The organism is Paucibacter sp. PLA-PC-4, from assembly GCF_026241155.1.
In the GTDB taxonomy this organism is placed as follows: domain Bacteria; phylum Pseudomonadota; class Gammaproteobacteria; order Burkholderiales; family Burkholderiaceae_C; genus Roseateles_E.
This window is the reverse complement of record NZ_JAPFGP010000001.1, coordinates 444,704-555,555: the sequence shown is the minus strand read 5'-3', so window position 1 is coordinate 555,555 and position 110,852 is coordinate 444,704. Positions and strand designations below refer to the sequence as shown.

The window sequence follows — 110,852 nt, the reverse complement described above, 5'->3', positions numbered from 1 at the left end:
TTCGAATTCTTCCCGCCCAACACGCCGGTGGGCGCCGAGAAGCTCAAGACCGTGGTACAGGACTTGAGCGTCCTGCAGCCGCAGTACTTCAGCGTCACCTACGGCGCCGGCGGCTCGACGCGCGACAAGACCCTGGCCACCGTGATGGACATCGCGGCAATGGGCCATGAGGCCGCGCCGCATCTGAGCTGCGTCGGCTCGACGCGCGAGAACATTGCCGAGATCCTGGCTACCTACCGGACGCAGAACATCCGCCGCGTGGTCGCGCTGCGCGGCGACCTGCCCAGCGGCACGGCCACGGCTGGCGAGTTCCGCTATGCGGCCGAGCTGGTGCGTTTCATTCGCGAGACTCAGGGACCTGACTGGAAGATCGAGGTCGCGGCCTATCCCGAGTACCACCCGCAGCAGCGCTATGCAGCGCGCGACCTGCAGCACTTCGCCGACAAGATGCGCGCCGGCGCCAGCGCCGCGATCACGCAGTTCTTCTTCAACCCCGACGCCTACTTCAATTTCGTGGACGAGGTGCGGGCCCTGGGGGTGGACGCACCCATCATCCCAGGCATCATGCCCTTCCACAACTACGCGCGCATCGCCCAGTTCGCCCAGCGCGACGGCATCGAGATCCCGCGCTGGGTGGCACTGAAGATGGAAGGCTATATGGACGACGCAGCCTCGATCCGCGCCTTCGGGCTGGATGTGATGTCGCGCGTCTGCGAGCGCCTGATCGCAGGCGGCGTGCCGGCGATCCACTTTTATACGCTGAACCAGTCGGCGCTGACCCTGGAGTTGTGCAAACGCCTCAGACTCGGCTGACAAGATTGAGCCAGCGCAAACTCCACCAGCCCTCATCGCGAGGGCTTTTTTTCGCTTGCGTCAGATCAAGTGGCTAGCTGTGCCGCACCGCTCCAATAGCTTCATCGGGACCACGCAGGTCCCATCAACAAGGAGCTACTGCAATGTCGTCCAAGAAGTTCGTCCTCGCCACCCTCGCCGCTCTCAGCCTGGCCGGTACCGCACAGGCCCAGGCCGTGCAAGAGCCCTGGCTGGTGCGCGTGCGTGCCGTGCACCTCGATTCGGCCAACAAAGACAGCACCGGCCTGGGCCTGGCGATCAACAACAAGACCATCCCTGAAGTCGACATCAGTTATTTTTTCACACCGAACATCGCGGCCGAGCTGGTCCTGACCTATCCGCAAAAGCACGACCTGAAAGCAGGCGGCGCAAAGATTGGCTCGTTGAAGCATCTGCCGCCGACCTTGAGCCTGCAGTACCACTTCGCACCCACTGCTACCTTCCGCCCCTATGTCGGCGCCGGCCTGAACTACACCCGCTTCTCCAGCGTCAATTTCGCGCCGGCCGTGGTCGCCGCGCTGGCCCCCAGCATCAAGAAGAACAGCTACGGTCTGTCGCTGCAAGTCGGGGCCGACATCGAGGTGGCTAAGAATCTCTTTCTGAATGTCGACATCAAGAAGGTGCAGATCGACACCACCGTCTACTCGAAGGGCCAGTCGGCCGGCAAGTTCAAGGTCGACCCTTTGCTGGTCGGCGTGGGCCTGGGCTGGCGCTTCTAAGCCCGCCCGCCCTGACGGGGAACGGTCGAGCTCGCCCGCACGGGTGAGCACAGGACAATCGGCGACCTACGACTTCACCCCTCGGGGCTTGCCGATGTCCGTTCACCGCATCCTCTTCTTCTGCATGGGTAACATCTGCCGCAGCCCCACCGCCGAGGGCGTCATGCGCGCCAAGCTAGCGGCCGCAGGACTGGACATCAAGGTGGACTCCGCAGGCACCCATGGCTATCACATCGGCGCGCCGCCCGACCCGCGCAGCCAGCTGCATGCGGCACGGCGCGGCTATGAGCTGAGCGCGCTGCGTGCCCGCCAACTCGTCGCGGCAGACTTCGAGCACTTCGGTCTCGTGCTGGCGATGGACAGCGACAACCTTGCCCTCGCTGAGCGCCTGTGCCCGCTGGCGCAGCGGCATCGGCTGAGGCTGCTGATGGACTACGCCCCGCACGCCGACAGCCCTCATGTGCCCGATCCCTACTACGGCGGCGACGCGGGGTTCGAGGCCGTGCTGGATCTGGTGGAAGCGGCCTGCGACGGGCTGATCGAGGAGCTGCGCAACCAATGAAGTGAACCGCTTCTAGTGATCGGTCGCCGAAGACCTGCCGAATCAGGTGTGTACACGCAACGACGGGGCAGCAGTCGGACGGGAAACGGCGAGCCAGCAAAGCGAGAAACGAGGTCTGCAACCTTCAACCAGAGGTGAGGACGTCCTCATTCAACAGCCGCAGACTCGTTCTCAGTGAACCGGTCAGGCTCCGTGGTGAGCAGGATTTCTCTCAGTACGGAAGTGGCGTAATTCCCCGCGCGCAAAGAGAAGGTAAGCACCAGTTGATCGGCTTGCGGCCATTCCCACGACATATCCACCGGGCTCGCCACCAGTGCGCGGCGCTCCTGATCCAGACCGGCGTGTTCCATGCCGTCGCACAGGGTCGCGTGACGCTCAGCCACCCCGTTTTCCAGGCTCTGCGCTTGATCGGTGGTGATCACGCGGCCCCGTCCCCAGAGCGGCCCGGTGGGCCGGCCCGCCTCGTCCATCACATCACCGGACAGCGTCTTGCCCCAGAGTCCCTGCCGAATCCGCAGCGCCAGCACTTCATTGAACACGAAGGAGCGCACCGCCGACAGGTAGATGCCCTTTTTCTTCGGGTTGCGCACGCGAATTTCGCGCGCGAGCATGGCCCGACCCTGCTCAACGTTGCCGCCCTCAAAGCCGAAACGCTGAGCGCCGAAGTAGTTGGGCGCCCCCTGTGTCGCAACGGCCTTCAGATTGGCCTCAATGGCGTCAAGGTCGCCGCTCACGTCACGCAGCACGATGCGAAATCGGTTGCCCTGCAGATCACCGGGACGCAACTTTTTGACGTGGCGGCGCTGACACAGAACCCTGTACTCCGGGTGCTGAAGCAAAGTCAGGTCGGGCGTCTCGCCTTTCTTCTTGCCGTTCGGCAGATAGATGCTGAACCACTGACGGGTGATGGCGTAGCGGTCCTTGAGGCCGGCATAGCCCACGTCCCATTCCTGCACGCCGGCGGCCTCGGCCAGCTGCTGGGCGACGAAGGCGGTGTTGGCACCGTTCTTTTCGATGTCCAGCCAGATGTGTTCACCCTCACCGCAGGGCAGCTGCAGCGGCAGTTCGGTCACGATGAAATCCTCGTTGAGGAGTTTCAGCGTGGCGCTGGCGCCGCTGGCAGGATATGCGTTGGGCCACTGCGGCAAGGTCGTGTATTGAGCTTCGGTCATGAGCGGGCTGACGGTACCAGCCGTAGATAGGGAGAGGCTGTCTCGCCCATCGGAGGCAGTCCAGGCCGTGATTCTCCCCTACCCCGAGCATTGAAGATGCATCAACTCACGGACCTTGGCGCGCACGGTCCGCTGGTTCGGCTGTTTCTTCTTCCCCTGCTGGTAGTGCCACTTGATGGCGAAAAAAGATTCCCGTGCCGAACACAAGAACCTTGAACGTCACGAGGACTACAGGGGGTCACTGCGTTTTCTTGCGTATTTCCAGGCGATGACTCGTCACTGACTATCGAGATAGCATCATCCGATCTACATCAGTACAAGACCGGCAGGAAGAAGGCGCCTCATGGCCGCTCAGTGTGCCAATGCGCAGACTGCAAAGTGGGCCAGCTCCCAGATCGTCAGCGCGAAATGCGCAGCCAAGCAGCACGGCCATGCCGATCAGCGTCAGCGGCTTCACCTCGGCCAGCTCCCGGTGCGATGCACCGCCGCCAAGGCCGATGAAGCTCCACAACACCGGTCGCCCATACCGGATCGGACTCATGACCGGACTTCGCTTTCAGGCCAAACCGTGCCAAAACTCGCGCCGGTAACCCTGGCTCAGAAACCAACCAAAAAGGAGCGGATCAGATGCAATCTGCTGGACTGCCCTTAGTCGGGTGATGAACGCCGCGATCGCTCAGACCAGCCCCCTACAGCCGCCCCCGCCGCGCTCCCACCCGCCATCACCCCAGAGCCGCGAAGGCATCCCGGGTCAGGTTCTCGGGCGCGCCGTCGCTGCGGCAGACCACATCATCCTCGATGCGCACGCCGCCAAAGCGGGCCAGATGCTCGACCAGACCCCAGTTGACCGCGCTGCCGGCCGGCGTGGCGCGCAGCTTGTTGAGCAAGGTGGGGATGAAATAGAGCCCCGGCTCTATCGTCACCACCATCCCCGGCTCGAGCCGGCGCGTCAGGCGCAGATAGGGATGGCCCTCGGGCTTGGACGCGAGCGTGCCGCTGTCGTCGGCCATGAAGCCGCCGATGTCGTGCACCTGCAGGCCCAGCAGATGGCCAATGCCGTGCGGGAAGAAGGTGCTGGTGACGCGCTGCTCGACCAGGGCCTCGGCACTCATTCTGACGATGCCCTGCTCGACCAAAATGGCGGCGATGCGGCGGTGTGTGCTCAGATGGATGTCGCGGTAGTCGACGCCGGCGCGCACCTCGTCGACCAGGGCCAGCTCGGCCGCCTCCATCGCCGCCAGCAAGGCATCGAAACGTTCGTCGCGGCCGCTCCAGGTGCGCGTAATGTCCGAGGCGTAGCCATTGACCTGGGCGCCGGCATCGATCAGCAGCGATCGTGACAGGGTCGGCGGGGTCGGGTCTTGATACTGGTAATGCAGCACCGCGCCATGCTCGTTGAGCGCGACGATATTGCTGTAGGGCAGATCCCGATCGGTATGGCCGCTGGCGGCCAAATAGGCGCGGTGGATGTCCAGCTCCGAGGCGCCAGCCTCGAAGGCGGCCTTGGCGGCCCGATGGGCTGGCACTGCGCGGCGGGAGGCGGCACGCATCTGTACCAGCTCGTACTCACTCTTCACCGCGCGCCGCCAGTGCAGCATGTTCAGCAGCGCCGCCGGGTTATTGGGCACCAGACCCTCCAGCGCTGCATCGGCCTCGCCAACGATGGCCAGCCGGCCCGGCACATGCAGGTGCGCCAGCGCGTCTTCGGCCCGGCCAATCACGCACAGCTCGACATGGGCCAGCCATTCGCCGCAGGGATCGGCTGGCGGCACATGCCAGAAATCATCAGGCTGGTAGTACACCAGGCGCGGCTTGTGACCCGGACGCACCAACAGCCAGCTGTTCGGATGCGCGGTGAGCGGCAGCCAGTGCTTGAAATGCGGATTGGGCTGGAACAGATAGGGCCGGTCGTCGAGGAAGGCATACTTCTCGATGCCGGCGGCTATCAGCAGCGCGTCGAAGCCGCTGCGAGCCAGGGCGCTCTCGGCCTGCGCTTGCAGCCGGCTCAGGTGTTGGGCATAGGCGTTCATCTGCGGATTGTCTGTCGATCAGCCGTTCACATCCCAGACCACGCCCTCCTCGGTCAGCATCGCGTCGACCGGCATATCGGTCGGCTCGGCCTTCAAGAGCGGCAGGAAGCCATGGGCGTAGCCCACGCCCGCCGTGGCCGGGCGTGGTGTCAAGCCGGCCAGGGTGCGGTCCATAAAACCGCCGCCGTAGCCCAGGCGCAGGCCGCAGGGCCCGTAGCCCAGGCAGGGAACGATCATCAGCTGCGGCTCGAAGACCTCGGTGTCCTTGGGCTTGGGAATGCCGTACGCATCCTCCTCCATCGGGCAGCCGGGATACCAGACATGAAAGCGCAGGGTGCCGTGTTCCTTGTCGACAACCGGCAAACCGATCCGGCGCTGTGGGTCGGCCTCGCTCCAGCGGTAGAGCGCCGGCAGCGGATCGAACTCCCCCTTGATCGGCCAGTAAGCGCCGATGGTGCGTTCGCGGCGGCGCACCAGCCAGACACGCAGCACGCGTTGAAGCTCCTCGGCCAGCGCCAGTCGGTCCGGCAAGTCCAGCCGGTCCTGAATCAGCTTGCGGCGCAGGGCGGCTCGATCATTGACATCCACGCGGGGCTCCATCCAAGTGCTGCGGTGCCGCGATTGTGCGGGAGCCCCGCCCCGCCGCGTGAGCGGGTTTATCGATAGCGCAAGGCTCAGGCGGTCGCCAGGCCCGCCGGCTTCAGCCAGGCCGCGCTGCTGGTGGCTGTGGCCGGCTTGGCACGACGCGCCAGGCTCGGGCAGGCGCTGGGCGGCACCAGCAGCTGAAACTGTGCGCTCGGCCAGGCTTCCAGCACGATCTGGCTGCCCGAAGCCAGCGCCACGCTCTGGCCTGGCTCCAGCCAGATGTCCTGCAGGCTGCCGGCCTGGGTCAGCCAGACCCGACCTTCGACCACGCTCAGCTCGCGCGCACCGGGGCCGATCTCCAGGCTCAGGGCCTCGCCGGACGGCAGCGACCAGACCGATTGCGTGAACTTGGCTTGTGCGACTGCGGATTGCAATTTGCTCATGATTGATTCCCCTGGCTCTGCGGCAGCAACAGCTGCTTGGCATGGGTGAATACTAGGGACTACCCGGATCATCGTCCAATGAGATGAGCGCGCGGGATTGATACCATTTACTCATGAGTAAGCCGCTGCGCCAACGTCCTTTGTCCATTGGTCCGCTGCGCGCCTTCGAGGCGGTAGCCCGATTGCTGAGCTTTCGCGCTGCCGCCGAGGAGCTCTACCTGACCCAGTCAGCCATCAGCCGCCAGATCCGCACGCTGGAAGAGGAGATCGGCTGCACCCTGTTCCTGCGCGGCACCCGCCATGTCGAGCTGACCGCCGATGGTGCCACCCTGCAGAGCACGGCCGTCGCGGTGCTGGAGAAGCTGGACGCCACCGTGCGCCAGATCCGCCAGACGCGCGGCCGCCAGGTCGTCAACGTGACCACCTTTGCCTCCTTTGCCTCGCTCTGGCTGATCCCGCGGCTGGAGGCCTTCCAGCGCGAGCATCCGGACATCGACATCCGCGTCTCGGCCCACGACACCGTGGTCGAGCTCGACGACAGCGAGGTCGACATCGCGCTGCGGTATGCCTCGCCGGGCCAGCTCGCCGACCGCAGCGAGGCGCAGCGTCTCTTTGGCGAGACCCTGACTCCGGTGATCAGCCCCTGGCTGGCACGTCAGGCCGCGCAGGGCGAGGTGCCGCCGCTGGCCAGCGCGGCCGACCTGGCCCGCTACACGCTGGCCGAGGAGGACGACCAGCGCCCCAGCGCCGAATACCTGAGCTGGCGGCGCTGGCTGCGCGAGCACGGCCAGGGCGGCCTGCAGCCGCGGCGCTGGATGTATCTGAACTTCACCTATCAACAGGTGCAGGCGGCGCTGGCTGGACAAGCTGTGGCGCTGGCCCGACTGGCCCTGGTCAGTGAGCAATTACATCGCGGCGACCTGATCGAGCCCTTCGGCCCCGAGGGCCGGCTCGACAGCCCCTATGCCTACTGGCTGCTGCTGTCCCGCCACGGCCGCCACAGGCCCGAGGTCCAGCAATTCAGCGACTGGATCTTGGCGCAGGCCGCACAGTCGCGGCGCGATATCGGAGAGGCTGAATAGTTCAGGGGCTGATGATCTCGTGCTCGGTCAGCACCAGGGTCAGCGCCTGGTCATGCGGCTCGACGGCGAAGCTCGCCTCGGCGCAGCTCCAGGCCAGGCCAACGCTGGTCACGCCCGGGTGGGCGGCCAGCCAGCGGTCGAAATAGCCACCGCCGTAACCCAAGCGGTAGCCCTCGCGGGTGAAACCTACACAGGGCACCAGCACCACATCGGGCTGCACCAACGCGCCGGCGCAGCTGGCGATGTCACATTCATCCTTCAAGGCCGGCGGGCTGCCGTCCCAGCGCCGGTAGTCCATCCGGCGCGAGGCCTTGTAGGCATAGGGCAGGGCCAGCGTCGGGGGCTGCGGCAAGGCATGCGCCAGCAGATCAATCACTGCGTTAAATTCGCCGTCGAGCGGCCAATACAGGCCGAGGCATTGCGGCTCCAACTGCTCCAGCAGCTCGCGCAGACGCTGCGCCAAGGCGGCCGCAGCGGCTTGGCCGGGCGTGCAAGCGAGCCATTGCACACGCACGGCCTGCAAATGAGTGCGCAGCGCGGCGCGTTCATGGGGTACTGTAGAAGTCTGGGACACCGAAGCACCAATGAAGGAAAGAATGTTGTTGGCAGTATATGAAGCTAGGCGGCGCATCCGCGCCCTGGCCGCACTGATAGCGCTGGGCTTGGCGGCAGGGGCAGGTCTTGCACAGACGACGCTGGCCGTGAAACCCGAGCTGATCACCGAGGCCCGCGAGGCCTTGCGTGCCAGGGATGGCCAGCGCCTGGCGGCGCTGAAGGCCAGCGCGCTAGAACGCCAGTACGCGCTGGCGCCCTGGATCGACTACTGGGAGCTGGGCCTGCGGATCAAGGACTTGCAGCAGAGTGATTTGGAAGCGTTCTACGCCCGCTGGCCGGGTAGCTATGTCGAGGACCGGTTGCGCAACGACTGGCTGCTGGAGTTGGGCCGGCGCCGCGACTGGGCGAATTTTGCGCTGGACTATCCGCGCTTCAAGATGAATGACGACCGCCAGGTCAGTTGCTATGCGCTCCTCACCGAGCACTTGGCCGGCCGCGACGTGCGCATGTCGGCCCGATCGGCTTGGCTCGCGCAGCGCGATGCCGACGACGGCTGCCAGCTGATGGCCAGTGCGTTGTATGACGCCAAGCGCTTGGACGCCGAGGATGTCTGGCTCAAGCTGCGCCTGTCTGCCGAGGCCGGCCGGCCGCAGGCGATGCAGGGCGCCGCCCGGCTGCTGGGCAAGCCGGTCGAGGCAGAGGTCAAGGCCTTGCTCGACAATGCCGGCCGCTATCTGACCCGCAAGGCCGCCGCGAACAACCGCCAGCAGGACGAGCTGACTACACTGGCGCTCATACGCAGCGCCGCCAATGATGCCGAGGTGACGGCAGAGTTCATGAACAAGCGCTGGGAACGTCAGCTGCCGCATGATCTGGCGGCCTGGGTCTGGGCCCAGATTGGTCGCTCGGCCGCCTTTAAGCTGCAGCCCGAGGCGGCCGACTACTACGACAAGGCACTGAAGCTGCAGGGTAAGAAGGCGCCCGAGTGGAGCGACGAGACCTTGGCGCGAGCCGCGCGTGCGGCATTGCGCGCCGATGACGGCGCGGGCCGCCCGGCCCTGCTGCTGCGCGCCATCGAGCTGATGAGCGCTGCAGAGCAGCAGGACCCGACATGGCAATTCTGGAAGGCGCGCGCGCTCAAGCAGAGCAGCGCAGCCACCAAGCAGGCCGAGGCCCAGCGCCTGCTGCAAGGCCTGGCCTCGCCGCTGAGCTTTTACGGCAAGCTGGCGGCCGAAGAGCTAGGTCAGCGAACCGCGTTGCCACCCGCCCCGCTGGCGCTGAGCGCGGCCGAGAAGACCCAGGCCATGAACCACCCAGGGTTGAGCCGGGCGCTGGCGCTGATCGCGGCCGGGCTGCGCGGCGAAGGCGTGCGTGAGTGGAACTTCAGCCTGCGCGGCATGGGCGACCGAGAGCTGCTCGCCGCCGCACAGATTGCCTGCGACCGCGAGGTCTGGGACCGTTGCATCAACACCAGCGAGCGCAGCCGCAGCGAGATCGATCTGGCCCAGCGCTTTCCGACGCCCTACCGCAGCGAGCTGCTGGCGCAGGCCCGCGAGATCGGGCTGGACCCGGCTTACGTCTATGGCCTGATCCGCCAGGAGTCGCGCTTCGTCAGCGATGCGCGTTCCCATGTCGGAGCCTCGGGCCTGATGCAGGTGATGCCCGGCACAGCACGCTGGACGGCCAAGAAGGTCGGCATCGACTACCGGCCCGAACTGCTGACCGACCGCGATTTCAACCTGCGCATCGGCACCCGCTATCTGAAGCTGGTGCTGGATGACTTCGGCGGCTCGATGGCGATGGCAGCCGCCGCTTACAACGCCGGCCCCTCGCGCCCGCGCCGCTGGCGCCAGGGGCCGCCGCTGGATGCTGCGATCTGGGCCGAGAACATTCCGTTCCACGAGACCCGAGACTATGTCAAGCGCGTGCTCTCCAACGCCACGATCTACGCCGCGCTGCTGGGCACCGAGCCGCCCGACCTGCGCTCGCGCCTGGGCCGGCTGATCGGCCCGGCCAGCGGTGCGCCCAGCAATCAGGACCTGCCATGAGCGCCGACAACCCTCGCGTGCTGGTCCTTGGCGGCAGCGGCTTTGTCGGCCGCTCGGTCTGCGAGCAACTGGTGCGCGAGTTCGGTGGCGCCGCCCGCATCACCGTGCCGACCCGGCGCCTGCGCGCGGCCCAGGCGGTGCAGTCCCTGCCGGGACTGACGGTGCTGCAGGCTGATCTGTTCGACGAAGCCCAGCTGCACTCGCTGGTGGCGCAGCAGGATACGGTGATCAATCTGATCGCCATCCTGCAAGGCAGCGAGGCAGCATTCCAGCATGTGCATGTGGAGCTGCCGCAGCGCCTGGCTGCGGCCTGTAGGGCTAACGGCGTGCGCCGGCTGATCCATGTCAGCGCGCTGGGCGTGTCCAACCAGGCGCCCTCGCGCTATCTGCGCTCCAAGGCACATGGCGAGGCCGCGCTGCAGACCGCCGCGCAGATGCAGGGACTGGATCTGACCTTGCTGCGGCCCTCGGTGATCTTCGGGCGCGAGGACCACTTCTTGAACCTGTTCGCGCGGCTGCAGACCCTGTTCCCGCTGATGCCGCTGGCCGGTGCCCAGGCGCGCTTCCAGCCAGTCTGGGTCGAGGACGTGGCGGCGGCCATCGTGCGCTGCGTTGTTGACGGCGATACGGTGGGGCAGACCTATGAGCTGGCCGGCCCACAGGTGGCCAGCTTGGCCGAGCTGGTGCGGCTGGCCGGGCGCTGTGTTGGCCGGGCTCGCCCCATCCTGCCGCTACCCGCGCCGCTGGCCTGGCTGCAGGCCGTCGCGATGGAGCTGCTACCCGGCGTGCCACTGATGTCGCGCGACAACCTGGCATCGATGCTGGTGCCCAATGTGGCCGGCGGCCAGTTGCCGGGACTGGCCGCGCTGGGCATCCAAGCCCATGCTGCCTCCGCCATCGTGCCGGCCTATCTGGGCAGCGGGCTGGGCCTGGCGCGACTGGACCGCTGGCGTGCCGGCGCCGGGCGCTGACGTCCTGACTCGCTGCTGCGTGGAGCGCATCAATCCCTTGCGTAAGCCTCACCCACGAGACGCATGACGGCGCTTAGGATGACGGGGTTTTGACGAGGAATCCCATGCATCTGATCATCGGCAACAAGAACTACTCCTCCTGGTCCATGCGCCCCTGGGTGCTGCTGAGGGCTTTCGGCATCCCCTTCGAGGAACGCAAGCTGCGCTTTGACTTCGCGCCCGGCTCGGACTTTTACCGCGAGCTCGGCCGCCACACACCGACCGGCAAGGTGCCGGTGCTGGTCGAGGACGATGGCTTCGCGGTCTGGGACACCTTGGCGATCGCCGAGCACATCGCCGAGCGCCATCCCGACCTGCCGATCTGGCCGCGCGATGCAAGACAGCGCAGCCGTGCCCGCAGCCTGTGCGCCGAAATGCACGCTGGCTTTGGCGCCTTACGCCAGAACTGCCCGATGAATATCGAGGCGAACCTGTCCGAGATCGGCGCCCGCGTGCTGGCCGAGCAGCCCCAGGTGCGCGCCGATCTGGCCCGCATCGATGCGATCTGGAGCGAGCAGCTGGCGGCCAGCAGCGGCCCCTTCCTGTTCGGCGAGTTCGGTGCCATCGACGCCTATTTCGCGCCGGTGGTGATGCGCATCCACAGCTACGGACTGCCGCTGTCGCCCGCCAGCGCCGCCTACGCCCAGCGCGTGCGCCAAGCGCCCGGCGTCGCCGACTGGATCACCGACTCGCTGGCGGAGCAGGACTTCCTGGACTTCGAAGAGCCCTACCGCAAGGCCCGGACGTAAAAAAGGGCGCCACTGGCGCCCTCTTTTTCATTTGGCCGAGAAAACTCAGGCGCTCTTGCGGCGGCGAGCCACAAAACCCACCGCTGCCAGACCGGCCAGCATCAGAGCATAGGTCTCGGGTTCGGGCACCGGTGCCAGTTGCGAGTTCAGCTGATAGGTGCCAGCCAGGGCACCGGGGGCCACCTTGGCCGACACCGTGTAGAAATAATCGCCAGCGGCCAGCGAACCGAACGAGTAGTTGACGGCCGCCGAATCGAAGCTGAACGAGCCCAGCGCTGCAGCCTCGCCGACCTTGAACAGCGTAACCAGACCTTCGGTCAGGTTAAGGATACCGCCGTCGTTGGACACCGCCACCGCCAGCACGCCGGCCGTGCTGGCCAGGCTGAAGCTGTACTTGTCGCTGATCAGGCTGCCCGAACCAGTGCCAGCATTGAAGCCGATTTCGAAGGCGTCATGGTTGCCCCAATTGGTATCGGCTGCGGAAGCAACACCACCCACTGCCAGCACTGCGGCGGCAACAATAGCTTTGATTTTCATGAATCCCTCTGAATGTTCTTGGGCCTGACGGCCTCGCAACCCAGGGAATCCCCCTAGGTCTCGTGCACGAATGTAGCCGGCCACCCCCCTAAATTGAACCCCCTTTTCGCGGGGGGCAGGCGTCGACCTAAGATGGACGAATGAAAACTTATCGTGTCGGCGGCGCGGTGCGCGACGCCCTGCTGGGTCGCCCAGTCTCGGACATCGACTGGGTCGTGGTTGGCGCCAGCCCTGCCCAGATGTTGGACCAGGGATATCTGCAGGTAGGTCGCGACTTCCCGGTGTTTTTGCATCCCCAGACCCATCAGGAATACGCGCTGGCTCGCACCGAACGTAAGACCGCGCCCGGCTATCACGGCTTCGCCTTCCATGCCGCACCCGACGTCACGTTGGAGCAAGACTTGGCACGGCGTGATCTGACGATCAATGCGATGGCCGAGGACCAGGCCGGCACCCTCGTAGACCCGTATGGCGGCCGGCAAGACTTGGCCGACAAGGTGCTGCGCCATGTGTCCGAGGCTTTTGCCGAGGACCCCGTGCGTATCCTGCGGCTGGCGCGCTTTGCGGCGCGCTTTCCCGACTTCAGCGTGGCGCCGCAAACCATGGCGCTGATGCGCCGCATGGTGACGGCCGGCGAGGTCGATGCGCTGGTGGCCGAGCGGGTCTGGCAGGAACTCTCGCGCGGACTGATGGAAGACAAGCCCTCGCGCATGCTGGTGGTGCTGCGCGAGGCCGGCGCGTTGGTGCGGCTGGCACCCGAGATCGAGCGACTGTTCGGCGTGCCGCAGCCCGAGGCCCATCACCCGGAGATCGATACTGGCGTGCATCTGCTGATGGTGCTCGACACCTGCGCCCGGCTTGCGACGCCGCTGCCGGTGCGCTATGCCAGCCTCTGCCATGATCTGGGCAAGGGGCTGACCCCCGCCGAGGCCCTGCCCCGCCATATCGGCCACGAAGGCCGCGGCGTGCCACTGGCACGCGCCTTGAGCGAGCGCTGGCGGGTGCCGACCGACTGCCGCGAACTGGCGGAACTGATGGCCCGCGAACACACTCATGTGCACCAAGCCTTGGGCTTTGGCCCCGAGGCAAGGCTTCGCCTGCTGGAGCGCTGCGATGCCTGGCGCCGGCCCGAGCGCTTCGAGCAGATGCTGCTGGCCTGCGAGTGCGATGCGCGGGGTCGGCTTGGGCTGGAGGACCGACCCTACCCGCAACGGCCGCTGCTGCAGCGCGATCTGCTCACGCTTCTGGCCCTCGATCTGGGCGCGGTCAGTGCCGCCGCACTGGCCGCCGGCAAGACAGGGCCGGCGATCGGCCGCGCGGTGCAGGCCGCTCGTCTGCAGGCGCTGCAATCACTGACCCAGCCCTGAGGCGGGCCTTGGCTCAGAGCATGTGCGAGCGGTCGCCCGCCGCGAAGCCGAGGGCCTCGAAGCTCTCGCCGGCGACCAAGCCGATCACCTTGAACAGCTCGCCCATCTCATGCTCGGCAATCAGCCGGTGCGCCATCGCGCGACCGGCCAGGTCGGCCTCGCAGAGCAGCTCGGTCAGACCGCAGTTGATCAGGAAGTTGGCCTGGCTGGTGTAGCCCAGCACGGTCAGGCCGGCGTCCTGCCCGGCCAGTGCGATTCCGGTAAAGTTCACATGGGCGGTGATGTCCTTCTCGCCGACCAGGGCCAGCGGATCGGCATCGACGCGGTGCTGGTGATGGCACATCACTGTGCCGCCGGCACGCTGCGGGTGGTAGTACTCGCGCTCAGGAAAGCCGTAATCGATCAGAAAGATAGCGCCGCGCTGCAGACCGGCGGCCAGCGTGCGCACAAAGCCCTCGGCCTGTAGATGCAACTCGGTCAGATAGGCTTCGGGATAAGGGTCGTTGGCCAACTCGGCCGGAAGGCTTAGCCCGGTTTCGCGTTCGCCCCAGGCAAAACCTGGCCCCGCCGGACCGTCCAACGCCACCACGCCGCGCTCCAGCCACTGCTGACCATCGAAGCGCATCAGCTGCACCGGCATCGCGTCCAGCACCTCGTTGCCGACCACCACACCGGTAAAGCGCTCGGGCAGCGCGTCCAACCACTGCACCTTATCACCCCAGGCAACCAGGCGTTGGGCCTGGCGCGCACGCAGCGAGCCGGACAGGTCGACGATGCAGTAGCGCGCCACGCGGTCGCCCAAAGCCTGCAGCAGTTGCGCCGCCAGCACGCCGCTGCCGGCGCCGAACTCGTACACGGTGTCGGTGGCAGTGGCGGTCAGCGCTTGATCGAGCTGCACGGCCAGCGCCCGGCCGAACAAGGGCGACAGCTCTGGCGCGGTGACGAAGTCGGAACCGTCGGCGGGCATCGCGCCGAACTTCTGCCGCGCGCCGCTGTAATAACCCAGGCCCGGCGCATACAGGGCTAGGGCCATGAAGTCGTCGAAGCCCAGCCAGCCGCCGGCCTCTGCGATGGCCTCGCGAATCAGAGTCTGCAAAGGGGTGGGCGTGCCTTCATGCGCTGTCATTGCGCCATTGTAGGAAAGGCGCCATGGCGGCTGTGCAGCCAGGCCTCGAACTGATCGGCCGACATCGAAGCGGCGATCAACTCGCCCTGCAGGTCGTCGCAGCCCCAGTCCGCCAGCAGCTGCCATTGCGCGCGGCTGCGCACGCCCTCGGCGCCAACGCGCAGGCCCAAGCCCTGGGCCATCTGCACGATAGCGCGGGTGATGGCCAGCGCACCAGCATCATCGGGCAGCTTGGCGACAAAGCCCTGGTCGATCTTGAGCTTGTCCAGCGGCAGCTGGGTCAGATGGGCCAGTGAGGTATAGCCGGTGCCGAAATCGTCGACCGAGATCGACAAGCCCAGCGCCCGCAGTGCGGTCAACGTGGCCGGGGCCGTGCCGACATCGTCCATCAGCATGCGCTCGGTCAGCTCCAGCTCCAGCCATGCGCCCGGCACACCGACCTCGGCCAGCACCTGGCGCACGGTATCGGCAAAACGCTCGAGCCGGAACTGCATGGCCGAGAGATTGACCGCAATCGGCACCGCGGCCACCCCGCTTTCGTGCCATAGCCGCGACTGCCTGGCTGCCTCGCGCATCACCCACTCGCCCAACGGGACCATCAGCCGGTGCCGCTCGGCCACGCCGATGAAGGCGTCCGGGCTCAGCAGGCCGCGCTGTGGATGCTGCCAGCGCAGCAAGGCCTCGGCGCCAACCAGGCGGCCGTCGCGCGCATCGACCTGGGGCTGGTAGTGCAGCCGGAACTCGCCGCGCGCCAGGCCCTCGCTGAGCTCGCTCTCCAGTACCAGATCGGCATAGGCACGTGCAGCCATCGCCGGCTCGAAATAGCGATAGCTGGCCCGGCCATCGGACTTGGCCAGGTACATCGCGGTATCGGCATGCTGGATCAGCTCCTCGGCACTGTCGCCATGCTCGGGGTAGACGGCGATGCCGATCGAAGGCGTCACGAAGAGGTCGCGCCCATTGACGCTGACCGGCACCTCGACCACCGACAGCAGGGCCATCAACACCACCAGCACGTCGTCGCGCTGATGGATATCGTCCAGCAGCACGACGAACTCGTCGCCGCCGAAGCGCGCTACCAAATCGCTGGCGCGCAGGCAGTCGCAGATGCGCTGGGCCACCGTCACCAGCACCTTGTCGCCTTGCAGATGGCCCAGCGAATCGTTGACGCGCTTGAAATTATCCAGGTCGATGAACAGCAGAGCCAGGCGCTGACCGCCGCGTTCGGCGCGCTGCATCGCCGGCACCAGTCTCTCCATGAAGGCGACGCGGTTGAGCAGGCCGGTGAGATTGTCGTGATGGGCCAGATGGTGAATGCGCGACTGCGCCGCCAGCTGCGCGCGGATATCGCGCACGATGGCCATGCGCAGGTGCTCGCCCTGGCACAGCAGGGTCCGCACGATGAACTCGACCGGGATCGGCGTGCCGTCCCGGTGCAGCACCGTGCTTTCGTAACGCAGCTCCTGGCCCTGGCTCATGACCTGACGAACTTTGTGCAGCTCCTGTGGTGCAACGAAGTCCAGCGCCGGCCGGCCGACCATGTCCTCCAGTCTGTAGCCGACCAGATCACACAGCGGTGGATTGGCATCGGTGATGATGCCGTCGCGGTGGAACAGGATGCCCTCGACCGAGGCCTGCATGAACTTGTCCAGCCGTGCCTCGGATTCGCGCACCGCCGCCTCGGCCAGCCGGAACTTGGTGATGTCAAGAATCTGCACAAAGCTGGCCAACGAATTGCCCTGCGCGTCCAGATGCGGAATCAGTTGCACTTCGATCCAGCGCGGTCGGCCATCCGGACCCAGCAGCTGGCGCTCGTACTGGGCCGGCTGCCTGTCGCGCAGCACCCGCTCCACATAGGGTTTGATGCGCTCGGCCGCCTCCGGGCCTATCACCTCGGCAAATGTCAAGCCCAGCACCGAGCGCTCGGTAAAGCCAAAGGCATGGGCGTATTCACGGTTGGCAAACAGGCAGCGATGGGTAATCGCGTCATACAGAGCAATCAGCGCCGGCACATGGTCGGCCAGCAGCCGCAGTTGCGCCGCCTGCTCGGCCGCCTTGCTGCTGAGCAGGTCCTGCCAGACGCTGATATGGGCTTGCAGCACGGCATCCCAGCGCGAGCGGCAGACCAGCCAGCCAGGGCCCGGCGCGCGCGCCAGCTCCAGCTCGAAATCGGATGCGCGCTGCCAGGCTAGCTGAAGCTCATCGCGCGACTCGACATCCAGCCAGTCCCAGCCCGCCGACGTCCCCAGACCGGCGAACAGCCCGTTGGCCCCGACCAACCGGCCATGCACATCGACCACGGCCAAGGGGCATGGCAGCCGCTCCCAGCTTGCCCAGGCGGACTCGTCGATGGCAGCGTCGGCGGGCTTCATGCGTCTCCTCGTGGCCCTTGTTTTATAACCCAGGGGTCAGGTCTTGCGCTGAAGAACGTCCATGGCCAGACACAAATCTTCCCAGGCCCTGGCCTTGTCAACCAGATTACGCAGCAGATAGGCCGGGTGGTACGTGACGATCAGCGGCACGCCCTGGTACTCGTGCACCCGCCCACGCAGCCGGCCGATCGGCTCCGCGCTGCGCAGCAACGACTGCACGGCAAAGCGTCCCATCGCCAGGATGATGCGCGGCTGCACCAGCGCAATCTGACGGTTCAGATAGGGCTCACACTGCGCCAGTTCCTCGGGCTCGGGATTGCGGTTGCGCGGCGGTCGGCACTTCAAGGTGTTGGCGATAAAGACCTGCTTTTCGGGCGGCCCGTCGGCGCGCGTAAGGCCGATGGCGCGCAACATGCTGTCCAGCAGCTTGCCGGCCTGGCCGACAAAGGGCTCGCCCTGCAGGTCCTCCTGCTCGCCTGGCGCTTCGCCGACCACCATCCAGTGCGCGCGTTCGTGGCCGACGCCGAAGACCGTGTGCTTGCGTCCTTCGCAAAGTCCGCAGGCGCGGCAGCCGGCCACGGCCTCGCGCAGCTGCGTCCAATCCATGGCGGCCACCGCGCCCGCCGCCGCTGCCGGCACCCGAGGCGGCTCGGCCGCTCGAGGCTGCGCAGGCACCAAGATTTGCGGCAAAACACTGGCGACACGGACCGGAGCCGGCGCCGGCTCCGGCGCCGAAGCTGGCGCTTCGACCTTGGCCAGCAGCGGCGGCTCGGTCGCCAACGGCTCGTGGTCGGGGGCTGGCAGCGCCGTCCAGACGCGCAGCCCCATGGCCTCCAGCATCGCCTGCTGACGTTCGCTCCAGCTCATGCCGCGCTCTCCGCCAGCCGCAAGCTCATCAGCACAGCGTCCTCACGCCGGCCTTCGGCGGCCGGGTAGTAAGCGCGGCGCAGACCGACCTCCGCGAAACCGTAACGGGCATAGACACGCCGCGCCCGCTCGTTGCCCTGCCGCACCTCCAGCCAGATCTGCTCGCAGCCGTGCGCGCGAGCCAGCGTTTGCAAGGCGTCCAGCATCAGGCGGGCCAGGCCCTGGCCCTGGCACTCGGGCAACACGGTGATATTGAGCAAATGCAGCTCAGCAACCCCCTGCATCGCAAGGAAATAGCCCAGCAGGGTGCCGTCGGCAGAACGCAGCACCTGGGCCAGATAGCAGGCCGACAGCGAGTCAATGAAATTACCGCGCGACCAGGGGAACTCATAGGCACGTTGCTCTATGGCCAACACCGCCTCGACATCGCCGGCCTGCATCGCATGCAAGCAGCAGCTCACCGGGCGCATGACTTCACCCCGCATCATGATGCGGCACGAGCAGCTAGGCGCTCCTCGGTGGTTTGCGCCACCTTGTCACGCACATAGACCGGCATCGCCTCGGCAGGGTCCAGCAGCGGCCCCTGGGCCCATGCCTGCTCGGCCAGCGCCGGCAGCGCCTGCGCACGCGAGCGGCTCTGCGGCCACTCTTGCGCGGCCAGGCCCTGCAACTCGGGAAAGACCGCGATCGCACTGCCGCACAGGGTCGCCGGCGGCTCGCGCCACTGGGCCAGCAGCGCAGCCGGGCTGTAGAGCGCCGGCGCGCTCTCGACGCGCCAATGTCGGCCATCGTGCGCGTAGGCACCCGCATAGATCTCGCCCATGCGGGCGTCCATCGCGACCCAGACCCGGTCCAGCGTGCCGCCGGCTTGCTGGCGGGCGTCCTCGGCCACCAGCATCAGGCTGTCCAGCGAAAGCACCGGCTTGGACGCGCCGAACGCCAGGCCTTGTGCCACCGCGCAAGCGGTGCGCAGGCCGGTAAAGGCGCCCGGGCCGCTGCCAAAAGCGATCGCATCGACGTCGGCCAGGCGAAGGCCGGCTCCGGTCAGCAGAGCCATCAGCTCGGGCACCAGGCGCGCCGAGGCCTGGGCACCACCGGCACACTCGAAGTACCAGGATCCTTGCGGGCCGGACAGGGCCAGCGCCATACTTTCGGTCGAACTATCCAGGGCCAGCAACACAGTCATGCGGCAAGTGTAGCCGTGCGATCATCGGCGCCATGCGAGCCCTGCCCCTTGTTCTGAGCCTTGTTGCGGGGCTGGCCAGCCATGGGTTTGCCACGGCACAGCCGGTGCCGTTGCCGGCCGGTGTCAGCCAGATACTGCGCCAGGCTCAGTTGCCGCCCGAGGCCCTGGCCATTTGGATCCAGGAGCTCGGTACCGCCACGCCACGCCTGGCCTGGCAGGCCGATCAGGCGATGAACCCAGCCTCGCTGATGAAGCTGAGCACCACGCTGGCGGCACTCGAAATCCTCGGGCCGGCCTGGACCTGGCAGACCCCGGTCTGGCTGCATGGCCGGCTGCGGCCAGAGACCGGGGTGCTGGAAGGCGATCTGGTGATTAAGGGCGTCGGCGACCCCAAGCTGGTGCGCGAGCGGCTGTGGCTGCTGTTGCAGCGGGTGCGGGCCCAGGGTGTGCGCGAGATCCACGGTCATATTCTGCTGGACAACAGCGGCTTCGCACCTAGCCCGGTTACACCGGCCGATTTTGACGGCGAGCCCTGGCGGCCTGGCAATGTGCAGCCCGAGGCCCTGCTGCTGAACTACAAGAGCCAGACTCTGAGCTTTCGTCCCGATCCGGCGCGCGGCCTGGCCTGGATCGCCAGTGATGTGCCGCTGCCCGCGCCCGCCAGCGTGCCGCTGCAAAAGGACGGGGCCTGCGGCGACTGGCGCGGCGCGTTGCGTCTGCAATGGCAGGCCGGGCAGCCGCTGAGCTTTGCCGGCAGCTACCCTGCCAGTTGCGGCGAGCAGTCGTGGCCGTTGGCCGATGCCGATCCGGCCGGCTACAACGCCCGACTGATCGCTGCTATGTGGCGCGAGATGGGTGGCGGCTTGCTCGGCGAGGTTAGAGCCGGTGTGGCCCCCGCCACGCCACCGAACTTCAGCTTTGCATCCCCGCCGCTGGCCGAGGTGGTGCGCGACATCAACAAGTACAGCGCCAATCTGATGAGCGAGATGCTATGGCTGAGCCTGGCCGGTGCCGGCGCCACGCCGGCGGCAGCGCAGGAGCGGTTGCGCCTGTGGCTGGCGGCCAAGATCGGGGAGTCGGCCTTTGTGCTGGAGAACGGATCAGGCCTGTCGCGTGAGCAGCGCCTGAGCGCCCGACAACTGGGGCGGCTGCTGCAACTGGCCCATGCGAGCCCGGTGATGCCGGAGTTCATGGCCTCGCTGCCCGTGGCCGGTGCCGACGGCACGCTGACGCGCGGCGGGGCCACCCGCTTCGGTACCGCCGCCGGCCGCGCGCACCTGAAGACCGGCTCGCTGCGCGATGTGGTGGCGCTGGGCGGCTATGTGCTGGCCGACTCGGGCCGGCGCTATGTGCTTGTGGCCCTGATCAACCACCCGCGCGCGTCTGCAGCGCGCGGCGCACTCGACGCCTTGCTCCAGTGGACGGTGCAGGACCTTGCTCGCAGCGCCGCTAAACCCTGATCAGAAGGGGTTATTGACCGCGCGGCTCACCGCCAGCGAGCCCAGGCGGGACTGGCCAGCCGGGCTCATCAAGGTGCTGGTGGCCCACAGCCAGGTGTCGCCATTGGCATTGGTGACCAGGGTCTTGCTGGTGCACTCGGGCGCCAGCGCGGTGGCCAGGCAGGCCGCCTCGGTCACATTGGCAAAGCCATAGCTGGTGTTGAAACGGACGATGCGCTCCACCTCTTCGTTGATCAGCACCAGGCCGATCAGGCGACCGTCATCGATCAGCGTAATGCGCATCTGGGTGTTGAACTCGGTCGTCAGCTCGCTGAGCAGCTTGGCGCGGTCGGTATCAGGCTTGTTGGCCCGCTCGGTCAGAGCAAACGGCGTGGTGCCCATGTCCGGCAGGGTCGCGACGATGACTCGGCCGTCGGCATTGGCGATGCGGTTGACCTGCCTGGCCAGTTCACGCCCGCGCTCGCGTGCCTGGGCCTTCAGCGTGTCAGCGCCCTGCTGCGGGTATTGGCGATACAGCTCAAGCACATCGTTGGCGCCGGCCATCACTGCCACCAGATCCTTGCTGTTGAAGCCACCGCTGCTAAAGAAGGTATCGAGCTGCGCCTTCAGGCCGGCCACGGTCGCGCCGGGCTGAGCATAGATCTTACCGGCCGGCGTTGTCTGATTGGTCGGGTTGCACTCAGCGAACACCAGGCCGAAAGCCGAAGCCAAGGACTGGATCCAGATCGGGTTGTTGGCGCACTGCAGCGCGCTAGTGGTGGCATCCACTGCGTTGATCGTGTACTTCTTACCTTCAGCCGTGATCACGCTGGCCTCATCGCCAAATGCCATGATGCGCTTGGGTGCAAAGGGCTCAATTTGCCCACCGCCACCGCCGCAACCGGCCACCAGAGCTGCGGCCACCAGGGCTGCGGCGGCCAACAGCGTGCGGCCTGCGGGGCCTGCACCTTGCTTCAACATCTTCATGAACACTCCAGGTCTAGCTAACTTACTTGTTTTCTTCACTCAGGACGCAAATGCCGCCGCCGCACGCGATAACCGGTCGCGCACACCGTCCCATTCGACATCGCGGGGCGGCAGCTCGATCCAGATCTCGCCGGCGCCAGCATCGTCCAGCTCCCGCAGCACGGCGAAAAGCTGCTGAGCCGCCGCCGCCGCATCGCCTGGCATGGACCGCCATAGCGGGCCGAGCACCGGGCTCAGCGTGCGCGAATATACCGCCAGCCCCGCCGGCCATTGTTGCTGGCCTAGCCGCTGGGCCAGGGTCGGGGCGTCAAGCAGACGCACCACAGCGCTCGGCGCATAGTGAGCCGCCAGCGTGCCCGAGGCGCGCGGCGCCTGGGCATCGGGCGTGCGCAAGGGTTCACCGGCCACCGCCTCGATCTGGCCCGGCGTCAGCACGCCGGGGCGCAGCAGCACTGGGTGGGCACGGCTGCAGTCGACGATGCTGGACTCGATGCCCACCGCGCAATCACCGCCGTCCAGCACCCACACCCGTCCCTCGAACTCGCTCTCGACATGGGCGGCGCGGGTCGGGCTGACACGGCCGAAGCGGTTCGCGCTGGGGGCAGCCACGCCGTGCACGCCGAGGGCCTTGGCCTCTGCCAGCAGCGCCCGGGCCACCGGGTGCGCCGGGCAGCGCAGGCCGATGCTGTCCTGGCCGCCGGCAGCCGCCGCACCGACACCGGGTGCCCGCGGCAGGATCAAGGTCAGCGGGCCGGGCCAGAAGGCCGCCATCAGGCGCTGCGCCACCGGCGGCAGCGCGGCCGCGAAATCCACCGCATCGGCTGCGTCCAACACATGGACGATCAGAGGGTGGTCGCTGGGCCGGCCCTTGGCGGCAAAGATCTTGGCCACCGCCGCATCGTCATCGGCTCGCGCCCCCAGGCCATAGACCGTTTCTGTCGGCAAGGCTAGCAGCTCGCCCTCGGCCAAATGGTGGGCGGCGCGGGCGATGTCGGTGGGGTCGGTGCCGTTCAGCAGCATTGCGCTCACCAGTCGGCCGGTAGGCCCAGCATCACAGCGGCCTGACGGGCATGGTTGCGGGCGAGTTCGGGCGTGGCCGCGGTGATATTCAAATGGCCCATCTTGCGGCCGGGTCTGGCGCTGGCCTTGCCATACAGATGCAGATGAGTGCCGGGGATGGCCAGCAAGGCGGCCCAGTCGGGCGCGCGCTCCTTGCCGTCAGGCAGGAACCACAGATCGCCCAGCAGATTCAGCATAACGGTCGGCGAATGCAGGCGCGGCGTGTTCAGCGGCAAGCCGGCCAAGGCGCGAGCCTGCAGCTCGAACTGCGAGACATCGCAGGCATTCATCGTGTAGTGGCCCGAGTTGTGCGGGCGCGGCGCCATCTCGTTGACAACGAGTGCCCCGTCCTGCAGCACAAAGAACTCGATGCACAGCACGCCCACATAGGCCATGGCCTCGGCGATACGCGCCGCTGCGCTGGCGGCCTGGAGCTGCAGCGCCGCGCTGGCGGTCGGGGCCGGCACCTCAGTAACGGCCAGAATGCCCTCGCGGTGCAGGTTCTGCTGCACCGGGAAGTGCACGGTCTGGCCTCGGGCATTGCGGGCCACCACAACCGACAGCTCCTGCGCCAGCGGCAGCATCTGCTCGAGCACGCAGGGCACACGCTTGAGCTCATCCCATGCGGCGAGCAGCTCGGCGCGGTTCTTGACGCGGATCTGGCCCTTGCCGTCATAGCCCATGCGGGCGGTCTTGACGATGCCGGGCAGCAGACTGTCCGCCACTGCCGCCAGATCGGCCTCGCTTCGCAGTAGCGCATAGGGCGCGCAGGCTACCCCGCTGGCCTTGAAATGGGCTTTCTCGTCGGCACGGTCCTGGCAGATCGCCACGCAAGCTGCGGCCGGCGCGACAAAGCGCGTACGCGCCAGCCGCTGCAAGGCGGCCGCAGGCACGTTCTCGAATTCGGTGGTGATCGCGTCGCAGACCTCGGCCAGCCGCGCCAAGCCGGCCTCGTCCAGGTAGTCGGCGTGGATGTGCTCATGGGCAACCGCCCCGGCCGGGCTGTCGACATCGGGGTCTAGCACCACGGTGCGGTAGCCCAGGCTTTGCGCCGCATGGACGAACATACGGCCGAGCTGGCCGCCGCCCATCACTCCGAGCGTCGCGCCGGGTTGCAAGATCTCGGCCATCAGACAAGGTCCTTCGTCATGCCGCGCGCATGCTCGGTCTGGCGCAGGCGATAGGCCTGCAACTGCTCGCGCAGGTCCGCCCGCTCGGCCGCCAGCATTGCGATCGCGAAAAGGGCAGCATTACCGGCGCCAGCGGTGCCGATCGCAAAGGTCGCAACCGGAATGCCCTTGGGCATTTGGACGATAGAGTGCAGCGAATCGACGCCCTGCAGATGACGGCTGGCCACCGGCACGCCCAGCACCGGAACGATGGTCTTGGCCGCCAGCATGCCCGGCAGATGGGCGGCACCGCCGGCGCCGGCAATGATCGCGCGCAGGCCGCGGGCTTGAGCGGCCTCGGCATAGACAAACATATCGTCGGGCATCCGGTGGGCGGACACCACCTGCGCCTCGAAAGGAACACCGAACTCGGCGAGAATGTCGGCAGCGTGTTTCATGGTCTCCCAGTCGCTGCTGGAGCCCATCACCACGCCGACCAGGGGGGAGGCGCTGACTGGCATGTTCGGCACGGCTCGCTCCATAGGCTGGAAAACCTTGAATTGTAGGCGGCTGCCGCCACCTGCTCCCGAACAAGCCCGCGCCGCTAGAGACCATGACCGACATCACCATACAGAATTTCGAAACCGAACTGCTGCAGGCCTCGATGCAGCAGCCCGTGCTGCTGGACATCTGGGCCCCCTGGTGCGGACCCTGCAAGAGCCTGGGTCCGGTGCTGGAAAAGCTCGAGATCGCCTACGCCGGGCGATTCAAGCTGGCCAAGCTCAACAGCGACGAGCAGCCTGAGATCTCCAGCCAGCTGAGCCAGGCCTTCGGCGTGCGCTCGATCCCGTTTTGCGTGATGTTCGTCGGCGGTCAGCCGGTCGACGGCTTTGTCGGCGCCATACCCGAGGCGCAGATCCGCGAGTTCCTCGACAAACATGTGCCCAGCGGCCAGATGCTGGAAGCCGAGGCTGACTTGGCAGAGGCAGAGGAGTTGCTGGCCGAAGGTGATCTCGAGTCGGCGCTCACGAAGCTGCAGCAGGCGGTCGAAACCGATCCGGCCAACGAGACCGCACGCTACGACTACATCAAGGCCCTGCTGGAGCTGGGCCTGCTGCAAGACGCCAAGGCCGCGTTCGCTCCGGTGGCCGCCCAGGCCGCCGACACCATCACCCCGCATGCCCGCTTTGCTGCACTGGGCCATTGGCTGGCAGCGATAGAGCAGACGACCGGTTCTGATGTCGCGACCCTGCAGTCGGCGATTGCCGCCAACAAGCGCGATTTCGAGGCCCGCTACGCGCTGGCCCGAACCCATCTGGCCGGCCAGCGCTTCACCGAGGCGATGGACGAGCTGCTGGAGATCATCATGCGCGACAAGGCCTGGAACGGTGAGGCCGCGCGCAAGAGCTATGTCGCCATCCTGGAGCTGCTGACCAAGCCGGCGCCCAAGGCCCAGCCCGGCGCCGAGGCCAAGGGCACGCTTGAGCTGTCCGGCAAGGCAGTTGTGCCGCCCAGCGACCCGCTACTGGATCAGTACCGCCGCAAGCTCAGCATGGCCTTGTTCTAACCAGGTCGGGACAGCCCGGCGACTTCGAGCGCCCGGGCCCAGGCCTGCTGCTGGGCGGCGAACTCGACCCACTCGGCCGCAGCACTGGCGGCATGGCGCTTGGCGGCCGCAGCGTCACCAAGCAGGCCGTAGATCTGGGCTAGCCGGCTGTGGGTGGCGGCCCGGTCGTCGACGTCGCAGGCCGGATCCAGCTCGATCTCGGCCTCGCGCGCCTGCTGCAGGGCATGCTCGCGCTGACCCAGATTGCAACGGCACCAGGCCAGATCGGCCAGCAGGCTGCTGCCCAGCCGCGTCAGCCCCTTGGACATTGCCTGCGGCAGATGCTGCTCGTACAGCGCCTGCGCCTGGGCGAAATCGCCCTGTACCGTCAGCACCTGGGCACGCAGCACCGGCGTCAGTTCGGCCATCGCCGAGCCGCCGACAGCCGCGTCGTAGTGCTTGATCGAATCGGCCCCCAGCAGCAACTCGGGCACCGGCCGGCTCGGATGGGCCAGGCTCGCGCGCCGAACATGGGCGGTGCGCATCTCGGCCATGTTGTACATCAGGGCCGACTGGCTGGCGTCGTCACCCTCAGCCAAGGCATGTTGGCGCGCCTGGCCGTACCAGGCCTGGGCGGCCTCGGGCTGATTGGCGAAGTGATGGGCCAGACCCAGAGCGATGGCCGCGCGCACGCGCGCCGCATGGTGATCGGGCTCTGCAAGTTGCAGGCAGGCCTGGGCATGGCCGACCACGGCATCGATGTCGTGCCGCACATAGGCCAGATGGCACAGCCAGGCTGCGGCCAGCGCCTCGACCTCCTTGAGCTCGGCCAGCTTGGCGATCGCCTGGGCGCGCTGAATCTTCTCCCGCGCCGCGCTACCAAAGTCGGTGAAGTAGCTCATCAGCCCTTCGGCGAAATGCAGCCAGGCACCCAGCTGCGAATTCGGATGCTGAAACGAGAGCTGATGCAGGGCCGTCAACTCCTCCCGGGCCTCGGCCAGCTGGCCATGGCGGGCCAGCAGCACGGCGCGTTGGGCGCGAAGGCCGGCAGACTGCAACTGGCCGGAGGCGGTGGCGATCTGGGCATCTAGCCGTCTGAGCAGGCGGGATTTGGCGGGAATCATGGCAGGGGGCTCAGCGCGTCAGGCGTTCCAGCGCCTCGCGGTACTTGGCGGCGGTCTTGGCGATCACCTCCGCCGGCAAGGCCGGCGCTGGCGCGGTCTTGCCCCAGGGCTTGCCGTCCACCTGGGCCTGCTCCAGCCAGTCGCGCACGAACTGCTTGTCATAACTGGGCGGGTTGATGCCCACGGCATAGCTCTCGATCGGCCAGTAGCGCGAAGAGTCGGGCGTCAGCACCTCGTCCATCAGCGTCAGCGTGCCATCGGTATCCAGGCCGAACTCGAACTTCGTGTCGGCAATGATGATGCCCTTGGTGAGGGCATAGTCTGCAGCGCGTTGGTAGAGCGCAATCGAGACGTCGCGCACCCGCGTGGCCAGGTCGAGGCCGATGATCTCGACCATCTTGTCGAAGGAAATGTTCTCGTCGTGATCACCCATCTCTGCCTTGGTGGCCGGCGTGAAGATCGGTGCGGGCAGCTTGGAGGCGTTCTGTAGTCCGGCCGGCAGCACGACGCCGCAAACCTGGCCATTCTTCTGATACTCGGCCCAGCCGCTGCCGGCCAGGTAGCCACGCACCACCGCCTCGACCGGCAGCGGCTTCAGGCGCTTGACCAGCATGGCGCGATCCTGGACCTGGGCTTTTTCAGCCGCGCTGCTGACCGCAGACAGCGGGTCCTCGCCGGTCAGGTGGTTGGGCACGATGCCGTCCAGCTTGTCGAACCAGAACAGCGCCATTTGCGTCAGCAGCGCGCCTTTGCCCGGGATCGGCTCGCCCATGATGACGTCGAAGGCCGACAGCCGGTCGCTGGCGATCATCAGGATGCGGTCTGCGCCGACCGCATAGTTCTCGCGCACCTTGCCACGGGCGATCAGGGGAAGCGAAGTCAGCGAGGATTCGAGCAGGGCAGCGGTCATGATGGGGAGTTTCCTGAGCAAGGGCCGGATTTTAGGACGTTAAAAAGCCCGCCGAGGCGGGCTTCGCACGGGCGTGGCGCTGACCCCGGTTTACTGGACGACCTGGTTCAGCTCGCCACGCGAGTAGGCGCCAGCGATGTCGACCAGGCTGCGCGGCTTGATCTTGCCGGCCTGACCCTCGCCGCCGAACTCCAGATAACGCGCCTTGCAGACCAGCTTAGCGGCCTCACGGGCGGGCTTGAGCCACTCTCGGGCATCGAACTTCTCGGGGTTTTCGGCCAGGAACTTGCGAACCGCGCCGGTCATCGCCAGACGGATGTCGGTGTCGATATTGATCTTGCGCACGCCGTGCTTGATGGCTTCCTGAATTTCCTCGACCGGCACGCCGAAGGTCTCCTTCATCTTGCCGCCGTACTGGTTGATGATGGCCAGCAGCTCCTGCGGCACGCTGGACGAGCCGTGCATCACCAGATGGGTGTTTGGAATGCGCTTGTGGATTTCTTTGACCCGGCCGATGGCCAAGATGTCGCCGGTGGGCTTGCGCGAGAATTTATAGGCGCCGTGGCTGGTGCCGATGGCGATGGCCAGCGCGTCCAGCTGGGTGGCCTTGACGAAGACAGCGGCCTCCTCGGGGTCGGTCAGCATCTGGCTGTGGTCCAGCTTGCCCTCGGCGCCGATGCCATCTTCCTCGCCGGCTTCGCCGGTTTCCAGATTGCCCAGGCAACCCAGCTCGCCCTCGACGGTAACACCGACCTTGTGCGACATCTCGACGACCTTACGGGTCACCTCCATGTTGTACTCGAACGAGGCGGGAGTCTTTCCGTCCTCCATCAGCGAGCCGTCCATCATCACCGAGCCAAAGCCCAGATTGATCGCGCCCTCGCAGACCTTTGGACTGGTGCCGTGGTCCTGGTGCATCACCAGCGGGATGTGAGGGTAAGCCTCGACGGCAGCCTGGATCAGGTGCTTGATGAAGGCCTCGCCGGCGTACTTGCGGGCGCCTGCCGAAGCCTGAAGGATGACGGGCGCGCCGACCTCGTCGGCAGCCGCCATCACGGCCTGAACCTGCTCAAGGTTGTTGACGTTGAAGGCCGGGATGCCGTAGCCGTGTTCGGCGGCATGGTCCAGCAACTGACGCATGGAGACGAGAGCCATGAGGAATATCCTCGCTAAAGTTGAAGAATTCTTGCAGGCGCGGCCCAAGGTAACCCCGCCGTAACTGCGACTGATTCTAACGGCGCCCTATCGCCAAGACATCCATGCCCCCTGGATACGGGTCGGTACAAGCGCGCTTGCGGCTAAACAGGCCTGCCGCTAGGCTCAGCGCGATGTTTTCGGGCCCTTTTCGCCGCGTACTGCGCGGGGTGTCCGGGGCACACTCGGGTGGGAGCCCTGCCATGACACGCCTAGCCATTGACCACCTGACCCTCTGGATCAGCGCCGCAGCGCGCGAGCACTCGCATGACCTGGCCGCGCACGTGGAGGAGCGCACCGGCGCCAGCCGCCGCGCCGTGCAGGCGGCGCTGCGCCGCCTGGTCGAAGCCCATTGGCTCACGCGCAGCGGCACGAGCCGCCGCCCGGTCTTTGCCCCCGGCCTGCTACGCCAGGTGGCGCGCAGCTACACGCTGCACGGCCTGCAGGAGGACTTGCCGTGGCAGCGCGACTTTGCACCCAATTTTGATCTGCCGCCCCATGTGGCCCGGATGATCCAGCATGGCTTCACCGAGCTGGTCAACAACGCGGCTGACCACAGCGGCGGCTCCAGTGTCACCGTCTCGCTGCGCCAGACCCCCAGCCATGTGCAGCTGCTGGTCTCGGACGACGGCTGCGGCGTGTTCGACAAGATCTGTTCCGCTTTTGATATTGCCGATGCCCAGCACGCGATGCTGGAACTCAGCAAGGGGCGGCTGACCAGCCAGCCGGAGATGCACACCGGTCGCGGCCTATTCTTCAGCTCCCAGCTGGCCGATGTGTTCGACATCCATGCCAACAACACCGCCTTCCAGCGCCGCGCCTGGGAGTCAACCGGCTGGCAGCGTGGCCGCCCGCTGCCGCGCCAGGGCAGCTCGATCTATATGGCGATCGCGCTGGACACCAAGCGCACGCTCGATCAAGTATTGGAAGCCTGGAGCACGGCGGGCGATGGCATCGAGTTCGACCAGACGACGATTGCCTTGAGGCTCTTGGCCGGCCCGGGCCAGCCGCTTGATTCACGCGCGCAAGCGCGGCGCGTTGCCGCCCGGCTACCGATGTTCAAGCGCGCCGAGATCAGCTTCGATGGCGTAGCCGATGTCGGCCATGGCTTCGCCGACGAGCTGTTCCGCGTGTTCGCGCGGGCGCACAAGGAAGTGGAACTGCTGCCTACCCATATGACACCGCGCATCGCGGCCCTGGTCAAGAGCGCGCAGAACAGCTGATCAGCCCACCCTGCAGACCTTCAGCATATTGGTGCCGCCCGGATAGCCCATCGGCTCGCCGCAGGTGATCGCATAGGTGTCGCCGGGCATCAGCGCACCCTGTTCCACCAGCAGGCGCTCGGCCGCCGCCAGTGCAGCGTCGCGGTCATCGAAGCGCGGCATCAGGAGCGGCCGCACATTGCGATACAGGCACATCTTGCTCTGGCTGAGCTCTTGTGTGGTCAGCGCGAAAATCGGCACCTGGATGCGGTGACGGCTCATCCACAGCGCGGTCGAACCGGATTCGGTCAGCGCGACAATCGCCTTGCAGCCCAGGTGGTAGGCGGTGAACAGAGCGCCCATCGCGATGCTCTGGTCGATGCGACCGAACTGGCGGCCGGCGAAATCGGTGTCCAAGCTGACAAACTCGGCGCGCTCGGCTTCCAGCGCGATTGCGGCCATCTGCTCTATGGTCTCGACCGGGTATTTGCCAGCGGCCGTTTCGGCACTCAGCATCACCGCATCGGTGCCGTCCAGCACCGCGTTGGCGACGTCGGACACCTCAGCGCGGGTCGGCACCGGGTTGACGATCATCGACTCCATCATCTGCGTCGCGGTGATCGCCACCTTGTCGAGCTCGCGAGCCATTTTGATCATGCGCTTTTGCAGCGCAGGCACGGCCGCATTGCCAACCTCGACCGCCAGATCGCCGCGCGCCACCATGATGCCGTCGCTGGCCTTCAGGATGGCTTCCAGATGCGGGATCGCCTCGGAGCGCTCAATTTTGGCGATCAGGCCCGGCTTGTGTCGATAGGGCTCGCCGGCCACATTGCAGAGCTGGCGTGCCATCTCCATATCGGTGGCGTTCTTCGGGAAGCTGACTGCCACATACTCGGCCTGGAAGCTCATTGCCGTCTTGATGTCTTCCATGTCCTTGCCGGTCAGCGCCGGCGCCGTTAGGCCGCCGCCCTGCTTGTTGATGCCCTTGTTATTGGACAACTCGCCGCCGACCTTGACGATGGTGTGCACCGCCGCGCCCTTGACGGCCTCGACGGTCAGTACCAGCAGGCCGTCGTTGAGCAAGAGGGTGTCGCCCGGTTTCACGTCGCGCGGCAGCTCCTTGTAGTCCAGGCCCACGGCCTGCTCGTTGCCGAGCTCGACGCGGTCGGCATCGAGAATGAAGGGCGTGCCGTTGATCAGCTCGATCTTGCCGTGCTCGAATTTGCCCACGCGGATCTTCGGGCCCTGCAGATCGGCCATGATGGCGACCTGCTTGCCGGCCGCTCGGGCCGCTTGGCGCACCAGGTGGGCGCGGTCGATATGGTCCTGCGCCTTTCCGTGCGAGAAGTTCAACCGCACGACATCGACGCCTGCCCGAATCATGCGCTCCAGCACTTCGGGCGACGAGGAGGCAGGCCCCAGGGTGGCGACGATCTTGGTGGCACGGGTCATGATGAAGCGGTCTCGCTGGAATTTAGTTACGGGCGAGCGATTATGGGCCGCATCAGGACGCCGGCAATGGTTTCACGCGGTTTCATCCCTTTGACGCGAGCACATCCGCAACAGCCAGCGCCGTCATGTTGACGATGCGTCGCACCGTGGCCGAGGGCGTCAGGATGTGCACCGGCGCTGCCGTCCCCAAGAGGATGGGCCCGACCGTGACGCCCTGGCCGGCACTGATCTTCAGCACATTGAAGAGGATGTTGGCTGCGTCCAGCGTCGGCAACACCAGCAAATTGGCTGAGCCCTTGAGCTTGCTATCGGGCAGGAAGGTCTGACGCACAGCCTCGCTGAGCGCCGCATCGCCGTGCATCTCGCCGTCGCTCTCGATCTCCGGATGGGCGGCCGCGAACAGCTCGTGCGCACGCCGCATCTTGACGGCCGAGGGCCTCTTGCTGGAGCCGAACATCGAGTGTGAGACAAAGGCCAGCTTGGGCGGCAGGCCAAAGCGCTGCACCTCCTCGGCCGCCATGGCGGCGATCTCGGCCAGCTGTTCTGCATCGGGGCTGTCGTTGACGAAGGTGTCGGTGATGAACAGGGTCTGCTTCTCCAGCATCACCGCGTTCATCGTCGCAAAGCTGCGTGCCCCGGGCTTCAGGCCGATCAGCTCGTAGACATGCTCCAGATGGCTGTCGAAACGGCCCACCATGCCGCAGATCATCGCGTCGGCATCGCCCAGCTTGATGGCCAGCGCGCCGATGGTGGTGTTGGAGCGCCGCACCGCCGCCTTGGCCGCCTCGGGCGTGAAGCCGCGCCGGCCCATGATCTGGTGATAGGCCTCCCAGTACTGGCGAAAGCGCGCGTCGTTCTCCGGGTCGATCACCGCGACATCGCCACCCAGCTGCAAGCGCAGGCCGGCGCGCTGGATGCGCATTGCGATCACTTCGGGGCGGCCGATCAGGGTCGGCTTGACCAGGCCCTCGTCCAGCGCCACCTGCACCGCGCGCAGCACCCGCTCGTCCTCGCCCTCGGCGTAGATCACCCGCGCGGGATTGGCTTTGGCCGCCGCAAACACCGGCCGCATGAACATGCCGGTCTGGTAGACAAAACGCGACAGCTCCTGGCGGTAGGCGTCCAGATCCTTGATCGGCCGGGTCGCAACCCCAGAGGCTTCTGCCGCCCGCGCCACCGCAGGCGCGATGCGCAGGATCAGCCGGGCATCGAAGGGCTTGGGAATCAGGTAGTCGGGGCCGAAGGCCAGTTCCTCGCCGGCGTAGGCGGCCGCCACCTCGTCGCTGGTCTCCGCCTTGGCCAGCTCCGCGATCTCGCGCACGCAGGCCAGTTTCATTTCCTCGGTGATCTTGGTTGCGCCGCAGTCCAGCGCGCCGCGGAAAATATACGGGAAGCACAGGACGTTATTGACCTGGTTCGGATAGTCCGAACGGCCGGTGGCGATGATGCAGTCTGGTCGCACGGCCTTGGCCAGCTCGGGCCGGATCTCGGGCTCGGGATTGGCCAGGGCCAGGATGATCGGTCGCTCGGCCATGGTCTTGACCATCTCGGCCGTCAGCACGCCCGGGGCCGAGCAGCCAAGAAAGACATCGGCGCCGGCCACCACATCGGCCAGGGTCTTGGCCTCGGTCTGCTGGCAGTAGCGCTGCTTGCTCTCGTCAAGCTTGTCACCACGTCCTTCGCGGATCACGCCCTTGGAGTCGACGACGAAGATGTTCTGGCGAGCCACGCCCAGGCCGACCATCACATCCAGGCAGGCGATCGCCGCCGCGCCCGCACCGGAGGTCACCAGCTTGACCTTGGCGATGTCCTTGCCCACCAGCTCAAGGCCGTTGAGCAGGGCCGCCGCGCTGATGATGGCCGTGCCGTGCTGGTCGTCGTGGAAGACCGGGATGTTCATGCGCTCGCGCAGCTTCCTCTCGATGTAGAAGCACTCCGGCGCCTTGATGTCTTCCAGATTGATACCGCCCAGGGTCGGCTCCATCGCCGCGATGATCTCGACCAGCTTATCCGGGTCGCGCTCGGCCAGTTCGATGTCGAACACATCGATGCCGGCGAACTTCTTGAAGAGGCAGCCCTTGCCCTCCATCACCGGCTTGGCCGCCAGCGGGCCGATATCACCCAGGCCCAGCACCGCCGTGCCATTGGTGATCACGCCGACCAGATTGCCGCGCGAGGTGTACTCGGCCGCCAGGGTCGGGTCTTGCTCGATGTCTAGGCAGGGATAGGCGACGCCGGGCGAGTAGGCCAGCGACAAATCGCGCTGATTCGACAGGGCCTTGGTGGGCGTGACCGAGATCTTGCCGCGAGTCGGGCTGCGGTGGTACTCGAGCGCAGCTTCGCGCAAGGCGGCTTCAGCCGGCGACAGGGTTTTGCTCATCCAGGTCTCCTCTTGTGGGGCCGGTGAGATTACTCCTGTTCGCCGCGCATGCCGATGCCGAGTGTTTTAACTGGCATGCAAAGATGGCAATGAGGCCACAATGAAGAAAGGGGCCGAAGCCCCTGTTCATATCAAGCTGCTGCGCGCTTGGCCAAGATCTCGAGGGCCGGCAGGGTCTTACCCTCCAGCACCTCCAGGAAGGCCCCGCCGCCTGTGGAGATATAACCCACGTCCTTGTCGATGCCGTATTTGGCGATCGCGGCCAGCGTGTCGCCACCTCCGGCGATGCTGAAGGCGCTGGACTCGGCGATCGCGCGGGCGATGGCCTCGGTGCCGCCGGCAAAGGCGTCGAACTCAAACACGCCGACCGGACCGTTCCAGACGATGGTGCCGGCCGCCTTCAGCTGAGTGGCCAGGATGGCTGCAGTCTTCGGGCCGATGTCCAGGATCAGGTCGTCGTCGGCCACCTCGCTGGCGGCCTTGACGGTGGCCTGGGCATCGGCGGCAAACCGCTTGGCCGTCACCACGTCGACCGGGATTGGCACGGCAGCACCGCGCGCGCTCATCGCATCGATCACGGCCTTGGCCTCGCCGATCAGGTCGGGCTCGGCCAGCGACTTGCCGATCTTCAGTCCGGCCGCCAGCATGAAGGTGTTGGCGATGCCGCCGCCGACAATCAGGCCGTCGACCTTGTCGGACAGCGCCTTCAGGATGGTCAGCTTGGTCGAGACCTTGGAGCCGGCGACGATGGCGACCAGCGGGCGCTTGGGTTCGGCCAGGGCCTTGCTGATCGCATCGATCTCGGCCGCCAGCAGCGGGCCGGCGCAGGCGATGGGTGCGAACTGAGCGATGCCGTAGGTTGTGCCCTCGGCGCGGTGAGCGGTACCGAAGGCGTCGTTGACATAGATATCGCAGAGCTTGGCCATCTTCCTGGCCAGCTCTTCGTTGTTCTTCTTCTCGCCCTTGTTGACGCGGCAGTTTTCCAACAGCACCAACTGGCCAGGCGCGACCGTGACGCCGTCGACCCAGTCGGCGACGACAGCGATCTCGCGGCCCATCAGCTCGCCCATGCGTTTGGCGATCGGCGCCAGCGAGTCTTCGGGCTTGAACTCGCCCTCAGTGGGGCGACCCAGATGCGAGGTCACCATCACCGCAGCGCCGGCCTTCAGTGCCAACTCGATGCAAGGGATGGACGCGCGGATGCGTGTGTCCTCGGTGATGTTGCCGGCATCGTCCTGCGGCACATTGAGGTCGGCACGGATGAAGACGCGCTGGCCGGACAGCTTGCCAGCGGCGACCAGATCGGAGAAGCGCAAAACGTTCATGGGAATCAAAGGCTCAAGTTGGAAGACCGTGGCGTCGTGCGCCCTGCCCTCTAGCTTACCAAGGGCACGACAACAGGCCGGTTACCAACCGAGGCCGATGCGCAGCGCAAGCATCACGGACGTGCCGCTGATGATGGTGCCGAGGATGCCGCCCTTCCAGAAGAAATAGGCGGTGCCGACTGCGGTGGCATAGAGCCTTGCATCTTTCCAGGTCGAGATCAGCTCGCCTTGGCTCATCACAATCTCCGGCACGATGACGGCCGCTAGCGCGGCCAGCGGCGCATAGCGCAGGCCCTGCTTGAGCCAGTCCGGCAGCGGCAACTCATTCTTCGGAATCAGGAAGAAGGCGCGCGTCAGCAAGGTGATGGCCCCCATGCCCAAGATGGCCAGCGTGGTCTCCCACCAGTTCATGCTTGCTTCCCCCCTCGTGCCCCTTCGGGCAGCCATTTCTCCATCATCAGGCCCACAGCCACCGCCACGGCGATCGCCACGATGATGTTCAGGCGCAATGGCAGGGCATAGGCTGCCACGGCCGCGCAGCCGGCCACTGCGGCGGTGACCCAGGTGTTGCGGTCCTTCAGCAGCGAGTAGGACAGGCCCAGCAGAGCCAGCACGCCGGCAAAACCCAGGCCCCACTCGGTCGGCACATGGTTGGCCAAGAGAATGCCGGCGATCGACGGAATCTGCCAAGCGCACCAGTTCAGCGCCACCCCGCCCCAGAAATACGGCTCCTGCTCGGGCGCAGGCTTGCCGTCGGGAAAGCGCTTGAGGAAGGCGACATAGTTCAAGTCGGCGGCGAAGTAGGCGATCTTCATTCGCCGGGCGCGCGGCAGATGGCCAAAATACATGCGCCACTGGGTGCTGAAGATCACAAAGCGCAGATTGACGCAGAAGGCCGTCGCCCACAGCACCCACAGCGGTGCACCGGCCGCGATCAGCGGCAGTGCGGCCAGCTGCGAGCTGCCGGCGAACACCACCAGACTCATCAGCAAGGCCATCCAGACCGACAGCCCGCTCTTGACCATGGCCACACCGGTCACCAGGCCCCAGGCCGAGATGCCCAGCGTAATACCCATCATCTCACGCGCTCCGCGGCGAAACTCGGGGTCGCGCGTCAGCGCCAGATAGTTCAATACAACAGCCCGCATGGGCCGATTGTCGGCGCAAGGCGGGCGGCATGGCGCCGCCCTGTGCGTTTAGCGTCAGTTGCCCAGGCGCTTGATCGAGCCGCTACCGGCCACCGAGCTGCTAATTTCGGGCGAGCCCACATAGCGCACATCGCCGGAGCCGGCGATGCTGACCTTGAGCTGCTTGTTGGCCTGAACACGGGCATCGCCCGAGCCGGCGATGCTGACCTTGACCTCATCGGCCATCAGCTCGATGGTCTTGACGTCGCCGCTGCCGGCCACCGAGATCTTCAGACCATTGACGCGCCCCTTGGCTTCGATATTGCCCGAACCCGAGACCGAGAAGACAGCCTGTTCGCTGATCAGCTGGGCGAAGCTAACGTCGCCCGATCCACCGATGCTGACGTCCAGCTGCGGCGTCTTCATGGACTCCACCAGCACATCCCCTGAACCGCCAATCGTGACCCTCTTGAGCACCACCATGTCCACCACCAACAGGATGGGTCGGTCGCTGGACAGCTGGTAACCCTTCTTGGCGCGCACCTCCAGAGTGCTGCCATTGAGCTCGGTCTCGATGAGGGGCAGCAGGTTGCGATCGGCCTTGAGTTCCACGGCATCCTCGCCGGCCTGGCGCACTCGCAGCTTGAAGTTGCCGCTCAGCGCGATGGCGTCGAAGCTGCCCGGCTTGCGCGTCTCGCTGGCCAGATCCCCAGAGCCCTTGACGCGCTCCCCGCCAAAAGGCCAGCTCCAGGCCTGGGTCGCCCCAGTGGCGCTCAGCCCGGCCAGGGCCAGCGCGGCAATGGCAGTACGGCGGCCGTAGGTATTCATAGCAGGATCTCCTCGGTTTTGATTGCAGTGCCGCAATCATGGCTCAGCGCAGCACGCTGCCCCAGCGCGACGCGACCAACTGCAATTCAAAACCCGCGAGCTGCGGCTCAGCGCGATGCTGCGGGGCGGCTCGCCTCGCGAGACGCACCCTTGGGCTCGGTCTCGACATCGCCGTCATCGGCTGGCTTGGTCGCGCCGGGGCGGGGCACGACCGGCGCTACGCCCTCGAGCTTGTTCTCCCGCATGTACTCGTCCATCTCGCGCCAGCCGGCAAACACCGCCGCCTTCTGCGCCCTGGGATTGAGTAAGTAGCAATCCTCGATCGCCCGCATCGCATGGCGGCAGGCGCTGCCGATGGCCTTGCCCTCGGCCTCCTTGTTGGCGGCGGCCTTGGCCGGGTCTTCGATGCCCAATTGCTCGCAGCCAGCCAGCAACAGGGAGGCTAGCAATACGGGATAGAGGGAAAATAAGGCCTTCATCGCCCCATTATCGGCCCCTGGGGCCAGGTCTTGAGCCGCTGCCCGCGCTCAGCGCCGGGCCATCTCCAGCAAGCGGGCGACCCGCTCCTCGGTGGCCGGATGGGTGCTGAACAAACCCTTGATACCGCCAGCGGACAGCGGGTTCATGATCATCATCTGGGCAGTCTCGGGGTGGCGCTCGGCCGCTTCCATCGGGATGCCCTTGGCATAGCGCTGAATCTTCTCCAGCGCCGAGGCAAGGGCCTGCGGATCGCCGGAGATCTCAGCGCCGCCACGGTCGGCCTCGAACTCGCGAGCCCGGCTGATGGCCATCTGGATCAGGCTGGCGGCGATGGGCGCCAGAATCATCACCAGGATGCTGACGATGGGGTTGGCCGGCCGGCCTTCGCTGTCGCGCCCGCCGAAGAACATCGCAAAATTGGCCAGCATCGAGATCGCGCCGGCCATCGTCGCGCTGACCGTGCTGATCAGGATGTCGCGGTGCTTCACATGGGCCAGCTCGTGCGCCATCACGCCGCGCAGCTCACGCTCGCTGAGCACGCGCATGATGCCGGTCGTCGCGGCAACGGCAGCATTCTCCGGGTTGCGCCCGGTTGCAAATGCGTTCGGCGCATCCTCGCGGATGATGTAAACCTTGGGCATGGGCAGCTGGGCCTTGGCGGCAAGCTCGCGCACCATGGCGTAAAACTGCGGCGCCGAGGTCTCGTCGACCTGCTGCGCGTTGTACATCTTCAGCACCATCTTGTCCGAGAACCAGTAGCTGAAGAAATTCATTGCCACGGCCACGGCCAGGGCCAGCAACATGCCGCTCTGTCCACCCAGCATGGCGCCGATAGCCATGAACAGGGCGGTGATGGCGGCCATCAAAATGGCGGTCTTCATCAGATTGAACATGTCGTCTAGCTCCTTTGTGGTCCGCAGATGGGGTGACCACCCTCCAAATTCAAGCCGTCGGCGTGATGAAACGGCTGCCGACCGCCACCGGCCGGGCCTGCAAAAAAGCCTGAGCCGGCAGGCGCTTGCCACCGGCGCGCTGCAACTCGATCAGCCGCAAGGCCTGTTCGCCGCAGGCCACCAGCAGACCGCGCTCGTCGGCCGCCAGCACTTCACCGGGCTGGCCCTGACCCTGGGGCCGTTCAGCCAGCTCGGCTCGCCAGCATTTCAGGATTTCGCCTTCCAACTGGGTCTGGCCACCCGGGAAGGGATCGAAAGCGCGCAGCCGGCGCTCGATCTGCGCGGCTGGCTCGGCCCAATCGATCTGGCCCTCGGCTTTCTCGATCTTGTGGGCATAACAGACGCCCTCGGCCGGCTGCACCATCGGCCGCAACGCCCCCTGCCCCGCCAGCTCCAGCGCTTGGACGATCAGGCGCCCGCCCTGCGCCGCCAGACGGTCATGCAGGGTCGCGGTGCTCTCCTGCGGCGCGATGTCCAAGGACTCGACCAGCAGCATGTCACCGGTGTCCAGGCCGGCGTCCATTTGCATGATGGTGATGCCAGTCCGGGCATCACCGGCCTCGATCGCGCGGTGGATGGGCGCGGCGCCACGCCAGCGCGGCAGCAAGGAAGCGTGGATGTTCAGGCAGCCCAGCCTGGGCAGGTCCAGCACCCACTGAGGCAGGATCAGGCCGTAGGCGGCCACCACCATCACATCGGGCCGCGCGTCCAGCAAGGCCTGGCGTGCGGCGGCCGCTTCCTCGGGGTACTTGCCATCCAGGCGCAGGCTGCGCGGCTGGGCCACCGCGATGCCGTGATCGACGGCGAACTGCTTGACCGGCGAGGCCTGCAACTTCATGCCCCGACCGGCAGGTCGGTCAGGCTGGCTCAGCACCAGCGCAATCTCGTGGCCGGCCGCCCGCAGACAGGCCAGCGCTTGTTTGGCGAACTCGGGGGTTCCGGCGAAGACGACGCGCATGGACCGCCTCAACGCCGACGCGACTGCTCTTCGCGCGTCTTCTTGACCATCTTGCTTTTGATGCGCTCTCGCTTGAGCGGACTCAGGTACTCGACAAAGACCTTGCCCATCAGATGATCCATCTCGTGCTGGACGCAGACGGCCAGCAGGCCCTCGGCCTCGAACTCATGGGGCTGGCCGTCGCGACCCAGCGACCGCACGGTGACCTTGGCATGGCGCGGGACCTTGTCATAGATGGCCGGCACCGACAAGCAGCCCTCCTCGCCGTCGACCCAACCATCGCTGTGGGCGACCAGCTCCGGGTTGATCAGCACACGCGGCTCGTTGCGGCCTTCCGAGGTGTCCATCACGATGACGCGCTCATGCACATCGACCTGGGTCGCGGCCAGGCCCACGCCTTCGGCCGCATACATGGTCTCCAACATATCGTCGACCAGGGTGCGAATGCGATCGTCGACCTCAGTGACCGGCTTGGCCACCGTGTGCAGACGGGCATCGGGGTATCTCAGAATATTCAGTATCGCCATGGACATCTTCAAGGTTTATGGCCGCCTCTTTGGTGCTAAGGGGGCGGCCCGGGCTGTGGACAACGCACAACGCCTGTTTGTAAGAGCGTGCAAGAGCATCAGGGCACCGGACGCTTTCATTGCGACCACCCCTGATTGGGGGCAAAATCGTCTCAAGCCAAGCGGATTTTCGCCGATCTTGAGCAATACCCGCTTGAAGCGGTCCATTCGGTGTGCATGCCGAACATTTTTTAGCTGAGACAGCGCCGCGCTGCGAGGCAGAAGGCGCGGGAGATTTCTTGATGACCCAGAGGCGGCCCCAACTCCCCCACCCTGCCAGCTGCCTGGCAGCGCTGGCCCTGACCCTGGTCGGCATTTCCGCCTCGGCCACCAGCTACCCCATCACCGCAGATCAGCGCCAGACCGCTGCGCGGGTGGCCCAGGCCGGCGTGCCGCTGTCCGAGCTCTCGCCCAACGCGCCAGACAGCCACACCGTCAAGCCTGGCGACACCTTGTGGGACATCTCCAAGCTCTTTCTGACCAGCCCCTGGCGCTGGCCCGAGCTCTGGGGCATGAACCGCGACCAGATCAGCAATCCGCACATGATCTACCCAGGTCAGGTCTTGCTGCTTGTCAAGAGCAATGGCCGCGCCAGCCTGCAGCTTGCGCGCGGCGCCGGCGCGGGCGATGGCGGCACTGTCAAGCTGTCGCCGCAGATCCGCTCTAGCCGGCATGACGAGAACCCGATCACCGCGATCCCGCAGCACCTGATCGAACCCTTTCTGACCGATGCCGTAGTGTTCGACAGCGATGAACTGGCGCGGGCGCCGCGCATCGTCGCGACCCAAGAAGGCCATGTGCTGCTGGCCAAAGGCGATCTGGCCTATGCACGCGGCGACCTCAGCCAAGCCACCGACTACCGGGTGTTTCGCAACACCGTGCCGCTGCGCGACCCCACCACGCGCGAGATCCTCGGCTACGAAGCGCCCTATTTGGGCACGGCCGAGCTGAGCCGCCCGGCCGAAGACCGCCAGCTGGCCGACGGCAAGGTGGACGTGATCCCGGCCACTCTGGTGATCAAGACCACGCGCCAGGAGATTGGCGTCGGCGACCGGCTCTCGCCAGTGCCGCAGCGCAGCTTTGCGCGCTATGTGCCGCATGCGCCGGCCAATCCAATCTCCGGCCAGATCGTCTCAATCTACGGCGACGCGCTGAACGCCGGTCAGAACCAGATCGTCGCGTTGAATCGCGGCGCCCGCGACGGCATGGAGCGCGGTCATGTGCTGGCGCTTTGGCGCGACGGCCGCCGCATGGTGGACCGCACCGGCGAGAAGCGCGAAGACATCAAGCTGCCCAACGAGCGCCATGGCGTGCTCTTCGTGTTCCAGGTCTATCAGCGCGTCTCCTATGCGCTGATCATCTCGGTACAGGACCCTGTCTCGGCCGGCGACCGCTTCACCCAGCCCTAGCGCGGGCTAACCGGTCCAGACGCGCAGATGGAGCGCAGCGAGCTGGCCGCCTGGCTGCAACTGCTGGAAACACCGGGAGTGGGCCTGGCGGGCGCACGCCGGCTGCTGGCCGGCCTGGGCTCGCCGCAGGCCGTGATTGGCGCTGCGGTCCTCACTCGACAGCAGTGGGTCGCCGCCGGACCGGCCCAGGCGCTGGGCAAGCCCAGCGACGAGCTGCTAAGCCTGATCGATCGAACTTGGGCCTGGCTGCAAGGCGATCGGCGCCGTGATGTGCTGGTGCTCGGTGATGCCGACTATCCAGCAGCCCTGCTACAAACTGCCGACCCGCCGCTGCTGCTCTATCTGATCGGCCGGCGCGAGCTGCTGGCGGCCGAGTCCCTGGCTATCATCGGCAGCCGCAGGCCGACCCCGCAAGGACGGGAAAAAGCCCATGAGCTCGCACACTCACTGGGACAAGCGGGGCTGACCGTCGTCTCAGGCCTGGCTTTGGGCATCGAGGCCGCGGCCCACGCCGGCGCGCTGAAAGGCGCTTGCGGCACCATCGCCGTGCTGGGCAGCGGGCTGGACCAGATCTACCCGAGCAGCCCCCAGCGCCTGGCCGACGAGATCGCAGAGCGCGGCCTGCTGCTGAGCGAGTACTCGCTGGGCTCCCCGCCGACGCAGGCCAACTTCCTGCGCCGGAATCGCATCATTGCTGGGCTCGCGCGCGGCTGCCTGGTCGTCGAGGCGGCGCCGCGCTCGGGTTCAATGATCACCGCCCGGCTGGCCGCCGAAGCCGGCCGCCCGGTGTTTGCCGTGCCCGGCTCGAGCCACGCACCGTGCAGCAAGGGCGGCCAGCAGCTGCTTCGACAGGGCGCCAAGCCGATCGCGCGCGTCGAGGACGTGCTCAAAGAGCTGCGACCCTCGCGCACCACGGCGTCGATCAGAGAAAGCCTGCGGGACGAACAGCCGGCCGATCCGCCCGAGCCAGACGGCGAGAAGGGCCTGGTGCTGGCCGCGATGGGCTATGAACCGGTCAGCCTGGACGCGCTGCAGGCGCGCGGCGGCTGGTCGACCGCCCAGCTCAATGCGCTGCTGCTGGACTTGGAGCTCAGCGGTGCGGTGACCCGGCTGCCTGGCCAGCTGTTTCAGCGCCAAGGCCAGGCCTGAATCGGCCCATATTCGGTCCATATCTGCCGCAAAAGCGGGTTTTCGGCCCGGGTTTCGCGCGCCTGGGCCTGGGGGGCCTGGGTTATAGTCGATTCATGTTTGACGTGCTCGTCTATCTCTACGAAACCTACTGGCGGCCCGACGCCTGCCCAGATCACGCCCAGCTGACGCGCAAATTGTCGGCCGTAGGCTTCGAGAGCGACGAAATCCAGGAAGCCCTGTCCTGGCTGGACGGCCTGGCCGAGGCGGCCCAGTCCTATCACGGCGAGCAAGGAGCGCTGAGCCAGCGGGTCTATTCGGTCGATGAGCTGGACCACCTGGGCGAGCCCTCGGTCGGTTTCGTGAGCTTCCTGGAGTCCGCCGGCGTGCTGCCGCCGCCAATGCGCGAGATGGTGATCGACCGCGCGATGGCCATTCCCGGCGCCCCGATGGATCTCGAAGACCTCAAGATCATCGTGCTAATGGTGTTCTGGAGCCTGGGCGAGGAGCCTGACGCGCTCATTCTCGATGAGCTCTTCGTCGCACCGGAAGACAGGCTCATCCACTAGCCTGTCCCAACCTCGCTCTCAATTGAGCAGGCGGGAAGGGTCCACATCCAACTTGGCCAAGGCATTTCTTGTCGCCTTGACCGTCAACGCCTCATCCTGTGCCGGCAGCAGCAGGCCGGCTTGCAGGAAGGCCGCCAGACGGCTCAGCTGGAACAGCACGCCGCGCCCCTTCGGTGACACGAACAGGGTCAGCTGGTGGCGCATGCCGCGCCAAGCCAGCTGCACCGCCTCGTTGCGGCCACGATAGTCCAACATATACCAGCCACCGACCTGCAGCTCCTTGGCCCATGCCAGCATCGCCGGCGTCGGGCTGGAGCCGCCTTCGGCCACTACTTCCAGGTCCTCGCTCTCGTGGCCAGACAGATCGCGCACCAGCGATTCATTGATCTCCAGCCCGCCGGCTTCCGGAAGCAGCGCATCGAGCGCCTGCAACTGGTCCATCAGCTCGTCCAGGCGCTCGCGCGGGATCGCGGCTGTCTTGGCGGTGAAGGCAGCCGCCAATGAATTGTTCAGCGCACGGATCTGCTCGTCCTGTTTGGCGCTCGGCAGTCCGGCATGACCCATGCCGTCGCGCAAGGTCTTAAGCAGCGGCGGCAGCCTACGTATCACTTCCGCGCGCTCTTCCCGAGAGACCTTAGCACTGGCCGACCAGATCAGGTCAGCGGCGGCCCGCTTCATCGCCTTGGTGTTGTCGGACTGGGCACCGCTGCGCACCGCGGTGACGGCCAGCACATCGGCCCAGACATGGAACAGGAATTCGCGCACGCCGTCCTGCACCGGCACCTCGTTGAGCATCTTGCGCAACTCGATCGTGAACTGGATAGCCAGCGTCTCGCGCTGCTCGACTTGCTGAGCCAGCGACACGCCTTTACGCGAGGCCTGGTTCTCGTTCTCGAAATAGTGATCGAGGAACTTCTCGAACTCGGTCAGCACGGTCTGGAACACGCGCCGCCCGGTGTCGGGGTAGGCCTCCACGACTTGGACGATGCGCTTGATCTCGCGCTCCAGCGCCTCGCCGACACCGCTGCCGGCCGAGGTGTTGAAGCCCATCACACAGGACCCCATACGGTCGATCAGCGCTCGCGCCGGATGTTCGGCCTCGGCGAAAAAATCTGGCTCGCTGACCGCCACCCGCAGCACAGGCATCTGCAGCCGCGCAAACCAGACCCGTACCGCAGCCGGGATGCGCTCCTCCTGCAGAATGCTCTGGAACAGCAGCGCCACAATCTCGATGGTCGCGCGCTCCGCAGGTGTGTCGGCGGCCTGCTTGAGCACCTGCTTGAAAGCCTGGTTGCGGGCCTTGATCTCTTCGAGCTGCTGAGGCGCCGGGGCCTCGGCCTCAGGGCCTGAGCCGAAGGGCGGTCGGCGCTGCAATGCCTCTTGCGCATGATTGATCGCGGCCGCCAGGCGCGGCGATGCGCTGCCCATCTGACTGGGCCGCCCCGCCGAGCCCGGCGCCGGCTGGCGCGACGGCACGGCGTCGACTGGCGATGCGTTCCGATAGCCGGCCGACGGCGACACCGTGGCAGCAAAACCTGGCACCTGACGGCCCACCACGCGCTGCAAGAGCTGCATCACCTCGTCGGCCGCGCGGCTGGCCTGGCTGCGTGCGGCCACCTCGACCGGCGCTACCTGGCGCGCCATGTAGCGCGTCTCGTCATGGCCACCGCTCAGCTCCTGGCGCATCGAGGGCCGATGCGCGGCCGCGCTATTGCCGGCACGTCGGATGAAGGGCCGCAGATCGACCTCGGGCAGCACGCCCTGCTGGATCAGCCAGCGATTGGTCTCGTGATAGGCCTCGCCCAGCAGCAGGGAGAACTCGGCATGCAGCGTGCTCTTGAGCATCTGCCATTCAGAGGGGCTGAGCCCGCTGCGATACCAGGCATCGAGCGCCAGGCCGGCCACCACCGGGGCACGCAGCAGGTCGTGGGCGGGTAGCTCGTCGAGCTGCTCCAACTGGTGCATGCGAGTGCGCAGATCGGTGAACTCCCACGAGGCCTTGTCCATCATCGCCAGCGACAGGCGCGAGCCGATGATCTCGCGCTCTATCGTGTCGTCGTCTACCAGCGAGAGCGGGCCTGACTGGCTGGCACGCCCCATCGCCTGCCGGGCCTCGGCCACGCCATGCGAGACCGCGTGGCGCAGACCGGCAACGAAGGCGCTTTGCCAGGCCGGGCCTTGGCGAATCCAGGCGGCCACGCCGTCGCGACGCGCCACCATCACTGCGTACTCGGCCGGAAGCAACAACAACTGCTGGGCAGCTTCGTTGAGCACCCCGACAACCGGTGCCAGGCCGCGTACCAGGGCATCCAGATAGACGTGCCGCGCTTGCGAAGCCAAGGCTTTGTTGCGGGCGGCGTCGGTCATGAATGCGTCAAAAATTCAGGCAGGTGATGCGAATGACTCTACACCACCGCTCCGGCGTTCGGATCGTCAGGATCTTCCTTGTTGATCGGTGTCTTGACCAGGTCTTCGCGCTTGATGCCCAGCCACATCGCGATCGCCGCAGCGACGAAGACCGAGGAGTAGATGCCGAAGCAGATGCCGATGGTCAGCGCCACCGCGAAATAGTGCAGCGAGGGCCCGCCGAATATCAGCATCGACAAGACCATCAGCTGCGTAGAGCCGTGCGTGATGATGGTGCGGCTGGTGGTGCTGGTGATGGCGTGGTCGATGACCTCGTGGGTGTTCAGCTTGCGGAACTTACGGAACACCTCGCGCACCCGGTCGAAGATCACCACCGATTCGTTAACCGAGTAGCCCAGCACCGCCAGAAGGGCCGCCAGCACCGTCAGTGAGAACTCCCACTGAAAGAAGGCAAAGAAGCCCAGGATGATGATGACGTCGTGTAGATTGGCGATGATGCCGGCCACCGCGAACTTCCACTCAAAGCGCAGCGCCAGATAGATCATGATGCCGACCACGGTAAAGGTCAGCGCCAGTGCGGCGTCTTGCGCCAGCTCGGCGCCCACCGCGGGGCCTACCACCTCGGAGCGCGAGAGCTTGATCGGCTCAGCCTGCGCGGCGGTCAAGCAGACCTGCTTGCTGACCGACTCGCCCTTGTCAGTGACGATGTCGCGCTGCGAGACGGTGCCGCTCTCGGCCTTGCACAGCGCGTCGAACACCAGGCCGACCTGCTCGGTCTGCTTGACGTCACCGCGCAGCGGCAAGCGGATCATCACATCGCGTGAGGTGCCGAAGTTCTGAACCTGCACTTCGCCAAAGCCCATGGCCTCGACGGTGTGGCGGGTCTTCTCAAGATTGGCGGTCTGCGCGTATTCGACCTCGACCACCGAACCACCGGTGAACTCGATCGAGAAGTGCAGGCCGCGAGTGACCAGGAAGAACACCGCGAGGGCAAAGGTGATGAAGGAGATCGCGTTGAGCAGCAACGCGTGCTTCATGAACGGGATATCCCGTTTGATTCGGAACAGTTCCATGAATGTTTCCTCAGGCCTTGGGCGCGTCGGCCTCGGGCTTCCAGATCTGACCGATAGAGACTGACTTGAGCTTCTTCTGGCGGCCGTACCAGAGATTGACCAGGCCACGCGAGAACACCACCGACGAGAACATTGAGGTCAGGATGCCCAGGCAGTGCACCACCGCAAAGCCCTTGACCGGGCCGGAGCCGAAGGCCAGCAAGGCGACGCCAGCGATCAGGGTCGTCACATTGGAGTCAAAGATGGTGGCCCAAGCCCGCTCGTAGCCCGCATGGATGGCGGCCTGCGGCGCGGCGCCGGCGCGCAACTCCTCGCGTACCCGCTCGTTGATCAGCACGTTGGAGTCGATCGCCATGCCTAGCACCAGCGCGATGGCAGCCATGCCCGGCAGGCTCAAAGTGGCCTGCAGCATCGACAGCACCGCGATCAGCAGCAGCAGATTGAAAGCCAGGGCCAGCGAGGAGAACACGCCGAACAGCGCATAGTAGATGCACATGAACACGGCCACCGCGACAAAGCCCCACAGCACAGAGGCCAGGCCCTTCGCGATGTTCTCGGCACCCAGGGTCGGGCCAATGGTCTTCTCTTCGATGATCTCCATCGGCGCGGCCAGCGAGCCGGCGCGCAGCAGCAGGGCCGTGTCGCTGGCTTCGGTCGTCGTCATCGCACCCGAGATCTGCATGCGCGAGCCGAGTTCGCCACGGATCACCGGTGCGGTCACGACCTCGCCCTTGCCCTTCTCGAACAGCAGGATGGCCATGCGCTTGCCGATGTTCTCGCGCGTCACGTCCTTCATCACCCGCGCGCCCTTAGCGTCGAGGTTCAGGTGCACAGCGGGCTGCTGGTTTTCGTCGAAACCGGCCTGGGCGTCAACCAGGTTGTCGCCAGTGATGACCACCTGGCGCTTGACGATGATGGGGCCGAAACCGCGGTCGATATAGCGCTCGGTGCCGAAGGGCACCGGGCCGCTGCCGGCCACGGCCGCCTGGGCCTCGGCGCTGTCATCCACCATGCGCAGTTCCAGCGTCGCGGTGCGGCCGATGATGTCTTTGGCGCGCGCCGTGTCCTGCACGCCGGGCAGCTGCACGACGATGCGGTCCAGTCCCTGCTGCTGGATCACCGGCTCGGAGGTGCCGAGTTCGTTGACGCGGTTGTGCAAGGTGGTGATGTTCTGCTTCAGTGCGGTTTCCTGCACCTGCACCAGGGCTTGAGGCTTCAGCGCGCCGGTCAGCGTCGGTTGGTCGCCGGTCTGGCCGGGCGTCCATTGGACATCGGTAATCTGGTCACTCAGCAGGGTGCGCGCCGCCGTCATGGCCGCCGCGTCTCGGAAGGCCAGCACCACGGTATTGCCATCGCGGCTGATGCCAGCGTGGCGGATGTTCTTGTCGCGCAGCAGGGTGCGCACGTCGCCGGTCAGCGACTCGGCCTTCTTGGTCAGCGCCGCCTTCATGTCGACCTGCATCAGGAAGTGCACGCCGCCGCGCAGATCCAGGCCCAGATACATCGGGAAGGCATGCAAATTGGACAGCCAGCGCGGCGAGCGCGACAGCAGGTTCAGCGCGACGATGTAAGTCGGGTCATTCGCATCCGGGTTGAGCGCCTTGCTGATAACGTCCTTGGCCTTGAGTTGCGTATCGGTGCTGTCAAAGCGGGCCTTGACCGAATTACCCTCGAACTCGACGAAGTCGGCCTTGATCCCGGCGGCACTCAGCGCCTGCTCGACCCGCGACTCCATCGAGGCATCGAGCTTGACGGTGACCTTGGCGCTGGAGACCTGGACGGCCGGCACCTCGCCGAAGAAATTCGGCAGCGTGTAGATGAAGCCGATCAGCATCGCGATCACAAGGATCGCGTACTTCCACAGCGGATAACGATTCATGGTGCGTCCTCTCAGGCCGAGTCAGCGTCAGCGCCTGAAGCGAACCCGGCACCATGACAGACATGGCGCCGGGCTATGGGTTGGGGGCCCGCGCCGACGGCGCCGCGCCCCTAGCAGCTGGATTACTTGACGGTGCCTTTGGGCAGCACCTGTACGACCGCGCCGCGCTGGATCTGCAGTTCGACACCGGTTGCCACTTCCAGGGTCACAAAGCTGTCGCCGAGCTTGGACACTTTGCCCAGCAGGCCACCGGAGGTGACGATTTCATCGCCCTTGGCCAGGGCCTCGATCATGGCCTTGTGCTCCTTCTGACGCTTCATCTGCGGGCGAATCATCACGAAGTACAGCACCACAAACATCAGCACCAGCGGCAGCATGCTCAGCAAGCTGGACTCGGTGCTACCGGCGGCAGCGGCCGGGGCGGCTTGGGCAAAAGCGTTGGAAATAAACACGTCGGAATCCCTTTGGTGAAAGCCGCCCTTGGCGGACGGAAGAACTGCGGATTGTATGCGGCCACCCGGGGCAGCCACCCACCGCAGCCGAGATGGGGTTGACAAGCCGAAATTCAAAAAATATTCTACAAATATATTAAATTGCAAACCCTGCTGGCCAAAGCCTATCGGCCTGCGATGATGCCGCCATGACCGACAGCCCCGAAGCCCCCGAACACGACAACAAGCGCCGCGTGGCCGACCAGGCCTATGACGCGCTCGAATCGATGATCGCCACCTTGATGCTCAAGCCCGGCGCACCTATCGTCGAGGCCGAGCTGATCGAGCGCACCGGCCTGGGGCGCACGCCCACTCGCGAGGCGCTGATGCGCCTGGTCTCCAACGGCCTGATCGTGCAGCTGCCGCGACGCGGCCTGCGGGTCAGCGATATCTGGCTGGCAGAGCATTTGGACCTGGTCGAGGCGCGCCGCGTGCTAGAGCGCTTGATCGCCGCAACCTCGGCCCGGCGCGCCACGCCGGCCCAGCGCGAAGACCTGCTGAGCTGCGCCCGCAGCATGGTCAAGGCCGGCGAGGACGACAATTTGGCCGCCTATATGGATGCCGACCAGGCGCTGGACCGGGTCAACCACGCGGCTTGCCGCAACCCCTTCGCTGTGGCCGCCGTCGTGCCCATGGTGATCCAGTGCCGGCGCTTCTGGTATGCCTACCAGCACCAGGGCGATATCAAGGAGGGTGCGCGTCGCCATCTGCTGCTGGCCCAGGCCATTGCCGGCGGCGACGGCGAGCAGGCCGCGCAGGCCAGTGACGCCTTGATGGACTATCTGCGCCATTTTGCCCAGGCGGTGATCGAATGAGCACGGCTCGCGTTGTTGATTCGCATACCGGCGGCGAACCGACCCGGTTGATCGTCAGCGGCGGCCCCGACCTCGGCGCAGGCAGCATGGCCGAACGCCTGCAGCGCTTTCGCACCGAGCACGATGCGTGGCGCCGCGCCGTCGTGATGGAGCCGCGCGGCTCAGACGTGATGGTCGGCGCGCTGCTATGCGAGCCCGAACTGCCGGACAGCACGGCCGGCGTGATCTTCTTCAACAATGTCGGCTATCTGGGCATGTGCGGCCACGGCAGCATCGGCCTGGTCGCGACTCTGTCCTATCTGGGTCGCATCCAGCCCGGCGAGCACCTGATCGAGACCCCGGTGGGCCGGATCACGGCGCGGCTTCATCAAGACGGCAGCGTCAGCATCGCCAATGTGCCGGCCTGGCGCCACGCCAAGCGGGTCGCCGTCCGGATCGCCGGCAGGACCGTGCATGGCGATGTCGCCTGGGGCGGCAACTGGTTCTTTCTGTGCGAAGACCATGGCCTGAGCCTGGCGTTGGCATCGGTCGAGGCGCTGACCGACTTCGCCTGGGCGCTGCGCCAGGAGTTGCCGCGCCAGGGTGTCAGCGGCGCCGCAGGCGCCGAGATTGACCATATCGAGCTGCTGGGCCCGCCGGCCGACCCGGCCCACAACGGCCGCAACTTCGTGCTGTGCCCAGGCAAGGCCTATGACCGCAGCCCCTGCGGCACCGGCACCAGCGCCAAGATCGCCTGCCTGGCGGCCGATGGCAAGCTCGCACCCGGTGCGATTTGGCAGCAAGAGAGCGTGATCGGCAGCGTGTTTGCCGCAAGCTACCGGCCCGGCGAGCCGGGCCAGGTCTTGCCTACCATCCATGGCCGCGCCCATGTAAACCTGGACGCCAGCCTGGTGTTCCAGGACGGCGATCCCTTCGCCTGGGGCATCGCCTGAAGACCACCGTCGCCAGCACCCGCCGGGCCGACGTGCTGATCGTCGGCGCCGGCATCGTCGGCGCGGCCTGCGCGCGCGAGTTCGCCCGCCAGGGGCTCAGTGTGGCCGTGATCGAATCGGGCGCAGTCGGCGGCGGCGCGACGGCGGCCTCGATGGGCCATCTGTTGGTGGTCGACGACGAGGCAGGCGAAACCACCGGAGCAGGGCACGCCGAGTTCGCACTGAGCCAGCGTTCGATGCGGTTGTGGCAGGACTGGCTGGACGAGAGCGCCGGCCATGGCGCGCAAGTCGAGCATGGACGCTGCGGCACGCTGTGGCTCGCCGCCGACGATCAGGAGCTGGCGCTGGCCTGTCGAAAGCAGGCCTGGTATGCGGCACGCGGTATCGCAGCAGAGGTGATCGACGCCACCGCGCTGGCAGGGCTGGAACCTATGCTGCGCTCCGGCCTGGCCGGAGCGCTGCGCGTGCCGGGCGACGGCCGCGTCTACCCGCCCAAGGTCGCTGCACACTGGCTGCAGGGCTGCGAGCTGATCAGCGGCGAGGTCATCGGCATGGATGGCCATAGCCTGAGCCTGGCCGATGGCCGGCGGCTCTGGGGCGGCCTGATCGTGCTGACGGCCGGCCTGGCCAGCCAGCGCTGGCTGCCGCCGGGCTGGCTGCTGCCGAAGAAGGGCCAACTGGCGATCACTCAGCGGTGCGTCCGGCGAAATGAACAGCGCGTCACTCATCAGTTGGTTGAGCTGGGCTACATCAAAAAGGCCCATCTGGCCGACCAGGACTCGGTGTCCTTCAACGTGCAGCCGCGCCCCGATGGCCAGCTCTTGATCGGCTCTTCGCGCCAGATCGGCCGCAGCGATGCTGCGCTGGATCGCACAATGCTCGAAGCGATGCTGGCGCTGGCCTGCGACTATCTGCCCGAGCTGGCCGAGCTAGGCCTGCTGCGCTGCTGGACCGGACTGCGCCCGGCCAGTCGCGATGGCCAGCCGCTGATCGGCGCCCACCCCGGGCACCCGCGGGTCTGGCTGGCCTGCGGCCATGAGGGCCTGGGCATCACGACCTCGCTGGCCACGGCCGAGCTGCTGGCACAGCTGAGCCTGGGCCAGCCGACCTTGTTGAACCCCGCGCCCTATGCGCCGGCGCGCCTGCTGTGATGAACGACAAGATCGTCTTGCACATCGATGGCCAGCCGCACGCGGTGCCGGCCGGCTGTAGCGTGGCGGCTGCCCTGGCCCATGCCGGCCTGAGCGCGACGCGCCGCTCGGTCAGCGGCCAGCCGCGCGCCGCCTTCTGCGGCATGGGGCAATGCCAGGAATGCCGGGTCTCGATCGACGGCGTGGCCAACCGGCTGGCCTGCATGAGCCCGGCCACCGCCGGCATGGTGATAGCGACGACATGATGAACAGGACTATGGACGCCGATATCACCGTCGTGGGCGCCGGCCCGGCCGGCATCGCCGCCGTCTGCCGCCTGATAGCTGCCGGCCGACGCGTGGTCTGGGTTGACCAGGGTGCGCGGCCCGGCGGCCAGATCTGGCGTGCTAGCCTGCCGCCGCACTGGACTCGAGCGCTGGATGTGGCGCAGGCCAGCCCGCTGCTGCAGCGGCTGGCCGGCCATGCGGTGGTCGATGCCGATGGCCCGCAGCGCCTGCTGCTACACGACACGCAGGCACAGCGCGGGCTTTGGGTACGCGCGCCACAGCTGCTGCTAGCGCTAGGCGCGCGCGAGCGCTTTCTACCCTTCCCCGGCTGGACCCTGCCCGGCGTACATGGTGCCGGTGGCCTGCAGGCGCTGATCAAGAATGGCTGGCCGGTCGCCGGCCGGCGTGTCGTGCTGGCCGGATCGGGCCCGCTGCTGCTGGCCGCGGCCGACACTGCCCGCGCGGCCGGCGCCGATCTGCTGCTGATCGCCGAGCAAGCCTCGCGCGCCGCACTGCTGGGTTTTGCCGCCGGCCTGGACGCAGCCCGGCTGGGACAGGCCGCCGGCCTGGGCTGGCGGCTGCGCGACCGCTACCGCAACGGCCTCTGGGTGCGGCGCGCAATCGGCAGCGAAAAGCTCGAAGCCGTCGTGATCAGCGACGGCCACAGCGAGCAACAGCTGGCCTGCGACGAATTGGGCGTCGGCTTCGGCTTGTTGCCCAATACAGAACTGGCCGAGCTACTGGGCTGCCGCCTTCAAGCCGATGCCATCGCGGTCGATGCCCAAATGCGGACCTCGCTGCCCCAGGTCTGGGCTGCCGGTGAATGCACCGGCATCGGCGGGGCCGACAAGGCGCAAGTCGAGGGCGAGTTGGCGGCGCTGCAGATGCTGGACCAGGACGGACAACCGCTGCAGTCTGCCCACCGCAAAGCCCAGCGCTTCGCGCGTCGCCTGGCCCGCAGCTTCGCCTTGCGCCCCGAGCTGCTGCAACTGGCAGAAACCAAGACCCTCATCTGCCGCTGCGAGGACGTCAGTCTGGGTGCGCTGAAGGCGCAGCGCGGCTGGCGCGATGCCAAGCTGCAGACCCGCTGCGGCATGGGGGCTTGCCAGGGCCGCGTCTGCGGGCCGATCACCCAGCAGCTGCTGGGCTGGGACGCGCGCGGCCAGCGCGCGCCGCTGCAGCCCGCGCCGATCGCGCTGTTCTTGCCGGACAAGACTTGACCCTGCACCGGGCATCGCCGATGCTGCCCGCATGACCCGCCCCCGCGCTCTGCTTATCGCCCTCGCCCTGCAGTTGCTCGTTACCGTCACGGCCTGGGCCCAGGAGCCGCTGCGCATCGGCTCCAAGCGTTTCACCGAGGCCTACATCCTGGCCGAGCTTTTGGCCCAGACGGCCCGGCCCCATGCAAGTGTCGAGCTCAAGCCGGGCCTGGGCAACACGGCCATCGTCTATGCGGCGCTGCGTGCCGGCAGCATTGACCTCTATCCCGAGTATGTCGGCACGATAGACCTGGAGATCCTGAAGAATGCCCAACCATCGGCCTCGCTGGTGGCGATGAACGAACAGCTCAAGCCGCTGGGCCTGGGCGTGGCCGTTCCGCTGGGCTTCAACAATGGCTATGCCCTGGCGATGAAGACGCAGACCGCACGCCGCATGGGCATCGCCACGCTGTCCGATCTGGCCGCCCATCCCTCGCTACGCCTGGGCCTGAGCAATGAGTTCATCGGCCGTGCCGACGGCTGGCGCGGCCTGGCGCAGCGCTATGGCCTGGCACAACAACCCACCGGCCTGGATCATGGCCTGGCCTATGAGGCGGTGACTGCCGGCCAGATCGATGTGATCGACATCTACACGACAGACGCCAAGATCGCTCACCTCGGCCTGACCGTGCTGGTCGATGATGCTGCCTACTTTCCGCGCTACGACGCGCTGCTGCTGTACCGGCTCGATGTGCCGCAGCGCTTCCCTGCCGCCTGGGCCGCGCTGCAGCGCCTGAGCGGCAGCATCGACGAGAAGACCATGATCGCGTTGAATGCCCGGGCCGAGCTGCAGGGCCAGGGCTTTGAGGCGATTGCCAGAGAGCATCGGAACGGCAGCGCTGGCGCGAGCGACAAGGTCCAGGCCCCCGGCTTCTGGGCCAAGCTCTTCGGCCCCGACCTGCTCCGGGTGACCGGACAACACCTGACCTTGGTGCTGGTATCGGTCGCGCTGGCGGTGCTGATCGGCGTGCCGCTAGCGATCGCGGTGGCACCCCACGCCGGGCCGCGCGCCCTGGTGCTGGGCGCCAGCGGGCTGCTGCAGACGATCCCGTCGCTGGCCCTGCTTGCGGTGCTGATCTCCTGGATCGATCGCATCGGCGCGCTACCAGCCCTGCTAGCGCTGACGCTTTATGCGCTGCTACCCATCATGCGCAACACCTGCGTGGGACTGGCCGAGGTGCCGCAAGGCCTGCGCTTGGCCGGCACCGCACTCGGCTTCACCACGCTGCAGCGCCTTCGACTGATCGAGCTTCCGCTGGCCCTGCCAACCCTGGTTGCCGGTATACGCACCGCCACCAGCATCACGGTCGGCACTGCGACGATTGCAGCCTTTATTGGTGCCGGCGGCTATGGCGAGCGAATCGTCACCGGCCTAGCGCTGAACGACAAAGACCTGCTGCTGGCCGGCGCCCTGCCCTCAGCCACGCTGGCTCTGCTGTTCGAGGCCTTGTTTGGGCTGGCAGCCCGCTGGATGCGACGCCACTAGCCAGCGCAGAGGCCCCAGTGGCACACCCCCGTTACAAAAACTCTTCGATTGCTTTGTCGATCTGGCCAGCGTTGTGCCGTCGTGGACTTGTAGCCAACCACCACATCAAGGAGAGACACGATGCGATTCATGGTTTTGATCAAAGCCGACAAGAACAGCGAAGCCGGCCAGATGCCCGACGAACAGTTGCTCACCGAGATGGGCAATTTCAACGAAGAACTCATCAAGGCCGGCGTGATGCTGTCCGGCGAGGGCTTGCACCCCAGCAGCAAAGGTGCGCGGGTGCGCTTCTCGGGCAAAGAGCGCTCGGTCGTCGACGGACCTTTTGCACAAACCAAGGAGCTGATCGCCGGCTTCTGGATCTGGCAGGTCAAGTCGCGCGAGGAGGCTATCGAGTGGGTCAAGCGATGCCCGAATCCGATGGGCGAGAACAGCGAGGTCGAGCTGCGCCAGATCTTCGAGAGCGAGGATTTCGGCGCCGAGTTGACACCTGAGCTGCGCGCGCAGGAGGACCGGCTGCGCGCCGAGCTGGCCACGCCCAAGGTCGAGCCGGTGCCCGAATCGCGCGGAGCGATTCCTTACCTCGTGATTCGCGGCGCGGCGGACGCGATCGGCTTCTACCAGCAGGTGCTCAACGCCGCCCTGGTATTCCGGCTCGACGCGCCGGATGGCAAGGTCATGCATGCCGAAATGATGATAGGCCCAGCCCGCTTCATGCTGAGCGAGGAGCGGCCCGAGTACCAGGCCTTGAGCCCCCTCTCAGTGGGTGGCACCGGAAGCAGCGTGATGGCCTATGTGCCCGATGTCGATGCGGCCATGGCACGGGCGCTGGCGGCGGGCGCGACCCAGGGCATGCCGGTGGCCGACCAGTTCTGGGGTGACCGCTGCGGCAGCATCACCGACCCCTTCGGCCACCAATGGATGATCGCCACCCATATCGAAGACCCGAGCGACGAGCAGGTCCGGCAGCGGGCTCAGGCCATGTTCGACGGCGGTGGCGCGAAGCCCTGCTGAGCGTCGGCGCTGCGCTCACGCAGCCGTCCCAAAAACTGACGGGCACTCAGCTCAGAGTCAATCGCCAGCTCCAGCGGCGACTGCGACAGGCCCGAGCGATCGTAATGGAGGTTCTCGTACAGCTGGGCCGCAGCCGGGCTAGCGCGCAGCACTGCAAGCAGTGCGTCGCCCGGCAGGTCATCGGCGTCTATCAGCGCCTGCACGGTCTGCACCAGCTTGCGGTACTGCCCGGCGCCGACCAGGGCGGGGTTGGCGTCGACGCGCTCCAGCAGCTGCGTCATCGCGATCAGGTTCTCGATACGGCTTTTGAGTGTGGCGGTAGCCATGGATGGGACCTCGTAGGGCTGGGCGGCGAATCGTCGCCCTGACAAGGCTCACATGGCAGCGCGGCGTCGTTTTTCAAGATGGGAAGGGGCACCAGCTTGAAGCCCAGCCCAGAACTCACTGCCTGCCTCGACTTTATTGGCCTCGTTTCAGCGCACCCACGCCGCCAGCTCAAGGTCCAGCGGGCCGAGGGTTGGCAAGGAGCAAAGCTCATGCTTTGGGCCGGAATAGGCCTTGAAGCAGCCCTCGTGAGCGGCAAGCGACAGCGGTCCGCTGCGAGCGTAATAGTCAGCAACCCACGACAGCAGAAACTCGAGCTTGGCGTCCTGCTCTTGCCGCGATGCGTATTTGTGCGGCTCCCACGGCCGCGCACGGCAGTTGGCCAGGCAGGCCTCCAGCCCCGGATTCAGGAAGACAAGCCTTGGCATGAATTCCAGCGCCGCCTCGATCAGCGTCGTATAGCAGCCCTCGACCAGCCAGTTCGGATGGTCGCGGCAAAAGGCACGAACCTCGGCGCGCACCAGCGCTTGCGGGCGCGGCACAGCGATCTGCCCAGGCTCCCAGGCCACGGTGTCCAGATCAAGGCAGGGCAGACCGCCTGCGGCGGCCAGCGCCGCAGCCAGCGTGGACTTGCCGGAGCCGGAGTTACCGATGATGGCGATGGGCATGGGTTGTGGTTCGGATGTTGGGATGCTGCGACCGGTCAGCGCAGCCGGGGCGGGCAACCTCAGCCCTGATAAATGGCCTCACTATGCGGCGCGGCGATGAACGCGGGCAGCCGCTCGGCCGCCGCCGAGTAGGCCGTCAGCAAGGGGTAGTCCGCAGCCGGCGCCAGCTCGGGCACCAGTTCGCGGGTGAAGTGCCAGACCACGGCCATGGTCAGCCCGGCCTGATCCATGGCCAAAGCGGGTGCGGGCAGCGGCTGGCGGGCCAGTTCGGCCTCCAGCGCGCCATAGGCGGCCCGCGCCTGAGCGTGGATGCGCTCGACCCAAGGCGCATGCTGCTTCTCACTCGGACGCAGCGCACGTTCATAGACGATCTGCACGGACTTCTCGCAGCCAGCCAGCGCCAGGCCGAGCAGGCGCAACGCACGGCGGCGTGCGGACAGCTCGGCAGGCATCAGGCTGCGCGCAGGGTCAGCCATGGCCTCGGCGTAGTCGAGGATCAGGCCGGAATCCATCAACACCGTGCCCTCATCGCAGACCAGGCTGGGCGCCTTGACAACCGGATTGATGGCGCTGAATTCCGCGAAGCCGCGAAACACCGAGATCGAGCGATGCGTGAACGGCAGGCCCAACAACTGCAGCGAAATGGCGACCCGCCGCACATAGGGCGAGTCCAGCATGCCGATCAATTCCATCACGCGCCTCCAGCAAGAGCAGGACGCTCAGTTTAGGCGGCCTTCGTTCTTGCCAATCGCAACAATGGGAACACGCCCGCTACCATCGCGGCGTGCCGATCCTTGCAGTCACCATGTCCGGAGCAGCCGATGCAAGTCCAAAGCCGCAACCCCGACCTCAGCCCGTCGAAATCGCTGGGGCTGCTGCGCCTGAGCCTGGCCCTGCTCACGCTGGGCGCCATTGCCTGGCAGTTACGTATCGGCCTGAGCCTGGGCATGGACCCGGTCAACTTCTTCAGCTACTTCACCAACCTGTCTAATCTGCTGGCAGCCAGCGTGCTGCTGGTCCTGGCGCTTGACGAGCTGCTCAACGGCGGCCGCCTTGCGGCCAGACCCGGCTGGCAAAGGCTGCGTTTTCGGTCCATCGCCAATATGCTGGTGGTGGGCCTGGTGTTCGCCGTGCTCCTGCGCGATGTGGATCTGGGCGCCTTGCTGCCCTGGATCAACTTCGTGCTGCACACGCTGATGCCTTGCGCGCTGCTGCTGGACTGGTGGCTGCGGCCATCGAGCGCAGACCATGGCCTGGAGATCAGCGCGAAATCGCTGGGTCTGACCCTGCTTTTCCCGGCCGTTTATCTAAGCATTGTGATGCTGCGCGGCTCAGCTACCGGTTGGTACCCCTACCCCTTCCTGCGACCCGATCAGGCCGGTGGAGGAATGGCCGTGAGCGCCTATGCGCTGGGCATCGCGCTGAGCCTTGTGGTGGCTCATGTGTTCTTGCGGGCCATGGCGCGTTGGCGGCTCAGGCTGTCTTCTTCGCCGCACCCAGATAGGTCTCAATGACCCGCGGATCACGCGCCAGCTCGGACGCCGGGCCCTCCAACCCGATCTCGCCGGTTTCCAGCACATAGCCGTAGTCGGCCACTTCCAGCGCGGCGCGGGCGTTCTGCTCGATCAAGAGAATGGAGACGCCGGTGTCGCGCAGGCGCGCGACGATGCGGAATATCTCCTTGACGATCAGCGGGGCCAGGCCGAGGCTGGGCTCGTCCAGCATCAGGACCTTGGGCCGGGCCATCAGCGCGCGGCCCACGGCCAGCATCTGGCGCTCGCCGCCCGACAGGGTGCCTGCCAGTTGCTCGCGGCGCTCCTTCAGGCGCGGGAACAGCTCGAACACCTTCTCCAGGCCCTCGCGCCAATCGCGCTGGCCCAGGCGCATCGGGCGGAAGCCACCCAGCACCAAGTTGTCCTCAACGCTCATCGTCGTGAACAGCTCACGCTTTTCGGGCACCAGGGCCAGCCCCTTCATGACCCGCTCCTCCAGGCCCAGGGTCGAAATATCCTCGCCGTCGAACAAGACCTGACCCTTGGCGGGCAGCACACCCATCAGCGCGTTCAACGTGGTGCTCTTGCCGGCGCCGTTGGGGCCGATCACGGTGACGACCGACCCCTGCGGCAGGCGCAGGTTCAGCCCGCTCAGCACCTCGGCTCGGCCGTAGCCGGCGTGCAGGTTGGTGACGTTCAGCAGATCCTCGGCCATCTCAATGCTCCGTGCCCAGATAGGCCGCCCGGACTTCCGGGCTGGCCTGGACGATCTCGGGCGTGCCCTCGATCAGCTTGGTGCCAAACTCCATCACGACGATGCGATCGGTCAACCCCATCACGAACTCCATATCGTGCTCCACCAGCAGGATGCTCATGCCCTCGCGCTTGAGCTGGCGCAGCACCTCGCCCAGCGCCAGCTTCTCCTTGTGGCGTAGGCCGGCGGCGGGCTCGTCGAGCAGCAGCAGGGCCGGATCGGTGCACAGCGCACGGGCGATCTCCATCAGGCGCTGCGGGCCTAGCGCCAGATTGCCGGCCAGCTCGTGCATCTGGCCGGCCATGCCGATGCGCACCAACTGGGCTTCGGCCTCCTTGAACAGGCGCCGCTCCTCGTCGCGATCCAGACGCAGCATCGCGCGCGCCGCGCCACTGCTGCTGCGCAGATAGCCGCCAAGCGCAACATTCTCCAGCACCGTCATGTCGGCGATCATTTTGACGTGCTGGAAGGTGCGTGACATGCCGCGCCGCGCGATCTCGCGCGAGGCCTGGCCACCGATGGCCTGGCCTCGGAAGTTCACGCCGCCACTGGTCAGCGACAGTACGCCGGTGATCAGGTTGAAGGTGGTGGACTTGCCGGCACCGTTCGGGCCGATCAGACCGACGATCTCACCGGCGCGTATCTGGAAGCTCACATCGTTGACCGCGACCAGGCCGCCGAACTGCTTGCGCACTTTGTCCACGTCCAGCAGCAGCTCGCCCGCCTGCGGCTTGGGCCGCGAGGCCAACGGGGCCGCGTCGGCCCAGTCGCGGGCGCGCTCGGCAGCAGGCAACCAGCGCGTGGCAAAACCGGTCACATAGGGCCACAGACCCTTGGGCGCGTACTTCAGCATCAGCACCAGTACCACGCCCAGCACGATGATCTCGAAGTTGCCGCTGCTGCCCAGCAGGGCCGGCAGCACTTCCTTCAACTGATCCTCGATGATCTTGACGATGCCGGCGCCGATGAAGGCACCCCAGACCGTACCGACCCCGCCGACCACTGCCATGAACAGGTACTCGATGCCCATCTTCAGCGCGAAGGGGCTGGGGTTCACGGTGCGCTGGAAATGCGCGAACAACCAGCCCGAGACAGCTGCTAGCAGCGCCGCGATCACGAAGATCTGAACCTTGTAGCGAAAGGTCGATACGCCCATGGCCTCGGCCATCGTCGTGGCGCCATTGAGCGCGCGGATCGCGCGGCCGGGCCTCGAGTCCAGCAGATTGCGTACCGCCAGCGCGGCCAGGATCGCGAAGGCCCAGATCAGGAAATAGATTGCCCGGCCCTCGCGCAAGCTCCAGCCGAACAGCTCAAGCGCCGGCAGGCCCTGGATGCCGTCGTACTTGCCGAGAAACTCCATATTACCCATCAGGTAGTTCAGGCTCAGCGCCCAAGCAATGGTCGCCAGCGGCAAGTAGTGCCCCGACATGCGCAGGGTCAGCAGGGCTAGAACCAGGGCGACGACGACCGTAACACCCAGGGCCATGAGCAGAGCCAGCCAGGGCGAAGTTGCGTAGCCTGTGCTCAGCACGGCCGTCGTGTAGGCACCCAGGCCGACAAAGGCCGCCTGGCCGAAGGACGTCAGACCGCCGACCCCGGTCAGCAGCACCAGGCCCAGCGCCACCAGCGCGAACAGGCCGATGTAGTTCATCTGCGTGATCCAGTACTCGGGCACTGGCAGCAGGGGCAGGACGATCAGCAGGGCCAGGCCCGCCAGCGGGAGGAGTTTGCGCGCTTGCATCGTGGTGCTCACTTCCTGTTCATTCTTCGTCTTTGTGCGGGTCGCGCAGCGAACGCCACAGCAGCACCGGCAGGATGGAGGTAAACACGATGACCTCCTTGAAGGCGCTGGCCCAGAAGGAGCTGAACGACTCCAGCAGGCCCACGAGCAGCGCGCCGATGGCGGCGGCCGGATAGCTGGCAAGCCCGGCAAACACCGCCGCGACAAAGCCCTTCAGCCCGATTAGGAAGCCGCTGTCGTAGTTGATCGTCGTCGTAGTGCTGATCAAGAGGCCCGACAGCGCGCCGATGAAGGCCGCCATAAGAAAGGACAGCTGGCCGGCGCTGGTGCTGGAGATGCCCATCAGCCGCGCGCCCAGACGGTTCACCGCGGTGGCCCGCAGGGCCTTGCCATAGAGGCTGTGCTCGAAGAACAGCCACAGCAGCACAATCAGAGACGCCGCGCTCATGATGATGATCAGGGTCTGGCCCGATAACGTCAGCGGCCCGAGATCGAAGCTGGCGTCCCAGAAGCTCGGGTTGGTCGAGCCCTCGGGGCCGAAGAACACCAGGCCCAGGCCGGTCAGCGCAAAGTGCACGCCCACCGAGACGATCAGCAGCACCAGCACCGAGGCATCAGCCAGCGATTGGTAGGCCAGGCGGTAGACCAGCGGGCCCATCGGCGTCACGATAGCCAGGGTTAAAAGCGCCTGCCAGCCCAGCGCCAACTTCTGCGGCGCGGCCCAGAGCGCGAACAACGCTATCGCCACCGGCAGCGCCGCCGCGCGCAGCACCGCCAGCGCCAGCTTGCCCGCCGGCTTGCCGGCGCGCAGGCCGGCCACCAGATCCAGCACCGCCACCGCCACTGCCATCGCGAGCAGGAACCAAATCGTCCCAGGCGTGTGGCCCAGTTGTAGGCCGGCCATTGTCAGCGCACCATATGCGACGAACTCGCCCTGCGGGATGAAGATGATGCGGGTGACCGCAAATACCAGTACCGTGGCCAAGGCAAGGAGCGCATAGATCGCCCCGTTGGTCACTCCGTCCAGCATCAGGATGCTTGCAATCGTGAAGTCCATCAACACACCACCTGCGCCCGGGCTGGGCTGTCTCGGCGCACTCTAAACAAAAACCCCTAGTGAAGTCCTAGTGCGAGGCCGCATTGACAAATGGCAAACTTTCGTCCGACCAGTCGGTCGAAATTGCTTTTAACCTGATTACCACTGTGTCAAAAGCGGGCAACGCCCTGCCCGCCACAGGTGCAAACAAGGCCCCAAGACAGGGCGATTGGTGCTTACCCCAGCACCACGCTGGGACATAGGGCGATCAGCGCCCCGCGGCGATGGCCTCGTTGAGGCGCTGTACGATTGCCGCGCTGTCGATGCGGTATCGCGGCAACAGGATGTGGAAGTCGGCATGGCCGATGGCATTGCTGGCCGCACGGATCTGGCCGCCCAGGCCGGCCTGCTCGATCAGCAGCAGTCCCACCGGTTCGGCCTGGAAGAAGTAGTCGACCCGCCCGGCCGCCATCATCTTCAGACAGCCAAGACCATCGGCCGGACGCTCCAAGCGCAGCGGCCGCTGTTGCAGTAAGGCCTCGATCTCGGGCGGCAACGTGTAGCCGCGCGGCATGCATAGGCTACGCCCGGCCACATCATCGAGCTCGATGACTGGTTTGTGGCCGGCCGGCGCGAAGAACTTGCGAGGTACACGGAAGAAAGGGCGGCTGCTGATGAAATCGACCTGGCGCTGCTCGGAAAAGCCCCAGCCGAAGCTGGCATCGGCCTGGCCGGCAGTGACCATCAACAAAGCGCGCGGCCAGGGCACCAGGGGCAGCAGGCGCGGCGCATAGCCGATCGCGCGAAAAAGGCGCATCACCTCTGCGCTCATCGTCCCCTGCTCGGGGAGGGTGGCCGAGATATAGGGCGGATAGTCGCCGGCCACCAAGCGCAACTCGGGCCCGGCCGGGCTGCCGGACGCATAAAGCGCGAGCAGCAGGGTAAGGCAAGTTGAAAAAGAGCGCCGCCGCATGACGTGATCTTAGGGCCACTAGACTAGCCGGTCCGAGTTGCTCGCACTTCATCATGCCCACCCACGCCCCCTTGTTGCAGACCGACGGCCCCCTCGCCCGCATCACGCTGCGCCGTCCCCAGGTCGCAAATCGGCTGGAGTTGATCGATCTACAGACCCTGCGCGAGCAACTGCGCCAGGTCAATGCCGACCCGGCAATCCGCGTGCTGCTGCTCGATGCCCAGGGCCGACATTTCTGCAGCGGCTTCAATATCGCTGCGGTACCCGGCGTCGATGCCGGAGCGCTGTTCGAAGCGCTCAGCAATGACTGGGAGGCGGCCCGCCCCATCACCATTGCAGCGATCCAGGGCGGCCTCTACGGCGGCGCCACCGACCTGGCCCTGGCCTGCGACTTCCGCCTGGGCGTGCGCGCCAGCGAGATGTTCGTGCCGGCGGCGCGGCTGGGCCTGCACTTCTATCGCGGCGGCTTGGAGCGATATGTCTCGCGCCTGGGCCTGCAGGTCGCCAAGCGCGTGCTGCTGGCCGGCCAGACTCTGGATGCCCAGGCCATGCATGACTGCGGATTTCTTGATGAGCTGCTCGACGACGGCGCGGCTCTGAGCGCAGCCATCGCTTCGCTGTGTGAACGCCTGATCAGCATGGCTCCGCTGGCTTTGCTGGGCATGAAGCAACACCTGAACGCGATCGCAGAGGGCAGACTCGACGCCGACGCGCTGCGCGCCGATATCGAGCGCGCCAATGCCTCGGCCGACCTGGCCGAGGGCGTCGCAGCCTGGCAGGCCAAACGGGCGCCCCGCTTCAGCGGGAGCTGAGGACCAGAGATTCCTGCAAGACTTGCTTGCGGTGCGCTAGGCTCTCGGCTCGGATCGCCTGCTCGCGACGGCGCAGGGCCATCAGCTCATCGACCGCCTGATGGTGCAGGCCCTGGGCCGTGTAGATCTGGGCAGCGAGCTCGTGGCCCCGCACCGCCAGGCTCTCGCTCTCGACCAGGGTGGCGATCGCAATCATCTCGTTGGCGGCTTGGCTCGCCTCATCCCACTGGCCGGCCGCCCAGGCGATCTCGCTGCGCAACCACATCACGGTGGCGTGCAACCAGGGCGAGTAGCGCAGCTGGCGCACCCGCTCGAAGCTGCGCTGCAGATGGCGCCGAGCCGGCTCCATCTGGCCCGACCAGCAGGCCGCGAAACCCTCCAGCCACTCGGCAATCAGCATCGCGATCACCGGCGACGCGCCGTTGAGCATCGCGCCCTGGCGCAAAGGCCCGAGCGCGCGCGCCGACTCCAGCAGTTGCTCCAGACGCTCCAGCGAGATCGCTTCGCCCTGCAGATGGCGACGGCCGAACTGTCGGAACAGCTCGCCGGTGCAGCGGTTACCCAGCGGCTGCCAGCGGGCGGTGATGTCATCGCCCAGGCCCAGCGCAAGCACGCCAGTGCGTTCGTAGGCGGCATCGGCCGCGTCGAAATCGGCGTTCCACATCAGCGCTACGGCCAGGTAGTTGTGACAAAGCACGCGAAGTCGCAGATCGCCGCTGCGATCGGCCAGCGCGGTGCTGCGCAGCGCCACCTCCAGGGCCTCCTCCCCATGGCCCAAGGTGCTGCAGGCATTGGCATTCAGCGCCAGCGCACGGGCTTCGCCGGCTTCGTCGCAGGCGCGCCGAAACAGTTGGGCGGCCAAGCGGCTGCTGCGCCAAGCCTGGCGCACATTCGAGCCCATCAGCTCAGCCTGGGCCATCAGCAGCACCGCAGCGGCCTCGCCGCGCAGATCGGCGCTGCGCCGGGTGAGCTGCTGCGCGCGCTCGCCCAGGCCCTGGGCCTCACGCAAACGCCCCTCAGACAAGTGGCGCTGGGCCTGGGCCAGGTAGTCGCTGGCGGTCGGGCCTGTGGTCGTGGCGGGAGCATCGTCGGGGGCGGCCATCGGCGCGATTCTAGGCAGCCGCCACCGCGCCGATACCGTGCTTTCCCGACTCTTCACCGGAGGGCCCGCACATGATGGAAAATAGCGACCTCAGGGCGTGACGGCCAGATCGACGAAAATAGCGGCTTGCCGCCCGCCGTCGCGAGCTTTCCTTTCTCTTACTACCCAGGACCAGCGTGGCCAAGGACAGTACTAAAACGACCATCGAAGCAGATGGTCTGCGTTACCGCTCTAAAGCACCGGGCTCGCCGTTTGCGGCGACCTCCTCCTTCGGCGCGGCCACCATGTCGTGCTTTCTGTGCGGCAAGCACCGCCCTCGGGCGATGCTGAAATCCAAGAAGCTCCTTGGCAAGTCGCAGCCGGTCTGCGCGCCCAGTTGCAAGGAACTGGACGAGCAACTTAGCAAGGGCTGAGCCCGGCGCTCACGCCGCCAGCCGGAAGCAGCGCCCGCAGACCGCACGGTAGCGGGCGTTGCCGCCGATCTCGACTTGCGCGCCCTCGGTGATGCGGCGATTGTCGGCGTCGAGCCGCGCATTCATCGTCGCCTTGCGACCGCAGTCGCAAATCGTCTTCATCTCGTCCATTTCATCGGCCAACGCCAGCAGCGCCGCCGAGCCGCTGAACAGCTCACCCCGAAAATCGGTCCGCAATCCATAGCAGATCACCGGCAGATTGTGGACATGGGCCAGCTCATGCAGGGCCCAGACCTGAGCCTTGGAGAGGAACTGCGCCTCATCGACCAGCAGGCAGGCCACACCAGGCCGCGCCGCGTTCTCGGCCAAAAAGTCGGTCTCGGCCGTGAACAGCTCGGCCGCACGCTGAGGCCCCAGCCGCGAAGTCACGAAACCCCGCCCGTAGCGGTCATCCACCTGCGAAGTGAAGATGCGCACGTGATGGCCCCGCTCCTCATAGTTATGGGCCACCTGCAGCAAGGCGGTGGACTTGCCGGCGTTCATCGCCGCGTATCGGAAAAACAGTTTTGCCATGGCTCTCGCATTCTGGGAGCGCCGATTGTCCCGAAATCCGCTCAAGCACCGCCGCCAATCGCACAGAAACTGGTGGTTTATGACATCACCCCTGGGCAAGCGAGGTAGCCGCCGGGCCCGCTGGGCCCTACTATGTTCTGGAGGGTTGTGAGAAGTCAGAGGTAATCAAGCCAGGATCCACCATGGGCCTGGCTGGCTTGGAGCGGGCCACCACAGATGAGCAAAGACACCTACACCAGCGTCAGCGACAACGGGCTGCGCTACGAATCCAAACTGGGCGGTTCGCCCTTTCTCGGCAGCGGTCACACCCGATCCTGCTTCAAATGCGGCAAACACCGCCCACCCAGCAGCCTGCAATCCAAGCGTGTACTGGGCCGCACCGAGCTGGTCTGCAAACCAGCCTGCGTCAAACCCAAAGATGACACGGCCTGAGACTTTTTGACACCAGCCCCGCGCCGGCGCTGTGCCGGTCGCGCCTATCATCAGAGTCCACTTCGCCGACTCTTTTGCCCATGGCCGCGCCGGACCCTGCCCTGCATGCCTTGCTGCGCTCGACGCAGACCGCCTATACGGCCGAGAACTGGGAGCAATGCAGACAGCTGGCCGCCGAGCTGCTGCGCAACGCGACGGCAGCCGCCGATCTGCCGGCCGAGGCGCAGGCCCATGTCTGGCTGGCCCATTCGGCCCAGCGACAGGGGGAGCACAACCTCGCTGCCGCCCATGCCGTCAGTGCGCTGACCTTGAGCCACGGCCTGGACGACGCGCACCTGCAGGCGCGCGCCCGGGTGGCGGCGGCACGGGTCAGCTGGAGCGTCGGCGACAACAACCAGGCCCTGGTCGACCTCGAAGAGGCGATGCGCTTGCTGACCCAGGGCGGTGATAGCGAGCTGATGTTCGACGCCCACAACCAATTGGGCATCGTCTACGGCGAACTGGGCAATGACGAGGCCTCGATCGCCTGGCATCAGCGCGCGATGGCCCTTGCCGAGCACAGCGCCGTGCCGCGCATGCGCGCGATCTCGCGCACCAATCTGGCCGGGCGCGAGCTCGAACATGGCGAGACCCTGCTGAACAAGCAGCAGACTGAAGCCGCACGGGCCGCGCTGGAACGCTCGCTGGAGCTCAATGAGCAGGCTTTGCAGATCGCCATAGCGGCTGGCATGCAACATGTGCAGGCGGTGATACGCAGCAACCAGGGTTCCGCGCTGGCCTTGCTGGGTCGCAGGCAGGAGGCCATCGAGGCCTTCGAGCTGCAGTTGCAGCTCTCGGCTGCGCGCAAGAACCAGGCCGGCAAGGTGCAGCGGGCCCAGTATCTAGCGCGCATGTACCGTGAGGCCGGCGAGCTGACGCTGGCCCGGAGGCTCGCCGCCGAGGGCCTGGAGATCGGCGAGGCAGACGGCGCCAAGAATCAGCTGGTGACCTTGTACGAGCTGGCCTCCGCGATGGCCGAGCAGCAGCAGGAGTTCGCTGAAGCGCTACGGCTTTACAAGCGCTTTCACGCGCTGCGTGGCGAGATGGCACTGGACAACGCCCAGCAGCGTGCCCGCGTGCTCTCGGTGCGACTGGAGACCGAGCGCGCGCTGGCCGAGGCTGCGACGGCACGCCAGAACGCACAGGCCCTGTTGCAGGCCAATCAGGAGCTGACCCAAAGGGCCGAGGCCCTGGGCCGCGACGCGATGGAAGACGCGCTGACCGGCCTGGCGAACCGGCGCCGCCTCGATGCCTACCTGAACCTGCGTCACGAAGCCGCGCGCCTTACGGACAGTGCGCTGTGCGTGGCCCTGATCGACCTCGATCATTTCAAGCGAGTCAACGACGCCTTCTCCCACAGCATCGGCGACCAGGTGCTTCGCCAGCTGAGCCTGCTACTGCAGGCGCACTGCCGTAGCCAGGACCTGGCCGCGCGCTACGGCGGTGAGGAGTTCCTGATCGCGCTGGACGGGGTCGGCCTGGACGATGCCGTGCTGATTTGCGAGCGCCTTCGCCAGGCAATCGCCAACCACGACTGGGCCTTGATCGCGCCCGGGCTGGCGGTCACGGCCAGCCTTGGCGTCTGCGATATCGCCAGACATCCGCAATGGAGCGCCGGCATGAGGCAGGCTGACACCCTGCTCTACCAAGCCAAGCAAAGTGGTCGCAACCGCGTTTGCGCCTGAGCGGCCTCGTAGCAGGCACAATCCAGCCCTTTCCTGTTGATTGCTGACCGCTCTATGTCGTCCACCCCGTCACCTCAGCCCGCCGAAGCCGGCGCCATGTCCCCGGCCGCCTGCGCCCAGGCGCTGAAGGCCCAGTTCCCGGCGTTGTTCGACGGTCCGGTCAAGCCGCTGAAGCTGCGGATCCAGGCCGACATCCAGGAGCGCGCGCCAGGCCAGTTCACCAAGCAGCTGCTGTCGGCCTTTCTGCGCCGCTATACCGGCGGCACCGCCTATCTGATTGCGCTAAGTAAGGCCAAGCACCGCTTCGACCTCGACGGCCAGCCAGCCGGCGAACTTACCGACGAGCACCGTGAGGCCGCCATCACCGAGTTGGCACGCCGGCGCAGCCTCAATGATGAGCGCCGAGAGCTTGAGCTGCAGCAGCGCCGCAACCGCGCCGGCCTGCTGCACGACTTCCAGATCACCACACTAACCCGCGCGAACTTCTGCGCGCTCAAGGGCGTGGCCGACGAGGAGCTGGACGGACTGCTGGAGATCGCCAGGCAAGAGGCCATCGAAGACCAGGCCCGCCGCGCCCAGCGCCCCGAGGGTCGCCCTGGCCAACGCCCGGATCAGCGGCCCAACCAGCGCCCCGGCGACCGCCGACCGCCGCGTGGTGACCGTCCGCGCGGCCAGCGCGCGGACAAGAGCTCCTGAGCGCTTCTAGCTGGCGTATTTGATCGTGCAGCCGTAGGCCGTCGAGCTCGGTCGGCTTACCGGCTTTCCGGCCAGGGTCTCGCTGAGGGCCTGGCTGACGTAATTGGTCGCGGTCTTGATGTCGGCCGGGTTGGCCGTGGGCTTGCTGTCAATCGCGCCGGCGTAGACCAGCGTGCCGGCCGGATCAATCACATACATATGCGGTGTCGTGCGGGCGCCATAGGCGCGCCCGAGCTTGCCGTCGTCGTCCATCAAAGTGGCCTTCGGCGCTGCTTGCTTGCTGCTCAGCCAGGCATCGAGCTGCGGCGGTGCCAGATAGTCGCTAGCTGATTTGGCGGTGGAGCTGACCGCCAGCCAAACCACGCCCTTGTCAGCCGCGCTCTTCTGCGTGGCCGGCATATTGCCGCTGTCGTAATGCTTCTTGACAAAGGGACAGCCCGGGTTGACCCATTCCAGCACCACATGCTTGCCCTTGTAGTCGGCCAGGCTGACCGTCTTGCCCTGGCTGTCGCTAATGCTGAAGACCGGCGCCGGCTGGCCGACCACGGCCGTGGCCTGGGCCAGCGAGGCGCCTGCAAGCAGCAGGGCGGAGATCCAGGTCTTCTTCGACATCTTCATCATCATGCAAACCTCCATGGTGGTTGAGGGACAGAACAAAGATCACAGAGACAGCGCCTCGCGCACCGAGGCGAGGCTGAGGATCTCGGGGAGCAGCTGCGGCGCGGCCGCACCCGGCAGATAGACGGCGTACACCGGCACGCCACTGCGGCCCAGGCTGCGCAACGTCTGCGTGATCGCGGCATCGCGGCGGGTCCAGTCAGCACGCAGCAGCAGCACGTTCTTGGCCTGCATATCGGCCAGTAGCTGGCTGTCGGCCAGCGTAGTGCGCTTGTTGAACTGGCAGGTCACGCACCAGGCGGCGGTGAAGTCCACCAGCACCGGCTGGCCAGCCGCCTGGGCGGCCTCCACCCGATCCGCCGACCAGGGCTGCCAACCCTCAGTGGTCGCTCCGACCGAGGCTGCAGGCGGCGGCTCTCGCAGCGCCGGCCAAGCCCACAGCGCGGTCGCAGCCACGAGGACCAGAGACAGCGTGCCGAGAATCTGGCGCCCGCGCGGTGCCAGGTCTGGCGCGCTGAACACCCAGGCCGCCAGCGCCAGCGTCAGCAACACGCCCAGCAAGGCCACCGCGCCGTCGATGCCGACCTGCTGGCCCAGCACCCACAGCAGCCAAAGTACGGTGGCAAACATCGGGAAGGCCATCAATATCTTGAAATGTCGCATCCACGCGCCCGGCCGCGGCAGCGCGCGCGCCAGGCCCGGCCACAAGCTGGCGGCCAGATAGGGGGCGGCCATGCCCAGACCCAGCATGGCAAACACGGCCAGCGCCTGCCAGGTCGGCAGGGTCAGCGCCGCGCCCAGCGCCACGCCCATAAAGGGCGCAGTGCAGGGAGAGGCGACGGCAACCGCCAGCACGCCAGTCAGTCCATGGTCCAGCACCGGGTTTGCGGCGCGCAAGCCGGCCAAATTACCCGGCAACACGGCACGCAACTCGAACACACCCAGCAGGTTCAGTCCAATCACGCCGAACAACAGGGCCAGCGCGGCGACAAAGCCCGGCGACTGAAGCTGAAAGCCCCAGCCGAGCTGGGCACCGCCGGCACGCAGCGCCAGCAAAAGGCCAGCCAGCGCCAGAAAACTCAAGACCACGCCGGCCGTGTAGGCAAGGCCACCGGCGACCAGCACACGACGGTCGGCCGCGTGCTGGGCAAATCCCAGCACCTTCAGCGACAGCACCGGGAATACGCAAGGCATCAGGTTCAGCAGCAGGCCGCCGGCAAAGGCCAGCAGCAGCGCCAAGCTGACAGACTGAGGCGTCTCTTCGACCACCGCCGTGACCGGCTGAAGCGCTGGAGCCGGCGCGGCGGCAACGCCGGCCGGCCAGGCCGCGACCGCATAGGCCAGACGCACGCCTGGCTCACCAGCCGGGCGCAGCACCAGTTGGAGGGCCGCCGGGCTTTCGCTGCGCTGGGCCGACAGCGGCAGGCGCAGCTTCAGAGCTTCGCCCTCCCATTGCAGGGTCGGCGCGGCGGCATGGTCGAACACGCCGGCCTCCTCAGGGAAGGCCTGCAGCTCGCGACCGCGCCAGGCGGCGGGCAAACCTTCGATGCGCAGGGCCACTTGCTGCCCCTCGACCGCAGCCGCGATCCGCGCCTGCAGCGCCTGCGGCAGCCCGGCGCGGGCGCGCTCGAATTGCGCCGCATGGCCGGCCGTGGCGGCGGCGACCGGCAGGTCCAGTGCAAACTCGCCCGACTCCGGAATGCACACCTCCTTGCAGACCAGCCAATCAGCCATCATCTGCAACTTCAGGCTGCCACCCTTGAACTCGGGACCTATCGTCAGCGGCACGGCGAGCAGCAACTCGCCCTCGTAGCCGTAATTGACCAGCGGGCCAACCGGCAGGCGCTGCGGCGTCGGCCACTGGATCTCGCCGACCGTGACACCGGCCGGCAGCTGCCAGTCCATGCGCGTCGGCAGGCCGGAATCGCCGGGATTGCGCCAGTAGGTGTGCCAGTGCGGCTGATGCTTGATCAAGAGGCCTAGCCAAGCCGGCTTGCCCGACTCCAGGCCCTCGGGCGCATGGGCCACCAGTTCGGCGCGCACCTGCTCGGTAGTGACAACGGCCCCCTGGGCAGTGGCCAGCAGGGGCAACAAACTCAGGGCGAGCCAGGATAAGAGACGGACGACAAGAATCATGCGGGTCTACCGGAGCGCCGGGGAATGGCCTTGCACTCTAGGGGATGACGGAAGACCCTGAGTATCGGTGAGCTTCTCGGGGGGCCTGTAACGCCCCCCGACCCCACTTTGCGCGCTATGCGCATAAGCAAATAGGCATTGCGCGCATGCGGACCGGCCGCTCTGCGTAGACTGGCCGACCAAACCCGAGAGGAGCAGTTTTGTTGTCGACCAAAAAGACCTTGCTGGCACTGAGCCTGCTGAGCGCCGCCCTGTTGTCCCCCGCCCATGCCCAGAGCCTGCGCTGGGCCGGCGCTGGAGATCCGCTGACCCTGGACCCCTACGCCCAGAACGAGTCGCTGACCAATGTGTTCAACGGTCAGGTCTATGAGTTCCTGATCGCCCGCGACAAGCAGCTGAACTTGGTGCCCCAGCTGGCCACGGAATGGAAGCAAAATGGCCCGCTGAAATGGACCTTCAAGCTGCGCCCCGGCGTCAAGTTTCATGATGGCCGGGCACTGACTGCCGACGATGTGGTGTTCTCGCTGGAGCGGGCCAAGCAGCCCAGCTCGCAGATCGCCGTCTATGCCAACGCGCTGGGTACGGCCCGCAAGCTAGACGAGCTGACCGTCGAGTTCAATCTGCCCAAGGTCAACCCGATCTTTCTGGAGCACATCAACACGCTCTACATCATGAGCAAGGGCTGGGCCGAGGCCAACAAGGCCACCAAGACCCAGGACTTCGCCAACAAAGAAGAGAGCTACGCTGCCTTCAACACCAATGGCACCGGTCCCTTCCAACTGGTCAGCCGCGCGCCGGACAACAAGACTGTCTACAAACGCAACTCCGGCTACTGGGGCAAGATCGAGGGAAATGTGCAGGAGATCGTCTACACGCCGATCAAGAGCGACGCGACCCGCACCGCCGCGCTGGTCTCGGGCGAGGTCGATTTCGTGCTCGACCCCTCGCCGCGCGATCTGGAGAAGCTGGCCGTCACACCGGGCGTCAAGGTCATCAACGGCCCCGAAAACCGCATCATCTTCCTCGGCCTGGACCAGGGCCGCGACGAGCTGCTCTACAGCAGCGTCAAAGGCAAGAACCCGCTGAAGGATCAGCGCGTGCGCCGCGCGCTCTACCAGGCCATTGACATCGAGACCATCAAGACCAAGCTGATGAACGGCCAGGCCGCGCCCACCGGCGCCGTCGTGCCCTCGCCGCTGGGCAGCTTCAACGACCCCGAGATCGAGCGTCGCCTACCCTTTGACGCCAATGCCGCGAAGAAGCTGCTGGCCGAGGCCGGCTACCCGCAGGGCTTCGAGGTGCAGCTCGATTGCCCCAACAACCGCTATGTCAACGACGAGCGCATCTGCGTGACCCTGGCCTCGCAATGGGCCAAGATAGGCATCAAGACCAAGGTGCTGGCTCAGCCCAAGGCGCAGTTCTTCAACAAGGTCGAAAAGCTCGACACCTCGATCTATCTGTTCGGCTGGGGCGGTTCGATCACCGACCCCGAGAGCATCTTCACCTCGCATTACCGCAACCGCGGCGAGAAAGGTGTGGGCGAGTACAACCGCGGTAACTTCAAGGACGACGAACTCGACGCGCTGGCCGCCGCCTCCAGCGTCGAGCCCGATGCCGAGAAGCGCAAGGCCCTGATCAAGCAGGTCTTCAAGCGCCAGGCCGAGCAGGTCCACTACATCCCGCTGCACCGGCAGTTCATCCCTTGGGCAGCGCGCAGCAATGTCACGGTGGTGCACCGCCCCGACAACTGGCTGGAAGTGCGCTGGGTGACGATAGGCGCCAAGTGAGACGACCGGGCGGGCGGCACAATGACGGCTCCGAACGCCGACAGGATCACTCTCCGATGACGCCCACCCCCGAGCATTTCAACCAACGCGGCGAAGGCAAGCTGCCCGGCCATCTGGGCATCGTGATCACTTCGGTCGCGCCGGGCGCGGTCAGCGCCGAGCTGGCCGTAAGCCCGCACCTGATGGCCCCCAACGGCTATTTGCATGCGGGCAGCCTCGTCACCTTGGCCGATACCGCCTGCGGCTATGGCTGCATCGCCAGCCTACCCGAGGGCGCACAAAACTTCACGACCGTCGAGCTGAAGTCCAACCATCTGGGCACGGCCCGCGAGGGCATGCTGGACTGTCAAGCCAGCGGTGTGCACCTGGGCCGCACAACCCAGGTCTGGGATGCAGTCGTCAAGCACCGCGACAGCGGCAAGACCCTGGCGATCTTCCGCTGCACGCAGATGATTCTCTACCCCAAGACCTGAGCCACTCAGGCGCACCGCAGCAGGTCGCCGAACACCGTCAGCTCGCCGTCGCGGCGGTCGTCGCCCGGCGCGTCGTAGAGCACCAGCCAGTCAGCACTCTTGCCGTCCAGCAGCTCGGGCGGCAGCGCGCACAGCGCTTCGGCGCGGTTACAGCCCTGGCCATGGGGCAAGGTGAAGACTTCGCTCACCGCGGCCGCCTCGAAGCGCACCGGTGAACTGTTGGCCGCCAGCGCGGCGCGCGCGCCCGGCCACCGGAACAGGCGGATCTCCCCGTCGAGCACCATCGTAGGCCCGGCAAGGATGTAGAGATCATCGCCGCGCAAATGCAGATCGCGCACGCCTAGCCCCTGCAACTGCAGAAAGTGCTTGCGGTACAGACTGCCCGCGCCGTCCAGCGCCACGAGCCGCAGTTGCTCGCCACGCGCCTCGACCTCGATTTCCAGTAGCGCCGACCAACCACGCAGTACCGGGCCGCGCAGGCCTAGCAGCAGGCGCTTGCCGGCAATCGCCAGCCCTTCGATATCGAAGCCGTTGTCCTTGCCCGGGATGGCCATGAAGGGGCCGATATGCGGGTCTTCGGCCAGCAGCCGGCTCAGCTGGTTGCCCTCGGCATCGCCCTTCAGGCGCTGTGCGCGGCGGCCGTCGCGGGCCTGGCGCACCAGGCAAGGCGAGCCATCGGCACCGACTTCGATAGGCACGCAGGCCAGCAGACACCGGTTGCCGTCGAGCGACAGCTTGGCCAGGCGCTTGGCATTCTCGGCATCATCGCGCCCGGTCTTGATGTTCTTACGCTTGAGCCCGTGCGAGCCAACCAGCCAGAGCCAGTCGTCAACCACGGCCAGGCCCTCCAGATCGGCCTCCTCGTCGGCGGCGCCGGGCAGGTCCAGCAAGTCGGCCAACGCAAAGTCACATGCCTCGCCGAAGCGCAACCGCTCGGCCCCGGCCGGATCGAGCCGACGCAGCCGGTCGACACCACAGGCCTCATCGCCGGCCACCCACAGAAAATCACCACTAAAGGCCGCACCCGAAAGATTGGTATGGACCAGGGAGGCCGAGGCGAATTCCAGACGAACGGCGTTGGCACTGCGGGATTGGGGCATGACGAAGCTCCAGAAAACGAGGCCACCATCATGCAACAGGCCCGGACGCGGGCCGCGAGCTTTCAGCGCAGGATCAGCGCGAGGCTGGCCAGCAGCAGTAGCGCGTGTGGAAAGGCCACGGTCGGCTTGCAGGCGCTGCGCGCATAGCCGGCCAGCAGGGCCAGCCCGCCGGGACGGGAGGCGGCCCATTCGCTGTGCAGCTGAAAAGCGGCCAGGTCTTGCCGATCCGACGCGGCGGCCGACAGCAGGCCTTGTTCGATGCGCAGCAAGCGCGCGCCGATTCGCGCCTGGTAAGTCTTCAGCACGGCCTCCTGCACCCACAGCAGCAGCGCCACCAGGCCCAGCCAATGCGGGCCGAGTCGCCAGGCCAGGCCAAGCGCGAACAGCGTGACGCCGGCCAGCTTGATCAGCAGCGCGCCGCGCTCATATTGCTCGTGCTGCTGTTGCAGCAGGGTCCATTCTTGTTGCAGCGGCGACATGCTTATCGCTCCGGCTTGCTCGCTGCCGCCGTTGCGCCAAGCTGGCGATACAGCGCATTGGCCCGCGTCAGGTGCTCGCGCATCGCTTGCTCGGCGGCGGCCGGTTGGCGGGCCGCAATCGCCTCGACGATGCGCCGGTGCTCGCTCAAGGTCAGCTCCTCGGCGCCAGGCGCGCGCACCAGGGGCTGGTAGTACTCGCTGGCCCAGCCGAACAAGGCCTCGACGATCGCTGGGAAGATCGGGTTGCCGCTGATGCGGGCGATCTCGCGATGAAAAGCCATATCGAACTCAAGAAACTTGCCAAGATTGGCCATCGAGGCGCGGTGCTCGTCCAGGCGCTGACGCAGCCGCACAATGTCGTCCTCGGTCGCCCGCTCGGCTGCCAGGCGGGCCATGCCGGTCTCCAGAAAGATGCGCGCCTCCTTCAAATGCTCCAGACTGTCCGGCTGCATATGCAGCAGGTGACGGGCGCCACCTGCGATCTGCTCAATGAGGCTGCCGGCCGTCGGCACGACCACCCGGGCGCGCTCGCCATGGCTGATCTCGACAATGCCCGAGCGCTCCAGCGCCTGGAGGGCCTCACGCACCGCCGGCCGGCCCACACCATAGAACTCCATCAATTCGCGCTCGGCCGGCAGCTGCGAACCCGGCGCGATCTCGCCACTGCGGATGCGGTCCATCAGGCGGTCCAGAACCTCCTGGTAGAGCTTGCGGCGATGGATGGGGGATTCGGCGGCTGTCATGGCGCGGCGGAAGTTAACACATGCGTGCTCTTGCCCTGGCGCACATCGGCGAAGAATTCGGCGCCGCCCATCTGGCCGCCTTTAAGCACGATCTCCAGCCCGTCGCGGGCCGCGTGATCGGACCAAGCGCGACACAACGGCGCGCCAGGGGCAAGACCTGCCGCAACACTCAGCGCCGCAATGTCCAATGCGCTGGTCACTGCACCCGAGCTATCGCCGCCGGCTACCGCGATGCGCGTCAGGCCAGGCGCGCGCTCAAGCAGGAGGCGCATCAGCTCGGCCAAACCGCGGCCGACCTGCTCCGCGGCGGCGGCGTCGAATGCGAGCACGGCCGGATCGTCCGGCCCGGCTGCCGTGTAGACCAGCGGGCTCTGCCCCTCGGCCAGCGCCTTGAGCGCGGCCTGCACCGCACGCTCGATCTCGGCCTCCGGCGACGCCAGCAGGCGCGGCAGATCCAACCGCTCGCAGCCAAAGCCCTGCTGAGCGGCCCGCGCGATCTGGGCAGCGGTAACCGGCGAGCAGCTGCCGCTAACCACGGCGATGCGATCCACCGGTGCAGCCACCTGAAGCCCTGGCTGGGCCGGCAGCAGACCCTCGCGGCGCCAGTGCGCGGCCAGCGCGTACTGAAGGCCCGAGGACGAGGCACTGAAAAGACCCCCGCCGCGTTGCTGCCAGATCAGCCGACCGGCCTCGGCCAGGGTCTCCTCGTCCAGCACATCGATCAGCACGACCGGCACATCCTCGCCCAGCAGGCGCTGCAAATCTGCACCCTGGCGCAGCCGCACCATATCGACCAGCTCAATGCGTCGGGGCGTCTGCGCGCGCAGATGCCGGCGCAGATCGGACTCGGCCATCGGCGTGACCGGATGGCGCGACATGGTCGGGTGGCGATCCAGACGATGGCCAACTCCATTGACGCTGGCAAACAGATGGCCGAAGACCTGATAGCGCGCCAGGCGCGGTGCGCCGACCACCATCGGCGACCAGCGGCCTCGGGACATCAGCGGGACGCCGAGATCGATCGCGCGGCCTATCGAGCCGACGGCGGGCGAGGAGTCGAACGTCGAGCAGATCTTGTACTGCAGCAGCGGCGCACCAAGCGCGGCCAGGCTTGCGAAAGCAGCCGGCAGATGGGCATCCATCCAGGCTGGGCTGCGTCCGCGCGACTGGCCGGCCAGGCCCACGCAGCGCAGGCCCGGGAAGCGCTGCAGCCACTCGGGCGTTGGTGGACGCAGAAACAGCAACGTAGGCACACCGGAGGCCGTGAAGGCCTCCATCACATCCGTGGAGCCGGTGAAGTCGTCGCCGTAGTAGCTCAGCAGCAGCCCCGGGGGCCAGGTCTTGCCTGCATCCATCACGCTCACCAGAAGCCCAGCGCCTCGCGCAGTTCGGCGTGCTTGCGGGCATGGTGCTGCAAGGGCGCGCCTGCCATCGCCGCAGCCCAGGCTTGGCGCAGCGCGGTGACGCCAGCCGCGATGCCGCCTGGGTGGCCGAAGATGCCGCCACCGGCGGCGTGGATCAGATCGGCGCAGCCGAGCGCTGCATAAGTGCCCGGCGCCTGCAGGCCAGTCTGGCCTGAGCTGAAGACCGGCATCGCCGCCATCGGCGCCTGCTCGAACAGCGGTTTGAGCACCGCACGCGCCGCCGCGATCACACTGTCGTCGGGCTCGCTGAACTTGTTGGCAAGGCCGTTAACATGCAGATGGTCGGCGCCGGCCAGGCGCTGGATCTGCTGCCAAGGCGCATAGTCCCAGCCCAGCGTCGGGCAGCGGCTCAGCCAGCCCCAGCCGGCGCGGTGGCCGTGGATCGGCAACTGGGCATGGCGGCGCAACTCGGTCAGGCCGACCAGGCCCACCGCATTGAGACTGACCATCACGCAAGTGCCGCCGAGCGCCTGTACGAGATCGTGGCGGCGCCGCATCTGGTCCAGATCGCCGGTCAGATTGAAAGCCACCATGGGCTTGCGGCCGAGCCGGTCGGCGGCCGCATTGACGACTGCCATCACCGCGCGCACCCGCTCGTCGAAGGGGCAATGCGGGCCATCGGCCTGCAACTCGTCGTCCTTGATGAAGTCGATGCCGCCGGCCAGCAGCTGGCGCACCTGCTCGGCCGTCTCGTCGGGGTTCAGGCCCACGCTGGGCTTGATGATGGTACCGATCAGAGGTCCGGCGGGCACACCGGCCAGCGCCCGCGTGCCTGAGATGCCGAATGCCGGGCCGGCATAGGCGGCCGCGAAGGCCGCTGGCAATCGCAGATCGGTGATGCGCAGACCCGAGACCTGGCGCAACTCGAACAGATTGCCCGCAATCGTCGCGATCAGATTCGGCAGCGAGGGGCCAAGGTTCTCCAGCGGCCAGGACAGTTCCAGCTTGCAGCGGGTGTAGCACTTGCTCGGCATGCCGCCGGGCAGGCTGGGCTGATCGCTGCTGTCTATAACCTCCAGCGTCTCGACCCGCGCTCCAGCACGAGCCTTCAGCTCTGGTGTCTCGGCCGCCAGCGTGAGGAAAGTGCCGCTGGACTGCTCGCCGGCGATGACCTCAGCCGCGCGGCGCGGATCATCGCCCGTCTCGAGCCAGTAGCTGGCGTGGATGCGTTCGCCGCTCATGGCTTCAGATGCAGCGACCGCCGTCGACTTCGAGGGCGACGCCTGTGATGAACTCGGCATCATCGCTGGCCAGGAAGGCCGTCGCCTTGGCGATATCCAGCGGGGTCGACAGTCGGCCCATCGGGATCGTCGCGACGATCTTGGCGCGGGTGGCCTCGCTGTCGTCGCCGGGCAGAAAGTCCTGGATCAGCCCGGTGGCCCCCATCACCGGGTTGATCGCGCAAACCCGGATGCCCTCGGGCGCCAGCTCGATGGCCATACCCTTGGTCAGGGTGATGGCCGCGCCCTTGGTGCCGCTGTACCAGGACAGGCCCGGCCGCGGGCGCAGGCCCGCGGTCGACGCGATATTGATGATGACGCCGCTGCGCTGCTTTTTGAACAGCGGCACCGTGTGGATAGCGCCGAGGTAGATGCTCTTGACATTTGTCGCGTACACACGATCAAAGGTCGCCTCGTCGACTTCGAGCATCGGCTGGTTCTTGTGCGTCGTGCCGGCGTTGTTGATCAGGATGTCGACGCGGCCGTACTGCTCAACCGTGGCGGCCACCATCGCGGCGACCGATTCATTCTTCGTCACATCGGCGTGCACCGGAAAAGCCTGGCCGCCGGCTGCCTCGATATCGCCGGCCACCTTTTCTGCCGCGTCAAAGCGCCAGTCAGCCACGACCACCTTGGCGCCCAGCTCGGCGAATAGCTTGGCAATGCCCTCACCGAAGCCGCTGCCGGCCCCGGTCACGATGGCCACGCGATCCTGTAGTTTCTTGGTCTCGCTCATCTCGTCGTCTCCTCAGCCGTGTTGGATGGCAATGGTCTTGATGGTGGTGAAGCTGCGCAGGCCCTCGAAGGCCTTCTCTCGGCCATAGCCCGAGTGCTTCATGCCGCCAAAGGGCAGCTCGATGCCACCGCCGGCGCCGTAGTTGTTGATGAAGACCTGGCCAGCCTCGATGCGATGCGCGGCGCGCAGTTGGCGGGCGCCGTCGCGGGTCCAGACAGCGGCGGTCAGGCCGAAGGGCGTGCCGTTGGCCAAGTCAATCGCCTCGTCCTCGCTGTCGAAGGCAAACGCCGCCAGCACCGGACCGAAAACCTCCATCTGCGCGACCTGGTGGTCGCTGGGCACGGCATCCAGCAGCATAGGCGGGAAGTAGAAACCGCTGGCCGGCGCATCGGCGGCCAGCTTGGCGCGGGCCACGAGCTTGATGCCATCGGCCAGCGCCGCATCGATCATCGTGGACACGCGGTCCAGCTGTCGGCGGTTGATCAGCGGGCCGCAGTCGGGGCCGGTCTTACCGGCGCCGGTCGTCAGGACGTCGAAGCGAGCCTTCAGCCGCGCGATCACCGTGTTGTAGATGCTGCGCTCGATCAGTACGCGACTGCCGGCCGCGCAGGTCTGACCGGCGTTCTGCACGATGGCATTGACAAGCACCGGCAAGGCCTGGTCCAGGTCGGCATCGGCGAACAGGATCTGTGGCGACTTGCCACCCAGCTCCAGCGTGACTGGCACATGATTGACAGCGGCAGCCTGGGCCACGGCGGTGCCGGTCTGTGGCGAGCCGGTGAAGGAGATGTGGTTGATACCGGGGTGGGCGGCCAGCGCGGCGCCGGCTTCGCTGCCCAGACCGCAGACGATATTCAAGGCGCCGGCCGGCAGGCCGGCCTCCAGCGCCAGCGCGGAAATGCGCAGCGGGCTTAGGCAGGCGTCTTCGGCCGGCTTGACGACGCAGGCATTGCCGGCCGCCAGCGCGCCGCCGACCGATCGGCCGAAGATTTGCGCCGGGTAATTCCAGGGGATGATGTGGCCGGTCACGCCATGCGGCACGCGCAGTGCGATCACGGTGCTGCCGGCCGCATAGGGAATGCTCTCGCCATGCAATTTATCTGCCGCGCCGCCGTAGTATTCGAAGTAGCGCGCGCAGGCCGTGATGTCGGCCCTGGCCTGCTGGATGGGCTTGCCGGTGTCGGCGCACTCCAGCAGCGACAACTCCTCATGGTGCTGCAAGATCAGCGCGGACAGCTTGCTCAGGATGCGGCCGCGCTCGGTGGCTGTGCAGCGGCCCCAGGCGCCGTGGAAGGCGGCGCGGGCGGCCTGCACCGCAGCATCGATATCGCGCGAATCGCTGCGCGGCAGGCTGGTGAAGACCTGGCCGTCGGACGGGTCCAGCACGTCGAGCGTGCGGCCCGAAACGGCGGCGCCATGCTCGCCGGCGATCAAATTGAGCTGGGGCTTCAGCGCCATCATCAGCGCACCGCTTGAATGGCTGCGATCTTGTCGGCACCGAACTCTTTCGCGAAGGCCGCATAGGCCGGTGCAACCGCCTTGCGGAAGCTCTCGCCATCGACCTTCTCGATCACCTGCATGCCGTCCTTGCGGAGCTGGGCAATGCCCGTAGCCTCGTCCTCGTTGACCTTCTTGCGCTGCGCGACTGCGCCCTTTTGCGCAGCCTCGACAAAGACCTTTTTGTCGGCCTCGGAGAGTTTGTTCCAGACATTGGGCGACACGATGATCACGGCTGGCGAATAGACATGGCCGGTCAGCGACAGGTATTTCTGCACCTGAGCAAACTTAGCTGAAAGGATGACCGGAATCGGGTTCTCCTGCCCGTCGACCGTGCCCTGCTGCAGCGCGGTGAACAGTTCCGGAAAGGCCATCGGCGTGGGTAGCAGACCGAAGGTCTTGTAGCCGTCCATATGGACCTTGTTCTCCATCGTGCGAACCTTCAGGCCAGCCGCGTCGCCTGCAGTCATGATGGGGCGTTTGTTATTGGTCATGTGGCGGAAGCCGTTCTCGGTCCAGGCAAGGCCGATCAGGCCCTTGGCCTGCATCTTCTTCAGGAGGTCCTGCCCAATGGGGCCGTCCATCGTGTGGCGCGCATGCTCGTAGTCGCGAAACAAAAAGGGAATGTCAACGATCTTGGTCTCGGGCACGAAGTTGCCGAGTGCGCCGGTGGAGGCATTGACCAGATCCTGCGTGCCCAGCTGCACCGCCTCGATCTGCTCGCGCTCGCCCCCCAGTGCCGAGTTCGGGAACTGCTGGCATTTGTAGCGGCCCTGCGTGCCCTTCTCGACCTCGTCGCAGAAGGCCACCGAACCGACCCAGTAATGTGAGTCCTTGGCCGGCGTGTAGCCGATCTTGAGCACGGTTTGTGCACCGGCCGTGCCCGTGATCAGGGCAATGGCCGCCAGCAAGGTGGCACGGCTGAGTCGGTGTTGCTTTGTTTGCATGGCTGTCTCCGTTATGTGGGGGCGTGGCGTCGTTAAGTGATGCGCTGGATGCTGTCGGCGATTTCGGGGCGATCGAACACGCCCTTCCAGTCATCGCGCATCAGGCGCGGCTTGCCGAAGGCAATGGCCTTGTTGCAGGCATCGGAGAACTGGCCCGGGATCTCCTTGAAGATCACCGCCGCAAGAATCGTCATATGCCCCAAGAGGAAGTCGCGCGCCGCCTCGGCCGGCACGCCGCGCCTGACCACCTCGTCCATGCCCTCGCGCATCACGTCGAGCAGGGTCGCGCAGACGGTTTCGGACAGGCCCGGCTCCAGCAGCGCCATCTGCTCAACGGTCAACCGGTAGGAACGCAGGATCGGCGCGTAGATGGTCTTGGCAATGTCTTCGCCCAACGCGAAGTCGCCGTCGGTGCCCTGCATCAGCGCGCTGACCACCGACTGCTTGGCATGCAGGCCGCCGAAGAAATCGCGCCGGCCCTCGGGCGTGCTCTCGTCGTTGAAGATCGGCGGGTGGCAAGGGTGGGCGACGAAATAGACCAGGTCAGGCCGCTCGGGCAGATGGCCGGCGAAGGGCGCGGCCGCGTCCAGCGTCATCACCATCGTGCCGGGTCTCAGCAGCGGCGCGATCTCGTGCGAGAGCTTGCCGATCAAGGTATCGGGCACGGCCAAGATCACGACCTCGGCACCGTCCAGCGCAGCCTCGGCCGAGACGCAGTCGATACCCAGCTCATCCTTGAGCCGCTGCCGGCCGCCGGCGCCGGGCTCGACATGGCGCACCTCGTAAGGCGAGCCGATCAGATTGCGGCTCAGACGGTAGCCCATCTTGCCGCCGGCGCCGAACAGCGCGATCGAGGTGCCAGTACTCATCTCATCTCTCCAGGCTTGTACTGGCCTAATGGTATGATGAGTACATCATCACAATACTATGACAAACCCTTGCTAGCTACTGCGGTCCGATGGCCGGTGCGGGCTGCGGAGCGACGACCGCCGTCGGCGCATAGACCAGATCGCGAAGTGCCAGGCTGATCGGCGGCAAGTAGGTGATCAGCATCAGGCAGCCAATCACGACCAGCACAAAAGGCAGCAGGTACTTGACGATGCGATCCAGCGAAATCCTGGCCACCGTGCACGCCGCGAACAGATTGACGCCGAAAGGCGGCGTGATCATGCCAAGCGCCAGATTGACGACCATGATCATCCCGAAGTGCACCGGGTCCACGCCAAAGTGCACGGCCACCGGCACCAGGATGGGCGCCAGCACGATGATCGCGGCCGAGGTTTCGATGAACATGCCGATAACGAACAGCGCTGCGTTGACGCCCAAGAGGAACCACATCGGCGACTGCAGCACCTCGGTCAGCCAGGTGCCCAGCGCCTCGGGGATGCCGGCGCGCGTGACCAGATAGGCGAACAGGCCGGCGTTGGCGATGATGAACATGATCACCGCGCTGGAAATCACCGACTTGCGGAACACCGGAATCAGGTCCTTCAAACTGAGCTCGCGATGAATCAGCAGGCCGACGATCAGCGCATAGAACACCGCCACCACCGAGGCCTCGGTGGGCGTGAAGATGCCACCATAGATTCCGCCCAGGATGATGACCGGCATCAAAAGCGCCCAGCCGGCCTGCAAGGTCGCCGCTGCGACCCCCAATCGGCCATCGCCGTCCTGCAGGCCCCAGCCCTTCCAGCGGCAATACAAATGAACGAACAGCATCAGCACGCCGCCGATCAGGAGGCCCGGGCCGATGCCGGCGATGAAGAGCTCGCCGATCGAGACCTCGGCCGATACACCGAACAGGATCATCGGAATCGATGGCGGGATGATGACGCCCAGCTCGGCCGAAGTGGCCTGCAGCGCTGCCGCGTACTCGCGCGGATAGCCATGCTTGATCAGCGCCGGGATCAGGATGGCGCCGATAGCGAAGGTGGTGGCCACCGAGGAGCCCGACACCGCCGCGAAGATCATGCAGGTCAGCACGCAAGTCATTGGCAGGCCGCCCTGCACGCCGCCCACCAGCGATTTGGCGAACTCGACCAGGCGGCGCGAGATGCCGCCGTTCTCCATCAGATTGCCGGCCAGGATGAAGAAGGGAACGGCTGCCAGCGGGAACTTGTCAATCGCGGTGAACATCTCCTTCGGCGCCAGCACGAGCTTGTCGGGATCGAACAGCGCGATGCCCAGCATCGCCGAGCCGCCGATGGCGACCGCAATGGAGATGCTGAAGGCAAAGGCCAGCAGCATCGTGATCATCAGAGTCAGGGACATGATGCGGGACCTGTTGTCTTATTGAGCCAATTCCAGCTCTTCATTGATCGGATCCAGGTGCTGGGCCAGCACCGCGATGATGGCCAGCGCGGCGCCCACCGGCAACGCCGCATAGGCCCAGGCCATCGATATCTCCATGCTGGCAAAGGTCTGGAAGCGCACGCGCCAGGCCAGGTCGATCCCGAACCACAGCAGCACCCCCAGAAAGGTCAGCGAACTGACGGTGATTACCGTGCGCACGACTTGCCGCCAGGCCCCTTTGCTCAGGCGCAGCATCAGGTCCACCGACACCAGCGCACCGCGCCGGAAAGCCACAACCACGCCCAGCATCACGCACCAGATCAAGAGCCGACGCATGGCCTCCTCGGTCCAGGTCGAGGGCTGGGACAGCACAAAACGCGACACCACCTGCCACATCCCCAGGCAGCTGATCACGGCGAGCAGCACACAGGCCACATGCAGGGACAGATTGCTCAGCCGGCGGTCCACCGCCAACAAGATTTCACGCATCACGACTCCTGGTGCGCGCCCGCCAGGGCGCGCCGGGCTGAGGATTTACTTGACGGCCTGAATGGCGGCGATCTTGTCGGCGCCAAACTCCTTGGCGAAGCCGGCATAGGCCGGGGCCACCGCCTTGCGGAAGCTGTCGCCATCCACCTTTTCGACCACCTGCATGCCATCCTTCTTCAGCTGGGCGATGCCGCTGTTCTCGTCGTCATTGACCTTTTTGCGCTGCGCCGCAGCGCCCTTGGCGGCCGCTTCCACGAAGACCTTCTTGTCAGCGTCGTTGAGCTTGTTCCAGACCATCGGCGACAGCAGCAGCACGGCCGGCGAGTAGACGTGGCCGGTAAGCGATAGATGCTTTTGCACCTGCGAGAACTTGGACGACAGGATCACCGGGATAGGGTTCTCCTGGCCGTCGACCGTGCCCTGCTGCAGCGCGGTGAACAGCTCCGGGAAGGGCATGGGCGTGGGCAGTAGGCCGAAGGTCTTGTAGCCCTCCATATGCACCTTGTTCTCCATCGTGCGCAGCTTCAGGCCGGCGGCGTCGCTGGCCTGCACGATGGCGCGCTTGCTATTGGTCATATGGCGGAAGCCGTTCTCGGTCCATGCCAGGCCGATCAAGCCCTTGCCCTGCAGCTTCTTCAGCACGTCCTGGCCGATGGGACCATCCATCGTGTGGCGCGCATGGTTGTAATCGCGGAACAGGAAGGGGATGTCGAAGATCTTGGCCTCGGGCAGAAAGTTTCCCAGCGGGCCGGTCGAGGTGTTGGTCAGATCCTGGGTGCCAAGCTGCACCGCCTCGATCTGCTCGCGCTCGCCGCCCAGCGCCGAGCTGGGGAACTGCTGGCATTTGTAGCGGCCTTGCGTGCCCCTCTCGATCTCGTCGCAGAAGGCGGTCGAGCCGACGCCGTAATGCGATTCCTTGCTGGTTGCGTAACCGATCTTCAGAACGGTCTGGGCCGAGGCGGCGCCAGTCAAAGCGATGAGGGCCAGGGCGGCCAGTTGGGTTGCGTTCTTTGTCATGGTTTGTCTCCTGTTTTTCTGTAGCAAAGGGTTGAAGAAATGGAAGTCAGCGCCGCAGCGGCACGCCGACACTGGCGGGGTTGTCCTGCAGGTACTGCCTGACGACGCTGAGGAAATCTCTGTCGGGCTTGAGTCCCAGGCGCGTCTGGCGCTGCGACTCAAAGCGGGCCGGCCAGCCGCCCACCATGCGGGCCACTCCGGCATCGGCTTGGAAGCTGACCCGGGCCACGGCCTCTGGCCCGGCCACTTCGGCCAGCGCATTCAGCATCTGCTGCACGGTGACGGTCAGCGCCGGCAGGTTCAGCGCTGTGCGGCCGCCGAAGTCCTCGCGGCTGGCTTCATAGACCCGGATCAGCCCGTCAATGGTGGTGGCTGGCGAAGCCAGCGCAATCGCCGTGTCCGCAGCCACCGGGCAGACCGCGTCCAGGCCCGCCAGCGGCTCGCGGATGATGGCCGATAGAAAGCCCGAAGCCGCGCCATTGGGCCTGCCCGGCCGCACCGACACCGTCATCAACCGCGCCGTGCGGCCATCGATATAGCCCTTACGGCTGTAGTCGGCCACCAGCTGCTCACAGATGAACTTGTGGATGCCGTAAGAGGACTGCGGCGTCGGCAGCGTGTCGTCGCGCACCACGGCCGGCAGCGGCAGTGCCGGGTCAGAACCGAACACTGCAACCGAGCTGGCGAACACCAGGCGCGCCGGCCGTGGGGCGGCTCGCAGTGCGTCGAGCAGGGCCCGGGTCGTGTCGAGATTGGAGCGTAGGCCCAACTCGAAATCGGCCTCGCATTCGGCCGACACGGCTGAGGCCAGATGGAAGACGCCGTCGAAGCCTTCGGCACCCAGCGCCGCGCATTGATCGAGCAATGCACCGGTCCGCGCCTGAACGCGCGCATCGGCCAGCAGATGGACCGGCGGGGGGAACAAATCGGCCAGCACCAGCGTGCTGATGGGCTGGCCGGCCAAGCTGCCGCGCGCCAGCAGCGTGCGCGCCAGCCGCGCACCAAGGAAGCCTGCACCACCGGTGATCAAAAGCTTCATGATTGGGAGTCCTTGTAGGGCGAAAACCAGCCCAAGCCCGCCGTCGTGCCAGCCCGCGGACGGTACTCGGCACCGACATGGCCGGCGTAGCCCAGCTCGTCGAGCAGCGCGAAAAGATAGGAATAGTTCAGCTCGCCGAGATCAGGCTCGTGCCTAGACGGCACTCCGGCGATCTGGAGATGCCCCACCGCGCCGCCAGGCACCAAGTAGCGCCGCAGCTTCGTCGCGAGATCTCCCTCGACGATCTGGCAGTGGTAGAGGTCCATCTGCACCTTCAGATTCGGCGCGCCGATCTCGGCGATCAGCGCATGGGCCTCATCCTGAAGGTTCAGCAAGTAACCGGGGATGTCACGGGTATTGATCGGCTCGATCAGCACATCGAGACCTTGCGCGCTCGCCTGCCCGGCCGCCCAGGCCAGATTGGCCACATAGGTCTCACGAACGGCACCGGCCGAGCGCAGCCCGGCCATCACATGGATGCGCGGGCAGGCCAAGGCCTCGGCATAGGGCAGTGCCTGTTCGACAAAGCCGCGCCGAAATTCCTCCTCGCGGCCGGGTAGCGCCGCGATGCCGCGCTCACCGGCCTCGAAGTCGCCCGGCGGTGCGTTAAACAGCACCTGGCGCAAGCCCGCATCGCGCAGCCGCGCGGCCAGCTCGGCCCGCTCGAAGGCGTAGGGAAACAGATACTCGACCGCCGTAAAGCCATCGCGCGCGGCCGCCGCAAAGCGATCGAGAAAATCATGCTCCGTGTACATCATCGACAGATTGGCGGCGAAACGGGGCATGTACTTTTCCTTCTTGTTTACCAGCGCGCGCCGAAATGCTGGCGCAGCTCGTCGATCTGCTGATCGCTCAGCGGTGCGGGCTTAGGATGGCTCATCAACCACAGCCGGGCGGTCTCTTCCAGCTCTTCGAGCACCGCCATCGCGTTGGCGGGCGAGTCGTGCCAGACATTGGGGCCAAGCCGTTCCATCAGCAGCGCGCGAATTGCTGTGCCGCTGCGCTGGGCCTGCAGGATCGCGGCGGCCGCGGCCGCGGCCGCGGCCGGATCGCCGGGACGGTGGTAGCGGATCAGCGGCACATGGCCGACCTTCATCACGTAATAAGGCGTGATCGGCGGCAGAACATCCTGCACGCTCCAGACGCCGGCCAGGCTCAGGGCCACCAGATGGGTGCTGTGCGTGTGGATCACGCAACGTGCCTGCGGCTCGGCGTCATAGATGCGCCGGTGCAGGGCCAGGGTCTTGCTGGCGCGCGCGCCGGACAGCTGCTGCCCATCCAGCCCCACCAGGGCCAGGTCTTGCGGGTTCAGGAAGCCGAGGCAGGCATCGGTGGGCGTGATCAGAAAGCCCTGCTCATCGGGTAGGCGCACGCTGATATTGCCGGCCGTCGCATGCACATAGCCGCGCTCGAACAGCGAAGCGCCCACCCGACAGATCTCGGTGCGCAAAGTGTCCATCGTCAATCCACCATGCCCAGTGCTTTGGCGAAAAAATCGACGCCGCCGAAGTTGCCGGACTTCAGCGCCAGCAACAGCGCCCGGCCCTCGGCCTGAGTCCAGGGCACGCCCGGATCAATCGTTGCGCCGATGCGCAGCGAGCGTACGCCCAGAGCCTGCACCACCGCGCCGGAGGTCTCGCCGCCGGCCACCACCAGGCGGCGCACGCCGCCACGCTCGACCAGCCCCTGCGCGATCCGGGCCAGGCAGTGTTCGACCAGCTGACCTGCCCGCTCCACACCCAAGGCCTCTTGCACCCCCTTCACATCGGCGGGCGACGCCGTCGCATAGATCAGCACCGGATCGGGCTGCAGCCCCGCCCAGGCCAGCGCCTGCTCGGCCAGTGGCTCGCCGGCGGCCAGCGCCAAGGCGTCGATCTGAAAGCCCGGGCGGCCGTCACCGAGCCAGTGTTGCACCTGGGCATTGGTCGCTGCGGAGCAGGAGCCCGACAACACCGCCGCCGCGCCGCCCACCGCGGGCAACACGGCCGCACCCGCATCGGGCTTGAGCCAGCCGCGAGCGGCATAGACCTCGGGCAGGCCCAGCGCAACGCCGGAGCCGGCGGTGATCAGCGGCAAATCGGCGCAGGCCTGGGCCAGCACGCGCAGACCCTCGTTGCCGATCGCATCGGCGACAGCCAGGCGCACGCCCTCACCGCGCAGCGCTGCGATACGCTCGCGCGTCACGGCAACGCCCTGGGCGATGCTGTCGTAGCGCAGCAGGCCCACGCGGGATCCGGGTGCCTGCGACTGCAACACTCGCACGAGATTCGCATCCCGCATCGGCGTCAGCGGGTGATCGCGCATCGAGGATTCGCTGAGCAGTTGGTCGCCCACGAAGAGATGGCCACGGAACACCGTACGTCCATTCTCCGGGAATGCCGGGCAGGCAATCGCGAAGTCCGTGCCTAGCGCCGCCATCAGCGCCTCGGCCACCGGGCCGATATTGCCGGCGGCGGTGGAGTCGAAGGTGGAGCAATATTTGAAATAGAACTGGCGCGCCCCGGCCGCCTTCAGCCAGCGCAACGCCGCCAGCGACTCGGCCACCGCCTCGGCGGCTGGTGTCGTGCGCGACTTCAGAGCCACGACCACGGCATCGGCTGACGGCACGGCATCGCCCTCCCCCGGCACACCGATCAGCTGCAGCGTGCGCATGCCGGCGCTCACCAGCATGCTGGCCACATCGGTCGCGCCGGTGAAGTCGTCGGCGATCACGCCGAGCACGATGGGCGTACGGCTCATGGGCTCGCCTTCGGCAGCTCGATGTCGGCAAGCTCGGCATAGAACTTGATCACCGCCGCATCGTCCTCGGCGCCATGGCCGGCAGCCGCCGTGGCCAGATAGAGCTGGTGGGCCTGGGCAGCCAGCGGCAACGGGAAGTGCAGCTTGCGGGCCGCATCCAGCACAATGCCCAGATCCTTGATGAAGATATTGACGGCCGACAGCGGTCGGTAGTCACCGTCGAGGATGTGAGGCACGCGGTTCTGGAACATCCAGCTACTGCCGGCCGAGTTGCAGATCACCTCATAGAGCTGGCGCGGATCGGCGCCGGCCCGCATGCCCAACGCCATCGCCTCGCAGGCCGCCGCGATATGCACGCCGGCCAGATGCTGGTTGACCATCTTGACGGTGGAGCCGACGCCGGCCTTGTCGCCGAGCCGGTAGACCTTGCCGGCAATCGCGTCCAGCGTCGCCCCAGCCGCTGCGAAGGCCTCGGGCTTGCCCGAAGCCATCACCGTCATCTGGCCGTCGGCTGCCTTCTTGGCGCCACCAGAGACCGGGCCGTCGATCAGCCACAAGCCGCGTTCGGCCAGCCGCGCCTCCCACAGCGGCGGCAGGGTCGGATCGACCGTGGCAGAGCTCACGACTACCGAGCCCGGTTTCAGCAGCTCCCAAAGCCCCTTGTCCGCCCCCTGGCCGAAGAGCAGCTGCTCGGTCTGCGCCGCGCTGACCACCAGCACCACGACCACATCACAGTGCTCGGCCAGTTCGGCCAACGACTCGGTGGCCGCGCCGCCTTCGGCCGCGAAACGCTCGCGGGCTGCGGCGGTCAGGTCCAGGCCCCAGGTCGGCACGCCACGCCTGAGTGCAGACACGGCCGCGCCGAAGCCCATCGAGCCCAGACCGATCACGCCCAGGGTCTTTGCACCTGCTGTCTGTGCTGCTGTCATGTGCGTGCCTTTGTTGTCTTGCCCGTCTTCAGCACACCGGCAATCTCGAGCCGCCGCGCCGCCTGTTCCATATGGCCGATGGCCACGCGCCGCGCCGTCAGCGCGTCGCGCGCCGCGATCGCCTCGACCAGGGCGCGGTGCTCCTGGCGCACCGCGTCGGCAAAGCCGCGATGGCGCGCCTCGTTGCCACGGGTGACCCGCATCGCCTCGCGCAGATACTGCTCCAGAAAACCCAGCAGGCGGCCAAACTGCGGATTGCCCGAGGCCTCGGCGATCGCTCGATGAAGGGCCAGGTCTTGATCGACGCCGTCGCCACCAGCAGCCACCGCCACTTCGATGGCCTGCAAAGCCTTGCGTATCGCCGCGATCTGAGCCCGTGAGGCCCGCTCGGCCGCCAGCGCCGCGATCTCGCCCTCCAGCGCACGCCGTACCTCGACGATCTGCGCCACCGCCTGCAGCGACTCCAGCACCGTCGGATCAAAGGCCAGCGGTTTGTTGGCGGCCGGCGGCGCGACATAGACGCCCGAGCCCTGGCGCGAGATCAAGAGACCCTGCGATTTCAGCTGATGCACCGCCTCGCGCACCACGGTGCGCGACACGCCATGCAGCTCGCTGAGCTGCTGCTCGGTCGGCAGCCGGGCGCCCGGCGCCAAGGTGCCGGACTCGATCTGGCCGGCCAGCAGAGCGGCCAGCCGGTCCGACAAGCGGCTGGCCTGCAGCAGTGGCGCACTGTGCGCTGCGGCGCTCAGTGACACGATGAGGAGAAACTGAAATTCATCAGGTCATCCTACAACTTTGCCTCAAAGAGTTTAGCCAGGGCATACCCTGGTCGCACAGCGGGCCCGCTGCAGCGCCGCCCCCTTCAGCCCATCTGCATCCTCAGCCGCCGCGCCGCCTCTTCGTCGCGCGCGTCGTCGATCTCGCGCAGCACCGCGCCGAGGTCCACCTCCGCGTGCTGGCGCTCGAAGCGACCGCTCAGCGGGCTCTCGGGCGTCAGCGCGCCACGCTGGAACAGGGCCCAGATCTCGGGGCCGTAGTCGGTACGCAAGAGCGCCGGCGCGAAGCGGCCGAAGAAATCGCGCAGATTGCCGACATCGCGCAACAGCATGCGCATCGCATGATTGTTGCCGGCAGCGTCGACCGCCTGTGGAAGGTCGATGATGACCGGGCCGTCGGCCGCCAAGAGGATGTTGAACTCGGACAGATCGCCGTGCACGACGCCGGCGCAGAGCATGCGCACGACCTCGCTAATGAGGCTGGCGTGATGGGCCAGGGCCTCCTCGGCCGTGAACAGCACATCGTTCAGCCGCGGTGCGGCGTCACCGTCGACATCGGTGACCAGCTCCATCAGTAGCACGCCCTCATGGAAGTTGTAGGGCCGGGGCACACGCACGCCCGCACCGGCCAGGCGGTAGAGCGCATCAACCTCGGCGCTCTGCCATGCCGCCTCGGTGGCCTGGCGCCCAAAGCGCGTGCCCTTGGCCATCGCGCGGGCCTGGCGGCTGTTCTTGACTTTGCGGTTCTCGGTGTAGTCGACGGCCTGGCGGAAGCTGCGTTCGGTGGCCTCCTTGTAGACCTTGGCGCAGCGGATCTCGTCGCCGCAGCGCACGACATAGACGGTCGCTTCCTTGCCGCTCATCAGTTGGCGCTGCACCGCATCGATCAGCCCCTCATCGATCAGGGCCTGCAGTCTCTTGGGTGCTTTCATCAACGCATTGTCGCCGCAAGGCACTCACTCGAAGGGATAGCGCACGCCCAGCTGGCGCCGGATCTCATCCATCCAGCCCAGAGTCGCCAGACTTTCGGCATGCGGCATCAGCGGGCTCTCGACCAAGCCGGCGCGGATGCAGCGCATCGCCTCCTCAATCTCGCCCTCGAACCCGTTGATACGAAACGGCGCAGCCACGGTCTGCGAAAGCTCGCCGTGCAGCTGCAGCCGCGCCTCGGTGGCCTGCCAGAAGTTATGCGGCAGCGTGATGCTGCCGCGCGTGCCCAGGATGTGCAGCGCGTTGTCGGAACTGCCATCGATGCCGCAGATGAATTGCGAGACCAGATCGCCGCGGAAGCCCAGCGTCGCGTTGACGCGCTGATCGACACCGGTCGGCGCCAGCACGCCCTCGGCGCGCAACGTCAGCAGCTCCGGGCAGGTACCCAGCGCCTGCTGCAGCACCCAGCGCGTCACCGTGAGGTTGTAGATGCCGATATCCAGCAGCGCGCCGCCAGCCAGGGCGGGGTCGAACAGGCGGCTGTCGGGATGATAGAGGGCGGGGAAGCAGAAGCTGGACTGGAGACCGCGCAGCTCACCGATCGCTTGTTGCTCGCGCAGCCAGCCCTGCAGGACGTCGGTGTAGACCGGCAGGAAGCGGGTCCAGACCGCCTCCATCAGGAACAGGCAGCGCTCGCGCGCCAGCGCTACCAGCGGCTCAGCCTGGGCAAGACTTGGCACCAGCGGCTTCTCGCAGAGCACCGGCTTGCCGGCCTCCAGGCAGGCACGCACGATCTCACCGTGCTCGGAGTGCGGTGTGGCTACATAGACGCCGTCCACCGCCGGATCAGCCAGCAGCGCGGCCAGATCGGTAGTAGAGCGGGAGGCGGCAAACTCCTTGGCAAAAGCCTGGGCGCGGTCCGCATCGCGGCCCAGTACGCTGTGCAAGCGAGTGCCGCTCAACTGCCGTACGGCGGAGGCAAAACGGCGGGCAATCTTGCCTGGACCGACCAGGGCCCATGCGAATTCGGTCATGTGTTAACGAGGATGGATGCTCAACTCAGCATAGCCGGTGGCGGCGTCGGGCTCGCGGCGTAGCTGCCAGTCGGGCAGCAGGACCAGCAGCACTTCGGCCGTCGTGTGGATGATGCAGCCCGGCGCCACATGGCCGCCCAGTACCCGGCCCTCGCGGTCCGACACGCTGATATGCAAATGCGAACCATTGGCCGCGAGGCTGCCGGCCAGGGTCAGGATCTCGACATCATCCGTCAACTCGATGATCTGCTCGGCGCCCGCTAGGCGCAGCCGCGCGGGCTTGAGACTGCCGATGCCGCTCAGAACAAAGGCGGCATTGCCGCACTGGCCGGCCAGACGCGCCTCCAGCGCGACTCGCAAATCGTCGCCGGGCAGCAGGCGTAGCGGCAGTGTCTTCATGGCCTCCAGCTTAAGGCAAACCGCCCACCCCCTGGCAACTGCGCTTGCCTTGCCGCCGCGTCGGGCGCATAAAGCAGTTTGACGTCGATCAAGGGAGCTCCCAATGAGCCAAAGCCTGTTGCAATGGACCGCCAGTCAGGGGTTCCTGCCCCACGGCGTCTGCTTTCAGTGGAGTCCGGACCTGCTCGGGCTGATGGTGGGCGCGGACGCGGTGACGGCGCTGGCCTATTTCTCGATCCCTCTGGCGCTGATGGTCTTCGTCAAGCGGCGCAGCGATCTGAAGTTCAACTGGATCTTCGTGCTCTTCTCGTCCTTCATCTTCTTGTGCGGCAGCACCCACTTGGTGGACATCCTGACGATCTGGACACCGGCCTACTGGCTGCAGGGCTATGTGAAGGCCGCCACCGCCGCGGTCTCGCTGGTCACCGCGATCGGCCTGTGGTGGCTGATGCCGCGGGCGCTGCGCCTGCCCAGTACTGAGATGCTGGAGAGGATGGTCGATCGGTTGGCGCGCGAGGTAGCCGAGCGGCGCGCCGCCGAGGCCCGGCTGGAGCAGCTCAGCCAAGAGCTGGAGGCGCGCGTGCTGGAGCGCACCCTTCAGCTGGAGCTGGAGACCACCGAGCGACTGCGCCTTCAAGACGCCGACCGCGCCCGCGAGGCCGCCGAGCAGGCCAACCGCGCGAAGAGCGAGTTCCTGTCTCGCATGAGCCATGAGTTGCGCACGCCGCTGAACGCTGTGCTGGGCTTTGCCCAGCTGATGGGCAACCAGGCCGAGGCCTTGTCGGCCAAGCAACTGGAGTGGCTGCAGCACATCGAGACCGCTGGCTGGCATCTGCTGCGCCTGGTCGATGATGTGCTGGACATCGCCCGCATCGAGAGCGGTGTGATGCGCATCGAGCGCGAGCCGGTCAATCTGCAGACCGTGCTGCAGGACTGCCGTGACATGGTGTCGCAGTCGGCCGAGGCGCGCCAGGTCAGCCTGGACCTGGCGACCGAGAACGGCCACCATATCGTCGTCTCGGATGGCAAGCGCCTGCGCCAGGTCTTGTCGAACCTGCTCAGCAATGCGATCAAGTACAACCGCCCTGGCGGCCATGTCCGGGCTCGGCTGTCGCTGCGCCAGGATCAGCTGCATATCGAGGTGGAGGACACTGGTGTCGGACTGACGGCCGCTCAGCAAGCCCAGTTGTTCCAGCCCTTCAACCGTCTGGGCCGTGAACGGGATGGCCATGTCCAGGGCACGGGCCTGGGCCTGGTCATCGTCAAGCAGATGATCGACGCGTTGCGCGGCCATATCCAAGTGCGAAGCCGGCCCGATGTCGGTACGACCTTTGTCGTCGAGTGGCCAGTGGCACGGGCCTGAGTCCCAAGGCGCGCGACAATGCCTCCGGCCCGAGGACAAGGACGAGCGAAGCTGAGCAATGAAACTGGCGATGGATGTTCACCACCACAACGAGGGCGGCGCCACCGCCGCTGCAGTGGCTTTCGACGCCTGGGACGCGTTTGAGCCGCTGCGCACCTTCAGCACCCGCATCGCTCATGTAGAGCCCAAGCCTCGCGGCGGGCAGCTCGATCTGCGAGATCTGCCCTGCATGCTGCAGTTGCTGCGCGAGCACGCACTGGCGCCCGAGCTGATCGTGATCAACGGCGCCGTCCATCTCGACGCGCAGGAATCCCCGGGCCTGGGCCAGCATCTGTTCCATGCGCTGGGTGGCCAGATCGCCATCGTCGGCATCTCCAAGACCGCCGTGCCCGGCCTGCCCGCGCAGTTTGAGCTGATCAGGGAGGAAGAGACCCGCCCGCTGATCATCAGCAGCGCCGGCATCGACCTCGGTGCCGCCAAGGCTCGGGTGCGCGGTATGCATGGCAAGCGCCGCGTACCGACCTTGATGAAGCTGGTGGCTCGGCTGGCGAAGAACTGCACCGACTGACTCGCGGCGCGGGACGGCATCGGTCTGTCAATCCATCGCCCATCCGCTCAATCGCTCATTCCTTGCCTCGATCACTCGGCCGGCGCCTCGTACTTCTCTCCATTAGGCAGTTCGCCGCTTCGGATGAAGCGCACGAAGGCACTGCCGAGCTGCTGTGTCTCTGCCTCGAACAACTCAGCGACCAGCGGATGTGCAAAGCCGCGCTTAACGTAGAGCTGCCAGGCTCGCCCATCGTCCGTCGAGCTGGCGATCACGCCCTGGGTGGCGAAGAAGGCCTCCTCGTAGACATTCAGCCGGAACAGCACATAAGCCCGCAGCGCGTAGTAGTCCTCGTTACGCTCGACCTCGGTCGAATCGAAGAAAGGCTGGCTCCGGAACGCCTGATCAAAAAAGGCCTTGGCGACCTTGGGATACTGGACACCGAGCTTGTTGAGCTCCAGCAGCCTGTCATGCAGCTTGCCGACCAAGGTGCGTACGTAGTACCAGCGTGCCACCAGCAAGGCCAAAAAGGCCACGCTCGCTCCCAGGGCCGTGGCGATAGGCCCGGCCAGCGAAGCCGCTTGCGCGCAAGCGTCTAGGGTGGCGGCTACATTGGCTGAGGTGCTTGCCATCATTGCTCCGATCGGTGGGGCCAGCAGCCAGACCGCCGCCGCAAAGCCGCAGTGTAGGCAAGCGAGCCCGGGACTCTGCATGTCGCCGCGGGCGAACCGGCAGTGGCTCAGAGCGCGATCTCGACGCTGTCGATCTTCCAGCCGCCGCCTTCCTTGACCATCTTGACCTTCTGCCGCTGCTGCGCTGATGCAGCCCGGGCCTTGGCGCAGCTCTCGGTCACCGAATACTCCAGATAGGCCGCTTCCTCGCGCGCCACCAGCCGCTGTGCCGCCAGGCTCAAGACCTGGCATTTGGCCAGCTCCCTGGAGAACTGCAGATAGATCGCGATTACCTCGTCGCGCGACTTGTTCATCTGCCTCATCTGCTGCGGTATTTTCGCCTCCACCTCGGTCCGCTTGCGCGTCGAGTAGTAGGCCGCATCGTCAGCAAAACTAATGCCGCGCGCCACCCGGGCGTTGTACTCCGCATAGACATCAGCCGGTGACTTTTCGGCGGCACCTGCGCTCAGCGGCGCAAGCGCCAGCGCCAGCGCCAGCGCCAGCCCTAACGATCCAGGCCCATTCCCCTTCGCCATCTCGGTTCTCCCTTCCCGCGCCCGTGACATGAGCGCCGCAACGGTACCAAAAATTGGGCCGAGCGGGCCGAGCGGGCAGAGCGGGCTGTCACGGCGCACCTTCAGTGCTTTGGCGCTTCGGGAACGCGGGGCCGGGACAGCAGCCAACTGGAGTCAGCGAGACTGGGGCCAGCCCAACTCAGCAACCAAGGCCGACCGGCCGGACTAAGCGTTTGGTCATTTCTCCCTTTGCCGTCAGTCTGCAACCCTCAGGCGCAAGAACGTCGAGCACTAGATACCCAAGCTCGGCAAGTTCTTCTTTGGTTTCCTGCGACTCCGGGCCACCGACATCGCGTAGCTTGCACGGGATGTTGTGAAGCGCGGCAAGCTGCTTCGGGGTCAGATCTCGACCATAGGATCCGTTCGTCATCGCAACCTCCACAGCAGGTTGTGGCTGGGCCAGCGCACTTTCAAAACACATTCGACCCAAATGGGTTGCATTCTGTGAAACCCGGCGGAGAACTCGAGGAGCACAGCTACGGCCGAAGGCCGCGTGGCCGCACAAGCGAAGGTTGGTCAAAGCGTATGACCCCAGGTCAAGTCCCCGCCACCGGCCTACCCGCCCCCACCCACCCATCCAGCCCTCCCACGAGCGCCCTTGCCCGCGTGACGCCCGCCTCGGCCAGTACCGTCACCGCCAGCGCCGCCGTGACCTCGTTGGGGCAGTTGCAGTAGAGGATGAGGTCGCGGTCACGCGGCAGGCTGGCAGCGTGGCTTTTGATCTGGTCAATCTCCAGCAACAGGGCGCCTGGGATGTGGCGCGGGTCCACCGCACGGCCGCCGGCTGCGCGCACGTCGATGAACACCGGGGCCTCGCCCCGATCTTGCAGTGCGGCGGCCTCGGCAATGCTGATGCGACGGCCGCCACGGGTGCGGCGCGCGAAGCGGCGGCGCTGCCACCAGCGCCGCAGGATCAGACCGGTAACGATCAGGGCCAGGGCGGCCAGCGCGACATAGCCTGCGCCCGCCAGCATGTCCAGCACCTGCTGGATCTGGTCGGACAGCATCAGGCCCAACAGCACAAAGGCGCCGCTCCACAAAAGACCGGCGACGAAGTCAAACGCGATGAAGCGCCGCCAGCTCATGCCCAATGCGCCGGCCATCGGTGCGGCGACCACCGAGACACCGGGCAAGAACTTGGCGGCCAGCAAGGCACGGCCGCCCCAGCGCAGGATCAGACCCTCGCTTTGCCGCACGCAGGCGTCGGGCGACAACGAAATCCGGCACAGCAGCTTCATCACCCGATGGCCCTGGCGTTGGCCGGCCACGAACCAGACCGCATCGCCGGCAATATTGGCCAGCACCGCCACGATGAGGACCGCCCAGCCCGACAGCACCCCCTCGGCCGCCAAGCCGCCCGCCACCACCAGCAGCGGCGCGGCCGGCAAGGGTGCACCGGCTCGTGCCGCCAGGGTCACGAGAAAGACCAGCAGCACGCCGTGGGCAACGAGCAGTTCGATCAGTGGGCGCATACAGCGGACGAGTCCAAAAACAAAACAAGGCAAAAAGGGCCGGGTGACGCATTCTCACCCAGCCCTTTTTTTCAAGAAATGTGACGCGATGATCTCAACCCCAGCCGCCCCCCAGCGCCTTGATCAGACCAATGGTGGACTGGTACTGCGCCGCCCTCACCTGCAGCGCCTGGCGGCGGTTGGCCAGCTCGCTGCGACGGGCGTCCAGCAGCTCCAGCTGGCTGACCAGACCGTTGCGGTAGCGCGAGTCGGAGAGCTGCAGCGCGCGCGTGGCCGAGGCCACGGCCTGGGCCTGCACCTCGGCCTGCGCCTGCAGCAGCGTCAAGGCCGAGAGCTGGTCTTCGACATCGCGCAAGGCCTGCAGCACCTGCTCGCGATAGCCGGCCGCCGCCAGGTCCAGTTGGGCCGCCGCACTCTGCACGCCGGCATCGCGGCGGCCGCCGTCCAGGATGGGTAGGTTCAGCAGTGCATTCAAGCCCCATAGGCCGGCCGAGCTCTTGAACAGATCGGACAGCTCGGGCGAGGCGCTGCCGGCCGAGGCCGTCAGCGCCAGGCTGGGAAACCAGGCTGTCTGGGCGACACCCAGCCGGGCCTGCGCGGCGCGCATCGCGTTCTGCGCGGCCGCTACATCGGGGCGACGCTCCAGAACCGCACTGGGCAGGCCGGCCGGTACGTTAGGAAGGGTCTCGACCCAGGTGCCCTCGGCCACGCTCAGGCTGCTCGGCAGCTCACCGGCCAGTACGGCCAGCGCATGCTCCAGCTCGGCGCGGCGACGGTCCAGCGCCAGAGCCTGCGACTGCGTGGCCGCGACCTCGGTGCGCACGCGCGCGACATCGAGCTCTGCAATGTCGCCCGCGGCATGGCGCCGCTCGGTGAGCCGCAAGGTGTCCTGGTAAGCAACTACTGTCTCTCGCATCAGCGCGCGCTCGGCGTCCAGAGCGCGCAGCGCGAAATAGGCCTGCGCCACATCGGCTTGCACCAGCAAGCGAGCGCTTTGCAGCAGCTGCTCGCTGGCCCGGGCATCGAGCGCGGCCGCGCTACTTGCCTTGCTCAGCCGGCCCATCACGTCGATCTCATACGAGAGATTGACGCCGGCCGTGTAGACCGTGCCGGCATTGCCGGCGGCGCGCGCGACATCGCCGCCCTGGCGGCTGGCACCGGCACTGGCGCCGAGCTGCAGCGCGCGGTTCGCATCGGTGCTACGCAGCAGCGCCCGAGCCTGGGCCAGGCGAGCGGCCGCCTGCTGCAGGCTGGTGTTGTGGGCCAGGGCGCGCTCGGTGAGCGCATCGAGCTGGGGGTCGGCGAACGTCTTCCACCAGTCCGCCTGCGCCAGTGTGGCGCTGGCCGGGAGGGCCTTGTGCTTGAATGATGCCGGCGTGGCCGGCAGCGCGTGCGGTTCGCTGACCGGCACGCTGGCGCAACCGGCCAGCACCAGCACGGCCAGCAGCGGCGTCAGCAGTAGTTTCTTGTTGATCATGATGTGGTTCTCCTTCATCACTCGTGCTCGTGGCGCGGGGCCGCGGGCACAGGCTTGGTCGAGGTGCCAGCCGCGTGCGCCTGATGCGTGAGCTTGTCGTGCATCTCTTCGGAGCCGGCGAACGCCTCCAGATGCGCATCGGCGTCGCCATGCAGCTTCAGCGGCTTGTTGCCAGTCAGGCGGCGCAGCAGCACATAGAACACCGGTGTCAGAAACAGCCCGAAGGCCGTCACGCCTATCATCCCGGCGAATACCGCGACCCCCATTGCCGAGCGCATCTCGGCGCCGGCGCCAGTAGCCAGCACCAGGGGCAGCACGCCCATCACAAAGGCCAGCGAGGTCATCAAGATAGGACGCAGGCGCAGGCGGGCGGCTTCGATCGCTGCCTCCAAGGGCTTGCGTCCAGCGAACTCCAGCTCGCGGGCGAACTCGACAATCAGGATCGCGTTCTTCGCGCTCAGCCCCACCAGCACCATCAAGCCGATCTGGGTGAACACATTGTTGTCCCCGCCCGAGAGCCAGACGCCGGTCATCGCGGACAGCAGGCCCATAGGCACGATCAACAGAATGGCCAGTGGCAGGGTCAGGCTCTCGTACTGCGCGGCCAGCACCAGGAAGACCAACAGGATGGCCAACGGGAAGATCCACAGCGCCGAGTTGCCGGCGATGATCTCCTGGTAAGTCAGCTCGGTCCATTCGTAGCTGATACCGGGCGGCAGCGTCTCAGCGGCAATGCGCTTGATCGCATCCTGGGCCTGGCCCGAGCTGAAGCCCGGGGCCGGTCCGCCGTTGATGTCGGCGGACAAGAAGCCGTTGTAGCGCATCGCCCGCTCGGGGCCGAAGGAATGCTGCACCGTCATCAGCGCCGACAGCGGCACCATCTCGCCTGTGCTCGAGCGCACCTTCAACTGGCCCACATCCTCGGGCCGCGCGCGGTAGGCGGCGTCAGCCTGAACGCGCACCGAATAGGTCCGGCCGAACTTGTTGAAGTCGTTAACGTACAGGCTGCCCAGGTAGATCTGCATCGTGTCGAACACATCGGTCACCGCAACGCCCAGCTGACGAGCCTTGGTGCGGTCGATGTCGGCGTAGAGCTGGGGCACATTGACTTGGTAGCTCGAGAACATGCCGGCCAGCTCGGGCGTCTGGTAGGCCTTGGCCATGAAGGCCTTGACCGCCTGGTCCAGCGCCTCGTAGCCGAGTCCGCCGCGGTCTTCCAGCTGCAGCTTGAAACCGCCGGTCGTGCCCAGGCCCTGCACCGGCGGGGGCGGGAACATCACGACGAAGGCGTCCTGGATCTGGCCGAACTGCGCATTCATCGCGCCGGCGATTGCGCCTGCCGACAACTCCTTGCTGGTGCGCTCCTCGAAGGGCTTCAGTGACACGAAGACGATGCCGGAGTTCGAGCTGTTGGTGAAGCCGTTGATTGACAGACCAGGGAAGGCGATCGCATGCTCGACGCCCGGGGTCTTCAAGGTGATGTCGCTCATACGGCGGATCACGTCCTCGGTGCGGTCCAGCGTCGCGCCATCGGGCAGTTGGGCAAAGCCGATCAGGTATTGCTTGTCTTGGGCGGGCACAAAGCCGCCGGGCACGACCTTAAAGAGACCTACGGTCAGCAGCACCAGACCACCATACAAGGCCAGCATCACAGCCTTGCGGGCAATGGCGCGCTGCACGCCGCCGCCATAGGCCTCAGAGCCGCGCTTGAAGACACGGTTGAAGGCGCGGAAGAAGCGGCCGAAGACCTTGTCCATGCCGCGGGTCAGCGCGTCCTTAGGCGCGTCATGGCCGCGCAGCAGCATTGCCGCCAGCGCCGGCGACAGGGTCAGCGAGTTGATCGCCGAGATCACCGTGGAGATCGCAATGGTCAGCGCGAACTGGCGGTAGAACTGGCCGGTCAGGCCGCTGATGAACGCCAGCGGCACGAACACCGCGACCAGCACCAAGGCGATGGCAATGATGGGGCCCGACACCTCGCGCATCGCGCGGTAAGTTGCGTCGCGCGGGCTCAGGCCGGCCTCGATATTGCGCTCGACGTTTTCGACCACGACGATGGCATCGTCCACCACGATGCCGATGGCCAGCACTAGGCCGAACAGGCTCAGCGCGTTGATCGAGAAGCCGAACAGGTGCATCACCGCAAAGGTGCCAACCACCGACACCGGCACAGCCAGCAGCGGAATAATGGAGGCGCGCCAGGTCTGCAGGAACAGGATCACGACCAGCACCACCAGGGCCACCGCCTCAAGCAGCGTGTGCACCACCGATTCGATCGAGGCGCGTACGAACTGCGTAGGGTCGTAGACAATGCTGTACTCCACGCCCTCGGGCATGCTCTTCTGCAGCTCGGCCATCGTCGCGCGAACCTGATCGGAGATCTGGATCGCGTTGGAGCCGGGGGCCGCGAATATGGGTACGGCCACCGCGTCCTTGTTGTCCAGCAGCGAGCGCAAGGCATAACCAGAGGCACCGAGCTCGATGCGACCGAGTTCGCGCAAGCGCGTGACGGCACCGCTGGGCTCGGTCTTCACGATGATGTCGCCGAACTCTTCCTCGTTCTGCAGCCGGCCTTGCGCATTGATCGATAGCTGCATATCCACGCCCGGCAGGCCTGGCGAAGCGCCGATCACACCGGCAGCGGCCTGGATGTTCTGGCCACGGATCGCTGCGACCACGTCTCCGGCCGACAGGCTATGTTGTGCGACCTTTTGCGGATCAAGCCAGACGCGCATCGAATAGTCACCCGAGCCGAACAGCTGCACATCGCCGACGCCTTGCAGACGAGCCAAGCGGTCTTTGACGTTCAGCAGCGCATAGTTGCGCAGGTAGGTCATGTCGTAGCGGCCGCTCGGAGACAGCAAATGCACGACCATGGTCAGGTCGGGCGAGCTCTTGATCGTCGTGACACCGAGGCGCCTGACCTCCTCGGGCAGGCGCGGCTCGGCCTGAGAGACGCGGTTCTGCACGAGCTGCTGGGCCTTGTCAGGGTCGGTGCCCAGCTTGAAGGTGACAGTCAGGGTCATCAGGCCGTCTGTCGTTGCCTGGCTGCCCATATAGAGCATGTCCTCGACGCCGTTGAGGGCTTCCTCCAGCGGCGTGGCCACGGTTTCGGCGATCACCTTGGGGTTGGCGCCGGGATAGTTGGCGCGCACCACCACGGAGGGCGGCACGACCTCGGGATACTCGGAGATCGGCAGCGCTCGCACGGCGATCAGGCCGGCCAGCACCATCAGCACCGAGATCACGCCGGCGAAGATCGGCCGGTCGATGAAGAATTTGGATAAGTTCATGGTCTTGGTTCCTGCCGGATCAGCTCTTGTCCGCTGTCTTGGCCTTCGCTTGCACTTCTGGCTTCGCATCCATCGCGACCGAGCTCGGCGCCAGCAGGGCGCCCGGGCGCACCCGCTGCAGGCCGTTGACGACGATGCGCTCATTGGCCTTCAGACCGCTGCTGACGATGCGCAGCCCGCCGGCGGGCGCGCCCAGGGTCACCTCGCGGTACTCGGCCTTGTTGTCGGCACCCACCACCATCACGAAGCGCTTGCTCTGGTCGGTGCCGACTGCGCGCTCGTTGATTAGCAGCGCCTGCTGCTTGCCGGACTGGCCCAGCCGCACGCGGGCGAACTGGCCGGGCATCAAGCTGCCGTCTTTGTTGTCGAAGACCGCGCGCACCCGGACCGTGCCGCTCTTGGCATTGATCTGGTTGTCGATCAGCTGCAAGCGGCCTTCCAGCGGCGTGCCTTCCTGGCCCATCGTGCCCATCTGCACCGGGATGCGCTCAAGCTTGTTTCGCTCGGTGATGGCCTTGGCGATCACGCGCTCGTCGGCGTCGAAGCTGGCATAGATCGGGCTGACCGACATCAGGGTGGTCAGCAGCGGCGCGCCGGGACCGGCGGCCACCTGATTGCCGACGGTGATCTCGAGCCGGCCGACCCGGCCCGACACCGGCGCGCGCACCTGGGTGTAGGACAGGCTCAGTCTGGCGGCCTGCAGGCCGGCTTGGGCGGCGCGCAGATTGGCCTCGGCCTCGCGCAGCACCGAGCTGCGCTCATCGAACTCGCGCTGCGCGATCGCCTGCTCGGCCAGCAGGCGCTTGGCACGGGCGAGCTCGGTCTGCGCGTTCAGCGCCCGGGCCTGGGCAGCGGCCACCTGGGCTTCGGCGCGCTCGGCCTCAGCGGCATACGGCGCCGGATCGATGGTGATCAGCAGATCGCCCTTGCCGACCAGCGCCCCCTCGCGGAAATGCACGGCCTGCACGGTACCCGGCACGCGCGGGCGCAGCTCGACGCGCTCGACGGCTTCGAGCCGGCCCGAGAATTCGTCCCAGGTGGCTACTTCGCTGGACTGAACGGCAGCCACCGAAACCGGGGTAGCCGGCGGCGCGGCCGGCGGACTTTCGGCCTCGGCGGCTTGGTTGAGGCCGAAGAAAGCCGCGCTGACCGCGGCGATCGCGGTCAGCGCGGTGAAGGTAGAGCCGGCCAGCCACAGGCGGCGGCCACGAGACGGGGTGTGGTTCTGAGACATGAGATGAACTCCTGGCGGATGTTTTTTGAGAAGCAATGCAGCGGCCTCACCCAGACCTCGGCGGGTCTGCGCGAAAACGACGAAACGGGAGCAAAGAGTGGGGCTGGGCGCCTAGGCAAAGACCTGGGGGCTCAGCCGGCTGCGGCCCTGGACCTCGTCAACAGCGGCGACAGGCGGGGCGGTGAAAGCGTGTCATGATGTGCGCTAAATCCATATTCATAATGACCATTACGATTTATGGACTGCAATGTAGTCGCCTTGTTTTATGGCGTCAAGAGATTTATTATCGATCACTATGGAAATCAACGACGCCAAGGTTTGCAAGCCACGCGGCCGCCCCCTGTCTTTTGATCGGGACAAGGCGCTGGAGCAAGCCATGCATGTGTTCTGGCAGCGTGGCTATGAAGCAGCCTCGATTGCCGAGCTGACCGCCGCGATGGGCATCACCGCGCCCAGCCTCTACACCGCGTTCGGCGACAAGGAGCGCCTGTTCCTGGAGGCCATCGAGCGCTATGCGCTGGGTCCGGCTGGCGGCTATCCGCGCGCGCTGGAAGAAGAGCCGACCGCCCATGGCGCGATCAAGCGACTGCTAGAGGAAGCCGCCGAGGAACTGACCCGGCCATGCCACCCGCGGGGCTGCATGGTCGTGATGGCCGCGACCAATTGCTCGGAGGCCTCGTCCCACATCCAGGCAGCACTGGCCAAGCGCCGCGCTGCTGCCGACAGCGGCCTGCGCTGCCGCATCGAGCAGGGCATACGCGACGGTGAGCTGCCCGCCAAAACCGACGCCGCAGCGCTGGCCAGCTTCTACAGCACGGTCTACCAAGGCATGTCTATCCAGGCCAAGGACGGCGCCAGCCACGAAAGCCTACTGGCCACCGCCGCCGCTGCGATGCGTGCCTGGCCCAGCGCCGGGCCGACAACAAAAGAAACAGCCTAAGCCCGTTGCGGAAACGCCGCTGAAGCCGGCGGCTCGCAGACTGCCTTTCAACGCGCCGATACCGGCGCGGCGAAGGACAGAACATGCAACACCCCGCACGACACCGCTGGCTTGCCACCATCCCGGCCGTTGCCGCCCTGGCAGCTGCGGCCTTCTTCTCAGCCTGGGCTGGCGTGCCAGCGCAGAGTGAGCCGCAGCTGATCTCGCAGATCGACGAATTCCCGCTGCGCCTGGATCGGCCCGGCCGCTACCGCCTGAGCGCCACCATCGACGTGCCGGCCGGCCAAAGCGGCATCGTGATCAGCGCGCCAGGAGTAGAGCTCGACCTGGGCGGCTTCAGCCTGCGCGGCCCGGTGCTGTGCAGCGTCGAGGTCGACGGCACCGAATGCGACGCCGCGGCGCGCGCCGACCTGGCCGGCCTGCAGATCAGCGCGGCCGATGTACGCGTGCACAACGGCCATGTGCGCGGTTTTGCCGGAACCGGACTGCGCCTGGATGCGCGCGCCACCGTAGACGACGTACTGCTGAGCGACAACGCCGGCCCCGGCGTGCACGCCAACACCTCGGCCTCGCAGCCGGTCCGGCTGCGCCGCGTCCAGGCCCTGCGCAATGGCGGCGACGGATTCTGGGTGCACAACGGGCAGCTGGAACAATCCAGCGCGCGTGCCAACAAGGGCAAGGACTACGCGCTGGGCGCGCTGGCGCGGCAGCTGTGAACCGCCCAGGCGTCCGCCAACATGCCCGGCAGCAGTCCCTGCCGGCCGATCTTCGCAGCATCGGCGCGGTCGCCTGCGCCCTACTGCTGCTGGCCGGCGCCGCCCTGCCCGGCTGGCGCTGGCTGCAAGGCCTCACGCCGACACCCTGGCAGCTGGCGATCTGCGCGCTGCCGCCGACCCTGGGTCTGGCAGCGATGGCCGCGGCGACACCCCCGCGCCAGACTCTTGTGCATCTGTTCGCCTGCCTGCTGATGCTGCCTCTGCTGCTACTGATGTGGGGCAGCAGCCTGCCGGGCGTCGTCGCAGAAGCGCCGTCGCCCGGTCACCGGCTGGCCGAGACGCGGCTGTTTGACGGCGCCCAGACCGAGCAGGAGATCGCGACCGGCGGGCCGAACCCCGTCGGCCTGACGCGCATGCGCGGTGCCCACTTTGCCGACGGCAGCGAGCTGCGCCTGTTGCGCTTCGAGACCGCTGAGGCGGCTGAGCGCTATCTCGACTTCATTGCCGCAGCGCTGCAGGGTCGTCGCGGGCTGCTGGGCGAGCGGCCGGTACTGCGCCTGCACCAGCAGCTATGGGTGGAGCGCCATGGCGCCGATCTGTTGGAGCTGCGCGCCGCCTCTGCCGAGCAGGCTCTGGCCCGCTTGCACGCCCAAGGCCTGCCGGCGCCCTCGGCGTCAGAGGCCGCCACCACCCGCGAGCGGAGCTACTGGCCTTTCGCGCTGGTCTATACCGGCGCTCAGCTGCTAAGCCTGCTGGTCTTCGTACGGTGGGTCGGCCGACGCCCCTAGCTTCTGAGCAGGGCGGCGTCGGCCGCCTCGCGCAGATGACGGTAGACGGTGGTGCGCGAGATGCCCAACTGACGCGAGGTGCGGCTGACGCTGCGGCCGCAACGTTCGTACTCGCGCAACACCAGCTCGGTGCCGTGGCGCTGCAACGCCGAACCGGCCAGGCCGGTGACCGCCGGCAGCTGGGCGGCCACATCGACCGGCGTCAAAACCTGCCCCTGAAGATGCAGCAGCGCCCGCGTCAGCACCGCGCGCAGCTCGCGAAAATTGCCCGGCCAGCCATAGCGCTGCAGGCGCACGATGGCGGCCTCGCTGATCTGCGCCCGTGCGTCCAGCCCGGCCAGCACGCTACGCACAGCCAGCGCGAAGTCGCTGCGGCAGCGCAGCGGAGGCAACGCGATCTTGATGGTGTTGAGCCGGTAGAGCAGGTCGTCGCGAAATCGCCGGGCGGCCACCTCGACCTCCAGGTCCACATGGCTGGCCGCCAGCACTTGCACATCGACTTTGCGGGCCGTCGTGCTACCGACAGGGCGCAGCAGCTGGTCGTCCAGAAAGCGCAGCAGCACCGCCTGCAGCGGCAGCGGCAGCTCGCCCACTTCGTCGAGGAGCAGGCTGCCGCCGTCGGCGCTGGCGATCAGGCCGGCGTTGCCCTCGCGGCGGGAGCCGGTGAAGGCCCCGCCGACGTAGCCGAACAGCTCGGCCTCGAACAGTTCGGCCGGTAGCGCGCCGCAATTAACCGCGACAAACTCGCCGCGCCGCCCGCTCAGCTCATGTGCGCGCCGTGCCAAGAGCTCCTTGCCCGTGCCGGTCTCGCCCTGGATCAGGATGGGCGCGCGCATGGCCACGGCCGCACGTAGCACGCGGCAGGCCTCGGCCACCGCCGCGTCCTCGGCCAGCATGCCGGGCAGCGGTGGCAGCGCCGGTGGTGAAAAGGACGCCGGTGCGCCCACGTGCGCGGCCGCTGCCGGCTTGGGCCGGGGCGCCGGCGGGCGGGCGATCACACGCGCCACCAGCGAGCTGCCCAGCGCATCTCGCAGCTGCAGCTCCGGCTGGCGGTGCAAGCGTGCCAGCATCAGGTCGAAGGGCTCGCCGAAAAGCTCCTCGAACGAGGCGCCGCGACGCGCCTCCAGTCCCGACAGCAGGACCGCGCCGCGCTGGTTCAGCGCCAGCAGCCGGCCGCGCTCGTCGAAGGCCAGCAAGCCGGCGCTGAGCGTGGCCAGGAACTCGGCGCGCGGGTGCACGGCCAGTATCAGATGACTGCGCATCTGCTGCAGCAGCAGGCTGTTCTCAATCTGGGTGGCTGCCATCTTGACCAGCACCTGGGTGTGCTGCTGGCGCGAAGCGTAGTAAGACGAGGCGTCGAGCACGCCGACGATTTCGCCCAGCGCATCGCGTACCGGTGCGGCGCTGCAGGAGATGTCGCCAAGCTTAAGGAAGTAGTGCTCTGGCCCGGTCACCGCGACCGGCGCACCGGTGGCAAGGGCCGTGCCCAGGCCGTTGGTGCCGCAGAGCGACTCGCTCCAGCAGCTGCCGGCCAGGATGCCGGCATCGGCATCGCTCATCGCGAAGCGATTGTCGGCATAAAGATCAAGGATGACGCCATCCCGGTCGGCAAAGGCCAACAGGAAGTTGGAGCCGGCGATCTGCTGCGACAGAGTCTCCAACTCGGCCTGGGCCAGGCGCCGCACCAGCGCGGCATGCTCGCGCCGGCGTGCCAGCTCCATGCCCTCGACCACCTCGCGCTGCGGCACGCCATCGATCGCCAAGCCGGCGCGCGCGCAGCGTGCCCAGCTGTCGAGGATGGTCGCCGGCGGCATGCCTTCCGACTGCATCCAAGCCATGCCCCGCGAGCTCAAGGCCCGCGCGTGCGCCAACGTACGCTCGCTGTCCGCCATCGTTTGTCTCCTGGCTGACCGATCAATGTCGGTTCTGATTGGCGACGGTATCAGGTCCGCCGGCAGTGCGGCAATTGCACAGAATCTGTACGGATGTCACCACTACTGTGCCAAGACTGAACAGCTCGCCGGCGCTACGCCCAGGGAAACCGGCCTGGTATGCGCTTTGCGTCGAACCAAGCGCCGTGCCTCAAGTGCGGCATCGACACCACAACAAACCGGAGACGACAACCATGCCCATCCAACAAGCTGCGTTCGCGGCCCTGGCGCTGATCGCCTCGGCGGCGCTGGCCCAGCCGAACATCGACAAGCTCAAGCAATTCAAGGTGGCCACCACCGACCTGAACATCCCCACCGTACCGCAGACCGGCCGCAATGCCGACGCGATCCGAGAGAACCTCAAGCGCATCAAGCTGCCACCGGGTTTCAAGATCGAGCTCTATGCGGTGGTGCCCGACGCCCGCCATATGGCGGTGGCGCCCAGCACCAACATGCTGTTCGTCGGCACCCGCAAGACTTCGGTCTGGGCCGTCACAGACCGCAACAGCGACGGCATCGCCGACGAGGTCAAGTCCTTTGCTCCGTCGCTCAAGTTCAGCAACCCCAACGGCGTCTGCTGGACCAAGGACGGCTTCCTTGTCGTCGCCGAACACAACCGCGTGTTGAACTTCCCGGCCGCCGAGTTCTTCTACGAGGGCCCGGATGTCGCGGTGATCGAAGTGGTCGGCCAAGGCAAGCTGATCCCACCTGAGGAGGAGAGCTTCAACCACGGCGCACGCGTCTGCAAGATCGGGCCAGACGGCTTGCTCTATGTCTCGCTGGGCCAACCCTTCAATGTGCCGCCGCGCGACAAGCTCAAGCTCTACAACGAATGGGGCATTGGCGGCATGATCCGGATGAACGCCTTCGATGGCAGCAAGCGCGAGGTCTATGCCACCGGCATCCGCAACTCAGTAGGCCATGACTTCAACCCCAAGGACGGCACGCTCTGGTTCACCGACAACCAGACTGACGGCATGGGCGACGACATTCCGGCCGGCGAAATCAACCGCATCAGCAAGGCCGGCCAGTTCTTTGGCTACCCCTGGCGCCAGGGCAAGACCCGGATCACCGAACATGGCTATGACAAGGACCCGCTGCCGGCCAACATTACCGACCCGCAGGTCTACACCATCGCCCATGCAGCCGATCTGGGCATGAGCTTCTACACCGGCAAGCAGTTTCCGACCAAATACCAGGGCGGCTTCTTCTCGGCACAGCATGGCTCCTGGAACCGAACCAAGCCGGTCGGCGCGCTGGTACTGTTCACCTCGCTGAAGGCCGATGGCACGGCCGACAAGACCGAGGTCTTCGCCGAGGGCTGGCTGGACGAGAACGGCCTGTACCGCGGCAGGCCCGTCGATGTCGCAGTGATGAAGGATGGCTCGCTGCTGATCAGCGACGACTTCGCCGGCGCGCTCTACCGTGTCAGTTATTCTGCGCCCTAAGCTCTCGTGAACCGGGCCCACCTCGCGGTGGGCCCTCTACTTCTAAAGCCATGCGTTCACTCCTCTTCATCGCCTTGCTGGCTGCGCTGCCGGCCGGGGCCCAGGACATCGCGGCTGGCCGGGCCAAGGCGCAGGCCTGCGCGGTCTGCCACGGGCCGCTGGGAATCTCCAGCCAGCCCGATGCCCCGCATCTGGCCGGCCAGAGCGCCATCTATCTGAGCAGCCAGCTCAAGGCCTACCGCAGCGGCGCGCGGCTTCATGAGGTGATGGCCGTGATGGCCAAGCCGCTGAGCGACGCTGATATCGCCAATCTCGCCGCCTGGTACGCTGCCATCCGCATCGAAGCCCATGCGCCGAACTGAGATCGCCACAGCCTGGATGCTGGTGTTGAGTGCTGGCGCGCAGGCCCAGACAAACACGCTGGAGCGTGTCGTGCTGGACAGCGGCGGCGTCGAGCAGCGCCTGTTCGACACGCCGTTCGCGGTCAGCGTCATCGAAGCCGAGCAGCTGCGCAATGCCGGCGCGATGGTCAATCTCAGCGAAGCGCTGCAGCGCGTTCCCGGCCTGGTCGCGAACCAGCGCCATAACTATGCCCAGGACCTACAGCTGAGCTCACGCGGCTTCGGTGCGCGCGCCAGCTTCGGCGTGCGCGGCCTGCGGCTTTACAGCGACGGCATTCCCGCCAGTGGCCCGGACGGCCAGGGTCAGGTCTCGCACTTCGATTTGGCCGGGGCGCAGCGGGTCGAGGTAGTGCGAGGGCCGTTCTCAGCCCTCTATGGCAACAGCTCTGGTGGAGCCATTTTGCTGCACAGTGCCGCGCCAACCGAGCGCCGCCTGCTGCTGGACAGCGATGTCGCCAGCAACGGCCTGCGCCAATGGCGCTTGGGTGTGGAGTTGCCGGCTAGCGAGGCTCGGCCCTTCAGCGTGCGCGCACAGCTCTCCAGCTTCGAAACTGACGGCTTCAGGCGCCAGAGCGCCAGCCGCCGCGATCTGGCCAATCTGCGCTTGGCATGGGACGGGGCGCAGGACCGCGTCGTGCTGATCTTCAATGCGATCGACCAACCGGCCCAGGATCCGTTGGGCCTGAACCGGGCCCAGCTGACAGCCGACCC

General features: G+C 66.5%; 108 protein-coding genes and 2 pseudogenes (2 of these 110 running past the window's edge). 38 read left to right on the top strand and 72 right to left on the bottom strand.

What is annotated here, in order from left to right; translation table 11 throughout:
- From metF to OOZ63_RS02785, 3 genes are all read left to right on the top strand, one after another.
- Positions 1–813, top strand: the 3' portion of a protein-coding gene (gene metF / locus OOZ63_RS02795; protein WP_266003752.1) for a methylenetetrahydrofolate reductase [NAD(P)H]. The gene continues 18 nt to the left of window position 1, outside the view; the window shows 813 of its 831 coding nt (coding positions 19–831); its start codon lies beyond the left edge, outside the window; the stop codon is at positions 811–813.
- A 143-nt stretch (positions 814–956) separates the two neighbouring features.
- Positions 957–1,571, top strand: coding sequence for an OmpW/AlkL family protein (locus OOZ63_RS02790; protein ID WP_266003751.1), 615 nt, complete (start codon positions 957–959; stop codon positions 1,569–1,571).
- Positions 1,572–1,665: 94 nt separating this feature from the next.
- Positions 1,666–2,133 carry a low molecular weight protein-tyrosine-phosphatase gene (locus OOZ63_RS02785; protein WP_266003750.1) on the top strand — a complete coding sequence of 156 codons (468 nt, stop codon included), beginning with the start codon at positions 1,666–1,668 and terminating at the stop codon, positions 2,131–2,133.
- A gap of 146 nt (positions 2,134–2,279) precedes the next feature.
- On the opposite strand, the gene truD is transcribed toward OOZ63_RS02785, so the two are convergent.
- From truD to OOZ63_RS02765, 4 genes are all read right to left on the bottom strand, one after another.
- On the bottom strand, positions 2,280–3,305 hold the full coding sequence (truD, locus tag OOZ63_RS02780) for a tRNA pseudouridine(13) synthase TruD (protein WP_266003749.1): 1,026 nt from the start codon (positions 3,303–3,305) through the stop codon (positions 2,280–2,282).
- A gap of 722 nt (positions 3,306–4,027) precedes the next feature.
- Complete coding sequence (gene pepQ / locus OOZ63_RS02775) at positions 4,028–5,335, bottom strand: Xaa-Pro dipeptidase (protein WP_266003748.1); 1,308 nt, start codon at positions 5,333–5,335, stop codon at positions 4,028–4,030.
- Between the two features lie 18 nt (positions 5,336–5,353).
- The gene (locus OOZ63_RS02770) at positions 5,354–5,923 is read right to left on the bottom strand and encodes a 5-formyltetrahydrofolate cyclo-ligase (protein WP_266003747.1); all 570 of its coding nucleotides are present in this window, start codon (positions 5,921–5,923) and stop codon (positions 5,354–5,356) included.
- A gap of 86 nt (positions 5,924–6,009) precedes the next feature.
- Complete coding sequence (locus tag OOZ63_RS02765) at positions 6,010–6,363, bottom strand: DUF2917 domain-containing protein (RefSeq protein WP_266003746.1); 354 nt, start codon at positions 6,361–6,363, stop codon at positions 6,010–6,012.
- Between the two features lie 113 nt (positions 6,364–6,476).
- On the opposite strand from OOZ63_RS02765, the gene OOZ63_RS02760 reads away from it, so the two are divergent.
- The gene (locus OOZ63_RS02760) at positions 6,477–7,445 is read left to right on the top strand and encodes a LysR substrate-binding domain-containing protein (RefSeq protein WP_266003745.1); all 969 of its coding nucleotides are present in this window, start codon (positions 6,477–6,479) and stop codon (positions 7,443–7,445) included.
- A 1-nt stretch (position 7,446) separates the two neighbouring features.
- Here the strand turns inward: OOZ63_RS02760 and OOZ63_RS02755 are convergent, their stop codons facing one another.
- A complete protein-coding gene (locus OOZ63_RS02755; RefSeq protein WP_266003744.1) occupies positions 7,447–8,019 on the bottom strand; it encodes a 5-formyltetrahydrofolate cyclo-ligase in 573 nt (190 codons plus the stop codon).
- Between the two features lie 22 nt (positions 8,020–8,041).
- Here OOZ63_RS02755 and OOZ63_RS02750 point away from each other — a divergent pair, with 22 nt between their 5' ends.
- The 3 genes from OOZ63_RS02750 (at position 8,042) to OOZ63_RS02740 (ending at position 11,807) form a co-directional block, all read left to right on the top strand.
- Complete coding sequence (locus OOZ63_RS02750) at positions 8,042–10,048, top strand: lytic transglycosylase domain-containing protein (RefSeq protein ID WP_266003743.1); 2,007 nt, start codon at positions 8,042–8,044, stop codon at positions 10,046–10,048.
- A complete protein-coding gene (locus OOZ63_RS02745) occupies positions 10,045–11,019 on the top strand; it encodes a complex I NDUFA9 subunit family protein (protein ID WP_266003742.1) in 975 nt (324 codons plus the stop codon). The genes OOZ63_RS02750 and OOZ63_RS02745 overlap by 4 nt, the downstream gene beginning before the upstream one ends.
- Before the next feature lie 104 nt (positions 11,020–11,123).
- A complete protein-coding gene (locus OOZ63_RS02740; protein WP_266003741.1) occupies positions 11,124–11,807 on the top strand; it encodes a glutathione S-transferase family protein in 684 nt (227 codons plus the stop codon).
- A gap of 45 nt (positions 11,808–11,852) precedes the next feature.
- Here OOZ63_RS02740 and OOZ63_RS02735 read toward each other — a convergent pair.
- Positions 11,853–12,314 (bottom strand): annotated as a pseudogene (locus OOZ63_RS02735) (FxDxF family PEP-CTERM protein); the annotation flags it as partial.
- A 170-nt stretch (positions 12,315–12,484) separates the two neighbouring features.
- On the opposite strand from OOZ63_RS02735, the gene OOZ63_RS02730 reads away from it, so the two are divergent.
- Positions 12,485–13,711, top strand: a complete 1,227-nt coding sequence (locus tag OOZ63_RS02730; RefSeq protein WP_266003739.1) for a multifunctional CCA addition/repair protein — start codon at positions 12,485–12,487, stop codon at positions 13,709–13,711.
- Positions 13,712–13,724: 13 nt separating this feature from the next.
- Here OOZ63_RS02730 and OOZ63_RS02725 read toward each other — a convergent pair whose 3' ends face one another.
- From OOZ63_RS02725 to tsaB, 5 genes are read right to left on the bottom strand one after another with little or no spacing between them, the layout of a single operon-like run.
- On the bottom strand, positions 13,725–14,837 hold the full coding sequence (locus OOZ63_RS02725) for a class I SAM-dependent methyltransferase (RefSeq protein ID WP_266003738.1): 1,113 nt from the start codon (positions 14,835–14,837) through the stop codon (positions 13,725–13,727).
- A complete protein-coding gene (locus OOZ63_RS02720) occupies positions 14,834–17,209 on the bottom strand; it encodes a putative bifunctional diguanylate cyclase/phosphodiesterase (protein ID WP_266003737.1) in 2,376 nt (791 codons plus the stop codon). Before OOZ63_RS02720 ends, OOZ63_RS02725 begins: the two co-directional genes overlap by 4 nt.
- 36 nt (positions 17,210–17,245) lie before the next feature.
- A complete protein-coding gene (locus tag OOZ63_RS02715; protein WP_266003736.1) occupies positions 17,246–18,076 on the bottom strand; it encodes a uracil-DNA glycosylase in 831 nt (276 codons plus the stop codon).
- On the bottom strand, positions 18,073–18,546 hold the full coding sequence (gene rimI, locus OOZ63_RS02710; protein WP_416234685.1) for a ribosomal protein S18-alanine N-acetyltransferase: 474 nt from the start codon (positions 18,544–18,546) through the stop codon (positions 18,073–18,075). The genes OOZ63_RS02715 and rimI overlap by 4 nt, the downstream gene beginning before the upstream one ends.
- 14 nt (positions 18,547–18,560) lie before the next feature.
- Positions 18,561–19,262 carry a tRNA (adenosine(37)-N6)-threonylcarbamoyltransferase complex dimerization subunit type 1 TsaB gene (gene tsaB / locus OOZ63_RS02705; RefSeq protein ID WP_266003735.1) on the bottom strand — a complete coding sequence of 234 codons (702 nt, stop codon included), beginning with the start codon at positions 19,260–19,262 and terminating at the stop codon, positions 18,561–18,563.
- A gap of 32 nt (positions 19,263–19,294) precedes the next feature.
- On the opposite strand from tsaB, the gene dacB reads away from it, so the two are divergent.
- Positions 19,295–20,722: a D-alanyl-D-alanine carboxypeptidase/D-alanyl-D-alanine-endopeptidase gene (gene dacB, locus OOZ63_RS02700; protein ID WP_266003734.1), complete on the top strand. Its 1,428-nt coding sequence runs from the start codon at positions 19,295–19,297 to the stop codon at positions 20,720–20,722.
- Here dacB and OOZ63_RS02695 read toward each other — a convergent pair whose 3' ends face one another.
- Genes OOZ63_RS02695 through purE form a run of 4 tightly spaced genes read right to left on the bottom strand, consistent with a single transcriptional unit; the run spans position 20,723 to position 24,377 of the window.
- The gene (locus OOZ63_RS02695) at positions 20,723–21,688 is read right to left on the bottom strand and encodes an SGNH/GDSL hydrolase family protein (RefSeq protein WP_266003733.1); all 966 of its coding nucleotides are present in this window, start codon (positions 21,686–21,688) and stop codon (positions 20,723–20,725) included.
- Positions 21,689–21,727: 39 nt separating this feature from the next.
- A complete protein-coding gene (locus tag OOZ63_RS02690; protein WP_266003798.1) occupies positions 21,728–22,708 on the bottom strand; it encodes an L-threonylcarbamoyladenylate synthase in 981 nt (326 codons plus the stop codon).
- 5 nt (positions 22,709–22,713) lie between these two features.
- Positions 22,714–23,877 carry a 5-(carboxyamino)imidazole ribonucleotide synthase gene (locus OOZ63_RS02685; RefSeq protein WP_266003732.1) on the bottom strand — a complete coding sequence of 388 codons (1,164 nt, stop codon included), beginning with the start codon at positions 23,875–23,877 and terminating at the stop codon, positions 22,714–22,716.
- Complete coding sequence (gene purE / locus OOZ63_RS02680) at positions 23,877–24,377, bottom strand: 5-(carboxyamino)imidazole ribonucleotide mutase (protein ID WP_266003797.1); 501 nt, start codon at positions 24,375–24,377, stop codon at positions 23,877–23,879. Before purE ends, OOZ63_RS02685 begins: the two co-directional genes overlap by 1 nt.
- Before the next feature lie 92 nt (positions 24,378–24,469).
- Between purE and OOZ63_RS02675 the strand changes: the two genes are divergently transcribed.
- Positions 24,470–25,423, top strand: coding sequence for a tetratricopeptide repeat protein (locus tag OOZ63_RS02675; protein ID WP_266003731.1), 954 nt, complete (start codon positions 24,470–24,472; stop codon positions 25,421–25,423).
- Here the strand turns inward: OOZ63_RS02675 and OOZ63_RS02670 are convergent.
- The 3 genes from OOZ63_RS02670 to fba all read right to left on the bottom strand — a co-directional run bounded on the left by OOZ63_RS02670 (position 25,420) and on the right by fba (position 28,591).
- Positions 25,420–26,526 carry a hypothetical protein gene (locus OOZ63_RS02670; protein ID WP_266003730.1) on the bottom strand — a complete coding sequence of 369 codons (1,107 nt, stop codon included), beginning with the start codon at positions 26,524–26,526 and terminating at the stop codon, positions 25,420–25,422. The two genes, OOZ63_RS02675 and OOZ63_RS02670, sit on opposite strands and share 4 nt — an antisense overlap.
- Positions 26,527–26,536: 10 nt before the next feature.
- The gene (locus OOZ63_RS02665) at positions 26,537–27,436 is read right to left on the bottom strand and encodes a phosphoribosylaminoimidazolesuccinocarboxamide synthase (protein WP_266003729.1); all 900 of its coding nucleotides are present in this window, start codon (positions 27,434–27,436) and stop codon (positions 26,537–26,539) included.
- Between the two features lie 90 nt (positions 27,437–27,526).
- Positions 27,527–28,591, bottom strand: coding sequence for a class II fructose-bisphosphate aldolase (gene fba / locus OOZ63_RS02660; protein WP_266003728.1), 1,065 nt, complete (start codon positions 28,589–28,591; stop codon positions 27,527–27,529).
- 242 nt (positions 28,592–28,833) lie between these two features.
- On the opposite strand from fba, the gene OOZ63_RS02655 reads away from it, so the two are divergent.
- Entirely contained in the window at positions 28,834–29,853 is a 1,020-nt protein-coding gene (locus tag OOZ63_RS02655) for an STAS-like domain-containing protein (protein ID WP_266003727.1), read from the top strand.
- Here OOZ63_RS02655 and pyk read toward each other — a convergent pair whose 3' ends face one another.
- The 10 genes from pyk to def all read right to left on the bottom strand — a co-directional run bounded on the left by pyk (position 29,854) and on the right by def (position 39,862).
- Positions 29,854–31,284 (bottom strand): pyruvate kinase, encoded by a 1,431-nt coding sequence (gene pyk, locus OOZ63_RS02650; RefSeq protein WP_266003725.1) that lies wholly within the window; start codon positions 31,282–31,284, stop codon positions 29,854–29,856.
- A gap of 82 nt (positions 31,285–31,366) precedes the next feature.
- A complete protein-coding gene (locus OOZ63_RS02645; RefSeq protein WP_266003724.1) occupies positions 31,367–33,664 on the bottom strand; it encodes an NADP-dependent malic enzyme in 2,298 nt (765 codons plus the stop codon).
- A 131-nt stretch (positions 33,665–33,795) separates the two neighbouring features.
- A complete protein-coding gene (locus OOZ63_RS02640) occupies positions 33,796–34,989 on the bottom strand; it encodes a phosphoglycerate kinase (RefSeq protein WP_266003723.1) in 1,194 nt (397 codons plus the stop codon).
- Between the two features lie 81 nt (positions 34,990–35,070).
- Positions 35,071–35,400: an AzlD domain-containing protein gene (locus OOZ63_RS02635; protein WP_266003722.1), complete on the bottom strand. Its 330-nt coding sequence runs from the start codon at positions 35,398–35,400 to the stop codon at positions 35,071–35,073.
- Positions 35,397–36,137: an AzlC family ABC transporter permease gene (locus tag OOZ63_RS02630; protein WP_266003721.1), complete on the bottom strand. Its 741-nt coding sequence runs from the start codon at positions 36,135–36,137 to the stop codon at positions 35,397–35,399. The genes OOZ63_RS02635 and OOZ63_RS02630 overlap by 4 nt, the downstream gene beginning before the upstream one ends.
- 54 nt (positions 36,138–36,191) lie before the next feature.
- The gene (locus tag OOZ63_RS02625; protein ID WP_266003720.1) at positions 36,192–36,944 is read right to left on the bottom strand and encodes a head GIN domain-containing protein; all 753 of its coding nucleotides are present in this window, start codon (positions 36,942–36,944) and stop codon (positions 36,192–36,194) included.
- Positions 36,945–37,051: 107 nt separating this feature from the next.
- The gene (locus OOZ63_RS02620; RefSeq protein WP_416234677.1) at positions 37,052–37,393 is read right to left on the bottom strand and encodes a hypothetical protein; all 342 of its coding nucleotides are present in this window, start codon (positions 37,391–37,393) and stop codon (positions 37,052–37,054) included.
- A gap of 78 nt (positions 37,394–37,471) precedes the next feature.
- Positions 37,472–38,317 (bottom strand): zinc metalloprotease HtpX, encoded by an 846-nt coding sequence (htpX, locus tag OOZ63_RS02615; RefSeq protein WP_266003718.1) that lies wholly within the window; start codon positions 38,315–38,317, stop codon positions 37,472–37,474.
- A gap of 49 nt (positions 38,318–38,366) precedes the next feature.
- Positions 38,367–39,335: a methionyl-tRNA formyltransferase gene (gene fmt / locus OOZ63_RS02610; RefSeq protein WP_266003717.1), complete on the bottom strand. Its 969-nt coding sequence runs from the start codon at positions 39,333–39,335 to the stop codon at positions 38,367–38,369.
- Positions 39,336–39,343: 8 nt separating this feature from the next.
- Positions 39,344–39,862 carry a peptide deformylase gene (gene def, locus OOZ63_RS02605; protein WP_266003716.1) on the bottom strand — a complete coding sequence of 173 codons (519 nt, stop codon included), beginning with the start codon at positions 39,860–39,862 and terminating at the stop codon, positions 39,344–39,346.
- Positions 39,863–40,143: 281 nt separating this feature from the next.
- Between def and OOZ63_RS02600 the strand changes: the two genes are divergently transcribed.
- From OOZ63_RS02600 to OOZ63_RS02590, 3 genes are all read left to right on the top strand, one after another.
- Positions 40,144–41,310, top strand: a complete 1,167-nt coding sequence (locus OOZ63_RS02600) for a LysM peptidoglycan-binding domain-containing protein (RefSeq protein ID WP_266003715.1) — start codon at positions 40,144–40,146, stop codon at positions 41,308–41,310.
- Between the two features lie 27 nt (positions 41,311–41,337).
- Complete coding sequence (dprA, locus tag OOZ63_RS02595) at positions 41,338–42,459, top strand: DNA-processing protein DprA (protein ID WP_266003714.1); 1,122 nt, start codon at positions 41,338–41,340, stop codon at positions 42,457–42,459.
- Positions 42,460–42,554: 95 nt separating this feature from the next.
- Positions 42,555–43,007 (top strand): DUF494 family protein, encoded by a 453-nt coding sequence (locus OOZ63_RS02590; RefSeq protein WP_266003713.1) that lies wholly within the window; start codon positions 42,555–42,557, stop codon positions 43,005–43,007.
- A gap of 18 nt (positions 43,008–43,025) precedes the next feature.
- Here the strand turns inward: OOZ63_RS02590 and OOZ63_RS02585 are convergent, their stop codons facing one another.
- The 4 genes from OOZ63_RS02585 to yajC all read right to left on the bottom strand — a co-directional run bounded on the left by OOZ63_RS02585 (position 43,026) and on the right by yajC (position 48,778).
- Positions 43,026–45,374 (bottom strand): DUF1631 family protein, encoded by a 2,349-nt coding sequence (locus OOZ63_RS02585; RefSeq protein WP_266003712.1) that lies wholly within the window; start codon positions 45,372–45,374, stop codon positions 43,026–43,028.
- Positions 45,375–45,412: 38 nt separating this feature from the next.
- Positions 45,413–46,447 carry a protein translocase subunit SecF gene (gene secF / locus OOZ63_RS02580; protein ID WP_266003711.1) on the bottom strand — a complete coding sequence of 345 codons (1,035 nt, stop codon included), beginning with the start codon at positions 46,445–46,447 and terminating at the stop codon, positions 45,413–45,415.
- Positions 46,448–46,457: 10 nt separating this feature from the next.
- A complete protein-coding gene (secD, locus tag OOZ63_RS02575; protein WP_266003710.1) occupies positions 46,458–48,326 on the bottom strand; it encodes a protein translocase subunit SecD in 1,869 nt (622 codons plus the stop codon).
- A 122-nt stretch (positions 48,327–48,448) separates the two neighbouring features.
- Positions 48,449–48,778 (bottom strand): preprotein translocase subunit YajC, encoded by a 330-nt coding sequence (gene yajC / locus OOZ63_RS02570; protein WP_137944688.1) that lies wholly within the window; start codon positions 48,776–48,778, stop codon positions 48,449–48,451.
- A gap of 188 nt (positions 48,779–48,966) precedes the next feature.
- On the opposite strand from yajC, the gene OOZ63_RS02565 reads away from it, so the two are divergent.
- The 8 genes and pseudogenes from OOZ63_RS02565 (at position 48,967) to OOZ63_RS02530 (ending at position 55,740) form a co-directional block, all read left to right on the top strand.
- Positions 48,967–49,632: a GntR family transcriptional regulator gene (locus OOZ63_RS02565; protein WP_266003709.1), complete on the top strand. Its 666-nt coding sequence runs from the start codon at positions 48,967–48,969 to the stop codon at positions 49,630–49,632.
- Complete coding sequence (locus OOZ63_RS02560; protein ID WP_266003708.1) at positions 49,629–50,564, top strand: 4-hydroxyproline epimerase; 936 nt, start codon at positions 49,629–49,631, stop codon at positions 50,562–50,564. The genes OOZ63_RS02565 and OOZ63_RS02560 overlap by 4 nt, the downstream gene beginning before the upstream one ends.
- A complete protein-coding gene (locus OOZ63_RS02555; protein WP_266003796.1) occupies positions 50,561–51,715 on the top strand; it encodes an NAD(P)/FAD-dependent oxidoreductase in 1,155 nt (384 codons plus the stop codon). Before OOZ63_RS02560 ends, OOZ63_RS02555 begins: the two co-directional genes overlap by 4 nt.
- Positions 51,715–51,960 carry a (2Fe-2S)-binding protein gene (locus tag OOZ63_RS02550; RefSeq protein WP_266003707.1) on the top strand — a complete coding sequence of 82 codons (246 nt, stop codon included), beginning with the start codon at positions 51,715–51,717 and terminating at the stop codon, positions 51,958–51,960. Before OOZ63_RS02555 ends, OOZ63_RS02550 begins: the two co-directional genes overlap by 1 nt.
- Positions 51,957–53,201, top strand: a complete 1,245-nt coding sequence (locus OOZ63_RS02545) for an FAD-dependent oxidoreductase (protein ID WP_266003706.1) — start codon at positions 51,957–51,959, stop codon at positions 53,199–53,201. Before OOZ63_RS02550 ends, OOZ63_RS02545 begins: the two co-directional genes overlap by 4 nt.
- A gap of 31 nt (positions 53,202–53,232) precedes the next feature.
- Entirely contained in the window at positions 53,233–54,726 is a 1,494-nt protein-coding gene (locus OOZ63_RS02540) for a glycine betaine ABC transporter substrate-binding protein (protein ID WP_266003705.1), read from the top strand.
- Positions 54,727–54,846: 120 nt separating this feature from the next.
- Positions 54,847–55,257: pseudogene (locus OOZ63_RS02535) on the top strand (YciI family protein); the annotation flags it as partial.
- A gap of 21 nt (positions 55,258–55,278) precedes the next feature.
- Entirely contained in the window at positions 55,279–55,740 is a 462-nt protein-coding gene (locus OOZ63_RS02530) for a VOC family protein (RefSeq protein ID WP_266003794.1), read from the top strand.
- Here OOZ63_RS02530 and OOZ63_RS02525 read toward each other — a convergent pair.
- The 3 genes from OOZ63_RS02525 to OOZ63_RS02515 form a co-directional block, all read right to left on the bottom strand.
- Complete coding sequence (locus tag OOZ63_RS02525; RefSeq protein ID WP_266003704.1) at positions 55,701–56,066, bottom strand: hypothetical protein; 366 nt, start codon at positions 56,064–56,066, stop codon at positions 55,701–55,703. The genes OOZ63_RS02530 and OOZ63_RS02525 overlap by 40 nt on opposite strands.
- A 147-nt stretch (positions 56,067–56,213) precedes the next feature.
- Positions 56,214–56,732 carry a hypothetical protein gene (locus OOZ63_RS02520; RefSeq protein WP_266003703.1) on the bottom strand — a complete coding sequence of 173 codons (519 nt, stop codon included), beginning with the start codon at positions 56,730–56,732 and terminating at the stop codon, positions 56,214–56,216.
- 59 nt (positions 56,733–56,791) lie between these two features.
- The gene (locus OOZ63_RS02515) at positions 56,792–57,424 is read right to left on the bottom strand and encodes a glutathione S-transferase family protein (protein WP_266003702.1); all 633 of its coding nucleotides are present in this window, start codon (positions 57,422–57,424) and stop codon (positions 56,792–56,794) included.
- A gap of 129 nt (positions 57,425–57,553) precedes the next feature.
- On the opposite strand from OOZ63_RS02515, the gene OOZ63_RS02510 reads away from it, so the two are divergent.
- Complete coding sequence (locus OOZ63_RS02510) at positions 57,554–58,246, top strand: Pr6Pr family membrane protein (RefSeq protein ID WP_266003701.1); 693 nt, start codon at positions 57,554–57,556, stop codon at positions 58,244–58,246.
- Here the strand turns inward: OOZ63_RS02510 and OOZ63_RS02505 are convergent.
- The 4 genes from OOZ63_RS02505 to OOZ63_RS02490 all read right to left on the bottom strand — a co-directional run bounded on the left by OOZ63_RS02505 (position 58,206) and on the right by OOZ63_RS02490 (position 62,729).
- The gene (locus OOZ63_RS02505) at positions 58,206–58,940 is read right to left on the bottom strand and encodes an ABC transporter ATP-binding protein (protein WP_266003700.1); all 735 of its coding nucleotides are present in this window, start codon (positions 58,938–58,940) and stop codon (positions 58,206–58,208) included. The two genes, OOZ63_RS02510 and OOZ63_RS02505, sit on opposite strands and share 41 nt — an antisense overlap.
- A 1-nt stretch (position 58,941) precedes the next feature.
- Complete coding sequence (locus OOZ63_RS02500) at positions 58,942–60,720, bottom strand: ABC transporter permease subunit (protein WP_266003699.1); 1,779 nt, start codon at positions 60,718–60,720, stop codon at positions 58,942–58,944.
- A 19-nt stretch (positions 60,721–60,739) separates the two neighbouring features.
- Positions 60,740–61,777: a branched-chain amino acid ABC transporter permease gene (locus tag OOZ63_RS02495; protein WP_266003698.1), complete on the bottom strand. Its 1,038-nt coding sequence runs from the start codon at positions 61,775–61,777 to the stop codon at positions 60,740–60,742.
- A gap of 247 nt (positions 61,778–62,024) precedes the next feature.
- On the bottom strand, positions 62,025–62,729 hold the full coding sequence (locus tag OOZ63_RS02490) for a substrate-binding periplasmic protein (RefSeq protein WP_266003697.1): 705 nt from the start codon (positions 62,727–62,729) through the stop codon (positions 62,025–62,027).
- Positions 62,730–62,782: 53 nt separating this feature from the next.
- Between OOZ63_RS02490 and OOZ63_RS02485 the strand changes: the two genes are divergently transcribed.
- Positions 62,783–63,541, top strand: coding sequence for an enoyl-CoA hydratase/isomerase family protein (locus OOZ63_RS02485; protein WP_266003696.1), 759 nt, complete (start codon positions 62,783–62,785; stop codon positions 63,539–63,541).
- Here OOZ63_RS02485 and OOZ63_RS02480 read toward each other — a convergent pair.
- Positions 63,528–64,643 carry a hypothetical protein gene (locus OOZ63_RS02480; protein WP_266003695.1) on the bottom strand — a complete coding sequence of 372 codons (1,116 nt, stop codon included), beginning with the start codon at positions 64,641–64,643 and terminating at the stop codon, positions 63,528–63,530. The genes OOZ63_RS02485 and OOZ63_RS02480 overlap by 14 nt on opposite strands.
- Before the next feature lie 176 nt (positions 64,644–64,819).
- On the opposite strand from OOZ63_RS02480, the gene OOZ63_RS02475 reads away from it, so the two are divergent.
- Complete coding sequence (locus tag OOZ63_RS02475) at positions 64,820–65,056, top strand: hypothetical protein (RefSeq protein ID WP_102766008.1); 237 nt, start codon at positions 64,820–64,822, stop codon at positions 65,054–65,056.
- A gap of 9 nt (positions 65,057–65,065) precedes the next feature.
- Here OOZ63_RS02475 and OOZ63_RS02470 read toward each other — a convergent pair whose 3' ends face one another.
- Complete coding sequence (locus tag OOZ63_RS02470; protein ID WP_266003694.1) at positions 65,066–65,629, bottom strand: thymidine kinase; 564 nt, start codon at positions 65,627–65,629, stop codon at positions 65,066–65,068.
- A 216-nt stretch (positions 65,630–65,845) separates the two neighbouring features.
- Between OOZ63_RS02470 and OOZ63_RS02465 the strand changes: the two genes are divergently transcribed.
- The 3 genes from OOZ63_RS02465 to OOZ63_RS02455 all read left to right on the top strand — a co-directional run bounded on the left by OOZ63_RS02465 (position 65,846) and on the right by OOZ63_RS02455 (position 68,481).
- Positions 65,846–66,061 carry a hypothetical protein gene (locus OOZ63_RS02465; RefSeq protein WP_137944707.1) on the top strand — a complete coding sequence of 72 codons (216 nt, stop codon included), beginning with the start codon at positions 65,846–65,848 and terminating at the stop codon, positions 66,059–66,061.
- A gap of 80 nt (positions 66,062–66,141) precedes the next feature.
- Entirely contained in the window at positions 66,142–67,785 is a 1,644-nt protein-coding gene (locus OOZ63_RS02460; RefSeq protein WP_266003693.1) for a GGDEF domain-containing protein, read from the top strand.
- A gap of 96 nt (positions 67,786–67,881) precedes the next feature.
- Positions 67,882–68,481: a ProQ/FinO family protein gene (locus OOZ63_RS02455; RefSeq protein WP_266003692.1), complete on the top strand. Its 600-nt coding sequence runs from the start codon at positions 67,882–67,884 to the stop codon at positions 68,479–68,481.
- 6 nt (positions 68,482–68,487) lie between these two features.
- Here OOZ63_RS02455 and OOZ63_RS02450 read toward each other — a convergent pair whose 3' ends face one another.
- Both OOZ63_RS02450 and OOZ63_RS02445 read right to left on the bottom strand, forming a co-directional pair.
- A complete protein-coding gene (locus tag OOZ63_RS02450; protein WP_416234676.1) occupies positions 68,488–69,105 on the bottom strand; it encodes a thioredoxin family protein in 618 nt (205 codons plus the stop codon).
- A 36-nt stretch (positions 69,106–69,141) separates the two neighbouring features.
- Positions 69,142–71,235 carry a protein-disulfide reductase DsbD family protein gene (locus tag OOZ63_RS02445; protein WP_416234675.1) on the bottom strand — a complete coding sequence of 698 codons (2,094 nt, stop codon included), beginning with the start codon at positions 71,233–71,235 and terminating at the stop codon, positions 69,142–69,144.
- 200 nt (positions 71,236–71,435) lie between these two features.
- Here OOZ63_RS02445 and OOZ63_RS02440 point away from each other — a divergent pair, with 200 nt between their 5' ends.
- On the top strand, positions 71,436–73,022 hold the full coding sequence (locus tag OOZ63_RS02440) for an ABC transporter substrate-binding protein (protein WP_266003690.1): 1,587 nt from the start codon (positions 71,436–71,438) through the stop codon (positions 73,020–73,022).
- Positions 73,023–73,078: 56 nt separating this feature from the next.
- Entirely contained in the window at positions 73,079–73,495 is a 417-nt protein-coding gene (locus tag OOZ63_RS02435) for a PaaI family thioesterase (protein ID WP_266003689.1), read from the top strand.
- 5 nt (positions 73,496–73,500) lie between these two features.
- Here the strand turns inward: OOZ63_RS02435 and OOZ63_RS02430 are convergent, their stop codons facing one another.
- The 21 genes from OOZ63_RS02430 to OOZ63_RS02330 all read right to left on the bottom strand — a co-directional run bounded on the left by OOZ63_RS02430 (position 73,501) and on the right by OOZ63_RS02330 (position 93,285).
- The gene (locus OOZ63_RS02430) at positions 73,501–74,595 is read right to left on the bottom strand and encodes a DUF3616 domain-containing protein (protein ID WP_266003688.1); all 1,095 of its coding nucleotides are present in this window, start codon (positions 74,593–74,595) and stop codon (positions 73,501–73,503) included.
- Positions 74,596–74,657: 62 nt separating this feature from the next.
- Positions 74,658–75,074, bottom strand: a complete 417-nt coding sequence (locus tag OOZ63_RS02425; RefSeq protein WP_266003687.1) for a hypothetical protein — start codon at positions 75,072–75,074, stop codon at positions 74,658–74,660.
- Positions 75,075–75,076: 2 nt separating this feature from the next.
- The gene (locus OOZ63_RS02420) at positions 75,077–75,817 is read right to left on the bottom strand and encodes a transcriptional regulator NanR (RefSeq protein ID WP_266003686.1); all 741 of its coding nucleotides are present in this window, start codon (positions 75,815–75,817) and stop codon (positions 75,077–75,079) included.
- A complete protein-coding gene (gene oiaK, locus OOZ63_RS02415; RefSeq protein ID WP_266003685.1) occupies positions 75,814–77,172 on the bottom strand; it encodes a 3-oxo-isoapionate kinase OiaK in 1,359 nt (452 codons plus the stop codon). The genes OOZ63_RS02420 and oiaK overlap by 4 nt, the downstream gene beginning before the upstream one ends.
- Before the next feature lie 5 nt (positions 77,173–77,177).
- Complete coding sequence (locus OOZ63_RS02410) at positions 77,178–78,422, bottom strand: RuBisCO large subunit C-terminal-like domain-containing protein (protein WP_266003684.1); 1,245 nt, start codon at positions 78,420–78,422, stop codon at positions 77,178–77,180.
- 4 nt (positions 78,423–78,426) lie between these two features.
- Positions 78,427–79,197 carry an SDR family oxidoreductase gene (locus tag OOZ63_RS02405; protein ID WP_266003683.1) on the bottom strand — a complete coding sequence of 257 codons (771 nt, stop codon included), beginning with the start codon at positions 79,195–79,197 and terminating at the stop codon, positions 78,427–78,429.
- A 12-nt stretch (positions 79,198–79,209) separates the two neighbouring features.
- Entirely contained in the window at positions 79,210–80,649 is a 1,440-nt protein-coding gene (locus tag OOZ63_RS02400) for an aldehyde dehydrogenase family protein (RefSeq protein ID WP_416234684.1), read from the bottom strand.
- 8 nt (positions 80,650–80,657) lie between these two features.
- Positions 80,658–81,641: a TRAP transporter substrate-binding protein gene (locus tag OOZ63_RS02395; RefSeq protein ID WP_266003680.1), complete on the bottom strand. Its 984-nt coding sequence runs from the start codon at positions 81,639–81,641 to the stop codon at positions 80,658–80,660.
- 32 nt (positions 81,642–81,673) lie between these two features.
- Positions 81,674–82,510, bottom strand: a complete 837-nt coding sequence (locus tag OOZ63_RS02390) for a phosphogluconate dehydrogenase C-terminal domain-containing protein (RefSeq protein WP_266003679.1) — start codon at positions 82,508–82,510, stop codon at positions 81,674–81,676.
- A 76-nt stretch (positions 82,511–82,586) separates the two neighbouring features.
- Complete coding sequence (locus OOZ63_RS02385) at positions 82,587–83,912, bottom strand: TRAP transporter large permease (protein ID WP_266003678.1); 1,326 nt, start codon at positions 83,910–83,912, stop codon at positions 82,587–82,589.
- 18 nt (positions 83,913–83,930) lie between these two features.
- Positions 83,931–84,422 carry a TRAP transporter small permease gene (locus tag OOZ63_RS02380; RefSeq protein ID WP_266003677.1) on the bottom strand — a complete coding sequence of 164 codons (492 nt, stop codon included), beginning with the start codon at positions 84,420–84,422 and terminating at the stop codon, positions 83,931–83,933.
- Between the two features lie 45 nt (positions 84,423–84,467).
- Positions 84,468–85,439, bottom strand: a complete 972-nt coding sequence (locus tag OOZ63_RS02375) for a TRAP transporter substrate-binding protein (RefSeq protein ID WP_266003676.1) — start codon at positions 85,437–85,439, stop codon at positions 84,468–84,470.
- 46 nt (positions 85,440–85,485) lie between these two features.
- On the bottom strand, positions 85,486–86,478 hold the full coding sequence (denD, locus tag OOZ63_RS02370) for a D-erythronate dehydrogenase (protein ID WP_266003675.1): 993 nt from the start codon (positions 86,476–86,478) through the stop codon (positions 85,486–85,488).
- A complete protein-coding gene (gene otnI / locus OOZ63_RS02365) occupies positions 86,475–87,263 on the bottom strand; it encodes a 2-oxo-tetronate isomerase (RefSeq protein WP_266003674.1) in 789 nt (262 codons plus the stop codon). Before otnI ends, denD begins: the two co-directional genes overlap by 4 nt.
- A 17-nt stretch (positions 87,264–87,280) precedes the next feature.
- Positions 87,281–87,937: an aldolase gene (locus OOZ63_RS02360; protein WP_266003673.1), complete on the bottom strand. Its 657-nt coding sequence runs from the start codon at positions 87,935–87,937 to the stop codon at positions 87,281–87,283.
- Positions 87,938–87,939: 2 nt separating this feature from the next.
- A complete protein-coding gene (otnK, locus tag OOZ63_RS02355; RefSeq protein WP_266003672.1) occupies positions 87,940–89,217 on the bottom strand; it encodes a 3-oxo-tetronate kinase in 1,278 nt (425 codons plus the stop codon).
- Positions 89,214–90,146, bottom strand: a complete 933-nt coding sequence (ltnD, locus tag OOZ63_RS02350; protein WP_266003671.1) for an L-threonate dehydrogenase — start codon at positions 90,144–90,146, stop codon at positions 89,214–89,216. The genes otnK and ltnD overlap by 4 nt, the downstream gene beginning before the upstream one ends.
- Complete coding sequence (locus tag OOZ63_RS02345) at positions 90,143–90,901, bottom strand: FadR/GntR family transcriptional regulator (protein WP_266003670.1); 759 nt, start codon at positions 90,899–90,901, stop codon at positions 90,143–90,145. Before OOZ63_RS02345 ends, ltnD begins: the two co-directional genes overlap by 4 nt.
- Before the next feature lie 107 nt (positions 90,902–91,008).
- Positions 91,009–91,854, bottom strand: coding sequence for a PA4780 family RIO1-like protein kinase (locus OOZ63_RS02340; protein WP_266003669.1), 846 nt, complete (start codon positions 91,852–91,854; stop codon positions 91,009–91,011).
- A 24-nt stretch (positions 91,855–91,878) separates the two neighbouring features.
- Positions 91,879–92,886, bottom strand: coding sequence for a Gfo/Idh/MocA family protein (locus tag OOZ63_RS02335; protein WP_266003668.1), 1,008 nt, complete (start codon positions 92,884–92,886; stop codon positions 91,879–91,881).
- Positions 92,887–92,889: 3 nt separating this feature from the next.
- A complete protein-coding gene (locus tag OOZ63_RS02330) occupies positions 92,890–93,285 on the bottom strand; it encodes a PPC domain-containing DNA-binding protein (protein WP_266003667.1) in 396 nt (131 codons plus the stop codon).
- 103 nt (positions 93,286–93,388) lie between these two features.
- On the opposite strand from OOZ63_RS02330, the gene OOZ63_RS02325 reads away from it, so the two are divergent.
- Positions 93,389–94,648 carry a sensor histidine kinase gene (locus tag OOZ63_RS02325; protein ID WP_266003665.1) on the top strand — a complete coding sequence of 420 codons (1,260 nt, stop codon included), beginning with the start codon at positions 93,389–93,391 and terminating at the stop codon, positions 94,646–94,648.
- 58 nt (positions 94,649–94,706) lie between these two features.
- Entirely contained in the window at positions 94,707–95,216 is a 510-nt protein-coding gene (locus OOZ63_RS02320; protein ID WP_266003664.1) for an endonuclease V, read from the top strand.
- Between the two features lie 71 nt (positions 95,217–95,287).
- Here the strand turns inward: OOZ63_RS02320 and OOZ63_RS02315 are convergent, their stop codons facing one another.
- From OOZ63_RS02315 to OOZ63_RS02285, 7 genes are all read right to left on the bottom strand, one after another.
- Positions 95,288–95,827, bottom strand: coding sequence for a hypothetical protein (locus tag OOZ63_RS02315; protein ID WP_266003663.1), 540 nt, complete (start codon positions 95,825–95,827; stop codon positions 95,288–95,290).
- 107 nt (positions 95,828–95,934) lie between these two features.
- Positions 95,935–96,402, bottom strand: a complete 468-nt coding sequence (locus tag OOZ63_RS02310) for a hypothetical protein (protein WP_266003662.1) — start codon at positions 96,400–96,402, stop codon at positions 95,935–95,937.
- A gap of 178 nt (positions 96,403–96,580) precedes the next feature.
- A complete protein-coding gene (locus tag OOZ63_RS02305; protein ID WP_266003661.1) occupies positions 96,581–96,811 on the bottom strand; it encodes a hypothetical protein in 231 nt (76 codons plus the stop codon).
- Positions 96,812–96,977: 166 nt separating this feature from the next.
- Positions 96,978–97,913, bottom strand: a complete 936-nt coding sequence (locus OOZ63_RS02300) for a VTT domain-containing protein (protein ID WP_266003659.1) — start codon at positions 97,911–97,913, stop codon at positions 96,978–96,980.
- Positions 97,914–98,007: 94 nt separating this feature from the next.
- The gene (locus OOZ63_RS02295) at positions 98,008–99,390 is read right to left on the bottom strand and encodes an efflux transporter outer membrane subunit (RefSeq protein WP_416234674.1); all 1,383 of its coding nucleotides are present in this window, start codon (positions 99,388–99,390) and stop codon (positions 98,008–98,010) included.
- 17 nt (positions 99,391–99,407) lie between these two features.
- Positions 99,408–102,683, bottom strand: coding sequence for an efflux RND transporter permease subunit (locus OOZ63_RS02290; RefSeq protein WP_266003657.1), 3,276 nt, complete (start codon positions 102,681–102,683; stop codon positions 99,408–99,410).
- Between the two features lie 19 nt (positions 102,684–102,702).
- Complete coding sequence (locus OOZ63_RS02285; protein WP_266003656.1) at positions 102,703–103,917, bottom strand: efflux RND transporter periplasmic adaptor subunit; 1,215 nt, start codon at positions 103,915–103,917, stop codon at positions 102,703–102,705.
- Between the two features lie 295 nt (positions 103,918–104,212).
- Here OOZ63_RS02285 and OOZ63_RS02280 point away from each other — a divergent pair, with 295 nt between their 5' ends.
- The 3 genes from OOZ63_RS02280 to OOZ63_RS02270 all read left to right on the top strand — a co-directional run bounded on the left by OOZ63_RS02280 (position 104,213) and on the right by OOZ63_RS02270 (position 106,361).
- On the top strand, positions 104,213–104,857 hold the full coding sequence (locus OOZ63_RS02280) for a TetR/AcrR family transcriptional regulator (protein WP_266003655.1): 645 nt from the start codon (positions 104,213–104,215) through the stop codon (positions 104,855–104,857).
- Between the two features lie 83 nt (positions 104,858–104,940).
- Entirely contained in the window at positions 104,941–105,573 is a 633-nt protein-coding gene (locus OOZ63_RS02275; protein ID WP_266003654.1) for a hypothetical protein, read from the top strand.
- Positions 105,570–106,361 (top strand): hypothetical protein, encoded by a 792-nt coding sequence (locus OOZ63_RS02270; protein WP_266003653.1) that lies wholly within the window; start codon positions 105,570–105,572, stop codon positions 106,359–106,361. Before OOZ63_RS02275 ends, OOZ63_RS02270 begins: the two co-directional genes overlap by 4 nt.
- Here OOZ63_RS02270 and OOZ63_RS02265 read toward each other — a convergent pair.
- Positions 106,358–108,253 carry a sigma-54-dependent Fis family transcriptional regulator gene (locus OOZ63_RS02265; RefSeq protein ID WP_266003652.1) on the bottom strand — a complete coding sequence of 632 codons (1,896 nt, stop codon included), beginning with the start codon at positions 108,251–108,253 and terminating at the stop codon, positions 106,358–106,360. The two genes, OOZ63_RS02270 and OOZ63_RS02265, sit on opposite strands and share 4 nt — an antisense overlap.
- A gap of 233 nt (positions 108,254–108,486) precedes the next feature.
- Here OOZ63_RS02265 and OOZ63_RS02260 point away from each other — a divergent pair, with 233 nt between their 5' ends.
- The 3 genes in view from OOZ63_RS02260 to OOZ63_RS02250 are tightly spaced (at most 50 nt apart) and all read left to right on the top strand, a layout consistent with a single transcriptional unit that may run on beyond the window.
- Positions 108,487–109,740: a PQQ-dependent sugar dehydrogenase gene (locus OOZ63_RS02260; protein WP_266003651.1), complete on the top strand. Its 1,254-nt coding sequence runs from the start codon at positions 108,487–108,489 to the stop codon at positions 109,738–109,740.
- Positions 109,741–109,790: 50 nt separating this feature from the next.
- Positions 109,791–110,102 (top strand): c-type cytochrome, encoded by a 312-nt coding sequence (locus OOZ63_RS02255; RefSeq protein ID WP_266003650.1) that lies wholly within the window; start codon positions 109,791–109,793, stop codon positions 110,100–110,102.
- On the top strand, positions 110,089–110,852 hold the 5' portion of the coding sequence (locus OOZ63_RS02250) for a TonB-dependent receptor family protein (protein WP_266003649.1). Its footprint extends 1,402 nt past the window's final position; only the first 764 of its 2,166 coding nucleotides appear in the window; it begins with the start codon at positions 110,089–110,091; the stop codon falls past the right edge of the window. The genes OOZ63_RS02255 and OOZ63_RS02250 overlap by 14 nt, the downstream gene beginning before the upstream one ends.

Bases quoted from the DNA above. Each gene is read 5' to 3' on its own strand.
- OOZ63_RS02360 (WP_266003673.1), bottom strand. From the start codon at position 87,937: ATGGACACTTTGCGCACCGAGATCTGTCGGGTGGGCGCTTCGCTGTTC.
- OOZ63_RS02405 (WP_266003683.1), bottom strand. From the start codon at position 79,197: ATGAGCGAGACCAAGAAACTACAGGATCGCGTGGCCATCGTGACCGGG.
- OOZ63_RS02340 (WP_266003669.1), bottom strand. From the start codon at position 91,854: ATGAAAGCACCCAAGAGACTGCAGGCCCTGATCGATGAGGGGCTGATC.
- OOZ63_RS02310 (WP_266003662.1), bottom strand. From the start codon at position 96,402: ATGGCGAAGGGGAATGGGCCTGGATCGTTAGGGCTGGCGCTGGCGCTG.
- fmt (WP_266003717.1), bottom strand. From the start codon at position 39,335: ATGCGCGTCGTCTTCGCCGGAACCCCCGAGTTCGCCAAACAAGCGCTG.
- OOZ63_RS02565 (WP_266003709.1), top strand. From the start codon at position 48,967: ATGACCGACAGCCCCGAAGCCCCCGAACACGACAACAAGCGCCGCGTG.
- pyk (WP_266003725.1), bottom strand. From the start codon at position 31,284: ATGACCCGTGCCACCAAGATCGTCGCCACCCTGGGGCCTGCCTCCTCG.
- OOZ63_RS02465 (WP_137944707.1), top strand. From the start codon at position 65,846: ATGAGCAAAGACACCTACACCAGCGTCAGCGACAACGGGCTGCGCTAC.
- OOZ63_RS02765 (WP_266003746.1), bottom strand. From the start codon at position 6,363: ATGAGCAAATTGCAATCCGCAGTCGCACAAGCCAAGTTCACGCAATCG.
- def (WP_266003716.1), bottom strand. From the start codon at position 39,862: ATGGCGATACTGAATATTCTGAGATACCCCGATGCCCGTCTGCACACG.
- secD (WP_266003710.1), bottom strand. From the start codon at position 48,326: ATGAATCGTTATCCGCTGTGGAAGTACGCGATCCTTGTGATCGCGATG.
- OOZ63_RS02315 (WP_266003663.1), bottom strand. From the start codon at position 95,827: ATGGCAAGCACCTCAGCCAATGTAGCCGCCACCCTAGACGCTTGCGCG.
- OOZ63_RS02485 (WP_266003696.1), top strand. From the start codon at position 62,783: ATGCCCACCCACGCCCCCTTGTTGCAGACCGACGGCCCCCTCGCCCGC.
- OOZ63_RS02715 (WP_266003736.1), bottom strand. From the start codon at position 18,076: ATGAGCTGGAGCGAACGTCAGCAGGCGATGCTGGAGGCCATGGGGCTG.
- rimI (WP_416234685.1), bottom strand. From the start codon at position 18,546: ATGCGCCCGGTGAGCTGCTGCTTGCATGCGATGCAGGCCGGCGATGTC.
- OOZ63_RS02520 (WP_266003703.1), bottom strand. From the start codon at position 56,732: ATGCCCATCGCCATCATCGGTAACTCCGGCTCCGGCAAGTCCACGCTG.
- secF (WP_266003711.1), bottom strand. From the start codon at position 46,447: ATGGAACTGTTCCGAATCAAACGGGATATCCCGTTCATGAAGCACGCG.
- otnI (WP_266003674.1), bottom strand. From the start codon at position 87,263: ATGCCCCGTTTCGCCGCCAATCTGTCGATGATGTACACGGAGCATGAT.
- OOZ63_RS02740 (WP_266003741.1), top strand. From the start codon at position 11,124: ATGCATCTGATCATCGGCAACAAGAACTACTCCTCCTGGTCCATGCGC.
- OOZ63_RS02750 (WP_266003743.1), top strand. From the start codon at position 8,042: ATGTTGTTGGCAGTATATGAAGCTAGGCGGCGCATCCGCGCCCTGGCC.
- denD (WP_266003675.1), bottom strand. From the start codon at position 86,478: ATGAAGCTTTTGATCACCGGTGGTGCAGGCTTCCTTGGTGCGCGGCTG.
- tsaB (WP_266003735.1), bottom strand. From the start codon at position 19,262: ATGACTGTGTTGCTGGCCCTGGATAGTTCGACCGAAAGTATGGCGCTG.
- OOZ63_RS02490 (WP_266003697.1), bottom strand. From the start codon at position 62,729: ATGCGGCGGCGCTCTTTTTCAACTTGCCTTACCCTGCTGCTCGCGCTT.
- OOZ63_RS02330 (WP_266003667.1), bottom strand. From the start codon at position 93,285: ATGAAGACACTGCCGCTACGCCTGCTGCCCGGCGACGATTTGCGAGTC.
- OOZ63_RS02320 (WP_266003664.1), top strand. From the start codon at position 94,707: ATGAAACTGGCGATGGATGTTCACCACCACAACGAGGGCGGCGCCACC.
- OOZ63_RS02295 (WP_416234674.1), bottom strand. From the start codon at position 99,390: ATGATCAACAAGAAACTACTGCTGACGCCGCTGCTGGCCGTGCTGGTG.
- OOZ63_RS02500 (WP_266003699.1), bottom strand. From the start codon at position 60,720: ATGCAAGCGCGCAAACTCCTCCCGCTGGCGGGCCTGGCCCTGCTGATC.
- OOZ63_RS02280 (WP_266003655.1), top strand. From the start codon at position 104,213: ATGGAAATCAACGACGCCAAGGTTTGCAAGCCACGCGGCCGCCCCCTG.
- OOZ63_RS02640 (WP_266003723.1), bottom strand. From the start codon at position 34,989: ATGAACGTTTTGCGCTTCTCCGATCTGGTCGCCGCTGGCAAGCTGTCC.
- otnK (WP_266003672.1), bottom strand. From the start codon at position 89,217: ATGAGCCGTACGCCCATCGTGCTCGGCGTGATCGCCGACGACTTCACC.
- OOZ63_RS02695 (WP_266003733.1), bottom strand. From the start codon at position 21,688: ATGAAGATGTTGAAGCAAGGTGCAGGCCCCGCAGGCCGCACGCTGTTG.
- OOZ63_RS02505 (WP_266003700.1), bottom strand. From the start codon at position 58,940: ATGGCCGAGGATCTGCTGAACGTCACCAACCTGCACGCCGGCTACGGC.
- OOZ63_RS02655 (WP_266003727.1), top strand. From the start codon at position 28,834: ATGACACGCCTAGCCATTGACCACCTGACCCTCTGGATCAGCGCCGCA.
- OOZ63_RS02590 (WP_266003713.1), top strand. From the start codon at position 42,555: ATGTTTGACGTGCTCGTCTATCTCTACGAAACCTACTGGCGGCCCGAC.
- OOZ63_RS02495 (WP_266003698.1), bottom strand. From the start codon at position 61,777: ATGGACTTCACGATTGCAAGCATCCTGATGCTGGACGGAGTGACCAAC.
- OOZ63_RS02760 (WP_266003745.1), top strand. From the start codon at position 6,477: ATGAGTAAGCCGCTGCGCCAACGTCCTTTGTCCATTGGTCCGCTGCGC.
- OOZ63_RS02510 (WP_266003701.1), top strand. From the start codon at position 57,554: ATGCAAGTCCAAAGCCGCAACCCCGACCTCAGCCCGTCGAAATCGCTG.
- OOZ63_RS02420 (WP_266003686.1), bottom strand. From the start codon at position 75,817: ATGACAGCCGCCGAATCCCCCATCCATCGCCGCAAGCTCTACCAGGAG.
- OOZ63_RS02260 (WP_266003651.1), top strand. From the start codon at position 108,487: ATGCCCATCCAACAAGCTGCGTTCGCGGCCCTGGCGCTGATCGCCTCG.
- dacB (WP_266003734.1), top strand. From the start codon at position 19,295: ATGCGAGCCCTGCCCCTTGTTCTGAGCCTTGTTGCGGGGCTGGCCAGC.
- OOZ63_RS02670 (WP_266003730.1), bottom strand. From the start codon at position 26,526: ATGATTCCCGCCAAATCCCGCCTGCTCAGACGGCTAGATGCCCAGATC.
- OOZ63_RS02380 (WP_266003677.1), bottom strand. From the start codon at position 84,422: ATGCGTGAAATCTTGTTGGCGGTGGACCGCCGGCTGAGCAATCTGTCC.
- OOZ63_RS02515 (WP_266003702.1), bottom strand. From the start codon at position 57,424: ATGGAATTGATCGGCATGCTGGACTCGCCCTATGTGCGGCGGGTCGCC.
- OOZ63_RS02560 (WP_266003708.1), top strand. From the start codon at position 49,629: ATGAGCACGGCTCGCGTTGTTGATTCGCATACCGGCGGCGAACCGACC.
- OOZ63_RS02305 (WP_266003661.1), bottom strand. From the start codon at position 96,811: ATGACGAACGGATCCTATGGTCGAGATCTGACCCCGAAGCAGCTTGCC.
- OOZ63_RS02745 (WP_266003742.1), top strand. From the start codon at position 10,045: ATGAGCGCCGACAACCCTCGCGTGCTGGTCCTTGGCGGCAGCGGCTTT.
- dprA (WP_266003714.1), top strand. From the start codon at position 41,338: ATGGAGCGCAGCGAGCTGGCCGCCTGGCTGCAACTGCTGGAAACACCG.
- ltnD (WP_266003671.1), bottom strand. From the start codon at position 90,146: ATGACAGCAGCACAGACAGCAGGTGCAAAGACCCTGGGCGTGATCGGT.
- OOZ63_RS02335 (WP_266003668.1), bottom strand. From the start codon at position 92,886: ATGACCGAATTCGCATGGGCCCTGGTCGGTCCAGGCAAGATTGCCCGC.
- OOZ63_RS02285 (WP_266003656.1), bottom strand. From the start codon at position 103,917: ATGTCTCAGAACCACACCCCGTCTCGTGGCCGCCGCCTGTGGCTGGCC.
- OOZ63_RS02410 (WP_266003684.1), bottom strand. From the start codon at position 78,422: ATGAGCGGCGAACGCATCCACGCCAGCTACTGGCTCGAGACGGGCGAT.
- OOZ63_RS02430 (WP_266003688.1), bottom strand. From the start codon at position 74,595: ATGCCCCAATCCCGCAGTGCCAACGCCGTTCGTCTGGAATTCGCCTCG.
- OOZ63_RS02325 (WP_266003665.1), top strand. From the start codon at position 93,389: ATGAGCCAAAGCCTGTTGCAATGGACCGCCAGTCAGGGGTTCCTGCCC.
- OOZ63_RS02300 (WP_266003659.1), bottom strand. From the start codon at position 97,913: ATGCGCCCACTGATCGAACTGCTCGTTGCCCACGGCGTGCTGCTGGTC.
- OOZ63_RS02480 (WP_266003695.1), bottom strand. From the start codon at position 64,643: ATGGCCGCCCCCGACGATGCTCCCGCCACGACCACAGGCCCGACCGCC.
- OOZ63_RS02455 (WP_266003692.1), top strand. From the start codon at position 67,882: ATGTCCCCGGCCGCCTGCGCCCAGGCGCTGAAGGCCCAGTTCCCGGCG.
- OOZ63_RS02675 (WP_266003731.1), top strand. From the start codon at position 24,470: ATGACCGACATCACCATACAGAATTTCGAAACCGAACTGCTGCAGGCC.
- OOZ63_RS02450 (WP_416234676.1), bottom strand. From the start codon at position 69,105: ATGATGATGAAGATGTCGAAGAAGACCTGGATCTCCGCCCTGCTGCTT.
- OOZ63_RS02625 (WP_266003720.1), bottom strand. From the start codon at position 36,944: ATGAATACCTACGGCCGCCGTACTGCCATTGCCGCGCTGGCCCTGGCC.
- OOZ63_RS02525 (WP_266003704.1), bottom strand. From the start codon at position 56,066: ATGGCTACCGCCACACTCAAAAGCCGTATCGAGAACCTGATCGCGATG.
- OOZ63_RS02460 (WP_266003693.1), top strand. From the start codon at position 66,142: ATGGCCGCGCCGGACCCTGCCCTGCATGCCTTGCTGCGCTCGACGCAG.
- OOZ63_RS02375 (WP_266003676.1), bottom strand. From the start codon at position 85,439: ATGACAAAGAACGCAACCCAACTGGCCGCCCTGGCCCTCATCGCTTTG.
- OOZ63_RS02445 (WP_416234675.1), bottom strand. From the start codon at position 71,235: ATGATTCTTGTCGTCCGTCTCTTATCCTGGCTCGCCCTGAGTTTGTTG.
- fba (WP_266003728.1), bottom strand. From the start codon at position 28,591: ATGGCTCTCGTCTCCATGCGTCAGTTGCTGGACCATGCCGCCGAACAC.
- OOZ63_RS02435 (WP_266003689.1), top strand. From the start codon at position 73,079: ATGACGCCCACCCCCGAGCATTTCAACCAACGCGGCGAAGGCAAGCTG.
- OOZ63_RS02725 (WP_266003738.1), bottom strand. From the start codon at position 14,837: ATGACAGCGCATGAAGGCACGCCCACCCCTTTGCAGACTCTGATTCGC.
- oiaK (WP_266003685.1), bottom strand. From the start codon at position 77,172: ATGGATGCAGGCAAGACCTGGCCCCCGGGGCTGCTGCTGAGCTACTAC.
- OOZ63_RS02630 (WP_266003721.1), bottom strand. From the start codon at position 36,137: ATGCGGGCTGTTGTATTGAACTATCTGGCGCTGACGCGCGACCCCGAG.
- OOZ63_RS02470 (WP_266003694.1), bottom strand. From the start codon at position 65,629: ATGGCAAAACTGTTTTTCCGATACGCGGCGATGAACGCCGGCAAGTCC.
- OOZ63_RS02275 (WP_266003654.1), top strand. From the start codon at position 104,941: ATGCAACACCCCGCACGACACCGCTGGCTTGCCACCATCCCGGCCGTT.
- OOZ63_RS02645 (WP_266003724.1), bottom strand. From the start codon at position 33,664: ATGAGCAAAACCCTGTCGCCGGCTGAAGCCGCCTTGCGCGAAGCTGCG.
- OOZ63_RS02685 (WP_266003732.1), bottom strand. From the start codon at position 23,877: ATGGCCGAGATCTTGCAACCCGGCGCGACGCTCGGAGTGATGGGCGGC.
- OOZ63_RS02635 (WP_266003722.1), bottom strand. From the start codon at position 35,400: ATGAACTGGTGGGAGACCACGCTGGCCATCTTGGGCATGGGGGCCATC.
- OOZ63_RS02585 (WP_266003712.1), bottom strand. From the start codon at position 45,374: ATGACCGACGCCGCCCGCAACAAAGCCTTGGCTTCGCAAGCGCGGCAC.
- OOZ63_RS02255 (WP_266003650.1), top strand. From the start codon at position 109,791: ATGCGTTCACTCCTCTTCATCGCCTTGCTGGCTGCGCTGCCGGCCGGG.
- OOZ63_RS02690 (WP_266003798.1), bottom strand. From the start codon at position 22,708: ATGCTGCTGAACGGCACCGACCCCACCGACATCGCCCGCGCCGCCCAC.
- OOZ63_RS02600 (WP_266003715.1), top strand. From the start codon at position 40,144: ATGACCCAGAGGCGGCCCCAACTCCCCCACCCTGCCAGCTGCCTGGCA.
- OOZ63_RS02730 (WP_266003739.1), top strand. From the start codon at position 12,485: ATGAAAACTTATCGTGTCGGCGGCGCGGTGCGCGACGCCCTGCTGGGT.
- OOZ63_RS02390 (WP_266003679.1), bottom strand. From the start codon at position 82,510: ATGAGTACTGGCACCTCGATCGCGCTGTTCGGCGCCGGCGGCAAGATG.
- OOZ63_RS02785 (WP_266003750.1), top strand. From the start codon at position 1,666: ATGTCCGTTCACCGCATCCTCTTCTTCTGCATGGGTAACATCTGCCGC.
- OOZ63_RS02395 (WP_266003680.1), bottom strand. From the start codon at position 81,641: ATGCAAACAAAGCAACACCGACTCAGCCGTGCCACCTTGCTGGCGGCC.
- htpX (WP_266003718.1), bottom strand. From the start codon at position 38,317: ATGTTCAATCTGATGAAGACCGCCATTTTGATGGCCGCCATCACCGCC.
- OOZ63_RS02265 (WP_266003652.1), bottom strand. From the start codon at position 108,253: ATGGCGGACAGCGAGCGTACGTTGGCGCACGCGCGGGCCTTGAGCTCG.
- OOZ63_RS02665 (WP_266003729.1), bottom strand. From the start codon at position 27,436: ATGACCGCTGCCCTGCTCGAATCCTCGCTGACTTCGCTTCCCCTGATC.
- purE (WP_266003797.1), bottom strand. From the start codon at position 24,377: ATGCCAGTCAGCGCCTCCCCCCTGGTCGGCGTGGTGATGGGCTCCAGC.
- pepQ (WP_266003748.1), bottom strand. From the start codon at position 5,335: ATGAACGCCTATGCCCAACACCTGAGCCGGCTGCAAGCGCAGGCCGAG.
- OOZ63_RS02720 (WP_266003737.1), bottom strand. From the start codon at position 17,209: ATGAAGCCCGCCGACGCTGCCATCGACGAGTCCGCCTGGGCAAGCTGG.
- OOZ63_RS02540 (WP_266003705.1), top strand. From the start codon at position 53,233: ATGACCCGCCCCCGCGCTCTGCTTATCGCCCTCGCCCTGCAGTTGCTC.
- OOZ63_RS02550 (WP_266003707.1), top strand. From the start codon at position 51,715: ATGAACGACAAGATCGTCTTGCACATCGATGGCCAGCCGCACGCGGTG.
- OOZ63_RS02290 (WP_266003657.1), bottom strand. From the start codon at position 102,683: ATGAACTTATCCAAATTCTTCATCGACCGGCCGATCTTCGCCGGCGTG.
- OOZ63_RS02790 (WP_266003751.1), top strand. From the start codon at position 957: ATGTCGTCCAAGAAGTTCGTCCTCGCCACCCTCGCCGCTCTCAGCCTG.
- OOZ63_RS02545 (WP_266003706.1), top strand. From the start codon at position 51,957: ATGATGAACAGGACTATGGACGCCGATATCACCGTCGTGGGCGCCGGC.
- OOZ63_RS02385 (WP_266003678.1), bottom strand. From the start codon at position 83,912: ATGTCCCTGACTCTGATGATCACGATGCTGCTGGCCTTTGCCTTCAGC.
- OOZ63_RS02425 (WP_266003687.1), bottom strand. From the start codon at position 75,074: ATGTCGCCGCTGCAACAAGAATGGACCCTGCTGCAACAGCAGCACGAG.
- truD (WP_266003749.1), bottom strand. From the start codon at position 3,305: ATGACCGAAGCTCAATACACGACCTTGCCGCAGTGGCCCAACGCATAT.